This is a genomic window from Aestuariimicrobium sp. Y1814 (assembly GCF_050113895.1).
Taxonomy (GTDB): Bacteria; Actinomycetota; Actinomycetes; order Propionibacteriales; family Propionibacteriaceae; genus Aestuariimicrobium.
Genome location: NZ_JBNJRW010000005.1, coordinates 168,223 through 250,417 on the forward strand (window position 1 = coordinate 168,223; position 82,195 = coordinate 250,417).

Sequence of the window (82,195 nt, forward strand, 5' to 3'; positions counted from 1 at the left end):
CGTCGCGGATGACGACCCGGTCCACCCCCCTCACCTCGCGGGCCTTGGCCGTGATGCCGATCCGGCGGGCTGCCCCGACCAGGGCCAGCGCCGCCTCACTGTTGGGGCTGGTGACCTCGAGCGACATGGATCGTCCGGGTTCGGTGAGGGAGCCGTGGGCGAGGAAGGCCCCGCGCCAGACCGCCACCTGGCAGCAGGTCCCGGCACCGACCACCCCGGACGGGAGTCCGCGCGCGGGTCGTCCCTTGGAATCGACCAGCCCGGTCTGGCGGGCCAGCGATGCACCTTCCTGGACGACGCGGACGGTGTAGCGGGTGCCGCGCCGCAGCCCCGCACCCTGGATGACGAGCATCTCGGAGTCGAGCCCGTACACCTCATGGATCCCGGTGCGCAGTCGCCGGGCGGCTGCGCCGGTGTCGAGTTCGCACTCGATCACCAGATGCCCCCCACCGACGATGTGCAGGCCTCCCCCGAAGCGGAGCATGGAGACGATTTCTGCTCGACGGCAGCAGGGTTTGGTGACCTTGATGGTGCACAGTTCGGACTTCACCATGGGGGTCATCGCCATGAGGAGCATCCTCCCACATTGCCGGTCATCGGGCCTGCGTTCGCGGGTGCCGGGGGCTCAAAGCCCCATGAGCTCCTGGAAGACCGAGGCCAGTCGCAGCGGGTCATGCCGGGGGCTGCCGTCGCGCATCGCGACGTCGGCGATGACCAGGTCGGCGCCCAGGGAGTCGGCGAAGGTCGGCAGGTGCCGGTCGTCGGCCGCTGAGCTGTGGTCGACCACAATGTGGTCGAGTCGCAGCCCCGGTGCGTGCTCGGCCAGCAGCTCCAAGTGTCGGGAGGCGGTGTAGCCCTCGGTCTCGTCGGCCGGTCGCAGGTTGAGGGTCAGGATGCGGCTGGCGCTGGTGGTGGTGATCGCCTCGTACAGCTCCGGGACGAGCAGGTGCGGCATCACCGACGTGAACCAGGACCCGGGGCCGAGGATGACGAAGTCACTGTCGTTGACCGCTCGGACCGACTCGGGGCAGGCCGGGGCGTCCGGCGGCACGAGCCGCACCCGCTGCACCTGGCCGCGGGTCTTGGCGATGGTGGCCTGACCGGCCAGGGTGCACATCTCGTCGGGTGAGACCGGGTCGAGGCCGAGCACTTCGGCCTCGATGCCCAGGGGGACGGTGGACATCGGCAGCACCCGGCCGCGGGAGTTGAGCAGGTCACCGACCATGCGCAGCCCCTCGACGGGGTTGCCCAGTTTCTGCCAGGCCCCGACGATCAGCAGGTTGCCGATGGCGTGCCCGCCGAGCGAGCCCTCCCCAGGGAAGCGGGTCTGCAGGATCTGCGCCCACGTCCGGCCAGCGTGGTCGTCGCCGCACAGGGCTGCCAGCGCCATCCGCAGGTCACCCGGTGGCAGTCCCCCGAACTCGTCGCGGATGCGTCCGGAAGAACCGCCGTCATCGGCGACGGTCACCACGGCGGTGAGCCGGTCGGTCAGTCGCCGCAGAGCGCTCAGCGACGCGGACAGGCCGTGACCCCCGCCCAGGGCGGTGACATGCGGCAGCGGACCCAGATTCATTCCAGCCCCAGGTCCCGGTGGATGACGCCCACGTGGTAGCCGACCGCCGACAGCCGGCGGGCGAGTTCTTCCGACATGGCGGTGGAACGGTGCTTGCCGCCGGTGCAGCCGACCGCGATGGTCAGCTGTCGCTTCCCCTCCCGCACGTAACCCGGGGCCATGGTGGACAGCAGGCCCTCCAGCTGGTCCAGGAACTCGACTGCCCCGGGCTGGGACAGCACGTAGGAGCTGACCGGCTCCGAGAGCCCGGTCATCGGACGAAGGTCGGGCACCCAGTGCGGGTTGGGCAGGAAACGGACGTCGAAGACCAGGTCGGCATCAATGGGCAACCCGTTCTTGAACCCGAAGGACAGGATGGCGATGCGCACCATCTGGTCGCGTTCACCGCCGTAGGCGTGGGCGACCCGGCTGCCAAGCTGGTGCACGGTGAGGTTGGAGGTGTCGATGACCATGTCGGCGCCCGACCGCAGCGGCGCCAGCAGTCGGCGCTCCTTCACGATGGCCTCGACCAGGCGGCCGTCGCCCTGCAACGGCAGCGGGCGCCGCGACGACTCCTGGCGCTTCACGATGACGGCGTCGGTGGCTTCCAGGAACAGCACTTCGGGACGAATGCCGTTGGCCTCCAGCGCGGTTTCGAGCTGCGGCATCTGGTCGACCAGCGCGGCGGAGCGGACGTCGAGGATGACCGAGACCCGGCGGATCTTGTTGTTGGCAGCGATCTCCATCAGGTGCGGGATCATCAGCGCCGGCAGGTTGTCGACCACGTACCAGCCCAGGTCCTCCATGGTGTGGGCGGCGGTGCGCCTCCCGGCCCCGGACATGCCGGTGATGATCACCAGCCGCATCGGCGCCTCCAGTGGCGCGGTGGGGTCCGGAACGGTGTCGGTGCTCGGCGAGGTCGTCACCGCTCCATTATTGCCCGAGCCCGGCCGCTGCGGGCAGGAGGCTCGCTCAGCCCTCGATGAGCTCGCCGGTCGCGGTGTTCAGCGCCACCGTGGTCTGGTCTGCCAGGGCATCGTGGACCGCACCGGCCAGGGTCGGGCCGAAGCCAGGCACCTGGGCGATCTCGGCGACGGTGGCGGCCCGCAGCTTCTTCATGGAACCGAAGTAGCTGACCAGCGCCTTGCGACGCACCTCACCGAGGCCGGGCACGTCGTCGAGGGCCGACTGCAGCATGGCGGCGCTGCGACGACCTCGGTGGTGGGTGATGGCGAAGCGGTGCGCCTCGTCGCGCAGCCGCTGCAGCAGGTAGAGGCCTTCGCTGGTGCGCGGCAGGATGACGGGCATGTCGTCCTCGGGCACCCACACCTCCTCGAGGCGTTTGGCCAGCCCGCACAGGGCGATGTCGGTGATGCCGAGGTCGTCCATGGCTCGTTGGGCGGCGGCGACCTGGGGCTGGCCGCCGTCCACCACGATCAGGGCGGGGGCGTAGGCGAAGCGGCGTGGTGCACCGGTGGTCGCATCGACCAACACGGGGCCGCCGTCGGCCTCGGCAGCCATGGAGGCGCGGTCGTCCAGCAGGCGCTTGAGCCGTCGGGTGATCACCTCGTGCATCGCCCGGACGTCGTCGGAGCCCTCGAAGCTGCGGATGATGAACCTGCGGTACTCCGATTTGCGGGGCAGTCCGTCCTCGAAGACGACCATCGAGGCGACCACCTCCTGGCCCTGCGTGTGGGAGATGTCGAAACACTCAATGCGCAGCGGTGGTTCCGGCAGCGCGAGGGCCGTCTGCACCTCTTCCAGCGCCCGGTTGCGGGTGGTCAGGTCGCTGGCCCGCTTCATCTTGTGCTGGGCCAGGGCCTCGGCGGCGTTGCGGGCCACGGTGTCCATCAGGGTGGCCTTGTCGCCGCGCTGCGGCACCCGGATGGTGACCTTGCTGCCGCGCACACCACTGAGCAGTTCGGCCATCACCTCACCGCTGGTGGGCAGCTCGGGCACCAGGATCTCGCGGGGAACAGCCGACCCCTGGTCGGGGTCACCGGCGGCGTCGGCATCGGCATAGAACTGCAGCAGGAACGCCTCCACCAGGTCGGCCGATGAACTGTCGTCGGCCCGGTCGGCGACCCACCCCCGTTCACCGCTGACCCGGCCGGAGCGGACGTGGAAGATCTGCACCGAGACCTCCAGCGGGTCTTCGGCGATGGCGATCACGTCGGCGTCGGTGCCGTCGGAGAAGACGATGGCGTTCTTCTCGGTGGCCTGCCGCAGCGCCACCAGGGAGTCGCGCAGCACGGCCGCCTTCTCGAACTCCAGGTTGTCGGAGGCGGCCTGCATCGACTTCTCCAACCGGCGGGTCAGCTGCTGGCTGCGTCCGGACATGAAGGTGCAGAAGTCATCGGCCAGGTCGCGGTGGTCGTCCTCGCTGATCCACTCGACGCAGGGGGCCGAGCACTTGCCGATGTGGGCGAGCAGGCAGGGTCGTCCGCTGGCCCTGGCCGAGTTGAACACCCCCGTCGAGCAGGACCGCATCGGGAAGACCCGCAGCAGCAAGTCGACGGTCTCCCGGATGGCCCAGGCCTGCCCGAAGGGCCCAAAGTAACGGTTGCCCTTCTTCTTCTTGCCGCGGCCGACGTAGACGCGCGGCACGTCCTCGGCCCAGGTGACGCACAGCCAGGGGTAGGACTTGTCGTCGCGGTACTTGACGTTGAACCGCGGGTCGTACTGCTGGATCCAGGTGTATTCGAGCTGCAGCGACTCGAGTTCATTCTGCACCACCGTCCATTCGACCTTCGCGGCGGTGCGCACCATGGTCTGGGTGCGGAAGTGCAGCGAGGCGGGGTCGGCGAAGTAGGAGTTGAGGCGTTGGCGCAGGTTCTTGGCCTTGCCGACGTACAGGACGGTGCCGTGGCTGTCGATGAATCGGTAGACGCCCGGTTCGGTGGGGATGGTGCCCGGGGCCGGTCGATAGGTGGACGGATCAGCCATGACGACGAGTCTAGGTCGTGGTTCTGACACGGCGGATCCTCACCGGCCCGGCACGGTGGTTGACGCCGGGGAATACGCTGGGACCACCATTCCCGCCGCCGGCGAAAGGCCACCGATGACCCCCGACCGTCGACTGTTCCTCACCGCCTCGCTGGCGGCCGCCGCCGTGGGCCTGGCCGGCTGCTCCGGGGACAACTCCGCAGCCCCGAGCATCAATGAACCCCGCGAACCCATCACCGTTCCCGTGGCCGATGTGCCCAGCGGTAGCGGCGTCGTCCTGAAGGGCCGCGGTTTCGTGGTCACCCAGCCCACCGACGGGGACTTCAAGGCCTTCAGCGCCATCTGCCCCCACCAGGGCTGCGAAGTGACCAATGTGGCCGACAACGAGATCATCTGCGGCTGCCACGGGTCGCGGTTCAACCTGTCCAGCGGTGCGGTGACCAGGGGTCCGGCCACCACCGGGCTGGGGGCCGCCACCGTCACCCGCGACGGCGACACCCTGACCGTCACCGGTTCCTGACCCGGACGAGCGGCCCGGCTACCCAGAACCTGGGGCTGCCCAGAACCCGGGCTGCTCAGAACTTGGGCGTGCGCGGCACGCGACTGCGCGCCGCCGGCGCAGCCTTCTTCGCCGCCGCGGTCTTGGCCGCCGTGGTCCGGGTGGCGGTGCTCTTCTTCGCTGCTGTGGACTTCGCAGTCGTGGACTTCGCCGCCGTGGACTTCCGCGCGGTCGTCTTCTTCGCGGTCGACTTCTTCGCGGGGGCAGGGGCATCCAGCAGGGCAGGTTCGACCCCCCCTACCGGCACCTCGTGGCCGTTGAGCACCTCGGCCAGGAACTGGCCGGTGTAGGAACCCGGGGTTGCGGCCACCGTTTCGGGGGTGCCCTCCGCGACCACGAGCCCACCCCCGGAGCCACCTTCCGGCCCCAGGTCGATGACCCAGTCGGCGGTCTTGATGACGTCCAGGTTGTGCTCGATGACCACGACGGTGTTGCCGGAGTCGACCAGCCTGCCCAGCACCCCCAGCAGCTTGCGGATGTCCTCGAAGTGCAGGCCGGTGGTCGGCTCGTCGAGCACGTACATGGTGCGACCGGTCGACCGCTTCTGCAGCTCGGCGGCGAGCTTGACCCGCTGGGCCTCACCACCGGACAAGGTGGTCGCCGGCTGCCCGAGCCGGACGTAACCCAGGCCCACGCGGTCCAGGGTCACCATGTAGCGGTGGATCGAGCTGATCGGCTCGAAGAAGGTGACCGCTTCCTCGATGGGCATGTCGAGCACCTCGGCGATGGTCTTGCCCTTGTAGGTGACCTCGAGCGTTTCCCGGTTGTAGCGGGCGCCGTGGCACACCTCGCAGGGCACGTAGACGTCGGGCAGGAAGTTCATCTCGATCTTGATGGTGCCGTCGCCCATGCAGTTCTCGCAGCGACCGCCCTTGGTGTTGAACGAGAACCTGCCCTGCAGGTAACCGCGGACCTTGGCCTCCGGCGTCTGCGCGAACAGGGCACGGATCTTGTCGAACACACCGGTGTAGGTGGCCGGGTTCGACCGGGGTGTGCGCCCGATCGGCGACTGGTCGACGTGGATGATCTTGTCGATCTGGTCGGCACCCTCGATGCTGCGGTGCCGGCCGGGGATCGCCTTGGTGCGGTAGATGCGCTTGGCCAGCGCCTTGTACAGGATGGAGTTGACCAGCGACGACTTGCCCGACCCGGACACCCCGGTGACCGCCACGAACTGGCCCAACGGCACCTCGACGGTGACGTCGCGCAGGTTGTTCTCGCTCGCCTCACGGATGGTGATGGTGCGGCCGCTGCTGGGCCGGCGCGCAGCCGGCAGGGGGATGCTGCGCTTGCCGCTGAGGTACTGGCCGGTCAGCGAGTCGTCGCTGCTGAGCAGTTCCTCGACGGGTCCGCTGACCACGACCCGGCCACCGTGCTCACCTGCCCGCGGCCCGATGTCAACGGCCCAGTCGGCCGTCCTGATGGTGTCCTCGTCATGCTCCACCACGATCAGGGTGTTGCCGAGGTCACGCAGCTTCACCAGGGTCTCGATGAGGCGGCGGTTGTCGCGCTGGTGCAGCCCGATCGAGGGCTCGTCGAGCACATAGAGCACCCCGACCAGGCCGGAACCGATCTGGGTGGCCAGGCGGATGCGCTGCGCCTCACCGCCGGACAGGGTGCCGGCCGGTCGTGACAGGGTCAGGTAGTCCAGGCCCACGTCGAGCAGGAACCGCAACCGCAGGTCGATCTCCTTCAGCACCAGGGCACCGATCTTGCGCTCACGCTCGTTGAGTTCCAGCGCGCTGAAGAAGGCGGCCGAGTCCTTGATGGACATGGCTGAGACCTCGGCGATGTTGCGGCCACCGACGGTGACCGCCAGGCTCGACGGCTTGAGCCGGGCACCGTGGCAGGCGCTGCACGGGATCTCGCGCATGTACTCACCGAAGCGTTCCCGCATGGCATCGGTCTCGGCGTCGGCATGGCGGCGCTTCACGTAGTGGATGGCGCCCTCGAACTTCTGGGTGAAGCTGCGCACGCGCCCGAAGCGGTTGCGGTAGCGCACGACCACGGGGTCACCGATGCCCTCGAGCAGCACCTTGCGGGCCCGCGGGGAGAGATCACGCCAGGGGGTGTCCACGTCGAAGCCCTCGGACTCGCCGAGCGCCTCGTAGACGTGCTCGAAGTGCGAGGCAACGTGGGGGGTGTTCCAGACCGCAATGGCCCCCTCGGCCAGGGACAGCGAGTCGTCGGGCACCAACAGGTCGGCGTCGACCTCCATCGTCGTGCCCAGCCCCGTGCAGGCGGGGCAGGCCCCCCACGGCGCGTTGAAGGAGAACTGGCGGGGTTCGAGTTCCTCGATGGAGATGTCGTGCTCGTTGGGGCAGGCGAGGTTCTCGGAGTAGCGGCGCTCGCGCTGCGAGGCGTCGGCGGGCAGGTCGACAAACTCGACCCCGACCACCCCGTGGGCCAGCTTCAAGGCAGTCTCGACCGAGTCGGTGAGCCGCTGCTTGACCGACGCCTTGATGGCGATGCGGTCGACGACCACGTCGATGTCGTGCTTCTTCTGCTTGTCGAGCGTCGGCGGGCTGGTCAGCGGCAACGTGTCGCCATCGACCCGGGCGCGGCTGAAGCCCTGGCTCGTCAGGTCCTTGAACAGCTCGAGGTATTCACCCTTGCGACCACGGATCACCGGCGCCAGCACCTGCAGCCGGGTGCCCTCGGCCAGGTTGAGCAGCCGGTCGACGATCTGTTGGGGGGTCTGCCGGCTGATGGGCTCGCCACATTCGGGGCAGTGCGGGTGCCCGACCCGGGCGTACAACAGGCGCAGGTAGTCGTGCACCTCGGTGATGGTGCCGACGGTGGAGCGCGGGTTGCGGCTGGTCGACTTCTGGTCGATGGCCACCGCAGGGCTGAGGCCCTCGATCAGGTCGACGTCGGGCTTGTCCATCTGGCCGAGGAACTGCCTGGCGTAGGACGACAGGGATTCGACGTAGCGGCGCTGCCCCTCCGCGAAGATGGTGTCGAAGGCCAGGGACGACTTGCCCGAACCCGACAGTCCGGTGAACACGATCAGTGAGTCGCGGGGAAGGTCGAGCGAGACGTCGCGAAGGTTGTGGGTGCGCGCACCTCGGACGATCAGTCGTTCATTCACACAGTGCATGCTATGCCCCCCGCCCGACAATTCACGTTGCACGGGATCGCGCACGGCCTGCAGGCCCACTACGGTGGACAACATGGACGCAGCCACGCCCGGAGACGACAGCACCCTGCCCACCGTCGCTGCTGTGCGCCACCGCAAGATGGAGGCCACGCAGCACCTGTTGGGTGACACCATCCGCCTCAGCGACGAGGAATGGCAGTCGCCGAGCCTGCTGCCGGGCTGGACCCGCGCCCACGTCGCCACCCACCTGGCTCGCAACGCCGACGGCCTGACCCGCTCCGCCCGGGGGTTCATCGAGGGTTCCCCGGTGCCGATGTACGCCTCCGAGTCGGAACGCCAGAGCGAGATCGAACGAGGTTCCGAACGCAGCGGGCTGGAGCTGCAGATCGACCTCGACACCTCGGCCGGCGAACTCAACCGCGTGCTCACTGACCTGATGGCACTGCCGGACGAGCGGCTCGCCGAGCCGGTCCAGTTGCGCCCCCGCTTCAGTGTCCCAGCGCGACTGCTGCCGATGGCACGCCTCTCGGAGGTGGTCCTGCACCGGATCGACCTGGGCGTCGGCTACACCATCGACGACCTCGAGGACGACATCGCCGGCTGGTTGCTCGACTGGGTGCTGTTGCGGCTGTCGAACCGCGTGGACATTCCCCGCCTGCGGCTGGTCTCCAGTTCGGGACGCGTCGCGACCACCGGCACCTTCGGTGACGAGGTGGAGGTCAGCGGCGATGACCGGCACCTGCTCGGCTGGTTGACCGGGCGCTCCGGCGCCGAGTCCCTCACCCAGGCTGACCTGGCCGTGCTGCCCCTGATCGGTTGACCCACCTGCCCGACGACGAACGACCACCTGGAGGAACCATGACCACCTACCACGTCGACCCCCAGTCCGACCCGCTGAGCTTCGACCTCGGCGGCGGGGTGTTCTGCACCAAACAGTCCCTGGGCGACATGGACAACAACGGCTACCTGTTGGCCGGGGCCGAGGGACCCGTGGTCTGGATCGATGCCGCGGCCCAGCCCGAGGTGATCGCCCGGGTGCTGGACGGTCGTGAGCTGGCCGCGGTGGTCACCACCCACCGCCACTTCGACCACATCGGCGCCACCGCCGAAGTGATGGCCTCGACGTCTGCCACCGGCTACTGCGGTGAGCCCGATCGTGAGTCGATCCAGGCCGACACCAGCACCGAGCAGGTCGGGGTCTGGACCGGGGACACCATCGCCGTGGGCACCTCGGGCGCCCTGGCGGTGATCGGCATCGTCGGCCACACCCCGGGCTCGATCACCCTGGCGTGGACCCCCGCCGACGGGCCGACCCACCTGTTCACCGGCGATTCTCTTTTCCCGGGTGGTGTGGGAAAAACCTGGAGCCCTGAGGACTTCACCACCCTGGTCGATGAGGTCAGCACCAAGATCTTCGACCGGTTCGGCGACGACACCGTCGTCCACCCCGGCCACGGGGACGCCACCACGCTGGGCGCCGAGCGCCCGCAGCTCGCCGAGTGGCGCACCCGGGGCTGGTGAGTACAGGGCTGGTGAGTCCCCCGTAGCAGCTACTTGTTGGCCTCGATCATCTGGCGCAGTTCCTTCTTCAGGTCGGCGATCTCGTCACGCAGCCGCGCGGCCAGTTCGAACTGCAGTTCGTGGGCGGCGGTGTGCATCTGCTCGGTCAATTCGGTGATCAGCCCGGCCAGTTCGCTGGCGGCCATGCTGGACGGGTCGAGGTCACGCTTCTCCCCCAGCGTGGGCACGGGCTGACCCTTGCGCCCGCCCTTGGCCGCCTGCTTCACCAACGCCTCGGTGTCCTGGTCCTCCCGGGCGAGCATGTCGGTGATGTCGGCGATCTTCTTGCGCAGCGGCTGCGGGTCGATGCCGTGCTCGGTGTTGTACGCCACCTGGATCGCGCGACGGCGGTTGGTCTCGTCCAACGCTTTCGCCATCGAGTCGGTGATCCGGTCGGCGTACATGTGCACCTGCCCGGCGACGTTGCGGGCCGCTCGTCCGATGGTCTGGATCAGGGAACGTTCCGAACGCAGGAAGCCCTCCTTGTCGGCGTCCAGGATCGCGACCAGTGACACCTCGGGCAGGTCGAGGCCCTCGCGCAGCAGGTTGATGCCCACCAGCACGTCATACTCCCCCATCCGCAGCTCACGCAGCAGCTCGATGCGGCGCAGCGTGTCCACCTCCGAGTGCAGGTAGCGGGTCCGCACCCCGTTCTCGAGCAGGTAGTCGGTCAGGTCCTCGGCCATCTTCTTGGTGAGCGTGGTCACCAGCACCCGTTCCTTGCGTTCGACCCGCAGCCTGATCTCGCCCATCAGGTCATCGATCTGCCCCTTGGTGGGCTTGACGATCACCTCGGGGTCGACCAGGCCGGTCGGCCGGATGATCTGCTGGACGAAGCCGTCGGATCGGGCCATCTCGTAGTTGCCGGGGGTCGCCGACAGGTAGACCGTCTGGCCGATCCGGTCGACGAATTCCTCCCACCGCAGCGGCCGGTTGTCCATCGCCGAAGGCAGCCGGAACCCGTGCTCCACCAGCGTCCGCTTGCGCGACATGTCGCCCTCGAACATGCCACCGATCTGCGGCACCGTCACGTGGGACTCGTCGATGACCAGCAGGAAGTCTTCGGGGAAGTAGTCCAGCAGGCAGTTGGGGGCACTGCCGCGTTCCCGCCCGTCGATGTGCAGCGAGTAGTTCTCGATGCCCGAACAGGTGCCGATCTGGCGCATCATCTCGATGTCGTAGGTGGTGCGCATGCGCAGCCGCTGCGCCTCCAGCAGCTTGTTCTGCGCCTCCAGCTCGGCGAGCCGCTGGTCCAGCTCAGCCTCGATGGTGGCGATGGCACGTTCCATCCGCTGGTTGCCGGCCGAGTAGTGCGAGGCAGGGAAGACGTAGATCTCATCATCGGTGGTCACCACCTCACCGCTGACCGGGTGCAGCGTCGACAACGCCTCGATCTCGTCGCCGAAGAACTCGACCCGGACCGCATGCTCCTCATACATCGGGAAGATCTCCAGCGTGTCACCGCGCACCCGGAACGTGCCACGGGTGCCGGCCAGGTCGTTGCGGGCGTACTGCATCTCCACCAGGTGGCGCAGCAGCGCATCGCGGTCGCGTTCCTCCCCCACCCGCAGGGTGACCATCTGGTCCAGGTACTCCTGCGGGGTGCCCAGGCCGTAGATGGCCGAGACGGTGGCGACCACGATCACGTCACGCCGGGTGAGCAGCGAGTTGGTGGCCGAGTGGCGCAACCGCTCCACCTCCTCGTTCAGCGAGGAGTCCTTCTCGATGTAGGTGTCGGTCTGCGGCACATAGGCCTCGGGTTGGTAGTAGTCGTAGTACGACACGAAGTACTCGACCGCGTTGTCGGGGAAGAATTGGCGCAGTTCGTTGGCGAACTGGGCGGCCAGCGTCTTGTTCGGCTGCATCACCAGCATCGGGCGCTGCACCCGTTCAGCCAGCCACGCCACGGTGGCGGTCTTGCCGGTGCCGGTCGCACCCAGCAGCACAACATCCTGCTCGCCGCTCTCGAGGCGTCGTTGCAGGTCGTCGATGGCCTCGGGCTGGTCACCGGCCGGGTCGAAGTCCGCGACCATCCTGAACGGGGCCACGCGACGCTGGATGTCTCCTACTGGACGCATGGGACCAGCCTAGGCGCCGCCCCCGACAAAACCCGTGGTGAGAGGTTGGCGGTGGGCGAACAGCGGACGACCGGGGCAGGTGCCCCGGTCGTCCGAACTGCTGTGCGGTCGCTGCTCAGCCGCCGGCCGCCTGGGAGTTGATCGCGGACCCGGTGACCTGGTTCCACACCTGCACCGCCTGGCTGCGGTCCTGGCCCTCGATCGACATCAGGCTGGACAGGAGGGTCACCTGGTTGCTGGCCTTTACCGACACCACCGCGTTCTGGATGATGTTCATCGACCCGTTCTGCCCACTCTGGGTGCCCTTCATCGCACCCTGGGAGATCTCGAGGCCCGCGGGCGCCCCCTGGACCGGCGTGACCTCAGTGCGCTGGGAGTTGGCCATCTTGCCCGTCTGCTGGTTCAGGTACTCGTCGCAGATGGCCGCGCTGGTCTGCCCCTGGGAGCTGAAGGTCTGGAACAACATCAGGTTCTGGCCCTGGGCATCCATGAACTGGACCGTGCTCTCATTCTGGTTGTTGATCTTCCACCCGTCGGGCACCGGCACCTGGACGCCGCCGGCGAGGGTGACGCTGGCCCCGGCGGGCGGCTGCGTCGTGGTGGGTGGGGCCTGGTCGGTGGGTGGCGGCGCCGTGGTCGGCTGCTGCTCCGTGGCGGTGGGCTGGGTGGTGGGCGGCTGCTGGGTGACCGGTGCCGTGGGCGTCGCGATGGGCGCCGGGTCGTTGCCACCATCCCGGTTGGACAGCAGGTAACCGGCGCCACCGACGAGCACCAGGCCACCGACGACCAGTCCGATGAGGGTGGTGCTGGACATCTTCTTGCGTGGTGGCGGGGGCTGCTGCCCACCGCTGAACCCGTAGCCCTGCTGGCCGTAACCGGGTTGCTGCCCGTATCCCGGCTGCTGCCCGTAGCCCTGCTGCCCGAAGCCCTGCTGGCCCTGGTCAAAGCCGCCCTGGCCGTAGCCCTGCTGGCCCCAACCCTGGTCGGGGCCCTGTTGGCCCCAGCCCTGCTGGGCCTGGGGGCCGGGGTACTGCCCCGGTCCCGGTGGGTACTGGCTCATGACTGAGCCTCCTCGTCGTCGAGTCGTGCCGATTCAGAAGTGGTCGGGGGCTCACCGACCCCCTCGCAGGGGTGGTCCGCCGTGGCGGCGGTGGCCAGCACCGGGGTGCGTTCCCGGTGGTGGCCCTGGGCGGTGGCGTCCAGTGCGGTGCCGCAGGCCCCGCAGAACGCGGCGCCAGGCAGCAGCGGCATCTCGCAGGCGGGGCAGAACTGCAGGTCGCCTTCAGCGCCGACCCCGGCCTCACCGAACCGCGCCGCACTCTCCAGCGCTGCCTCGAGCAGGCCGGTCTGCAGCACGGTGCGCACCCGCAGCACGAGAGCACCCAGCAGGACCACACCCCAGACCAGGGACAGCAGCACACTGATCCAGCCGGTGCCGATCAGGCCCAGCAGGTAGATGCCACCGAAGTAGAGGGCGTTCCAGCCGATGGCCTCGGCGACCGCGACGACGTAGCGCTTGCTGAACCCGTCGTAGCCACGCCCCAGCCCGGAGAACTCGGCGCAGGCAATGCCGGTCGCGGTGCCGATCACCAGCGGCTTCACGAAGCCCTCCAGCAACAGCAGGGTTGTCCAGGTGCCCGCGCCGACCCCGGGCGAGTTGAAGCCGCCCTCGACCAGCGCCCAGTGGCGCACCAGCGTGTCAGCGGTCGAATAGGCCACCCCCGATACGATGCCGAAGGTCAACCCGTCCATCAGGTCGTCGAACTGCGGACGAGAGGCCAGCACCACCGGGCCGATCTGGCGGATCAACTCCCCCACCACCGGCACCAGCAGCACCATGATGAGCAGGGTGGTGGCGCTGAAGACGGGTCCACCACCGTCGTAGCTCGGGTCGATGCGCGCCAGTGGGGTGGGCCGGACCCACAGCCAGGTGAACACCCCACCCAGGACCGCAGTGAGCAGGAAGGCCAGGCCGGTCACCGGGACGGGGGCGTCCTCCCAGAGGTTCACGTCGTAGAGGTAGACGATGTAGACGATCGGGATCGCGAAGGCCGCCAACATCAGCGCGACCGGCGTCCAGCCCAGCAGCACTGCCCCCAGGGCGGCGATGACGGCGATGGCGAAGGCGATCTGGTAGGTGCGGGGCCGCTCGGCCGCGCCGGTCGGCATGATGGTCGAGACCACCCGGAACGAGCGCACCGGCTCGTCCGGCTTCACCACGAAGCTCCGGCGAGTGGCGGTGCCGACCGCCAGGTCCTGACCACACTTGTGGCAGAAATGGGTGCCCTCCGGCAAACCGGTCGAGCACAAGGGACACGTCACAGTTCTCCCCTTCCAGGGAAGGTCAACAGGAGTCGATCTCGTCCTCGGGCGCTGTTTCAACCCTCGTCCTTGTTGCACATCCTGCACCACACATAACAATGTGTCGATAGGCGATCGGACGAACAGGCCGGCGACCCGGTTCCCCGTGCCGCCGGCCTGCATTTCGCCTCGTCAGGCCATCAACCGTTGATCTGTGCCCGCATCCCCGAATCGGTCACCGTGTTGTAGTCCCTGCTGAGCTTGTCCAGGTCTGCGCGGACGTTGTAGACCACCGTCGACATCAGTGCCTTCTGGTCCTTGCCGCGCACCGACATGATGGTGTTGATCGCCATCGTCGAGGAGCCCGACGACGTCGTCAGGGTGCCCGAGATGGACCCTTCGGAGACATCAATGGCCGGGTCGATGTTGAGCTTCTTGACCCGGTGCTTGGTCGGGTTGGTCAGCTTGTCCATCTGCTGGGCGAGGTACTCATCGACCAGCACGTTGCTGACCTTGCCCTCGGACGGGAAGACCTGCAGCGAGATGGCACTGCCGTCGGCGTCCACGATCTGCGCGAAGTGGATGCTCTCGTCGTGCTTGTTGAGCTTCCAGCCGGGCGGGATCGTGATGACCAGGCCGTCGAGCGTGATGGTGCCGCCGGTGTCCTCCTCGGTCGGCGTCGGCGAGGGGGTCGGGGTCTGGCTCGGCGACGGGGAGGGCGACGGTGGCTCACTGGTGTGGGAGATCGTCACCGACGGCTCGGCACCAGGGTCGTTCTTGCTGCCACCCATGGTCGCGATCAGGGCACCGATACCGGCCGCGACCACGATGCCGAGGACGATCAGGCCGATGATCAAGGTCTGGGAGTGCTTCTTGGGTGGCGTGGGCCCAGGACCACCGCCGACCGCGTGGACCGGGGGCTGCTGGCCGTAGCCGGGCTGCGGCACCGGCGCTTGCGGCATCGGGGTCTGGGGCATCGGGGCCTGGGGCATCGGGGCCTGGGGCATGGGAGCCGCCGAGGGCTGCGGCATGGGCCGCTGCACGGTCGGGTTCCAGTCGCCCGGGCTCTGGGGCCCGGCCGGCTGCTGGGGCCCGGGGTACTGGGGAGCGGCTGGGCCCTGGGGGCCTCCTGGGTATTGGGGTCCGGCGGGGTACTGGGGTGCGCCCGGGTACTGGCCGGGCTGCTGGGGTGGGCCGCCGGGGTAGGACTGCTGCCTTGGTTGCTGGCCGCCGTACGGGTCGCCGCCGGGCTGCTGGGGGTACTGGGGGTTGCTCATCACAGTGCCTCCTCATCGTCCAGTCGCGCAGAATCGGGCCCGACCGGCGGTGGGCCCACCGTGTCGGGAGCAGCACTTGCACCAGTCGGGGCACTCGCAGCGGCCGGCGCCACAGCAGCCCCGGCTGTGGCGGCCCGGTCCGGGGCAGCACCCGTGTCGTGGTGGTGGCCGGGAGCGGTCGCCCGGACCGCCTGCCCGCAGGCGCCGCAGAACGCTGCGCCCGCCATCAGTGGCATCTCACAGGCGGGGCAAAACTGCAGGTCACCGTCGGGGCCGACCCCGGAGTCGGCGTGGAAGCGGGCCGCATTCTCCAGGGCCGCCTCGAGCAGGCCGGTCTGCAGCACGGTGCGGACCCGCAACAGCAGCCCGCCGAGCAGCAGCAGGCCCCAGACCAGCGACAGCAGCACGCTCAGCCAGCCGGTCTCGATCAGGCCGAGCAGGTAGATGCCGCCGAAGTAGAGGACGTTCCACATGATCGCTTCACCGACCGCGATCGCATAGCGCTTGGTGAAGCCGTCGTAGCCGCGCCCCAGCCCGGAGAACTCGGCGCAGGCGATGCCGGTGGCCGTGCCGATCACCAAGGGCTTCACGAAGCCCTCCAGCAACAGCAGCGTCGTCCACGTCGACCAGCCGTCACCCGGGGAGTTGAAGCCGCCCTCGATGAGCGCCCAGTGGCGCACCAGGGTGTCAGCGGTCGAGTACGCGACCCCCGAGACGATGCCGAAGGTCAGCCCGTCCATCAGGTCGTCGAACTGCGGACGAGAGGCCAGCAGCACCGGCCCGATCTGGCGGATCAACTCCCCCACCACGGGGACCAGCAGCACCATCACCAGGATCCCGGTCACGGTGGCCTCGGAGCCCCCATCGACGCTCGCCCCCAGGGAGGGGCTCAGCAGGCTGCGCCACCACCAGGTGAACACGGCAGCCAGACCACCCGTGAGCAGGAAGGCCAGGCCGGTCACCGGGACCGGGGCATCCTCCCAGAGGTTCACGTCATAGAGGTAGACGATGTAGACGATCGGGATCGCGAAGGCCGCCACCATCAACGCCACCGGCGTCCAGCCCAGCAGCGCCGCACCCAGGGCAGCCACCACCGCGATCGCGAAAGCGATCTGGTAGGTGCGCGGTCGCTCAGCCGCGCCGGTCGGCATGATGGTCGAGACCAGCCGGAACGAGCGCACCGGCTCGTCCGGTTTCACCGCGAAACTGCGCCGGTCAGCCTCCCCCGCGGCCAGTTCCTGCCCACAGACATGGCAGAACAGGAACCCCGCGGGCAGGTCCGTGGCGCAACGTGGACAGTTCATGGGGTGTCCTTTCCGTGGAGGTCATGGCCCAACGTGGGCAGTCTTCCAGTTCCCGGGGCACTTGCCCGGCAGGCGGCGCGAGACGATCTCAAGTCGTGACCGAGCCGGCCACCCGGCCGGTCAGGGCATCCCACAGCCGGTCCACCTGGGCACCGAGGTCTTCAGCACCGTCGGTGTTGTCGACCACGCGGGTCGCCACCGCCAGGCGCTGCGCCCGGGTGGCCTGGGCAGCCAGCCGGGCCCGCGCCGCGGACTCATCGACCCCGTCACGGGCGCACAACCGGGCCACCTGCTCGTCCTCGGAGGCGTCGACGACGATGACCTCGTCGAAGCGAGCCGCCTGCCCGGTCTCGACCAGCAGCGGAATGACCTGGATGACCACCGAACGCTCCGGGGCGGCGGCCACCAGCTCGGCTGAGCGGCGCCGGATGCGCGGGTGGGTGATCGCCTCGAGCTCGACTCTGGCCGTCGGGTCGCCGAACACGATGCGGCCCAGGGCCGCCCGGTCGAGGGAGCCGTCGGCGGCCACCACCTGGTCACCGAAGCGTTCCACCACGGCGGCCAGGCCGTCGGTGCCGGGTTCGACCACCTCGCGGGCGATGAGGTCGGAATCCACCAGGTAGGCCCCCCTGGCTGCGAGCAGGTTCGCCACCGTGGTCTTGCCCGAGGCGATGCCGCCGGTCAGTGCGATGGCCACCCGCGGCGTTGGGCCGGTCTGCGTCATGCCCGCCATTGTGTCAGGCGGTGCGACCCGGGAACGCGGAACGGCCCGCACCCCGAGGGGTGCGGGCCGCCCGGTCCGACGTGGATGGGCTCAGTTGCCGGTGAGCTTGTCGCGCAGGGCCTGCAGGGCCTCGTCCGAGGCGAGCGACCCTTCGGCAGGCTCCTCGCTGACGGCGGAGTAGCTGCTGGCGGCGCCGGCGTCGACGACGGCTTCGCGGTCGGCCACCTCGGCCTCGCTGACCTGGCGCTTGTGCGCCTCCCAACGGGCCTGTGCCTCGGCGTACTGGAGCTCCCAGGCGCGCTGCTGCTCCTCGTAGCCTTCCTTCCACTCGTTGGTCTCCGGATCGAAGCCCTCGGGGTAGATGTAGTTGCCCTGCTCGTCGTAGTTGGCGGTCATGCCGTACAGCGACGGGTCGAAGTCGTCAGCGGCGACGTCGACACCCTCGTTGGCCTGCTTCAGCGACAGCGAGATGCGACGACGCTCGAGGTCGATGTCGATGATCTTGACCATGACCTCGTCGTTGACGGTGACAACCTGCTCGGGGATCTCGACGTGGCGCTCGGCCAGCTCGGAGACGTGGACCAGGCCCTCGATGCCCTCCTCGACGCGGACGAAAGCACCGAAGGGCACCAGCTTGGTGACCTTGCCGGGAACGATCTGACCGATCTGGTGGGTGCGGGCGAAGGTCTGCCACGGGTCTTCCTGGGTGGCCTTCAGCGACAGCGAGACACGCTCGCGGTCCATGTCGACATCCAGCACCTCGACGGTGACCGGGGTACCGACCTCGACGACCTCGCTCGGGTGGTCGATGTGCTTCCAGGACAGCTCCGAGACGTGCACCAGGCCGTCGACGCCACCCAGGTCCACGAAGGCACCGAAGTTGACGATGGACGAGACGACACCCTTGCGGATCTGGCCCTTCTGCAGCTGGGTGAGGAAGGTGTGGCGGACCTCGGACTGGGTCTGCTCAAGCCACGCACGGCGCGACAGGACCACGTTGTTGCGGTTCTTGTCGAGCTCGATGATCTTGCACTCCAGCTCCATGCCCACGTAGGGCTGCAGGTCGCGCACACGACGCATCTCGACCAGGGAGGCGGGCAGGAAGCCGCGCAGGCCGATGTCGACGATCAGGCCACCCTTGACGACCTCGATCACCGAACCGGTGACGACGCCGTCCTCCTCCTTCACCTTCTCGATGGTTCCCCAGGCACGCTCGTACTGGGCGCGCTTCTTCGAGAGGATCAGGCGACCTTCCTTGTCCTCCTTCTGCTGGACGAGGGCCTCGATCTCATCGCCGACCTGGACGACCTCGAAGGGGTCCACGTCGTGCTTGATGGAGAGTTCCTTGGAAGGGATGACACCTTCGGTCTTGTAGCCGATGTCGAGCAGGACCTCGTCCCGGTCGACCTTGACGACGGTTCCGGTGACGATGTCGCCGTCGTTGAAGTACTTGATGGTGGCATCGACGGCGGCGAGGAAAGCTTCCGGCGAGCCGAAGTCGTCGATGGCGACCTGGGGTGAAGCCTCGGTGGAGGAGGTCATGTAGTAGGGCTCCGATTGGGTTGTCTGAGAGACGTGTCACACTGTGTCCGGCTGCAGCGAACGTGACCCCGTCGGAACCACGTCAGTGCCAGGTCCCTTTTCCAGGGGCGCAGCAGGCGGATGACAGATCGTCGGAGGCGACCTTCGCGGCGCGCGACCTACTCTGTCCTAGTTCACGCAGTCCACAGTGCCCGTTCAGCCTACCTGTCGTTTCGGCCGGGGGTCAATCCGGGCCGGGAGCGCCCGGTGGGGGCACCGTGGGGTGCTGCTGCAGCCGTTGGAAACCCTGTCCCAGGGCCGGTTGACGTGCTTGGTTTTCGGGTTGCCACAGCTAGGATCGTGGTGGCCGATGAGGTCGGTGCCACCGACCCTGCGCCACCGGGCCTGTCGTGCGACGACTGATGTGGAGAGCGACCCATGAAGCGCAAGAGACTGATGGTCGGTGCGGGACTGCTCGCACTCCTGTTGATCGTCGGCGGCATCGTCATCTGGCAGGGCGGGCGGGAGACCGCCACGCCGGCCCCGACCTCGGTGGCCCCCTCCGATGCGGCCAACACCCCCGAACAGCCGCGGGTCACCAACCCCTCGACCACGGCCAACTCGGGCGACCCGAACACTTCCGCCAGCGCCACGGCCACCACCACCGGCAGCACGGGCTCCACTTCCTCGCGCGCCGGGACCGTCCCCGGCGAGTGCATGACCACCCTCACCGAGATCGAGGCGACCACCTTCGCGATCGACCAGATGGGCGTCAAGGTGCCGATGATGTCGTTGGGTGAGGACGAGTCGGGTGCTGCGGCCGCGCCGCCGAAGAACGCCTCGCACGCGGTCGGCTGGTGGAAGAACGGGCCGAAGGTCGGCTCCCGCCAGGGCCACGCGATCCTGACGATCCACACCTACCAGAACGGCAAGGCGCTCGGCAATGAGCTCTACCATTCCACCAATGGCTTCGAGGTGGGCGACCTGGTCCGGATGACCGACAAGAACGGCAACACCCAGTGCTACACGCTGGAGAAGTCGTTGAAGGTCTGGGTCAAGGACTACGACCCCAACTCCGAGGTGCTCTACAAGTTCGACGGTGAACCCCGCGCCGTGATCGTGATCTGCTGGGACTACAACCTGCTCAACAAGGCCTGGGATTCGCGCATCCTCTACTACCTCAAGCCGGTTGCCAGCGCCGCATAGGCCCCTAAGCTGGGGCAATGCAGCGCAGCATACAGAGCCCGGCTCCCTCGTCCCTGGTCCGTGACCTCACCCACGCCCTGCGACCGGGGGGCCTGAGCACCTCGGCGCTCGACATCGCCGCCGCCGCGGTGGACGCCTCCCACTACCTGCTCAGCCCGCAGGTGCTGGTGAAGGCCGGCTCCGCAGCAGAGGTCGCGCTGGTGATGCAGATCGCCCAGCAGCACCGCCGGCCGGTGACCTTCCGTTCCGGGGGGACGAGCCTGTCCGGCCAGGCGCTGTCGAACGGCATCCTGGTCGACACCCGCGCCGCCTTCCGCGACATCGAGGTTCTCGACGGCGGGGCCCGGGTGCGCTGCGGCCCGGGGCGCACCATCCGCCAGGTGAATGCCCACTTGGCGCCGCTGGGCTACAAGCTGGGCCCCGACCCTGCCTCGGAGGTCGCCTGCACCGTCGGTGGTGTGGTGGCCAACAACTCCTCGGGGATGACCTGCGGGGTGGTCGCCAACACCTACCAGACGCTGGACTCCCTGGTGCTGGTGCTGCCCTCGGGCACCGTGGTCGACACCGGCGCCGAGGACGCCGATGACCGGCTGCGTGCCGACGAGCCGGCGCTGTACCAGACCCTGCTCGACCTGCGTGAACGGGCGCTGGACCATCGAGAGGACATCACCCGGCGCTGGTCGATCAAGAACACGATGGGCTACGGCCTGAACTCGCTGGTCGACCACCAGAGCCCCGCAAAGATCCTGGAGCACCTGGTCATCGGGTCGGAGGGCACCCTGGGCTTCATCGCCGAGGTCACCTTCCGCACCGTGCCGGTGCTGCCGCAGGTCGCCACCGGGCTGTTGATGTTCGACTCGCTGCACGCCGCCACGAGCGCGCTGCCGGCGCTGGTCGACTCGGGCGCAGCGGTGGTGGAACTGCTGGATGCGGCCTCCCTGCAGGTCTGCCGGGAGGACCCGACGGTGACGGCGGTGCCCGCCCAGCCGCAGCCCGGTGAGGCCGCGCTGCTGCTGGAGTACCAGGCCGGTGACGTGGAGCAGTTGACGGCCCAGCGCGAAGCTGCTGCGTCCGCCTTCACGGGCCTGGACCTGCGCGAGGACCCGATCCTGACCGAGGACGCCGCCGTCCGCGCGGAGCTGTGGTACCTGCGCAAGGGGCTGTTCGCGAAGGTCAATGAGGCCCGCCGCTCGGGGACCACAGCCCTGCTGGAGGACATCGCGGTGCCGGTGCCGACCCTGGCCGGCGTCTGCGAGGAACTGCAGGTGCTCTTCGACCGCCACGGCTACGGCGACTCGGTGATCTTCGGGCACGCCAAGGACGGCAACATCCACTTCATGATCACCGAGGACTTCAACGTCGCGGCGAGCCTGCCCCGCTACGAGTCGTTCACCGAGGACATGGTGGGACTGGTGTTGCAGGCCCAGGGGACGCTCAAGGCCGAGCACGGCACCGGTCGGATCATGGCACCGTTCGTCGAACGGCAGTACGGCCCCGACCTGTACGCCATGATGCGTGAGGTCAAGCAGGCCTTCGACCCCCACGGGGTGCTGAACCCCGACTCGGTGGTGACCGACAACCCCAAGGTCCACATGGAGGACCTCAAGCAGACCCCGACGGTGCAGTCCGAGGTGGACCGCTGCGTCGAGTGCGGGTTCTGCGAGCCGGTCTGCCCCAGCCAGTTCCTGACCCTGACCCCCCGCCAGCGGATCATCGCGCAGCGGGCGATCGCCGATGCCACCAACCGTGGCGACCATGCCTTGGCCGAACAGCTGCGCCGCGAGCAGACCTACCCGGTGACCGAGACCTGCGCGGTCGACGGGATGTGCGCGACGGCCTGCCCGGTGGGCATCAACACCGGTGACCTGGTCCGCCGGCTGCGTGCCGAGAGCCAGCCCAAGGTGCTGGACACCGCCTGGGACGCGGCCACCCGGATGTGGGGCACCTTCACCAAGGTCGCCTCACTCGGCATGACGGTGGTCGACGCGGTCCCCCAGCCACTGGTCGATGCCCCCGTCAAGGCCGCGCGGGCCGTGCTCGGCCACGAGGCGGTGCCGCTGTTCACCGCCGACCTGCCCACCGGTGGCCGGCGCCGCCGGGCCTCACGCCGCGACCCCGATGCCGAGGTGGTCTACCTGCCGGCCTGCGTGCAGACCCTGTTCGGCGCCGAGGACGGGGTGGCGCTGCAGGACCGGGTCTTGTCCGTGCTCGACCGGGCCGGTGTGCGGGTGACAATGCCCACGGCATCGGCCTCGTTGTGTTGCGGCACCCCGTGGAAGTCGAAGGGGATGACCTCGGGGTTCGACTCTATGTCGGCGCGGCTGGCCCGTGACCTGCTCGAGGCCACCGACGGCGGACGAGTGCCGGTGGTCAGCGACGCCTTGTCATGCTCGGAGGGCATCATTGCGTCCCTGTCGCGCCAGGAGCCGCTGCTGGCCGGCGCTGGTGTCCGCGTGCAGGACGTCACCAGCTACCTGGCGGCCCGGGCCGACCGGCTGGCACCTGCCCGCAAGGTCGCCCGGGCCGCGCTGCACCCGACCTGCTCCAGCACCCGGATGGGCACCACCAACGATGTGCTGGCCCTGGCCCGGCTGGTGGCCGACGAGGTGGTGGTCCCCACCGACTGGGGGTGCTGCGGCTTCGCCGGTGACCGGGGGCTGCTGCACCCGGAGCTGACGGCCTCGGCAACCGCCGACCAGGCCGCGGAACTGGCCGACCAGCACTTCGACCTGTACCTGTCGGCCAACCGGACCTGCGAGATGGGGCTCAGCCGGGCGACGGGCCAGACCTACGTCCACGTGCTCGCCGCACTGGATGACGGGCAGCGGCTGTGCACCGGCAACTGACCCGGCGTCTGACCCCATTCACCTCAACAGGGGCAACCGAACGGGGGTCACCTCAGTGGGCGGCCTCATGCCATGACCGGCCGGTGCCGGTGGACACGTCGAGCGGCACCTTCAGTTCCATGGCACTGCCCATCGCCCCACGCACCAGGCCGGCGACCTGCTCGGCTTCACCGGGGGCGACCTCGAGGACCAGTTCGTCGTGCACCTGCAGCAGCATCCGCGACCTCAGCCCGGCCTCTGCCAGCGCGGCCTCCAGCCGCAGCATGGCGACCTTGATGATGTCGGCCGCCGAACCCTGGATGGGTGCGTTCAACGCCATCCGCTCGGCCATTTCGCGGCGCTGCCGGTTCGATGACCCCAGGTCGGGCAGGTAGCGGCGTCGTCCCATCAAGGTGGCGGTGAAGCCGGTCTTGCGGGCTTCGGCGACCACGGCCTGCAGGTAGTCACGAACCTCCCCGAAACGCTCGAAGTAGCCCTCCATCAGGCCCCTCGCCTCAGAGACCGACAGGCCCAGCTGGTTCGACAGGCCGAACGCCGACAGCCCGTAGGCCAAGCCGTAGTTCATGGCCTTGATGCGGGCACGCTGCTCACCGGTGACCTCACCGGGTTCGACGTGGAAGACGGTGGCAGCCATCTGGGTGTGGAAGTCCTCACCGCTGCGGAATGCCTCGATGAGCAGGTCGTCGTCGGAGGCGTGCGCCATGATCCGCATCTCGATCTGGGAGTAGTCAGCCGTCGCCAACACCTCGTAGCCCTCCCCCACGATGAACGCTTCCCGGATCCGGCGACCGGCCTCCGTGCGGATCGGGATGTTCTGCAGGTTCGGGTCGGTCGAGGACAGCCGCCCGGTGGCGGCGGTGACCTGCGAGTAGGTCGTGTGGATGCGGCCGTCGTCGGCGACGGTCTTGAGCAGCCCGTCGACGGTCTGGCGCAGGCGGATCCAGTCGCGGTGGGCCAGCAGGTGGGCCAGGAAGGGGTGCTCAGTCTTCGCGTAGAGCCCTTCGAGGGCGTCGGCGTCGGTGGTGTAGCCCGACTTGGTGCGCCGCGTCTTGGGCATGTCGAGTTCGTCGAACAGGACCGTCTGCAGCTGCTTGGGCGAGCCCAGGTTGATCGTGTGGCCGATCACGGCATAGGCATCCTGTTCGGCCTGGCCCACCTGCGCGTCGAACTCGGCGCGCAGTCGTTCCAGCAGGTCCACATCGAGGGCGACGCCGACCTGTTCCATGCGGGCCAGGGTGCGCTGCAGCGGCAGTTCGACGTCGGTCAGCAGCCCGGCCTGTTCGGTCAGGTCGAGTTCGGCGGCCAGGGCCTGGGCCAGGTCAATGATGGCGCGGGCGCGCACCATCGACTCCGCGGCGGCGGCCTCGTCGTCGGCGGGTTCGGCGAACAGGGCATCCTGCGGTGCCTCGGCGGCCTCAACGCCCTCGTCGATGCGCAGTTCCCGCTTGAGGTGGCGCAGGGCGAGGTCGGCCAGGTCGTAGGTGCGCTGGTCGGGTCGCAGCAGGTACGCGGCGAGCAGGGTGTCGTTCACCACACCCTTGAGGTCCCAGCCGCGGGCCCAGACCGCCAGCAGCGGTCCCTTCGCCTCGTGCAGGGTCTTGTGGGCGTCCTCGTCGGCGAGCCAGTCGGCCAGCGCGGCGTCGTCGTCCGGGGTGAGCTCGGAGACCCGGAACCAGGCGGCGGCCCCGTCGCTGGCGGCCAGCGCGATGGCCTCGATGTCACCGGTGCCGGACCCCCACTGCCCGGTGACGTCCATACCGGTGAGCTCCCCGTGGCCGTGGGCCCCCAACCAGTCGCCGAGCTGGCCGGGCTGCAGCACCTCACCGGCCACTTCGAAGCCACCCTCGGCCTCGGCGGGCTCGTTGGGCAGTTGCTCGATCAACCGGTCACGCAGCACCCGGAACTCGAGCCCGTCGAACAGCGTGTGGACGGCTTCGCGGTCCCAGTCCTGCCGGGCCAGGTCGGCCAGGGTGACCGGCAGGTCGAGGTCGTGCACCAGGGCGTTCAGCCGGCGGTTGCGGACGACGTCGTCCAGGTGGGCCCGGAAGCTCTCGCCGGCCTTCCCGGGCACCTGGTCGGCGCGGGCCACCAGGTTGTCGAGGCCCTCGTAGGTGGCCAGCCACTTCGCGGCGGTCTTGGGCCCCACGCCGGGCACGCCGGGCAGGTTGTCACTGGTCTCACCGACCAGCGCAGCCAGTTCGGGGTAGACCGCGGGCGGCACCAGGTACTTCTCCTCCACGGCATCCGGGGTCATCCGGGCCAGGTCAGAGACGCCCTTGCGGGGGTAGAGGACGGTGACGTGGTCGTTGACCAGCTGCATCGCGTCACGGTCACCGGTGACGATCAGCACGTCGACGTCGTCACCGACGCTGGTGGACAGGGTGGCGATGATGTCGTCGGCCTCGAACCCCTCGGCCTCGACGTGGACGATGTTGAGGGCGTCGAGCACCTCTTTGACCAGCTGCACCTGGCCCTTGAACTCGTCGGGGCTGGTCGACCGGTTCGCCTTGTACTCGGCGTACTGCTCGGTGCGGAAGGTCTGCCGGGACACGTCGAAGGCGACCGCCACGTGGGTGGGGGCCTCGTCACGCAGCACGTTGATCAGCATCGAGGTGAACCCGTAGACGGCGTTGGTGTGCTGGCCGGTGCTGGTGGAGAAGTTCTCGACCGGGAGCGCGAAGAACGCGCGGTAGGCCACGGAATGGCCGTCGACCAGCAGCAGCCGGGGGCGTTCGGGGGCGGTGGGGTGCTCAGGTGCCGTGGGACTCACCCCACAGACCTTAGTCCAGCATCCCGACGTTTCCGGCCCGCCCACTAGAGTGACGCCATGCTGCCACCGGACACCCCGATCAACCCCGCCGTGTTCTCCCGCCCCGCGCGCGAACGCCTGCCCGAGTGGAGTTGGGACTTCAGTTCCGCCTTGGACGAGCGGATGGGCCTGGTGGTGGGCGAGCTCGGGGCCAACCGCTGTGTGGGCCGCTGCCCCGTGGAGGGCAACACGCAGCCCCACGGCATCTGGCACGGTGGGGCCTCGGCCGTGCTGGTCGAGACGCTGGGTTCGCTGGCCGCCTCGGCGTGGGCCCGGCAGTCGGGCAAGGCTGCGGTGGGGGTCGACCTGAGCGTCACCCACCACCGCGCGGTGCGCACCGGTCATGTCACCGGCTATGCCACCGCGCTGCACCAGGGCCGCAGCGTGGCCACCTACCAGGTGCACCTCTACGACGATTCCGAGCGCCTGGTCGGGACCGGGCGCCTCACCTGCCAGCTGGTGGCTGCCCGCCCCCCGGCCTGAGCGCCCCTCGACGTCGCGGGGGTGGGATCTGTGGCAGAATGTCTACGCCTCGCCGACGGCGGAGCACCTTGCCCGGGTGGCGGAATGGCATACGCGGACGGCTCAAACCCGTCTGGCCGAAAGGCTGTGGGGGTTCGACTCCCCTCCCGGGTACGTGTCGTTTGCGGGGGATGACCCCCTCCACCCCCACGGGTCGTCCCCGGTGGGGATTCTTTGTTTCCGTGGCCACACCCACGGGTCGTCCCCGGTGGGGATTCCTTGTTTCCGTGGCCACACCCACGGGTCGTCACCGGTGGGGGATTTTCGTTTCCGTGGCCACTATCACCCCTGCACAACCTCCGGTCGGCACGCGCAGCGGTGGCTGCACGCTAGGATCAAGGAACCGGTGAAGACCGGCCGCATGACATCTGGCGACTGGCGGCGCCACGGCGGGGAGGCTGCCGTGCGCCCAACCATCCCCCCAAGAGCAACAGGAGTACTGAGTTGAGCTCAGCAGACGCCGTGGACGAGACCACATCGGACGACACCGTCAACGCCCCCACCGGCCCCCGTCCCAGGGTGCTGGTCGCTGAGGACGAGGCACTGATCCGGATGGACCTGGTCGAGTTGCTCGAGGAAGAGGGCTACGACGTGGTCGGCCAGGCCGGCGACGGCGAGCAGGCGCTGGCCATGGCCCGCGACCTCGAGCCTGACCTGGTCGTGATGGACGTCAAGATGCCGAAGATGGACGGCATCACCGCCGCCGAACACATCGCCGAGGAACGCATCTGCCCCGTGGTGATGCTCACCGCGTTCAGCCAGCGGGACCTGGTCGAGCGGGCCCGCGAGGCCGGTGCGATGGCCTACGTGGTCAAGCCGTTCGACGCCTCCGACGTGGTGCCGGCCATCGAGATCGCCATCGGGCGCTTCCGTGAGATCCAGGCCCTGGAGGACGAGGTCACCGGCCTGGAGGACCGGCTGGCGTCCCGCAAGGCCGTCGACCAGGCCAAGGGCCTGCTGCAGCAGGGCCTCGGGCTGACCGAGCAGGAGGCCTTCCGCTGGATCCAGAAGACCGCCATGGACCTGCGCAAGTCGATGCGTGAGGTCGCCGAGGGCGTCATCGAGCACGCCCGACAGGGCAAGAAGCTGGGGTGACTGCCTGCGGGGGCGACCCCCTGCACCCCCGCGGGACGTCCACCCGGGGACCCTTCCGCTCCCGGGGCTACGACCGCCGCAGACCTCAAGACAAACAACAGGGCCGGATCCCTCGGGATCCGGCCCTGTCGCTGCCTGTTGTCGGGGCGGGTCAGTTCAGCGCAGCGCCGATCTTGTGGACGCGGATCGCGTTGGTGCGACCGGCCGAACCCAGCGGGGAACCGTAGACGATGACCACGCGGTCACCCTCCTGGACCAGGCCCTCCTCGAGCATGATGTTCTGCACGGCAGCCACCATCTCGTTGAACACCTCGAAGGTGTCAGTCACGTAGGACTCCATGCCCCACGACAGCGCCAGCTGCTGGGCGGTGTCCTGGCTCGGGGTGAAGGCCAGCATCGGGGTGGTCGGGCGCAGCCGCGACAGGCGGCGGGCGGTGTCACCGGAGGTGGTGAAGGCGATCAGGTACTTCGCCTCGAGCCGCTCAGCCACCTCGGCGGCCGACTTGGCCATGATGCCGCTGGTGGTGTGCGGGTCCCAGTCGATCCGCTGGATGCGGTCGATGCCGTGCTCCTCGACGTTCTGGACGATCTTGGCCATGGTGGCCACGGTCTCGACCGGGAAGTCGCCGACCGAGGTCTCCCCCGACAGCATGACCGCGTCGGTGCCGTCGATGACGGCGTTGGCCACGTCGGAGGTCTCCGCACGGGTGGGCCGCGGGTTGGTGGCCATCGACTCGAGCATCTGGGTGGCCACGATCACCGGCTTGGCCCAGATGCGGGCGGCCTCGATGATGCGCTTCTGCGCGATCGGCACCGACTCCAGCGGCAGTTCCACACCCAGGTCACCGCGGGCGACCATCACGGCATCGAACTTGTCGATGATGTCCTGCATGTTCTCGATGGCCTGGGGCTTCTCCAGCTTGGCCACGATCGGCAGCCGGCGGCCCTCCTCGTCCATGATCTCGTGGGCGCGCTTGACGTCGTCACCGCTGCGAACGAAGGACAGGGCGATCAGGTCGACGCCCTGCTTCAGGGCCCAACGCAGGTCGGCCTCGTCCTTCTCGCTCATGGCGGGAACGTTGACCGCCACGCCGGGCAGGTTGATGCCCTTGTTGTTGGAGACGTACCCGGGCACCACGGCCTTGGTCTTCACGTCAGTGTCGGTGACCTCGATGGCCTCCAGCAGCACCTTGCCGTCGTCGATCAGCAGCGAGTCGCCGACGCTGACGTCAGCGGGCAGGCCCTTGAAGGTGGTCGAGCAGCGCTCGGCGGTGCCTTCGATGTCGTCGATGGTGATGGTGAACTCCTGGCCCACCTCGAGGTAGTGCTTCTCGTTGTTCTCGAACCTGCCGAGGCGGATCTTCGGTCCCTGCAGGTCGGCCAGGATGGCGACCCGCTTGCCCAGGCGTTCAGCAGTGTCACGGACGAGCTGGTAGCGGGCGGCGTGCTCGCTGTAGTCGCCGTGGCTCATGTTCAGGCGGGCAACGTTCATGCCCGCGTTGATGATCCCTTCCATACGCTCGGGGCTCTCAACAGCCGGCCCCAGCGTGCACACAATCTTCGCTCTACGCACGGCCCCCACCCTAGTCGAGACACCCCCACCCCCGGGGGCGTGGGGGGCAGAATTGCAGTTCCGGCGAGAACCTGCGCAGCGGTCAGCCCCTCCCCGTGGGAGTTCGTCCAGCCGCAGCCGCGACCGTGACCCGGCTCACCAGCTGCTGATGACGTCCAGGGCGTGCTGCAGGTCGGCGGGGTACGGCGAGGTGAACGTGACGTACTCACCGGTGGCGGGATGGGTGAACCCGAGTTCGGTGGCATGCAGCCATTGCCGCTCCAGTCCCAGCTTGGCCGCCAGGACGGGGTCGCCACCGTAGAGCGGGTCACCCACGCACGGGTGCTTGATGGCCGACATGTGCACCCTGATCTGGTGGGTGCGGCCGGTCTCGAGGTGGATGCGCAGCAGGGTGGCTGCCACGAACGCCTCGATCGTCTCGTAGTGGGTGACCGAGCGGCGCCCGTCGCTGACCACGGCCATCTTCCAGTCCGAGCCGGGGTGGCGGGCGATGGGCGCATCGATGGTGCCCTCGAACGGGTCGGGGTGCCCCTGCACCAGCGCATGGTAGGTCTTGTCGACCGTGCGGTCACGGAAGGCCTGCTTGAGCACGCTGTAGGCGTGCTCCGACTTGGCGACCACCATCAGCCCCGAGGTGCCGACGTCGAGCCGCTGGACGATGCCCTGGCGTTCGGCCACCCCCGAGGTGGAGATCCGGAAACCGGCCCCGGCGAGGTGTTCGACGACACTCGGGCCGTCCCAGCCGACCGAGGGGTGGGCGGCGACCCCGACCGGCTTGTCCACCACGACGATGTCAGCGTCGTCATGGATGATGCCGAGGCCTTCCACCACCTGGGGGGTGACCTGGACGCTGCGCTCGGGCTGGTCGAGGTCGACCTCGAGCAGGGCGCCGGCCTCGACCCGGGTGGAGGCCTTGTCGACCCGGCGGCCGGCCAGGTGCACCACACCGGCCTCGATCAGCTCCACGATCCGGCTGCGGGACAGGCCCGTGATCCGGGCCGCGGCCGCGTCGACCCGGTCACCGGCCAGGCCGTCAGGCACCAGGAAGACCGCCATGCTCAGGAATCCCCCGCCGCTTCGGTGGCGGCCTTCTCACGGGCGGCCTCGCGGCGGCTTTCCACCAGGGTCCACAGCACGACCAGGATCGCCGCCGAGGTCAGGAAGATGTCGGCCACGTTGAAGATGGCGAACCGGGGCACCGCGAAGAAGTCGATGACGTGGCCCCGCAGCGGGCCGGGGGCGCGCAGCAGCCGGTCGGTCAGGTTGCCGGCGATGCCGGCCATGCCCATGCCCAGCACCGCAGCATGCGACACCTTGGTCACCCGCGGAGCCAGGTAGATCGCGCAGAACAGCAGCGCGACGATCGCCAGCACCGAGAGCACCTCGGTGAAGCCCGAGCCCATCGAGAAGGCGGCCCCGGGGTTGCGGATCAGCTTGAGCGATAGCCACCCGCCCAGGAAGGTGGGCGGGTTGGCCGGGTCGAGGTGCTCGACGGCCAGGGCCTTGGTGACCTGGTCCAGGGCATAACCCACCAGGAACACCCCGACCAGGACGGCGACAATCGGGCCCCGGCGCACCGTGGTGAGGGGCCCGGTGGGCTGCTCGTCGGTGTCGTCGGTGCTCGCCGCGTCGCGGTTCAACGATTCAGCCGGCACGCTGGTCAGCGACGCTCGGCGCGCTGCTTGCAGGAAACACACATGGTGGCCCGGGGGAAGGCCTGCAGGCGGGCCTTGCCGATGGGGTTGCCACAGGACTCACAGGTGCCGTACTTGCCCTGGTCCAGCAGGCGCAGCGCGTGGACGTTCTGCTCCAGCATTTCGCGGGTGTTGGAGGCCAGCGACATTTCCTGGTCGCGTTCGAAGTTGGACGAACCCACGTCGGCGGGGTCTCGTCCGGCGCCGTCGGACCCGTCGGCCAGGAGTTCGGCGAGCTCTGCCTCGACCACGGCGATGGCCTGCTGCATCCGCTCCACTTCACTGGTCAGTTCGGCGCGCAGTTCAGCGACCTCCTCAGCGGTCCACGGGTCTTCACCCTCGCGAACTGGCAGCAGGGCGCCCTCGGGGTTCTGGGCGGCCTTGGTGGCGGTCATGGGATTCGGTCTCCTTGGACTGGGCGGGCACCACCCTGGTGCGATGACACCCTGGTGCGATGACTTGGGATGCAAGATACACCCGCTGTCAAGCGGGCGGCGACCACGGGGCCACGGATGGGCCCGCCGGCCCGGTCGGGACTCCTCGCACCGGGCCACGCAGCTCACCGGAGCAGGCCGCGGGCCGTCATCGAGTCCGTGCACAGGTCAGTCGCCATCCCGGCGGCCAGGGCGACCCTGATGGCCTCCAGTTTCGGCGCCCCGTGGGCCAGCAGCAGCCGTCGTTCGACGCCGAGCATGTCGTCCAGGGTCAACCCGAGGACGCGGCGGTCGACAGCACTGTCCACTCCCCTGCCGTCCTGGTCGAAGAACCGTGCGGCGATGTCACCCACCGCACCTCGGGCGGCGAGCTGTTCGCGTTCGGCCTGCGAGAGCGAGTCCTGCAGCTGGCTGGTCTGCCAGTCCAACGACCCCACCCCGAACAACAGGGTGTCGGCCGAGCGGGCCAGTTCCATGGCCTGCTGCACCTCGGGCAGGGACGCGAGCGTGGTGGCGAACTCCGCCGAAGGCGCCAGCAGCGGCGCCGGGAAGCCGTAGGCGCGACCGTGCACGCGTCGTCCGAGTCGCTGGGCCAGTTCACCGGGGTTCACGCCGTGCTGCCAGCCTCCCCAGCCACCGGCCATCGGCACGCAGCCGATCGGTTCACCGGGTGGGTGCTCCCGGGGAGCGACCCGGTCGATGGCACGCCCCAGGGTGGCGGACAACCCGATCGCCACCAGGGCACTGGTGGCCAGAACTTCCTCGATGGCGTGGGCACCGGCCTGGTCAGCGGCGACCCTGGCCGCCTCCGCCTCGGGCAGGCTCGGCGCGATCCACGCCTTGCGCAGGCCGTAGCGCTCACACAGCCGCTCGGCCAGGTCGGCGAAGGGCTCGTCGGGGGCATTGATGCTGATCTCGACCACGCCGGCGGCCCGGGCCTGGGCCAGCAGCCGGGTCACCTTGATGCGTGAGACCCCCAGCTCGGCGGCGATCTGGGCATGGGTCTGGCCGTGCTCGTAGCAGAGCCGGGCGGCGTCGATCATGATGCGGGGCACATCAGAATCCGGTGACATGCGTCTCACCCTAGCGTGAACATTTGTACATCACAAGCGAACTGATGTACGGTGATTGAAACGGGATTACAAAGGAGTTGTCATGGGAAAGGTTGTCGTCGGCGTCGATGCCGGCACCACCGCAGTCAAGGCCGTCGCCTTCTCGCTCGACGGTGAGATCATCTCGGCCGCGCACCGTTCGGTGCCGGTCAACTACGGCCGGAACGGCGAAGCCGAACAGAGCCTGCACGACATCTGGGAGGCGGTGGCCGACGGGCTGGCCGAACTGACCGGCGCCCTGGGCGACAGCGAGATCATCGCCGTCGGCCTGACCGGCCAGGGCGACGGCGCCTGGCTGCTGGACAAGAACAACGAGCCGCTGCGCAATGCCGCCATCTGGATGGACGGGCGCGCCGGCAAGCGCGTCGAGGCCTGGCAGGCCGACGGCCGTGGCCAGAAGGTGCTGGACACCACCGGCACCACCATCTTCCCGGCCCTGGTGCCGGTGCTGCTGGAGGAGTTCGCCGAGCAGGACCCCGGCTTCCTCGACTCGATCGGCACCCTGTTCCACTGCAAGGACTGGGTCCGGTTCAAGCTGACCGGCAAGCTGTCCACCGACTACACCGAGGCCTCCCGCTCCTTCTTCAACGTGAGCACCGGTGAGGGCCATGACGCCCAGCTCGCCGAGGACCTCGGCCTGGCCGCCGTGCTGCCGGCGCTGCCCGAGATCCTGTCCTCGGACGCCTCCGGCGGCGAGGTCACCGAGGAGGCCGCCGCACGCACCGGCCTGCCGGCGGGCATCCCCGTCTCGGTGGGCATGATCGACGTGGCCATCACCGGCCCCGGGCTGGGCGCCATCAACGACGGCGACGCCTGGCTGATCCTGGGCACCACCGGCTTCATCGGCGCCCTGCTTCCCTCGGTCGAGGAGCGCCGTTCCGACCTGTCGATGGTGCTGGCCACCGGCCGCGGCAAGCAGGTGCTGGAGTTCCTGGCCCCGATGACCGGCACCCCGAACCTGGACTGGATCCGCGACACCCTCGGCTTCGCCGACTGGGCCGTCGCCGAGGCCCAGGCCCGCAGCGCCCATGCCGGCGCCGGTGGTGTGGTCTACCTGCCCTACGCCTCCCCCGGCGGTGAGCGGGCCCCGTTCCTCGACCCGAACGCCTCGGCATCCTGGCTGGGCATGAGCGTGAGCACCACCCCCGCGCAGGTCCTGCGCTCGGTCTACGAGGGCGTCTCCTTCTCGCTGGTCGAGTGCGCCCAGGTGCTGCGCATCGCGGGCGACCTGGTCGTCTCCGGTGGCGGCTTCCGTTCCGACCTGATCTGCGAGATCCTCGCCGACACCACCGGGCAGCGCGTCATCCGCCAGGACGCCCCCGAGGCCGGTGCCCGCGGTGCCGCCACCCTGGCGCTGGTCGCCAGCGGTGCCGCCGACGACGTCAAGGCAGCCGCCGCCATGATGGTCACCTCCAGCTCGACCTTCGAGCCGAACCCGGAGCACGCCGAGATCTACGCCAAGGCCTACCAGGTCTACCGCTCCAGCCGCGACGCGCTGCGCCCGGCCTGGCCGACGATGCGCGAACTGCGCGGCCTGTCCGACGCCCAGAAGGAGGACGACAAGTGACCAGCACGGACGTCCTGATCAGCCAACTGATCCACATCGCCGGCGGCGCCGTGCGCCAGGGACTGGTGCTCGGTTCCGGCGGGAACCTGTCGGCCCGCCTCGAGGACGGCACCATCGCGGTGACCGGCAAGGGCACCTGGCTCGACACCCTGCAACCCGAGCAGTTCGCGATCCTCGACCTGGACGGCAACCAGGTTGGCGGCGCGGTGCCCTCCAGCGAATGGAAGCTGCACACCGAGCTGTACAAGGCCCGCCCGGACGCCAACGCCATCGTCCACATCCACCCGCAGTTCGTGCTGCTGATGACCGCCCTGGGCCACAAGATCCGCTTCATCACCCAGGACCATGCCTTCTACGTGGGCAGCTACGGATACACGAAGTACTACACCAACGGCTCCGACGAGCTGGCGCTGACCGCCGCCGACCAGCTGCGGGACGGCAGCCATGACGTGGTGGTGCTCGGCAACCACGGCATCGCCGTCGTCGGTGACTCGGTGGAATCGGCCTACCGCAAGGCCCTGAACATGGAAGAGGCCGCCAAGCTCACCTACCACGCGTTGCTGCTGGGTGACCAGGACACGGTCTTCCCCGAAGAGGAACTGAGGAAGTTGCACCACTCATGAGCACATCGACACGAATCCTGGCCCAGGGCGACGGCTTCGTCCTGCCCGAGATCCTGCGCACGGCCCTCGAGGAGCAGGGCGTCGAGGCGACCATCGCCACCTCGTCCAACTCCTGGCCGTTGACCCCCATGGTCGACGTCGACGGGGTGCGGGAGGCCAACGGTGACCCGGCCGAGCTGATCGCCAACCTGCAGGGTGCCCAGGTGCTGTTCACCCACACGGCCCCGGTGACCGCCGCCGTGATGGACGCCTGCCCGGACCTGAAGATGGTGGTGATCTGTCGTGGTGGCCCGGTGAACGCCGACCTGGCTGCTGCCACCGAACGCGGCATCGTGGTCTGCAACACGCCCGGCCGCAACGCCAACGCCACCACGGAGCACTCGCTGGCGATGATCCTCGGCGCGGCCCGGCAACTGGCCCAGCGTGATGCCGAGCTGAAGGCCGGCGAGTGGCGTTCGGACTACTACCGCTACGAGGTGGTCAGCCCCGAGCTGTTCGGCTCGACGGTGGGCCTGGTCGGCTACGGCGCCATCGGACGGCGGGTCGCCCAGGTCATGTCGGTGATCGGCGCGCACGTGCTGGTCTACGACCCGTTCCTCAACGAGGAGCTGCCCGAGGGCATCGAGCGGGTCGAGGAACTCGACGACCTGCTCAGGCGCAGTGACGTGCTCACCATCCACGCCCGCGCCACCGCCGAGAACCAGGGCCTGATCGGGGCGGAGCAGATCGCGCTCATGCCGAAGGGGTCAGTGCTGGTCAACTGTGCGCGTCCGTCGCTGCTCGATTACGACGCCCTGTGCGATGCGCTCGACTCGGGCCACCTGTACGCCGCTGCCTGCGACGTGCTGCCCGCCGAACCGCTACCGGCCCACCACCGGTTGCTGCGCACGCCCAACATCACCGTGACCCCGCACCTGGCCGGCGCCAGCAAGTCGGCGGCCTGGATCGCAGCGCGACTGGGGGCAGCCGACATCGCCGCCTTCCTGAACGGTGAACGCCCGACCCACGTGGTCAACCCGGAGGTCTACGACCGGGCCGGCTGACCCCGCCGGGCACCCGGTGGTGCAACGAACCTGGACACCAAGACCGGGTCGAAATGAACAAGTGGCTGGTCGCCCACCTCTCGGGGTGGGCGACCAGCCACTGGTGTGCTGGCTTGCTGTTGCCGGCTGGCGCCGGTGGCCGGCGCTGCGGTCAGTTCTTCTCGGCGAGCAGCGCGTCCAGACGCGGGGTGGCCGACTTGCCACGCTCGTCGCCGACCAGCGACGGGATGTCCTCGGGCTCCAGGTGGCCCTGTTCGACCGCCTCCGCCTGCTGGCGCAGGTGCTCGACCAGGCGGCTGCGGTAGCCGCTCTCGAAGCCACGCAGGCTGTCGACCTTGCCCTGGAACTCGTCGCGCTCCCGCTCCAGGGTGCTGAACAGCTCCTCGCGGCGGTTGTTGGCGTCGATGGTGACCTGCTCGGCGTGGGCCTGGGCCTTGTTGTTGACGTCCTCTGCGGCGGCGCGGGCCTCCTGCTCGAGGCGCTCGGCCTCGGCACGCGCAGCGTTCTCGAGGCGCTCGGCCTCGGCGCGGGCGGCAGCGGTGGTCTGCTCGGCGTCCCGGTCGGCCTCGGCGCGCTTGCGAGCGGCCTCGGCCTCGGCCTCGGCGACCAGGTTCTCGGCCTGCTCGGTGGCGAGCTGGACGAGGCGGATGACCACGGGGCTGGCCTGCTCGGAGGTGCTGACCTCGATCCGCTCCACATTGCCCGAGGAGGAGATCGCGGCGGCGGCCGGCGGCTGCTGGCGGGCCTGCTGCAGTTCCTGGTTCAGCTGGTGCTCACGCTGGCGCAGTCGCTCGACCTCACCGCGCAGCTCGGAGTCATCGGCGACCGGGGCGGCGCCGGGCTGCTGGCGGGCCTCCTCCAGTTCGGCGCGCAGGCGCTCGACCTCGGCGCGCAGTTCGTTCTCGACCTCGGGGTTGCCACCGGTGTTGGCGGAATCATTCTTGAGCGCCTCGAGCTGGGCCTTCAGTCGATCGTTCTCCTCCAGGATGGAGGTGAAGGTGATGTCGACCTTGTCCACGAAGTCGTCCACTTCGCCGGCCCGGTACCCATCGGTGCCGCGGCGCGCAATGGGGAACCGAATCGCGCGCACCTCGCTGAGGCTCAGTGTCATGTCTTCTCCAAGTTCAGTGGCCGGTCCCTGTCGGGCCCGGTTGCGGACAACAAAGTGCTACCGGCGCGGCCAAAGCCGTACCCGGAACGGATTCAGGCTACCGCAGGCGTAGATGTCGAGCCAGATACGGTGGCAGGTTCACCCGGCAGACCCTCCAGTTCGCCTTGAGGTGAGCACCCCGTCCCGGACCCGGGAACGCCCCGCACACCGGGGGCACCTGCTCAGAAGAACAGCCAGACGACCAGTCGCTGCCCCGCCACCAGGGTGAGCCAGGCGCAGATGAACCCCAGGGAGATGGCCACCTGCCCGAACCTCAGGTGGGGCACGAACCGGTCGTAGAAATTGATCAGCGGGTCGGTGATTGTGTAGACGGTCTCGAACGCGACCAAGGAGGCCCCTCGTGGGGTGAACCCGGGGCTCAGCAGCGGCACGAACGACATGATCATGCGCACGAAGAACAAGAACATGTACAGCTCAAGGGCAAGGTTCAGCAGCAGGCCCACCGTGGCCACTGTTCCTCCCATCGCCCGGTTCCCCGGGCCGTCGGTCCAACGAGTGAACCAACGTGGTTCAGCTCTGGTTGAAGAACCCACCCGAGGCGATGCGCTGCTTGTCCTCTGCGGTGACGTTCACATTCGGCGGTGACAACAAGAAGACCTTGTTGGTCACTCGCTCAATGGTGCCACGCAGACCAAAGATGAGACCAGCCGCGAAGTCGACCAGGCGCTTGGCGTCGGCATCGTCCATCTCGGACAGGTTCATGATGACCGGGACACCGTCACGGTAGTGCTCGCCGATGGTGCGTGCCTCGTTGTAGGTGCGCGGGTGCACGGTGATGATGCGGCTCAGGTCAGCGGTTGCCTTGGCAACCGGACGAGCGCTGGGGTGGTTCTCGGGCACCGACGGGGACTCTTCCTGGGCAGGTTCATGGGTGCGCCGACGAACCGGCGCAGGGGCGGGCTGCTCGACGGGTTCGCTCGAGCGGTGGATCGGGGTGACGGCGGAGACTTCCTCGTCCTCGAAGACCTGTTCGGTGTACTCCTCGTCGACTGGATCGTGTCCGTAACGGTCGTCGGGCACCAATCCAAGCCAGGCGGCGGCTTTCCTGATTCCGGCCATGCCCTCCCCTTCCAGTGGATCGTCGCACCAACGCTAACGGGTTGTCCGGGCAACCCGGCTCAGGCGCGGCGCGACACGCCAAATCAGCGCGACAGCCACACCAGGCCGGCCAGCCGACCGCTGTCGGCTCCGTCCCGGCGGTGGGAATGCAGGTCGTCGGAGGTGCGGGTGCAGGGGTCGAGCCGGACAGCTTCGACACCGAGTTCGACCAGTTGCAGTTCGCAGCCGGCCCCCAGGTCGAGTGCGGGGGTGCCCCAGGAGGTGGTGGTGACCATCTCGGGGTGGTCGGCCCGGACGGCGTCGGCCATCTCGGCGGGCACTTCGTAGCAGTCGCCGCAGACATGCGGGCCGATCCAGGCCACGATGTCACGGGCCCCGAGTTCACGCATGCGGGTGACGGTGTTGACCAGCACCCCGTCCAGGAAGCCCACCCGACCGGCGTGGGCGGCGCCAAGCACCCCGGCGGTGGTGTCTGCCAGCATCACCGGCACACAGTCGGCGACCCGGATGCACAGGGCCACCTCGGGCAGGGTGGTGACCACCGCGTCGGCCTCGACGAGCGGGGTCTGGCCGGCTGGAGCACCCAGGTGGGAACGTCGGCCCCACCGGTCGAGCAGCGCCTGGTCGGCGTCCAGCACCGTGCTGCCGTGCACCTGGTCGAGGGTGATCACGGCCTGCACCCCCAGCGCGCGGCGCACCCGCTCGAAGTTGGTCTCGACATCGGCCACCGTGTCCGGGGTCGGGCGACCCAGGTTGAGGGAGCCCATCGGGCCGGCGGTCACCCCACCGTGACGGTTGGTGAAGGCCACGCCCACACCCTGGTTCGTCGGCGGGTCGATCAGGATTCGGAACACGGCTGTGAGCCTAGCCCGAGGTGCCCACGACCCGGTGGTGACTCACTTCATGAAGTCAGGAATGTCCAACTCGTCGTCGTCGGCCACAGGCTGCCCGAACTGGTTGCGCGGACGGCTGACCTGCTCGCGGGGCGCCTCACCGATCGGCTGGCGGGTGGTCGGCTGGTCGGCCTGCTGGGCCACCTCGGCCGCCGAGACACCCTGCGGCGCCTGCGCCTGCTGGGTGACGGTGGGCTGGGCCTGGGGCCGCTGGTTGCCCAGGGTACGGGTCTGCAGGCCCTGCTGCTGGCGCGGCGGCGGGGCGCCACCGTCGAAGCCGGCGGCGATCACGGTGACCCGCACCTCGTCGCCCAGGGCGTCGTCGATGACGGTGCCGAAGATGATGTTGGCCTCGTCGTGGGCCGCTTCCTCGATCAGCTGCGCGGCGGCGGAGACCTCGAACAGGCCCAGGTCGGAGCCACCGGCGATCGAGAGCAGCACGCCGTGGGCGCCGTCGATGCTGGCCTCCAGCAGCGGGGAGCTGATCGCCATTTCGGCGGCGGCGCGGGCACGGTCCTCACCGCGGGCCGAGCCGATGCCCATGAGGGCCGAGCCGGCGTCCTTCATGATCGACTTCACGTCGGCGAAGTCGAGGTTGATCAGGCCGGGGGTGGTGATCAGGTCGGTGATGCCCGAGACGCCCTGCAGCAGCACGGTGTCGGCCTGCTTGAACGCGTCGAGGATGGCGACCTGGTGGTCGGTCATCGCGAGCAGCTTGTCGTTGGGGATGACGATCAGGGTGTCGACCTCTTCGCGCAGGGCGGCGATGCCCTCCTCGGCCTGCACCGAGCGTCGCTTGCCCTCGAAGCTGAAGGGGCGGGTGACCACACCGATGGTCAGTGCTCCCAGCGAGCGGGCGATCTTCGCCACGACCGGGGCGCCGCCGGTGCCGGTGCCGCCGCCCTCACCGGCGGTGACGAAGACCATGTCGGCGCCCTTCAGCGCGGCCTCGATCTCTTCGGAGTGGTCGTCGGCGGCCTGGCGGCCCTTTTCCGGGTCGGCGCCGGCGCCGAGCCCACGGGTGAGTTCACGACCGACATCGAGCTTGACGTCGGCGTCGCTCATCAACAGCGCCTGCGCGTCGGTGTTGATCGCGATGAACTCGACACCCTTCAAGCCAGCCTCGATCATGCGGTTGACGGCATTGACGCCACCACCACCGACACCGACAACCTTGATCACCGCCAGGTAGTTCTGGGATGCACTGGCCACTTGTCCCCGCCTCACTCATTGCCCACGGTCGGCCGACGCGGGCCAGCACACCTTCCCGTGGTGCCCGGTCCCGGCCCTTGGCCGTTGGATTCCGCACAAGCCTATGGAGTGGCCTTTTCCGATGTCCATTAGCGCCACGCCGAACCTTGAGGGTCTCAACCCTGCCTCGAGGGTTCAGCCACTGGTCAGGGTTGCATGGCGGCTGCAGGGGTTCAGCGGCTGGTCGGGTTGGCGGGGGCGCTGACGTCGAAGACGGTGGCCTCCACGTCGAGCATGGCGGTGGCGACCTGCGCCTTGGTGGCCGATTCAGCGGCCGAACCCCAGATCACGGTCTGGTCGCCGTCGAGCACCAGGGTGATGGTGTCGGGGCTCTCGGCGGTGATCTTCTGCACCCGGGCGCGCAACTCGTCGGTCAACGAGCCGGCCACGGTGGCCAGGTCGGCCAGGATGCGCTGGTCCTCGGGGGCCTCCACCACCACCAGCCCGTCCGGTAGGGCCTCGGTCTGGTGGAACACGTTGCCGGTGGCATCGGCCCACTTGTAACTGCCCTCGATGTGCAGCGCGATGACCGGGGTTCGTTCGGTGATGCTGATCACGATGGTGCTCGGCCAGCGTCGCTCAACCCGGACGGACTCCACGGCCGGCAGGGTGGCGACCCGGTCGACGATGTGGTCGGTGTTGACCCGTGCCATCGGTCGACCCATCGGCACCTGCGCCCGCGATTCGACCTCGGCGGCAGCCAGCAGCCGCAGGCCGTCGACCTCGACCTGCTTGACGGCCAGGACGCTGGAGAAGCCGACCAGCCACACCAGCGCGGCGACCACCAGCCCGACCAGGGCCACGACGGCGGCGCGACGCCAGCGTCGGCGGCGGTCCCGGCTCTTCTTGCGGCGCAGCGCGATGCTGGCGTCGGCGATGCTCGCCGGCAGGGCGGCGACGGGGGTGCGGGACGCCGCCTTGGTCGATGAGCGCGGCTTGCTCACCGCTGCCCTCCCCCGGCCCCGGGGGTTCCGGGTGACTCGGGGGTGCGGGGTCCCTGCCCGGACCCGCCGAGTTCGGCGACCAGCAGCGGGCCGACCAGGGTGACGTCACCGGCGCCCAGGGTCATCACCAGGTCGCCGGGGCGGGCCAGGGCACCGATTGCGGCCGGCAGGTCCAGCTTGTCGGGGACGTAGCTGACCTCGGCGCCGTGGCGCCGGGCGGCGTCGGCGACCAGTTCCCCGGTCACCCCGGGAACGGGGTCCTCGCGGGCGGCGTAGATGTCGGTGACGAAGGCGTGGTCTGCCAGGGCCAGGGCCTGCCCGAACTCCTCGCTGAACTCGGTCGTCCGGCTGAACAGGTGCGGTTGGAAGCAGGCGATCAGTCGTCCCCCGGGGTCGACCGCACGCCGGGCGGCCGTGAGGGCTGCGGTCAGCTCGGTCGGGTGGTGGGCGTAGTCGTCGTAGACCTGGATGCCTCGGGGGCTGCCGACCAGCTGGAACCGGCGCAGGGTGCCGGTGAAACCGGCGGCGCCCCGCAGCAGCGCCTCATGGTCGAGGCCGAGGATGCGGCCGACCGCGTAGGCTGCGGCGGCGTTCTCGAGGTTGTACTTGCCGGGCACCTGCAGTTGCAGCTGGACGGTCTGCCCTTCGAATCCCAGGGAGCAGCTGGCCAGGGTGCCTTCGAAGTCGAGGTTGGTGAGCCGGACGTCGGCCTGCTCGTCGGTGCCGTAGGTCACCACCCGCAGCCCGGTCTCGCGCATGCGCTGCGCCAGTTCGGCCGCACCCGGGTCGTCGATGCCGGCCACCAGCGCCCGGACCCCATGCTGGGAGGCGAACTGTTCGAAGCCCTGCAGGTAGGCCTCGGGGGTGGTCCAGTTGTCGAGGTGGTCGGCCTCCACATTGGTGACCACCGCAATGGTGGTCGGGTACTGCAGGAAGCTGCCGTCGGACTCGTCGGCCTCGACGACGAAGGCGGTGCCCTGCCCGAGGTGGGCGCTGGTGCCGCTGGCTGCCAGCGGTGAGCCGATCACGTAGCTGGGGTCGGCGCCGGCGGCGGTCAGCATGACGGCGGTCATGCCCGTGGTGGTGGTCTTGCCGTGGGTGCCCGCGATGGAGATGCCGACCCGGTCGTGCATCAGCGCGGCCAGCGCTGCCGAGCGGTGCAGCACCCGCAGTCCCTTGCGGCGGGCGGCGACCAGTTCGGGGTTGGTGTCGCGGATCGCCGAGGAGACCACGACGGTCTCGGCATCACCGAGCTGTTCTTCCGAATGGCCGATGAAGGTGGTGATGCCCAGCGACTCGAGCTGGCGCAGGTTGGACGAGTCGACCTGGTCGGAGCCGGTGACCGGCACCCCCAGCTCGTGGAACAGGCGGGCGATGCCGCTCATGCCGGCTCCGCCGATGGCGATGAAGTGCACGGTCCCCAGCTGGTCGGCCGGGGGCACCTCGACGGGTGTGCGCAAACCTGGCATCAGTGTTCCCCCCGGTGGCGAATGGCGCCGCGGCGCCGGTGCTGGGCCCTGCCCGGCGTTGAGGCGGCCTCGACCACGAGTCGGGCGAGGTCGTCGGCGGCGGTGGCGGTCATCAGGTCGCGCCCGGCCCGGGCCATCTTCTGGAGACGCTCGGGTTCGGTGAGCAGCGGCAGCACCTCGTCGAGCAGGCGCTGGGCGCCCAGGTCACCGTCGGGCACCACCACCGCTCCCCCGGCCACGACCAGCGCCGAGGCGTTGCGGGCCTGTTCCCCGTTGCCGTGGGGCAGCGGGACGAAGACGCCGGGCAGCCCGACGACCGCGGTCTCGACCACGGTCCCGGCGCCGGAGCGCCCGAGCATCAGGTCGGCGGCGGCGTAGGCGTTTTCCATGCCGTCGACGTAACCGACCGGCACATAGCGGGCGCCGGTGGTCTGGTCGACGACTTCGACGTGGTCGTCGGAGATGTTCTTGGGGCCCCACACGTGCAGCACCTGGATCCCGGCGGCGAGCAGCCGGTCGCGGGCATCGGTGGTGGCGTGGTTGATGCTGCGGGCGCCCTGCGAACCGCCGCTGACCAGCAGCGTGGTGCGATCAGGGTCCAGCCCCAGCCCCTGGCGGGCCTCGGCGGTGGCGGGGATGCCCTCCTGGGCCAGCGTCCGGATCTGGGAGCGGACCGGCAGCCCGATGAACTTCGCCCCGGGCAGCACCGTGTCGGGGAAGGAGGTGGCCACCACCGCGGCGAAGCGAGCGGCGACCTTGTTGGCCAGGCCGGGCAGCGCGTTCTGCTCGTGGATCACGACCGGCACCTTCAGGCTGCGGGCGGCCAGGTAGGCGGGCATCGAGACGTAGCCGCCGAACCCGACCAGCACCTCGGCGCGGCGCTGCTGCAGGATCTGGCGGGCCTGCCGCACGGCCCGGGACAGCCGCACCGGCACCTTCGCCATGGCCAGGCCGGGCTTGCGGGGCATCGGCACCGGGTCGACCAGGTCGAGTTCGAGCCCGGCCTGGGGGATGACGGTGGTCTCCAGCCCGCGGGCCGTGCCGATGCAACTCACCTGCGCGTCGACCAGTGACTGCAGGGCCTGGGCGGTCGCGATCAGGGGTGAAGTGTGCCCGGCCGTGCCTCCGCCAGCCAGCACCACTCGCAGCGCATCAGTCATTGTGTCCCCTCCCCCATCAGCAAGCCCGCATCAAACCTACCCGGCGAGCCGGATCAGCGGGCCGAGGCGCGGCCGCGCTGGACCACGGTGGTGACCCTGGGTGCCTGCGAGCCGGCGGCGCGCGCCTTGACGGCGGCCGGCTCCTGGCGGGCGCAGGCGATCAACAGCCCGGCCGCGAGCAGGTTGGCCAGCAGCGCGGAACCACCGACCGAGATGAACGGCAGCGGCACCCCGACCACGGGCAGCAGCTTCATCGCGACCGCGATGTTGATCATCGCCTGCAGCAGCATCCAGCCGGTCAGGCCGCCGGCCAGCATGCGGTAGAAGAGCGTGGACGAGCGGGTCGCGATCCGGAAGCCGGCGAAACCGAGCAGGGTGAACAGGGCGATCACACCGAGCGTGCCGAGCAGGCCCATCTCTTCGCCCAGCACCGCGAAGACGTAGTCGTTCTGGGCGCCGTCGTAGAGCCCACCCCACTTCTGTTTCGAGGCACCCAGTCCCTGCCCGAACCAGCCGCCGGAAGCCAACGCGTAGATCGCCGAGAGCGGCTGCTGGGAGACCGACAGGTCACCGGCCTCGGGCGGGTTCAGGAAGAGCATGATGCGGTGCATGCGGTTGGGGCTGGAGACCACCAGCATGCCGACCACGGCCACCCCGGCGGTGGCCAGGCTGCCGAGCACCACCCAGGGGGTGCCGACCAGGTACAGCACCAGGAAGACGGTGCCGACCAGCACCATGCCGGTGCCGAGGTCGCCGCCGAGCAGCACCAGCCCGCAGACCAGCAGGGCCCCGGGCAGCAGCGGGACCAGCAGGTGCTTGGGCTGGTCGAGCAGCTTTTCCTTCATCGACAGCACCGTCGCCGACCACAGGATCAGGGCAACCTTCGCGAACTCGGAGGGCTGCAGCCGGAACGGGCCCAACTCCAGCCAGGCCCGGTTGCCCTTCTCCTCGATGCCCAGCGGGGTCAACACCAGCGCCAGCAGCACGATCGCCACCAGGATGGCGATCCAGCCCAGCGGTTTGAGGGCCTTCTCCTTGAACATGGCCAGGGCGAGCGCCGCGGGCACGCCCACGACCAGGAACATCGCCTGCCGGATGGCGTAGTAGTAGGGGCTGACACCATTGGCCTGGGCGTAGACCGAGGACGAACTCAGGCCCATCAACAGGCCGATGCCAATCAGCAGGGTGACCGCCGAGGCCACCATCCACATGTCGGCGCTGGGGTGGTGCAGCACTTTCGACAGCCAGCCGGGGGCTCGGGTGGCCGCGGGGCGCGCGACGGTGGCGCTGCCGGAACGGCGGCGGGTGCCCGGCATGGCGTCGAGGGGTCGGCGGGTGATGTCGGTCACGCTGCTCCCCTCGTCCTCAACTGTCCTGGGCGCCGATCAATCCTGGGCGCCGATCAACTCGTGCACGGCGGCGGCGAAGTCGTCACCCCGGGCGTCGTAACCGGACCACATGTCCTTGCTGGCACACCCGGGCGCCAGCAGCACGGTGTCACCGGCCTGCGCCAACGAGCCGGCCGCCGCGACGGCCTGCGCCATGGCTCCAGTGTCGCTGGAATCGATCACGATCACGGGGACGTCGGGCGCGTGTCGAGCAAGTGCGGTGGCGATCAGGTCGCGGTCGATGCCGAGCAGCACGGCGCCCCGCAGCCGCTGGGCGTGAGTGGTGACCAGCTCGTCGAAGGTGACGCCCTTGGCCTGTCCGCCGGCCACCCAGACGACCTGCTCGAAGGCGCGCAGTGAGGAGTTCGCAGCGTGGGGGTTGGTCGCCTTCGAGTCGTCCACCCAGGTGATGCCCTGGTGGGTGGCGACGGTCTCGATACGGTGGCCGCCGAGGTGCAGGTTGCGCAGCCCCTCGGCGATCGCGGTGGCCGGCACCCCGAAGCTGCGGGCCAGCGCGGCGGCGGCCAGGGCGTTCTCGATGTTGTGGGGGGCGTTCGGGACGACGTCGGCGACCCCGGCCAGGGGGATCGCCGAGGACTGGCGCTGGGCGATGAAGGCCCGGTCGACGAGCAGGTCGTCGACCACCCCGAGCATCGAGGGCCCGGGCACCCCGAGGGTGAACCCGATGGCGCGGGCACCCTCGACGACGTCGGCCTTCTCCACCATCGCCTCGGTGGCCGGGTCGGCCACGTTGTAGACACAGGAGTGGGTGACCTGGTGGTAGATCCGGGCCTTGTCGGCGGCGTAGGCCGCGGCCGGCTCGTCGGCGTGGGCGTACCACTCGAGGTGGTCGTCGTGCAGGTTCAGCACGGCCGCCGAGTGCAGGCGCAGCGACGGCGACCAGTGCAGCTGGAAGCTGGACAGTTCCACGGCGAAGACGTCGTAGTCGACCTCGTCGTTGATCGCCTCCAGCACCGGACGACCGATGTTGCCGACGCAGGCGACCTTCAGCCCGGCCGCGGCAAGCATCGATTCCAGCATCTGGGTGGTGGTGGTCTTGCCGTTGGTGCCGGTGACCGCCAGCCAGGGCACCACCTTGTCGGGGTGCATGAACCGCCACGCCAGTTCCGTCTCACCCCAGATCGGGATGCCGCGCTCGGCAGCCTGGGCCAGCAGCGGCCACACCGGCCGCCAGCCCGGGGAGGTGACCACCAGGTCGGTGTCCTCGGGCAGGGTGGCGCTCGACCCGGGACCGATCCGCGCCTCGGCGCCCAGGATGCCCAGCAGCTTGGCCTTGTCCTGGTTCTCCTCGGAGTCGGAATCGTCGACCAGCAGCACCTTGGCATGGCGTTCCAGCAGCGCATCGGCGGCCGCGAATCCGGATCGTCCGAGCCCCGCGACGACGACGCTGGCCTCGTGCCAGGGTGAGGCGGAGTCGGCCTCGTCCAGCCAGTCTGCCGCGCTCACTGCCCGGTCACCCATTCGGCGTAGAACAGGCCCAGGCCGCCGGCGACGAACAGCCCGCAAATGATCCAGAAGCGGATGGTGACGGTCACCTCGGCCCAGCCCAGCAGTTCGAAGTGGTGGTGCAGCGGCGCCATCTTGAAGATGCGTTTGCCGCCGGTGAGCTTGAAATAGCTGACCTGCATCATCACCGACAGGGTCTCGATCACGAACAGTCCGCCGAGGATCACCAGGAGCAGTTCGGTGCGGCTGGTGACGGCCAGCCCGGCCAGCGCACCACCGATGGCCAGGGAGCCGGTGTCACCGATGAAGATCTTGGCGGGCTTCGCGTTCCACCACAGGAACCCGAAGCAGGCCCCGGCCAGCGCCATCGCCACGACGGCCAGGTCGTAGGGGTCGCGTACCTCGTAGCAGCGGGGCCCGGCGGTGGAGGTGAAGCCGCAGTACTGGTTGAACTGCCAGATGTTGACCACACCGTAGGCGGCGAAGACCATGGTGGCCGAGCCCGCCAGCAGCCCGTCGAGGCCGTCGGTGAGGTTGGTGGCGTTGGAGAAGCCGATGATCAGCACGGCGATGAAGACCACTGCCAGCAGCAACGGCAGGTGCAACCAGGTGATGTCACGCAGGAACGAGATGGCGTTCGAGGCCGGCCGCAGCCCGCGTTCGTTGGGGAAGTTGAGGGCCAGCACGGCGAAGCTGACCGCCACGAACAGCTGCCCGGCGATCTTGCCGATCGGGGTCAACCCGAGCGAGCGTTCCTGGCGGATCTTCGTCCAGTCGTCGATGAACCCGATGGCACCCATGCCGACGAACAGGTAGAGCACCAGCAGGGCCGACAGGCTCGGCGGGGACCAGGTGATCAGGTGCGCCAGCAGGTAGGCCAGCACGGTGGCGATCACCACCACGATGCCGCCCATGGTCGGGGTGCCGCGCTTGGTGCCGTGGCTGGTGGGGCCGTCGTCGCGGATGAACTGCCCGTAGCCGCGCCTGACCAGCAGGCCGATCAGCACCCGGGTGCCGAGCAGGGTGCCGACGAGCGCCAGCCCGCCGGCCAGCAGGATGTTCAGCATCAGCGGTCCTCCTCGGCGGTGTCACGGGTGGCCGGGCTGCGGCGGTCGTTCAACGGGTTGTCCTCTGCTTGGTCTGCGCCGGCTTCCAACAGCGCAGCGGCGACTCGCTCAAGTGCCAGACCACGCGATGCCTTCACCAGCACGACGTCCTCAGGGGCCAAATCTAGCGAGGATGCCTCCTCAACGGTGCAACTGCGGGCAATGATCCCCGCGGCCGTGGCGGCGGCCACGACGTGCTCAGCCTGCTCACCAATGGCGAGCAGTTCGTCCACGCCTGCCTCGGCGGCCCGGGCGCCCACCTGCTGGTGCCGCGTGACGGCTTCGTCCCCGAGTTCGAGCATGTCTCCCACGACTGCAAGGACCCGGGCCCCCGGGTGGCTGCGGCGGCGCGCAGCGCCGATCTCGGACAGGGCCGCCAGGGCGGCGCGCATCGAGTCCGGGTTGGCGTTGTAGGCGTCGTTGATGACGGCCGCACCGTCGGGGCGCACCCGCAGTTCCATCCGCCAGCGGGAGCGGTGCTCCAAGGAGTTCAGGGTGGCGGCAACCTTGGCCGGGGCCACGCCGACGGCGATGGCCGCCGCAGCGGCCGCCGCGGCATTGGCGACCTGGTGGCGCCCGATCAGCGCCAGCGCGACCGGGTGCTGCTCGGTGCCGGCGTCGGTCTCGACGACCAGGGTGAAGCGGTAGCGGCCCAGGTCGTCGGCGGTGGCGTCCAGGGCGCGGACGAGCAGCGCACCGTCGCGGGGCAGCTCGCGGTCCAGGGTGAACCACGCGAGATGCGCCGAGGTGCGCTGGGCCATCGCGGCGACGTGCGCGTCGTCGCGGTTGAGCACCGCCCAGCCGGTGGCCGGCAGGGTGTCGACGATCTCGCCCTTGGCGCGGGCGATGGCCTCGACGGAGCCGAACTCGCCGAGGTGGGCGCTGCCGACGTTGAGCACCAGGGACAGGTCGGGCTCGACCAGGCTGCACAGCCAGGCGATGTGACCGGGGCCGCGGGCGCCCATCTCACTGACCAGGTAGCGGGTGCCCGGTCCCACCCGGGTGGCGGTGAGCGGCACCCCGATCTCGTTGTTGAACGAGCCGACGGGGGCGACGGTCTCGGCCTCCGCCTCGAGCAGCTGGGCCAGGATGTCCTTGGTGCTGGTCTTGCCGGACGATCCGGTGATCGCCAGCACCTGCAGCCCACCGGTGTGGGCGTCGGCGACCACGGCGCGGCCCAGGGCGCTGAGCGCCGCGACCCCGTCGTCGACCCGGATCTCGGTGGTGCCGCTGTTGGTCGCCCGGGTGACCAGCACGGCGGCGGCCCCGTTGTCGGCGGCCTGGCTTGTGTAGTCGTGGCCGTCGACCCGTTCCCCGGGCAGGGCGACGAATACCGACCCGGGGGTGGCCTGCCGGGCGTCGATGACGACGTCGGGGCCGACCGGGGTCTCGGGGTCAGCGTCGGCGAGCAGGAGGCCCTCCACGACCCGACTGAGCCATTCGGCGCTGCATGTCCTCATCATCTGCCTCCTGTCAGGGCGGTCCAGCACTCCCGGGCGACCTCGACGTCGTCGAAGTCGATGACCCGGTCGGCCAACTGCTGGCCGCGTTCATGTCCTTTGCCGAGCAGCAGCACCAGGTCGTCGGGCCCGGCCAGTTCGAGGGCCCGGGTGATGGCCTGCCGGCGTCCGGGGACGTCCAGCACCTGCGCGTTCTGGCCCTGGGTACCGGAGACCACGGCGGCGCGGATCGCCGCCGGGTCCTCGGAGCGAGGGTTGTCGTCGGTGACGACCACGATGTCGGCGGCCGCCGCGGCAGCGCGTCCCATCTCGGGGCGCTTCTCGGCGTCCCGGTCACCCCCGGCCCCCAGCACGACGACCCGGCACCCTGGGCCCTCGACGGCGGCCAGGGCCTCGGCGACCGCCTGGGGGGTGTGGGCGAAGTCGACGATGACACCGGGGGCGCCGGGGCCCAGCGGCACGTGCTGCATTCGTCCGGGGACTGCGGCGTGGGCCAGCCCGGTGGCGGCCCGGGCGGCATCGAAGCCGGCGGCGTCGATCATGGCCAGCGCCAGCGCGGCATTGGTCACGTTGTAGCTGCCCGGCATGGACAGTTCGAAGTCGATGCGCCTGCCGCGCAGGTCGAGTTCCACCTGTTGGCGGCCGGGGCCGGCGGCGGACGAGGAGACGATCCGCACGTCGGGGTTGCCGTCGCGCCCGACGGTGGTCAGGGGGCGGTCGGTGATCATGCCGGCCAGCCGGCGGCCCCAGTCCTGGTCGGTGCACACGACCGCGTGGCGGGCATCGGCGCCGACGAGCGGGTCACCGGTGAACAGGGTGGCCTTGGTGGCGAAGTAGTCGTCGAGGTCGCGGTGGAAGTCGAGGTGGTCGCGGCCCAGCATGGTGAACCCGGCGACCGCGAACCTCGTCCCGGCGACCCGGGACAGCGCCAGCGCGTGCGAGGAGACTTCCATGGCGATCGTGTCGGCGCCGGCGTCGAGCATGGTCGTGAACAGGTGCTGCAGGTCGGGTGCCTCGGGGGTGGTGACCGTGGAACTGGTCCACTCGACCGGCTGCCCGCCGAGCCGGAAGCCGAGGGTGCCGATGGAACCGACCACCTTGCCCAGCGCGGTGAGGCCGGCCTCCAGCAGCAGGGTCGTGGTGGTCTTGCCGTTGGTGCCGGTGACCGCGAACATGGGCGCCCGCCGCCAGGGGTGGTGGTGGAAGGACTGCGCCACGGCGGCCATCGCCTGGCGCGGGTGCTGGCTGCTGACCACGGGCACGAGCACTTCGCCGGCCAGTTCGACCCCGCGCGGGTCAGTCAGGATGGCCACGGCCCCCCGGTCGACGGCGGCGGCGGCGAACTGCGCCCCGTGGGCGTTGGCCCCGGGCATGGCCAGGTAGAGGTCCCCGGCGCGGACGCGGCGCGAGTCGAAGGCGAGTCCTGTGATGGCTGGGTCCTGGTCGCTCGCCTCGCTCGGCTCCAGGCCGGCGTCGGCGAGCAGGTCACGCAGGTGCCAGCTGGGCGGGTTGTCGGTCACGGTTCGTACTCGAGGACGGCCTTCGGGGCGGGTTCGGTCGACGGCTTCACCCCGTAGCGCGGCAGCGCCAGGTTGAGGATCTGGTTGGCCACGGGAAGTGCGAGCGCGGAACCGTCGCTGCCCTTGGTGGGCTGGTCAATCATCACATAGACCAGCAGTTGCGGGTCTTCTGCGGGGGCAACCCCCACGTAGCTGGCGGTGTAGCCGCGGTAGCAGCCGCAGGTGGGGTCGACGCGCTGCGCGGTGCCGGTCTTGCCCGCGACGCGGTAGTTCTCCAGCTGGCGGCTCGGGTCCTTGGTGACCACCGATTCCATCATCTGCAGGACCATCTTCGAGGCCTCCGGTGAGATCACCCGGCGGGGTTCCTGGGTGGCGACGGGGGTGAACTGCCCCGACCCGCCCGGTGAGGTGGCGCGCAGCAGGGTGGGTGCGTTGTAGATGCCGTCGTTGGCGATGGCAGCGACGGCCGCGGCCATCTGCAGGGCGGTCAGGCTGAGGCCCTGGCCGAACACGATCTGGTCGAAGGTGTAGTCGGCCATGTCGGACTTCGGCAGCCAGCCCGAGGACTCACCGGGCAGGCCGACGTTGGTCTTCTTGCCCAGGCCGAAGGAGGAGTAGTAGTTGACCAGGGTCTGCTTGTCCATCTGGCGTGACAGCAGAACGGTGCCGATGTTGGACGAGTTGGCCACCACGCCGCTGCCGGTCAGGTGGATCGTGCCGTGCGGGAAGGCGTCCTTGATGGAGCCGTCACCCGAGCGGATCGTTGCCGGGATCTCGACCTTGGTGTCGGGGGTCATCAGGCCGGCGTCGACCAGGGCGGCCATGGTCAGCACCTTCTGCACCGAACCCGGTTCATAGGGGGCGCTGGCGGCGGTGTTGCCCAGGTTCTGGGCGTCGGCCTTGGCAGGCTCGTTCGAGTCGAAGCCGGGCGAGGTCGACAGCGCCAGCAACTCACCGGTCTTGACGTTCATTACGATCGCGATGCCGTTCTTCGCGGCCGCGTTGCGGATGCCCTGGGCCAGCGCCTGGTTGGCGATCAGCTGCATCTCGGAGTCGATCGTCAGCTGGTAGTCGGTGCCGTTGACCGCCGGGATGAGGGTGCTGCTGCCCAGCGGGATGCGACCGTTGGCGGAGGTGTCGTAGACCTCCTTGCCGTAGGTGCCGGTCAACTGCTTGTTGAGGGCGTACTCCAGTCCCCCGGCGCCGACGGGCCGGCGGGTCTCGTCGTCAGTACCCATGAAGCCCACGATGTTGGAGGCGACATCACCCGAGGGGTAGTACCGGATCGGGTCGTCCTCCTTGTAGATGCCGTACCAGGCCGAGGGCTTCTCGTCCGGGTTGTCGATCGCTGGGTCGCCGCTGTACCGCTTGCCCGCGGCCAGGTCGGCGCGGATCTGCTCATAGGTCCAGGCCGGCACCTGGGTGGCCACCACGGCGTAGTGCTGGCGGCTCACGTCGGTCAGGGTGGGCAGGTAGTCCTCGAGGGACCCGCCGAGGTAGTGGACGAGGATCTCGGCGATCGCGGTGGGTGCCTGCTCGGCCTTCGCCGTCTGCTTGGGGCCCATGTCGACCGAGGTGTCGACGCCGTTGCGCGAGATCATCAGCGGGTCGGCGATGATCCGCACCGCCGGCTCGGAGGCTGCCAGCACCACCCCGTTGCGGTCGGTGATGGTGCCGCGCTGGGCGACCAGTTCCCGCGAGGCCTTCATCTGGGCGGCGGCCTGCTCGGCGTAGGCGCGGGCGTCGAAGGCCTGCAGCAGGAACGCCCGACCCATGAACACGGTCATGATCAGGGCCATCACCAGCACCATTGCCTGAAGGCGACCGGTCTGCTTCTTCAGCGGGATCCGCAGGGCCGGCTTGTAGACCTTCTTGCGCGATGACCCGGTGGCCGTGGCGGGCTTGCGGGGGGTCACCGGCCGCGACGCACTGCCCCTGGTCGAGGGGCGTCCGGTCTTTCCGGCGGAGCGTCCGGAAGCCGAACCAGTGCGTCGGGCCTGTGGCATGGGGCTGACCTCCGGGGTTCAGGGGCTGTGCGGGTCTCGGGCTGCGGGGCTCAGGGGGCGGGGGCTCAGGGGGCAGGGGTGGTGGGAGCGCTGGACTGATGCTGCTCCTCTTCTTGCTTCTTCTTGGCTTCCTCTTCCTCGGCCTTCTTCTTGCGCTCCTCCTCGGCCTTCAGCCGGGCTGCCTCGGCGGCGGCCTGCTTGTCCTTGACGACCTGGAGGCGGGCGTCCTCCTGCTGCTTCACGACCTGTTCCCACGTCAAGTAGACCTGATGGGGCAGCTCGTCACCGGTCACCACCGTCGGCGTGCCGAGGATCTTGCCCTCCGGCAGGACGATGAAGGCCGGGTTCGGGTTGGGGCGCATGCCCAACTTGTAGGCCTCCTGCTCGAGGCTGGCCGCCGAGTTCAGCTTGTTGACCTCGGCCTCGAGTGCGGCCTGCTGGTGGCCGAGGTTGGTGGCCTGCCGCTCGAGGGCAGCCAGTTCCTTCGCCTGGGTCTGGATCTGGGTGTTGACCACGACCAGGCCACCCATGCCGAGCGCGACGAGTGCGACCAGCCCGAGGATGAACGGGAACCGTGAGACGCGCGAGGGTTGCTTCTCGGGGACGGCCTTCAGCCGGCGCCGCGTCTTCGGTGTCCCCCGGGGGGAATCGTCGACCGGGTCGAGGATCTGGACTGCACTCATGCTGCCTCTCTCACACGTTCGATGACGCGCAGCCGGGCTGAGGCTGCGCGGGGGTTCAGGGTGACCTCGTCGGGCCCGGGCTTTTCAGCCCCGCGGGTGACCAGCCGGAACTGGGCCAGCAGGTGGTCTGGCACGACCGGCAGGTGGCGGGGGGCGTTGTCGGTGCTGGCCTCACGAAACAGGTCCTTGACCCGGCGGTCCTCCAGCGAGTGGTAGGCCAGTACGGCGAGTCGTCCGCCCACGTTCAACGCCGCGAGCGCCGCCGGCAGGACGGCATCGAGGGCCGCCAGTTCGGCATTGACCTCGATGCGCAGCGCCTGGAAGGACTTCTTGGCCGGGTGGCCGGACTGCTTGGAGCGCACCGCCATCGGGATGGCCTCGCTGATCACCTCGACCAGCCGGGCGGAGCGCTCGAAGGGTTCCTGCTCGCGGGCGGCGACGATGCGCTGGACGATCCGGTCGGCGAACTTCTCCTCACCGTAGGTGCGCAGCACCCGGGCAAGGTCTGCCGCCTCGTAGGTGTTGACCACCTCGGCGGCGGTCAGCGCGGTGTCGGGGCCCATCCGCATGTCGAGCGGGGCGTCGGTGGAGTAGGAGAAGCCCCGCTCGCGGCGGTCGATCTGCAGGGAGGACAGGCCGAGGTCGAGCAGCATCGAGTCGATCCCGCTGAGGCCCAGGTCGTCCAGCACCCTGGGCAGTTCGGAGTAGACGGCCTGCACCAGGTCGAGGCGCTCGGCGAACCGCTCGAGGCGGGCGCCGGCCAGTTCGAGGGCCTGGGGGTCGCGGTCGATGCCGATCAGGTGGACGCGGCCGAAGCGTTCGAGGACGGCCTCGGCGTGGCCGCCCATTCCGGTCGTCCCGTCGACGTGGACGAGCCGCTGCCCCGGGGCGGCCGGGTCCCGGTCGAGGGCGGGGGTGAGCAGGTCGAGGATGCGCTCCAGCATGACCGGGACGTGGGCGGTGGCCGCCTGCGCTGCGAGGTCGCTGCCTGCCGACGTCGCCGCGTCGTCGCGGTCAGTGGCCATCGCCTTCCTCCGGTCGTGTGTTGGCCTGTCAGGTGCTTGGTCCGCCTTTCGTGGTTTCGGTCCAGCGTCCCGGGAAGGATGACCTGGCACCGGGGAAGGTGCGCCAGGGCATCGGACGCCGGCCCGAAGCCGCGAACTGCGGTTCCAGTGCCTGACTAGAGGCCAAAGATGTCCTCGTTGATGTCGGCGAAGGTTGCCTCCTGCTCAGCGGAGTAGCTGTCCCATGCCGCCTTGTCCCAGACCTCGACGCGATCGATCGCACCCACCACCGCGAGCTCGGTGTCCAGCGACGCGTACTCCCGCAGCTTCGGGGGGATGGTGAGCCGCCCCTGGCTGTCAGTCGTCTCGTCGGAGGCCGAGGACGCCAGCATGCGCTGGATCGCCCGGTTCCGAGCCACGGTGCCAGGCGCCTGAAGCGCCTCCATGGCCTTCCGTTCGAAGACGGCCTTGGGGTAGATCGCGAGGCATCGCTCCTGCTGCATCGTGATCACCAACCCTTCGGCCAACTCGTCACGGAACTTGGCTGGCAGAAAGAACCGACCCTTGGCGTCCAGCTTGGGGTTGTAGGTGTTCAGGAACACGTCCTGCCCCTCTCCCCCGGCTGAACAGAGCCAATCCGCTCCACTGCGCTCCACCATACGCCACTTTCCTCCACTTTGGCCATCAACAGGGCGTTTCCCAGCTGTAGTTCTGCTGGAGGGTTGCGCCTGCGGGGAGGCGTGCGCGCCCCGCATCGTCCCCGTTGCCCGGGCTCGGACGAGGCGGGGTTGGGCGTGGTTGCGCGGGACCGATCAGGTGGAGCAGGGTGGAGCACCCCGGTGGAGCGGGGTGGAGCACCCGGGTGGAGCAGGGTGGAGCACCCGGGTGGAGCAGGGTGGAGGGCACCGGCCGGGCATGGGGGGAGGAAATTGGGCTGGTGAAGAATCATGGTCAGCTTGCTCCCAGCCACTAGGCTCGGTAGCGGCATGATCTCGGTCGGCAGCCCCGGCCCCCCAGGATCCTCGAAGGAGTACTCGTGACAGTCGCCCCGGAAGCAGTACCCGTGCAGGAAGTCGTCACCACCATGGAAAAGGTGCGTGGGGCCATTGAGCACGTCATCGAGGGCAAGACCGACCAGATCAAGCTGGCCCTGGTCGTCCTGCTGGCCGAGGGCCACCTGCTCGTCGAGGACGTGCCCGGTGTCGGCAAGACCATGCTGGCCCGCGCCATGGGGCGGGCCATCGACTGCAAGGTGAACCGGCTGCAGTTCACCCCCGACCTGCTGCCCAGCGACATCACCGGTGTCAGCATCTACAGCCAGGCGACCCGGGAGTTCGAGTTCAAGCCGGGCGGCATCTTCGCCAACATCGTCGTGGGCGACGAGATCAACCGCGCCTCCCCCAAGACCCAGTCGGCACTGCTCGAGGCCATGGCCGAACGCCAGGTCAGCTCGGACGGCATCACCCACACACTCGACCGCCCGTTCATGGTGATCGCCACCCAGAACCCGATCGAGATGGAGGGCACCTACCCGCTGCCCGAGGCCCAGCGCGACCGGTTCATGGCCCGCATCGAGATGGGCTACCCCACCCGCTCGGCCGAGCTCGACATGCTCGACCACCACGGCGCCCGTGACCCGCTGGCAGACCTCGAGCCGGTGGCCAGCGGCGAACAGGTCGTCAACCTGATCAAGATCTGCCGCGAGGTCTATGTGGCCGACCCCGTCAAGAACTACATCGTCGACATCGTCACGAAGACCCGCGCCAGTGAGGACCTGCGGCTGGGCGCCTCACCCCGTTCGTCCCTGGCACTGCTGCGTGCGGTGCGCGCCCGGGCCGCGATGGAGGGCCGTGACTACGCCATTCCCGAGGACGTGCAGGTGCTGGCGCTGCCGGTGCTGGCCCACCGCGTGCTGCCCTCCACCGCCTCGCAGCTGGGCGGGCGCACGGTGACCGAGATCCTGGAGGGCCTGGTCGCGTCCGTGGAGCTCCCCGACCACCGCTGATGAGGGCTCCCTGGAAGCTGTTGACCGGGCGCGGATGGGCACTGCTCCTGTTCGGGGTCCTCGGCTGCGTCGCCGCGATCATGCTCGGGCAGCGCGACATCCTGTGGTTCGCGGTGGCGCTCGTCCTGCTGCCGCTGGTGGCGCTGGTCGCGGTCAGCCGCAGTGGCCTTCGACTGAAGGCCGAGCGCCGGGTCTCGCCGCCGCGCGGGGTGCTGGGCGAGCGACTGAACGGCGCCCTGACGCTGACCAACAAGGGTTCCTTCCCGCTGGCGGTGCTGCGCTTCGAGGAGTCGCTGCCCCGCGAGTTGGGCCGGCGTCCCCGGTTCACCATGCACACGGTCAAGGGAACCTGGCGGCGTACCGTCAACTACCCCATCACCGGCAGCGCCCGTGGTCGCTACACGGTCGGCCCCCTGCTGGTGCGCGCCGGTGACCCCTTCGGCCTGGCCCGGCTGGACCGCCGGTTCAGCTCCACCACCCAGGTGCTGGTCACCCCCCGCGTCGTGCCCCTCAGCGTGATGGCCAGCGCCCCCGGCTCCGGCCAGACCGGCGACAGCACCCCCCGCCGCATCGGGCTGGTCGGGCAGGACGACGTGCTGATCCGCGAGTACCGCGACGGTGACGACGTGCGGCGCATCCACTGGCGGTCGACCGCCCGCCGCGACGAGCTGATGGTGCGCCGCGAGGAACAGTCCTGGGACCCCTCGCTGACGCTGCTGCTCGACTCCCGCACCCAGGCCCACGCCGGCAGCGGCCCGGACAGTTCCTTCGAGTGGGCCGTCTCGGCGGTCGCCTCCATCGCCCGCCACATGCAGCGCGCCGACTACAACCTGCGCATCGTCGATGCCGCCGGCGTACTGATCGACACCGGCGGCATGGACCCGGCCTCGGCCGAGGACGGGGTGCTGCTGGCCCTGACCGACGCGGCCCTGACCCCGGGCGACCCCGACCTGCAACTGGCCACCGACACCATCACGCTGGGCAAGTCCGGCGAGATGATGATCGCCGTGCTGGGTCGCCTGACCCACGCCGACGTGGCCGCCATGCGCACCATGCGAGCCAGCCGCTCGCAGGGCCTGGCCATCGTGCTGGACGTGGACTCCTTCACCGCGCGCCGTTTCCGCGCCACCCCCGAGCAGATCGAGGAACACCAGGAGTGCCTGGTGCAGCTGGCCGCCGGCAACTGGCGCGTCGTCCCGGTGCGTCACCCGATGGGCGTCGAGGACGCCTGGCGCCAGCTCGACCAGATCGGAGCCTCCCTGTGAGCCGCATCTTCCGCCCCACCGACCTGATGGCTGCGGCCGTCACCGTCGCCATGGTGCTGGCGAGCCTGTCGCTGCTCAACCTCACCACCGACCGGCGCTACCTCGTGCTGGGCATCCCCGTGGTCGTGCTGATCATGCTGATCTCGGCCATTTCACGTCGGCTGCGGGTGCCGGCGGTCCTGATCCACCTGTGGCAGCTGCTGGCCCTGGCCGGTGCCGTGATCGGGTTGGGCGTCAACGCCACCGAGGGCGGTGGCAACATCTTCGACCAGGTTTGGCAGGCACTGCTCGACGGCATCCTGCACATCCAGACCAGCATCGCGCCGATGCCGCCGAACGCGGGCACCGCCCTGCTGCTGGTGGTGCTGCTCGGGTTGGTCACCATCATCGCCGACGTGCTGGTGCTCACCCTGGACACCCCCGCGTGGGTGGCCGCCCCGATGCTCACCCTCTACCTGATCCCGGCGCTGGCGCTCGACTTCCAGGTGTCGTGGGTCTCCTTCGTCCTGCTGGGCCTGGGCCTGCTCGTGGTCCTGGCCGCCGACACCTCACGCACGCTCAGCGGCTGGACCCGCAACCTGGTCACCGACGACGCCGACAAGCAGCACACCACCACCGGGGTCTGGGGCATGGCCGCGATCGTGGGGGTGCCGGTGCTGGCGTTCTCACTGCTGATCGGCAATGTGGTGCCGACGATGGCGACCTATGACCTCGACTCCCGCCGCCCCCGCGGCGTGGGCCCCATCCAGATGCAGGACCCGACCATCGAACTGCACCGCAACCTCTCGCAGCAGTCCGAAGAGGTGGTGATCAGCTACACCACCGACGCGGCCGACGGGCAGTACCTGCGGATGGCCAGCCTCTCGGTGATGGAGCCCGACTCCTGGAAGCTGACCGCCGTCCAGCTGCAGACCGGCAACCTGCCCAACCCGCCAGGCCTGGGCTCGGCGGTGGTCGAGAACACCACCAACATCAGCATCGGCAACTTCGGCAGCCAGTACCTGCCGGCCCCCTATGCCCCGAGCAGTTTCAACGCCCCCGGCCAGTGGGCCTTCGACCCGGTCACGATGATGATCCTGTCGACCGAGGGCAACAACACTGACGCCACCCGCAACCTGGAGTACTCGGTCAACAGCGTCATCACCGACCCCGACCCGGGCGCCTTCAACAGCGCCCAGCCCGGCACCCCGCCCGACAACGGGTTGACCCGCCAGGTGCCCGATGACGTGCCCCAGGAGATCGTGGACCTGACCGCCGAGGTGGTGGCCGACGCCGAGACCCCGGTGCTGCAGGCCGCCGCCATCCAGGCCTGGCTGCGTGACCCGCGCCGGTTCACCTACTCGACCGATGCCCCGGCCGGCGACGGTTTCGAGGTCATGCGCAACTTCCTACTGGACGACCGGCAGGGCTACTGCATCCACTTCGCCTCGGCGATGGCCCTGATGGCCCGGATCGCCGGCATCCCCTCGCGGGTGGCCGTCGGGTTCCTGCCCGGTACCAAGAACGGCGACGTCTGGCAGGTGCAGGCCAAGGAGATGCACGCCTGGCCCGAGCTGTTCTTCGAAGGCTTCGGCTGGGTGCGTTTCGAGCCCACGGCCGGTGTGGCCGACGCCCCGGCCTGGACCGTCGTGCAGGGCAGCGGCCCCACCGAGAGCCCCTCCGACACCCCCAGCCCTACCGAGACGACTGACCCGTCGGCGTCCACGAGCGGTTCGATGGAGACCCCCTCGGCCACCGAGACCGTCTTCGAGGTCGACGTGGAGGGCAACGCCTTCGCCTGGCGCCGCTTCTTCACCATCGTCGGCATCGTCGCGGTCGCGCTGGCGCTGCTGCTGACCCCGGGCGTGGCCCGCCGGGTCGTGCGACGGCGCCGCTTCGCCGGCACCGGTTCCCCGGAGGACCAGACCGAGGCCCTGTGGGCAGAGGTGCGTGACACCATGCGTGACGTGGGTGCCGGCTGGCCCGCGGGCTCCCCCCGCGAGAAGGTGGCGACCCTGGGCAGCGCCATGGACGGACCGGCCGCCGAAGCGCTGACCCGGATCGGCGCCACCGTCGAGCAGGCCCGTTACAGTCGCGGCATGGCCGAACTGCCCGAGCAGTACGCCAAGGACGTCCGCTACGTCACCGAGGACGTCCGGGCCAAGCAGTCCGGCTCGTCCAAGGTGGTCAGCACCCTGTTCCCCACATCGGTGTTCACCAACCTGGGCAGGCGCCTGGGCGGCAAATGACCGCCCGGGTACCAGCTTGATGACGTTGGTTCCGGCCCTGTGCCAGTACCCTTTGGCCAACTACACTGGTAGACACAGCACTCACCACTGAGCAGCTTGGAGGCAATCATGGCCCTCTCCGAGGAGGAACAGAGGAGGCTCGAACAACTCGAGGCCCTCCTCACCGAGGACGACCCCAAGCTGGCCAACACCCTGCGCGGCACCAGCCGCCCGGTGACGGTGGACGGCAAGCGGCTGGCGATCAGCATCGTGGGGTTCGTGCTCGGTATCGCCCTGCTGGTGGTCGGCATGCAGTGGGGCTGGTTCATCAGCGTGATCGGCTTCGTGGCCATGTTCGCCTCGGCCGCCTGGTTCGTGCTCGGACGCGGCGGTGACGACGCCCCCGACCGGGAACCCACCGGACCCACCTCGTACTCGCCCACCGGCTCACGCCGCAGTGGTGGCGACTCGTCGTCGGCGTTCATGGACAAGCTCGAGGAACGCTGGAAGCGCCGCCAGGACGAGGGGCGCTGACAGCTCAGGACGAGGGCGCCGACCGCCTCAGGTGAGGCTCCCCCGTCGGATCGCGTCCGGCCCGAACCGGGCGATCACCGCATCGGCGGCCAGTTCCACTTCCCGCATGCCCCGTTCGGGGGAATCCAGGGTGAACTGCTGGTAGGCGTCCTCCCGGTCGACCAGGTTCTCCACCCGCACCCCCACCCGGCGGATCCTTCCGCGCTGCAGGTGCAGCTTCTGCCAGCACCGCAGGGCGCCGGCGTAGATCTCGTCGGTGACGTCGGTGGGGGTCGGCAGGTTCGTGGTGCGGGTGATGGTGGTGAAGTCGGAGAACCTGATCGACAGGGTCACTCCCCTACCCAGAACCCCGGCCTGGCGCATCCGTGAGGTGGTGCGCGCCGCCATCCGCAGCAACTCGGTGCGTACGACCTCGGGGTCGTCGGTGTCCCTGCTGAACGTCTCCTGCGCGCCGATGCTGCGCTCGCTCGGCGCCCCGGTGACCTGACGGGTGTCCCGCCCCCAGGCCAGGTCATGCAACCAGCCACCCAGGTGGGCGCCCAGTGCTCGCTGCAGGGTGGGCCGCGGGGTGTGCGCGAGTTGCCCGATGGTGGTCAGGCCCAGGGTGTGCAGCTTGCCGGCGGTCACCTCACCCACCCCCCAGATCCGTTCCACCGGCAGGGGGTGCAGGAAGGCGGTCACCTGGTGCGGCAGCACCTCGTGGAGGCCATCGGGTTTGCAGTGCGTCGAGGCCAGCTTCGCCAGGAACTTGCTGGGCCCGATACCCACCGAGCAGGTGATCCGCTGCTCGTCGGCCACCTGGGCGCGGATGCGGGCACCCACCTCGAGCGGGCTGCCCAACCGGGGACCGGTACCGGTGATGTCGAGGAAGGCCTCGTCGATGGAAAGCGCCTCGACCTGCCGGGTGATGGTGGCGAAGATGGCGAACACCCCCTCGCTGACCGCCGCATAGGTGTCGTGGTCAGGGGGCACCGGGATGCCCTCGGGGCACAGCCGCCTCGCCCGGGAACTGGGCATCCCCGACCGGACCCCCCGGGCACGGGCCTCGTAACTGGCCGAGAGCACCACCCCCCGTTCGGCACCACCGACCCACATCGGACGCCCGCGCAGGTCGGGCCGCCGCGCCAGTTCCACCGACGCGTAGAACGCATCCATGTCGACATGCATGATGATCGGTTGGTGCTCTACGCGGGGGGTGGGTCCTGCCCCCGTGCCCACTGGGCGCTGCTCCTGTGTCATGGCTACCTGCCCGAGCTTCCGGGGCTGGAGTGCCACAGCTTGCGCGGGGCCTGGCCTGCCGGGGCACCGGCCGGCTTGACGTCGGCGTAGGGCGACTGCTTGTACCCGGTGGGGTGCACCAGCACCCGGCGCTGTCCCATGCCCCCACCGCGGGTGTGCTGCTGGGCATCCCCCACCGGGGCCTGCTGCGGGTCGGCGGGCTCGGCCAGTTGGCCCCCGCGCATCCGGGCCGCGGCTCCCCGGGGTGCCTCCACCGGACGAGGGGCCTGGTCGATGATCGCGGCGATGGCTGCGGTGGCGGCCCGGCGGTCACCGTCAGCCTCTAGGGCCTGCTTCCACACCTCGAACAGCCCCTGCAGGTCCCACGCGCCGGTGGCCCGCAGTGAGAGCCCCTGCGGGCCGGTGCGCCGGATCAGCCCGCGCACCACCAGCAACCAGCTGGAGAACACCGTGTGGGCATAGGAACCCTGGGCGTCCTCAAAGAAGGTGGCATCGACCGGGCCGGTGGAATCGTCCAGGGTCAGGAACACCACCCGTCGTCCCGAACGAACCGGCGGGGTCTGGGTGGCGACCTTCACCCCGGCCACCAACACCTCGGACTGGTTGCGCCGGCCATGCAGGTCCCGCGACCAGACGATGCCCAGGTCGTCGAGGAAGCTGCGGTAGAAGTCGATGATGTGCTGGCTGGTGTCCATGCCCAGGATGTCGAGTTCACTGGCGAGGCGTTCGGCGCGGGTCATCTCGGGCAACCCGCTGGCAGCCACGTCGGTGGGCGCCCCACCGGCCCGGTCAGCATGCTGCCCGTGCTCCCCCTGTCCCAGGTCCAGGTCCTGTTCCCCGTACCCCTCGTACTCCTGGTAATCCCCATACTCCCCGTGCTCGTCCGGGCGGTCGTCCGGGTCGGGCTCGGTGAAGTCGAGCGCCAGCTGGATGCCGGTGAACGATTCGGCCACCCGCGCCGGCACCACCTCCGCCATGGCCTGCCGGCGGGCCCGTTCCCGGACCCCGTCGGGGTTCCCGGCGCCCTCCCCGACCGGGCTCGACCGCTCGAAGGACTTGCTGCGCACCAGTCCCCGGGCGCGGGCTGCGGTGCGGTTCTCCACCACCTGCAGCCGACGCAGGTCGGCCACTGCCAGCAGCAGGTCACGACGGGTGACCTGCCCGCTCGCCAGCACGGACACGTCGTGGCCGACCCGGTAGAGGTCGTCGAAGGCCCCGGCCAGTACGAGCCGTTCCACCACCGGGGCCTCCACCCCGGCCCGGTTCCAGAAGTCGGTCAGCGAGGTGTAGGGCTGCCCGGCGGCGACCCGCAGCACCTCGGCCTGGCTGATGCCCTTCACCTCGGCCAACGAGGTACGCAACCCGTGCACGCTGTCATCGGGCAGCCCCTGGCCGTCCAGCCCGGTGGTCGGGGTGGGGGTGGCGCGGTGGTCGGCCCGGCTGCTCAGCGGGGGTTGCCAGTCGGGTTCGTGCAGGCATTCGACCTGCCAGGTGGCGCCGCTGTGGTTCACGTCGAGCCCCAGCAGCGGCACCTGCATGCGGCGTGCCTCCTCCAGGATCAGCCGTTTCGGGTACATGCCGGGGTCGTGGGTGAGCAGCCCGGCGACGAAGTGGGCCGGGTAGTGCCGTTTCAGCCAGGCCGACTGGTAGGTCGGCAAGGCGAAGGCGGCCGCGTGGGCCTTGCAGAACCCGAAAGATGCGAACGAGGCCAGCACGTGCCAGACCTGGTCGACCACCGCAGGCGGGTAGCCCCGTTCCCGGGCGATCGGGATGAACCAGTCCTGCACGTCACGCTGCCCGGCGACATCCCCCAGGGCCCGGCGCACCTCGTCGGCCTGGGCCAGGCTGCAGCCGGTCATCACCGCCACCATCTTGATGATCTGCTCGTGGAAGACCACCACCCCACCGGTTTCGGCGAGCACCGGTTCCAGGTCGGGGTGCAGGTACTTCGGCTGGTTCCAGCCCTGCCGGGCATTCAGGAAGGGGACCACCATGTCCGACTTCACCGGCCCGGGCCGGAACAGCGAGATGTCGATGATGATGTCGGTGAAGGTGGACGGCCCGAACTTGCCGACCAGCTCACGCTGCCCCGGCGACTCGATCTGGAAGCACCCCAGGGTGGCGGCGTGCCCGATCATGTCGTAGGTGTCGACGTCGTCGAAGGGGCCGAGGTCGTCGACCGGGGGCACCGGGTGGCCGGTGCGCCCCACCTCGGCCAGGCAGTGGGCGATCGAGGACTGCATCCGGATGCCGAGCACGTCGAGCTTCAGCAGGCCGATGTCCTCCACGTCGTCCTTGTCGAACTGGCTCATCGGGAACCCACCGTGGCTGGCCTCGATCGGGGTGCGGTCGCCCAGCGTGGCGTCACTGAGCAGGATCCCGCAGGGGTGCAGCGCCACGTGCCGGGGCAACCCGTCCAGTGATTCGACCAGTTCGAAGAAGACGTCCAGGCGGCGCTCGGCCAGCCCGGCGGCCCGCAGTTCGGGCAGGTCGCGCATGGCCTGGCGGGCATCCCGGGCGCGGATGTGCGGGAAGGCTTTGGCGATCGTGTCGACCTCACCGGGCGGCATGCTCAACGCGGTGCCGACGTCACGCACCGCATGGCGGACGCGGTAGGTCTCGAGCATCGCCACGCAGGCCACCCGTTCACCACCGAAGACGTCGAGCACCTTCTCGTAGACCTCGGTGCGGCGGGCGGACTCCACGTCCAGGTCGATGTCGGGCAGCGCCCGGCGCAGCGGGGACAGGAAGCGTTCCATCACCAGCCCGTGGGCCAGCGGGTCGACCCCCGAAATCCCGAGCAGGTGGTTGACCAGGCTGCCGGCCCCCGACCCGCGGGCAGCGCAGCGCACCCCCATGTCACGCACCAGGTCGACCACGTCGGCGACGGTGAGGAAGTAGGAGGCGAAACCCAGGTGGTCGACCACCGCGAGTTCCTCCTCGAGCCGCTGGAGGACCCGGGGGTGCTGGTCGTGGTCGTAGCGGGCGGCGATGCCGGCGCGGCAGCGTTCCAGCAGCACGGTCATGGCCTGCTCGGCGGTGGTGCCGAGCACGTCGAACTCGGGCAGGTGGATCTCGCCCAGCCCGAGGTCGGCCCGGGGGTCGAGCCGGCACCGCTGGGCCAGCAGCCGGGTCTCGCCCAGCAGCCGCTCGGCACCATGGGCCCCGCCACGCCGGCCGGAACGGTCGGCGACCTGTTCGGCGACCTCGATCATCTCCTTGCCGGGTTTGAGCCAGCCCTCGGCATTGCGGCGGTCGACATTGCGCAGGTCGAGCGGCACCAGCCGGCGGGCGGCGTCGAGCACGTCCAGGGTGGGTGCCTGGTGGCGGTGTGCCATCCGCACCTGGTTGGCCAGCACTGCGGCCAGGTGGTGCCGGTCGGCCAGTTCCACCAGCGCCCCGGCCTGGGCCGCGGAGTTCACCCCGGTCCCCCTGACCTGGTGGTTGGTGGCGGCCAGCACCACCTGGTCGGGGCCGAGCCCCTCGACCCAGCGACGCAGTTCGGCGTCGGCGCGCAGCCGGTCACCGTCGGCCAACGCCGCTCCGACCGGCGAGTCGGAGCCCAGCAGCACCACCAGGTCGCCGTCGCCGGCGTGTTCGGCGATCAGTTCCATGCTGCTGACCGGTTCACCGCGGTGACCGGCCAGGTGGGTGGCGGTGGTCAGCCGGCACAGGCCGGCCCAGCCCCGGCGGGAGGTGGCCAGCACGACCACCCGCGGCAGCCGGTGGTCACGGATCTCACCACCGCGCACGGCAGTGCTGCGGCGTTGCGGCACCCGGCGCCAGGGGTCGGGCACGGCCAGGTCGGCCCCGGCCACCGGCGCGACACCGTGCTTGAGGCAGGACTTGGCGAACCGGATGATGCCGTAGAGCCCGTCCCGGTCGGTCAGCGCCAGGGTGTCCATGCCGTGGTCGGCGGCGGCGGCGACCAGGTCGCCGGGGTGGGAGGCACCATGCTGCAGCGAGTAGCCCGACGCCACCCGCAGGTGCACGAAGGGGTCGCTCATCCCGCGCTCCTGTCCCGGCGCTGCTCCTGGATGGGGCGCACGACGATGACCGGGCGCTGGTCGGCCCAGGTGACCACCGCCTCGCAGAAACTGTCGGCATCGCGGACGAGGTCGTCGGCCTCGCGACTGCTGATGGCCAACCGGCCGGCGGCAACAGCCCGGCGGCGGGGCTGGGTCGCGGCGAAGTAGGCGGCCCATTCCGCCAGGGCGGGCACGGCCCGCGCCACCAGCGGCCAGGGGTCACCCAGGTCGGTGGGGATGCGGCGCCCGGTGCGGGCCAGCACGGCGGCATCGGCGGCCAGCGCCACCGCCTGCTGGGCCTGCAGGTAGCGCTCGGCCGGCGCGTCAGACAGGAGCGCCTCGATGACCTGGGTACGGGCACGGCGGATGTCGGGCACCCAGCCGGGTTCGGTGACCTGCTCACGACTGTTCATCAGTCGACCACCCCGCGCAGGAGCCATCGTCCCCGGGTGGGCGAATGGGCCAGTTCGTAGACGCCGCGGCTGCCGGGCAGGCCATTGGCGGCCTCCACGCGCCACACCGACACCTCGTCGAGCAGGTCGGCACCCTGGCCAGGGTCCTGGCCCAGGTCGAGGTCGACGTTCTCGCCGCGGGCGGCGCGGGCCTGGGCACCGGTCCACCAGGGCCCGGTCTCGACCCAGCGGTTCTCGACCGTCAACACCCGCCACAGGGCCCCCCGCCAGAAGAAGCGACTGGGAGCGTTGTGACGATCACAGGTGACCTCGATCGGGTCATCATGTCTGCGCATGTGGAGTCTTCCCCTGCTCACACGCCCGGAGCTGGTGCACCACGGGCTTGCCGGCGCCCGACCAGGTGGCCGGGCCGCAACCCATCGACAGTCCTGCGGGCGCCGGGAGTGCGTCCACCGCCGATTCGACCCGGGGTGTCGGGAGCCCCGGTGCGGACGGGGGTCGAAGCCATCCACACCGGGGCAGTCCCGGTGCTCCAACAGGTGTGCGCTGTGTTCCCCTTGGCCAGGAACACCACGAGCCTTCCCCTGACCCGTCAATCGAACACCCGTTCGAACATCTCCACTATAACCCCACCCCCGACATTCCCGTCAAGCCCCGGTTGGCGGGCCCTGCGCACCACTTCGTGGGCCCCGGGCCATAGGCTGCGGTGATGGACGAGACCACCGCTGCCCGCATCGGGCGTCACGGCACCGACTGGGCCACCACCGTGCTGCAGGCCCTGCGCACCGACTGGCCGTGGGCCTGGTCATACCTGGCGTTGTCGGCCGACGACTGGGGCCGCAGCCCGCAGCAGGTGCACCCCGCGTTCCACGCCAGCCTGGACTGGCATTCCTCGGTGCACATGCAGCACTCGGCGATGCTGCTGCTGGAGGCTGCCGAGGACCTCACCACCGCCCCCCACCGTGACCTGCTCGACGAGCTCGACACCCGGCTGACCGGCCAGAACATCGCCGTCGAGGTCGAGCACCTGGCGGCCCACCGCAGCTTTGAGCGTCCCTACGGCTGGGCCTGGGCCTGCCAACTGGCCGCCACCGCCCAGCGCCTGGCCGAGGGCAGCGGACCGCTGGCCGAACGGGCCGCCGGGTGGGCGGGTGCAGTTCGTCCGCTGGCCGACCTCGTCGGTGACCTGCTGGTGGCCTGGTTGCCGACCCTGGCCGCCCCAGTGCGCCACGGCGTGCACTCCAACACCGCCTTCGCGCTGGGCCTGCTGCGCGACGCCCAGGCACACCTCGGACGAGCCGAGGTCGTCGAGGCCATCGACTCCGCCGCGCTCGGGTGGTTCGGTGGTGACGTCGACTACCCCAGCCAGTGGGAACCCTCCGGCGCGGACTTCCTGTCCCCCGCCCTGGCCGAGGCCGACCTGATGCGCAGGGTGCTCGAACCGGTCGAGTTCGGCGCCTGGCTGCGGACCTTCCTGCCGGTGCTCGGCGAGCCGGGCGATGCCCTGCTGCGGCTGCCCGAGGTGCTCGACCCGACCGACGGCCACGCCGTCCACCTCTACGGCCTGGCGCTGTCACGGTCGGCGATGCTGCGCCGGCTGGCACCGTGGGTGGACGACCCGGCTCGCAGCGCGGTGCTGGAGTCCTCGGCCGAACAGTACGGCTGGGCCGGCCATGCCATCACCGAGGGCGACTTCATGAGCACCCACTGGCTGGTGACCTTCGCGCTGCTGTAGCGCCCCGGAGCCGGTCACAACCCGAGTCGTTCGGCCCCCGTGTAGACGTTGAACGACGGTGCCCGGGTGAACCCGAGCAGGGTCATCCCGGCCCGGTCGGCCATCTCCACCGCCAGCGATGAGGGCGCCGAGACCGCCACCACCGCGGGCACCCCGGCCATCAACGCCTTCTGCACCAGCTCGAAACCCACTCGTCCCGACAGCACCAGCACGTGCCCCCGCGCGGGCAGCAGCCCCTGCAGCAGCGCCCAGCCGAGCACCTTGTCAACGGCATTGTGGCGGCCCACGTCCTCGGCGGCGCGCACCAGCTGGCCGTCGGCGCTGAACAGTCCCGCGGCATGCAGCGCACCGGTGCGGTCGAAGGCCTGCTGGTGCTCCCGCAGCACCTCGGGCAGGCCCACCAGCACCTGCGGGTCGAACCGTACCGGGTCGTCGTCGACCGGCCAGCGGGTCTGCTGCTCGATCGAGTCGATGCTCGTCTTGCCGCACACCCCGCAGGCCGCGGTGGTGGTGAAGTTGCGCACCACCCCGGTTCCCGGCAGCGGCACCCCGGGCGCCAGTTGCAGGTCGAGCACGTTGTAGGTGTTGCGGGGCACCCCGAACTCGTCGTCGACCACCGCCCCGGCACAGTAGCGGGCGGTGCTGACCTGGTCGGCGGCCCCGATGATGCCCTCGCTGAGCAGGAAGCCGTGGGCCAGGTGCACGTCCTCACCCGGGGTGCGCATGGTGACCGTCAATGCCTCCCCCGCCAACCGCAGTTCCAGCGGCTCCTCGGCGATCAGGGCATCCGGTCGCCGCGTCACCCGGACGCCGTCGTCGAGCGTGACCCGGGTCACCGGTCGTCGGACCGTGACGCGCCCCACTCAGCCGGCCTCGGGTTCGAGGCGCACGATGATCGACTTCGACGTCGGTGTTTGCGAGGTGTCGGCCACCGAGTCGAGCGGCACCAGCACATTCGTCTCGGGGAAGTAGGCGGCCGCGCACCCGCGCGCGGTGTCGTAGGCCACCACCCGGAACCCGGCGGCGCGCCGCTCACCCGACTCGTGCATTGAGACCAAAGTGACGTGGCTGCCGTCGGCGATGCCCAGCTCGGCCAGGTCGTCCGGGTGGACGAACACGACCCTGCGCCCACCCTTGATGCCGCGGTAACGGTCGTCGAGGCCGTAGACGGTGGTGTTGTACTGGTCGTGGCTGCGCACAGTCTGCAGGATCAGGTGGCCGAGTGGGGTGCGCACCACGGTCAGCGGGTTGACCGTGAAGTGGGCCCGCCCCGAGGCGGTGGTGAAACGCCGCTCCCGCGGCCCGTTGGGCAGCGCGAAGCCCCCGGGGTGGCGGATGCGTTCGTTGTAGTCCTCGAAGCCGGGGATGACCTCTTCGATCTTGTCGCGGATCAGGCTGTAGTCGCCGCGGAACCGGTCCCAGTAGGCATCGGCGAACAGGCGCCGACCCAGTTCGGTGACGATGGCGACCTCCGAGAGCACCCCGCCGAACTCACGTCGTCCGCGGGAGGCGTGCACCATGCCCATCGAGTCCTCGACGGTGACGTCCTGGGGGCCGGTGGCCTGCGGGTCGGCGTCGGTGCGCCCCAGGGTCGGCAGGATCAGCGCCTCGGCGCCGGTGACCGCATGGGACCCATTCAGCTTGGTCGAGACCTGCACGGTCAACTCGAGGTTGCCCAGCGCCTGCTCGGTGACCTCCGTGTCAGGGGTGGCGCGGACGAAGTTGCCGCCCATGCCCATGAAGAACTTCACCCTGCCCTCACGCATGGCACGGATGGCATCGACCACGTCATAGCCGTGTTCGGTGGGCGCCTCGAAGTCGAAGGCCTTTGACAGCGACTCGATGAAGGCCCGGGGTGGCTTCTCGTTGATGCCGACAGTGCGGTCACCCTGCACGTTGGAATGGCCGCGCACCGGGCAGGCCCCGGCCCCGGGCTTGCCCATGTTGCCGCGCAGCAGCAGGAAGTTGACGATCTCTTTGATGGTGGGCACCGAGTTCTTGTGCTGGGTCAGCCCCATCGCCCAGCAGACCACGGCGGTGTCGGCGGCGCAGACCAGGTCGGCGACCCGCTCGATCTGCGACCATTCCAGCCCGGTGGCGAACTCGGTCTCGGCGCGGTCGACCTCGAGGGCGGCGACGTATTCCTCGAAGCCGGTGCAGTAGGTCTCGATGAACTCGTGGTCGACAGCATCACGGTCGAGCAGGATCCGGTTGAGGGCCCGGAACAGCGCCAGGTCACCGTTGACCCGGATCTGGCAGAACTCGTCGGCCAGCGGCACCCCGCCGGTGACGGACTTGATCGTCTGGGGGTTCTTGAAGTTGATCAGCCCGGCCTCTGGCAGTGGGTTGATGGCGATGATCCGGCCGCCGCGGGCCTTCACCTTCTCGAGGGCGCTGAGCATGCGGGGGTGGTTGGTGCCGGGGTTCTGCCCGTTGATCAGGATGAGGTCGGTGGTCTCGACATCGGTCAGCGTCACGGTGCCCTTGCCGATGCCGATGGTCTCGGTCAGCGCACTGCCCGAGGACTCGTGGCACATGTTGGAACAGTCGGGCAGGTTGTTGGTGCCGAGCCGGCGCACCAGCAACTGGTAGAGGAACGCGGCCTCGTTCGAGGTGCGGCCCGAGGTGTAGAAGACGGCCTCGTCCGCCTCGATGGACGACAGTTTCGCCGCGATCAGGTCGAGCGCGAACTCCCAGCTCACCGGTTCGTAGTGGCTCGCCCCACGACGCCGGTACATCGGCGTGGTCAGCCGACCCTGTCGACCGAGCCAGTGGTCGCTGCGGCCACGCAGGTCAGCCAGGTCGTGCTCGGCGAAGAACTCCGGGCCGCAGCGCCGGGCGGTGGTCTCCTCGGCGACGGCCTTGGCGCCGTTCTCGCAGAACTCGGCGACGTGGCGGTGGTCAGGGTCGGGCCAGGCACACCCCGGGCAGTCGAAACCGTCGGTCTGGTTGACCTTCAACAGGGGCAGCAGCGCCCGCTCGCGCACCGCGAACCCGAGGGCATGCACCACTCCCGGGATGCCGGCTGCGGACTGCTGTGGCCGACCGACCTTCAGGGACTCCTCCATGCCTGCCGAGGGTACCCGCTCGGGGCTGGGCGGAGTTGTCAGTCCATTCAACTACCCTGAGGGCATGGAACTGTTCGGGCTCACCTTTGCCGCGGGCTGGGCCAGTGGGATCAACGCCTACGCCACGGTCTTCCTGCTCGGCCTGCTGGGTCGCTTCGCCGGTCTGGCCGACGTGCCCGACGGGTTCCAGCGCGTCGACGTGCTGGTGGTGATGGGCGTGCTGGGGTTGCTGGAGCTGGTGGCCGACAAGATCCCCTACCTCGACTCGGTCTGGGACACGATCTCGACCATCATCCGCCCGATCGCCGGCGCCTTGATCGGCGGCCTGATCGCCGGGCAGTCGGGCGACCTGGCCACCATCACCCTGGCCAGTGTCGGTGGCGTGACCGCGCTGCTGAGCCACATCACCAAGGCGGGCACCCGGCTGGCGATCAACACCTCACCCGAACCGGTCAGCAATGTCGGCCACTCCCTCGGCGGTGACATCAGCCTGCTCACCGTGCTCGGCATCGCCGCGCTGAACCCGGTCGCCGCCGCGGTCGTCGCCGGCATCCTGCTGCTGGCTACCGGCATCGTGTTCTTCTGGTTGTTCGCCAAGGTCCGGCAGGGCTACCGCGCCCTGCGCAAGCGCCTGCAGCCCGCCGCGTCGCCGGAGGTGGGCTGAGCGTGGGCACCGACCACGTCCACGTCCACGGTGCATCCCTGGCGGGGTTGGCGGCGGCCATCCGCCTGGCCAGGGTCGGTCACCGCGTCAGCCTCGACCCCGCCGGCCCGCTGGGTGGCCGGGCCCACCCCCACCCGCTGGACGAACACCCCGGCCTGCTCGTCGACGACCTGGAGCCGGTCTTCACCCTGCCCGCGGCCTGGCGTGACCTGCTGAAGAAGTCCGGGCGCCCGCTGGTCACCGAGCTGAATGCCCACCACCTCGAACTGGTACAGGCCCCACCGGCCGTGCACCGCTTCGCTGACGGCACCGAGCTGGTGCTGGGCGATGACCGGGCCGGGCACCTGCGCGGCATCCGCGAAGTGCTGGGTGAGGGGGCCGCCACCCGCTGGACCGACCTGCTCGACCAGGTCGACGAACTGTGGCAGGCGCTGCGGATGGCCGGGGTCGAGCGACCCTTCCCCGCCGACCCCGATGGGCGGGCACTGTGGCAGCACCGCTCCCTGGGGCAGCTGGCCCAGGAACTCGACGAACCGCACCTGGCGCAGCTGCTGCTCAGCGCCGGGGTCCGGGCCGGGGCCGCCGACCCAGAACGGGCACCCGCCTGGCTGGCCACCCGGTGGACCCTGCCGCGCACCTTCGGGCGCTGGCACCTGTCCACCGCCCCACTGGACGAGGACGAACCGGCCAGTGCGCTGCTGATGGGCGCCATGGTGGGCGTGCTCACCGACCGGCTGGTCGACCGGCAGGTCGAACTCGAGGCCGAGCCCGGTGACGCGCGGGTGGTCATCGAGGCGCTGGCGCCCAGCCCACCGGCCGAGGAGACCTCGTGGTGGCAGCGGCTGCTGCACCGCCCGGCCGAACTGACCGCGGTGCGCCCTGCGACCGTCACCCACGACCTGCACCCCGACCTGGCCCCGGTCACGGGGCTGGCCGAGACGGTCTTCCACACCGACGACGGGGTGGTGATCGCCTGGCAGCGCAGCACCCCGGCGGGGGTGCTGGTCACCAGCCACGACCACACCCACCCGGCCGAGCCCGACCCGAGCCACGGCTGGGACCTGTCGGGCTGGCGGCAGTGGGTGGCCCGCCCGGCGATCACCCCGGCCGCCGAGGCCGGCCCGTGGCGGGCCTCGGCCGCCTCGCATGCCGGCAACGAACCGTGGGCCGAGGTGCTGACCGGCGCGCTGGTCAGCTACCAGGTGCATGAGCTGCTGACCGGCGAGGACATTCGTCCGACCAACAAGGCGAGCACCCCCACCCGACGACCCCGCTGAGCAGTCCCCCGCCCGGGACACCATGTTCACTGATGGCCGATTGGCCCGGCTGCTTGACCCAGCAGGGGTAGGCTGGGTCGTCAGCCGTTGCGAAGGACACGTCTTGCACCATCCAGAGTCACCGTCCACCGACACCTCAGCGTCCGAGGTCACCACCGGCGACCAGCACGACACGCTGGCCCGAGAACTCGCTGCTGAGCAGGCCCACGTCGACCGCGTCTACGAGGCCCTCGAGGTGGCGACCACGTCAGCCCGACAGGTCGCCGACGAGGGGCGTCGCCGCTACCAGACCGACCGTGGCGACTTCCTGCGCGAGGAGGACGGCACCGCCCTGTTCGAACGCGACGCCTTCGCCTACCAGTCGGCCAAGCGGCTGGCGACCCTCGACGCCGAACACGAGGGGCTGGTCTTCGGCCGGCTCGACATGAACCCGCCGGACACCCGCTACATCGGGCGCATCGGTGTGCGCGACGAGGACTACGAACCGCTGGTCATCGACTGGCGGGCACCGGCGGCCGAACCGTTCTACCGGGCCACCCCGACCAACCCGATGGGTGTGGTCCGCCGGCGAGTGCTGCGCTGCCGCAACGACCAGGTCGTCGGCATCGAGGACGACCTGCTCGACGACGACTCCCCCTCCGAACTGGTGGTGATCGGTGAGGGTGCCCTGATGGCCTCCCTGGCCAGGGCCCGCGGCGACGCGATGCGCGACATCGTCGCCACCATCCAGTCCGAACAGGACGAGGCGATCCGCGCCCCCTACCAGGGCGTGACGCTGATCGCCGGTGGTCCCGGCACCGGCAAGACCGTGGTGGCGCTGCACCGCGCCGCCTACCTGCTCTACACCCACCGCCGGCGCCTCGAGCGTGGCGGGGTGCTCGTGGTCGGCCCGTCGTCGGTGTTCATGAACTACATCGAGCGGGTGCTGCCCAGCCTCGGTGAGGACGCGGTCACCCTGCACGCCATCGGTGCCGTGGCCCGCGACGTGCTCGGCTTCACCACCGAACGCGTCGATGCCGCCGAGGCCGCCACCCTCAAGGGCAGCCTGCGGATGCTGCCGGTGCTGCGCGCCCTGGCCAATGAGCCGCTGAACGGCCTGCAGGAACCGCTGCGGGTGAGCGTCAAGGGTGAGGTGCTCACCCTGCAGCCCGACGAACTGGCGCGCATCCGTGAGCAGGTCCTGGAAACCAGGATGATCAACCGGGCCCGGCCGGCCGCCGAGAAGGCGCTGCTGCAGGCCCTGTGGAACCGCTTCACCAACGAGGCCGAACTCAGCCGTGAGGCCTTCGACGACCTGGCCGGTTCGCAGGCCTCGTTCACGATGTTCCTGCAGGCCTGGTGGCCGAGCCTCGAGGCCCGCGACATGCTGGTGCGGCTCAGCGACCGCGAACTGCTCGATCGGGTCGCGCCGAAACTCACCCCCCACGAACGTGACGTGCTCAGCAACTCCTACGACCCCGGGCTGCTCGAGCAGGTCTCGCGCGGCAAGGTCTCACCGTGGTCGGTGGCCGACATGGCGTTGATGGACGAACTGGTGGCGATCATCGGCCTGCCCGAGGCCGACCCCGAGGCCGATGCCCCGGTGTTCATCGAGGGCGGTGACGTGGCCGAACTGGTCAGCACCGCCGACCTGCTGAGCACCCAGCGCGAGGTCGACCCCAATGACGACCCGCAGCAGACCTTCGCCCATGTGCTGGTCGACGAGTGCCAGGACATCACCCCGATGCAGTGGCGCATGCTGCGCCGCCGCGGGCCGCAGGCCAGCTGGACCCTGGTCGGTGACATGGCGCAGGCCTCCTACCCGCACCTGGACGAGACCCGTCGGGCGATCGACGACCTGGTCGGGTCCGGCCAGCGCCGCGAGTTCCGGCTGACCACCAACTACCGCTCGCCGGCCGAGGTGTTCAGCCTGGCCGCCGACGTGATCAAGGCCGTGCACCCGGAGGCCGACCTGCCCCGGGCGGTGCGCTCGACCGGCGTGCACCCGGTGCTGGACTCGGTGGCCCCGGCCGACCTGGAGGCCCGGGTCGGTGAGCACCTGACCGAGTTGGCCGGGCAGGTCGAGGGCACCATCGGGGTGCTGGCCCCGCCCAGCCTGCTCGAGCAGGCCGCAGCCGCGGTCGAGCGGGCCGGCATGGCCGAACGGGCCCGGGTGGTCACCCCGCTGCAGGCCAAGGGCCTGGAATATGACGCGGTGGTCGTCCTGTCCCCCGACGACATCGTCCACGAAGCCCCCGGCCGGGAGCGCGTGCTCTATGTGGCGCTGACGCGCCCGACGCAGCGGCTGGTCACCATCGACCTCGACCGGGGTGCCCCGGCGCAGTGGCGCCAGGCGCTACCAGCGTCGGCCTGACAGCATCTCGAAGATGCGCGTGGTGGCCTTCGACCGGTTGAGCGTGAAGAAGTGCAGCCCCGGCGCACCGCCCCGCAGCAGGGTGACGGCCAGCTCGGTGCAGATGCGGGCACCGACCTTGCGCACCTCTTCGGGGTCGTCGGCGACGGCCATCAGGCGGTCGACCATGGTCTGGGGCAGGTCGGTGCCGCCAAGCATCCTGAACCGGTCGAGCTGGCCGATGGTGGACACCGGCATGATGCCCGGGATGATCGGCAGCTCGCAGCCCTCGGCGCGCACGGCATCGACTAGGTCGAAATAGTCGTCGGGTTCGTAGAACAGCTGGGTGATGGCATACTCGGCGCCGGCCTCGGCCTTGGCGGCCAGCACCCGCGCCTCCTGCGCCAGGCCACCGGATTCGCGAGGGGCGGTGTAGGCCGCCACCCCGACGCAGAAATCGCCGCACTCCTTCACCAGCCGGACCAGGTCGGTGGCATTGTTCAACCCCTCGGGATGGGCGACGAAGTCCTCCATCGCCCCGCCGGGCGGGTCCCCCCGCAGCGCCAGCACGTGGTTGACCCCGGCAGCGCTGTAGTCGTCCAGCACCTGGCGCAGCTGGGCGGCCGGCTGCTCGACGACGGTCAGGTGGGCGATGGTCTGCAGGGCGGTGCGTTCGATGATCTGCTTGGTGGTGCGGATGGTGCGTTCACGGTTGGAACCGTTGGCGCCGTAGGTGACCGACACGAAGTCGGGGTCGAGCGGCTCCAGCTTCTCGATGGCACGCCACAGCAGGTCCACCTCGTCCTCACTGCGCGGGGGCATGAACTCGAACGAGAACAGCGGTCGGTCGGCCTCACGCAGCAGTTGGGCGATGGTGGGACGATCGGTGGGCTGGTTCTCGGCAGGTGGCACGCCCTCCAGCCTAGGTGACCCACCACTGCCGCAGTGGCCTAGGCTCAGTACGTGGCACACCTACCCTTCACTGCATCAGAGCCGGTCAGCGGCGCTTTCCGTGACGCCGTCGGCGCCGCGATCACCGACTTCCTGGACCACAAGCGGGCCGCCACCGAGCAGATCGGCCCCGAGCTCGAACCGCTGCACCGACTGGCCGCGGAGTTCACCGCCGGCGGCAAACGGTTCCGTCCGGCGTTCTGCTACTGGGGCCATGTCGCGGTGGCCGGTGCCCCCGCCGAGGACGAGTGGCTGGTGCAGGCGGCCGCCTCGCTCGACCTGCTGCACGTCTCTGCGCTGGTCCACGACGACGTGATGGATTCCTCCGACACCCGCCGGGGTGTCCCGGCGGCCCACCGGCAGTTCGAGTCCTGGCATGCCGCCGAGGGTGGGCGTGGCGCCGCCGAGGCCTTCGGCCGGGCCGGCGCGATCCTGCTCGGTGACCTGCTGCTGGTCTGGAGCGCCGAGATGTTCACCAACACCGCCCTGCCGGCGGCGACCCGGGGGGCCGCCACCCGCCTGCTGGAGGCGATGCGCGCCGAGGTCACCTGCGGCCAGTTCCTCGATGTCGTCAGCCAGACCCGGCTGCTGGCCTCCAGCGACCCGCTCGACCCGGCCGGGCTGCAGGCCGAACTCGACCGGGTCTACCGGGTGACCGACTACAAGTCGGCGCGCTACTCGGTGCGCCACCCGCTGCAGATCGGTGCGGCGCTGGGTGGCGCCGAGGGCGACACCCAGGCGCTGCTGGCCGAGTACGGCTCACTGGTGGGCCGGGCCTTCCAGTTCCGTGACGACCTGCTCGGGGTCTTCGGGGACGAGTCGGTGATCGGCAAACCGGCCGGGGACGACCTGCGTGAGGGCAAGCGGACGGTGCTGGTCGCCCACGCCCTGGCCAGCGCCACCCGTAGCGACGCCGCCGAACTCGATGCGATGCTGGGTGACCCGGAACTGGCCGCCGACCAGGTCGACCGGGCCCGCGAGATCATCACCACCGCCGGCGCGGACCAGGCGGTGGAGGACGAGATCACCACCAGCGTGGAGCAGGCGATGTCGAAGCTGGAGCAGGCCTCACTCACCGACGAGGGCCGCGAGGCGCTGCGGGTGCTCGCTGCGTTGGTGACCAACCGCCGGTACTGAGTCGTCCCCGGCGTGGCCGGGGCTACTTCTTGCGGCGCTTGACCGGGGCCTTCTTCGCGGGCTGCTGCTCGTCGGACTGGTCATCGGCCGCGGCAGCGTGGTCGGCCGAGTCGTGCTCGGGGGCCGCGGCAGCGTGGTCGGCCGAGTCGTGCTCGGGGGCCTCATCAGTCGACCCGGCCTCGGTCGGCTCGACCTCGGCGGCCTTCTTCGCGCGCTGGCTGCCCCGCTTCACCGGCTTGTCCGACTCGGGGTCGGCCTTGCTGCGGGTGGGCAGCACGATGGTCTTGTCGTCCAGGTCGACCTGCATGGGGCCCCGACCACCCTTCTTGGTGGTGAACACGTGGACCTTGTCGAAGTCCTTCTGTTCGCGCCAGTGGCGGTCGTTGGGGTTGAAGATCTCGAAGATGTTGGTCATCGGGCCAGTACCACCGCAAAGTCGGGCTGCAGTGCGCAGCGTTCATTGAACATGCCCAGCAGTCCAGCCCAGGCGTGGGGGTGCGCCACGGCAAAGTCCTGCCAGCCGCGCCAGACCAGTGCGGTCGGCTCGGTGAAGTCAGTCAGGCAGTCCCAGGCGGCGTCCATGTTCTCGCCATAGTAGTCCGGGAAGTTCAACGCCCTGCCCAAGCGGCCGAGCACCTCCCGCCGATCATCGCCACCCTCGAGCAGTCCGAGCCTCCACTGCGCGCCGACCTGCTCAAACCAGGCGTCGTCGATCTCGAGCAGGTGCACGCCGGGCACCAGGGCCGCCCTCACAGCACCCTCCGGAAGGACTCGTAGTGGTCGTCGGTGTAGTAGATCGGGTGGCTGGTCGAGCAGGCGGTGGCCCGCACCGGGGTGGTCGAGGTCTGCTTGCCGCAGCCCCCCACCACGAAGCGCCGCGCCCCACGGTCCCGCGACCCGGGGGTCTCGACGGTGAACTCGCGGTAGTAGCCGTTGGGCTTGCTGGGCAGCAGCCCCTCACGGTTGCCGAAGACGGTGCCGTCCTTCTGGTACTCGAAGGGGCCGGACGCCATCAGCAGCCGGTAGACCTCCTGCGCCTCGGCCGGCAGGTCGGCCACCGCGATGACGGCCAACCCGTCAGCGTCGGTGCTCGGCACCGAAGAGGTGCTGGCGCGCCCGGCCGTCGAGGTGCGGGCCGCCGACGCCGGGGCCGTTGAGCCGGGGGCGGACGAGTCGGGGGCGGACGAGGACGCCGCCCCGGGCGCCGAGGAGGACTCGGTGGCGCTGGGGGTGGAGGGCTCCCCCACGGAACCGGGGTCGCGGAAGAAGTAGCCGGCCAGCAGCACCAGGAGGATGGCCGCCACCAGCATCAGCAGGCCCCTGCGATTGGTCAGCACGTCAGCGGGCACCCTCATCGGCTGCTCCGGCACCGTTGGGCGGGCCGGCCACGGTATCGGGGTTCAGGCTGGCGCCGGGGTTCAGGCTGGCGCTGCGGCCCGGCCCCCCCATCGCGCGGAACACGTAGTCGGCCATGTCGGGGCGCTGCTTCCAGTGGGTGCGCACCCGGGTGGAGAACTCGGCGGCCGCCGCGGCCGGGTCCTCGGCGGTGGTGATCGCCGACGAGACGGCCACCCGCACGGCTCCGGCGGCGAGCACCTCGTCCAGGTTGTCCAGGGTGATCCCACCGACGGCGAACCAGGGCACCGTCTTCTCGTCGTGCACCGGGAGCACCTCGGCGGCCTCACGCACCAGGTCGGGGCCGGGCACCTCGTTGCCGTACACCGGGCCGACGGTGATCCAGTCGGCCTTCTCTAGCACGGCATGGTCGAGCTGGGCACGGTCGTGCACCGAACGGCCGACCAGCGACCACTTCCCCAGCCGGGCCCGGGCATCACCCAGGTCACCGTCGGTCGAACCCAGGTGCAGCAGGTCGGCCGTGAAACCGGCCGCCACTTCGGTGTTGCGGCCCACGCACAGCAGCTTGCGGTGGTCGAAGGTGGGCTGGACCGCGGCGTCCAGCGCCTCGCGGAGGGCCGCGTCGTCCGCCTCGGGTGCCCGCACCTGGAGGATGTCGGCACCGGCGCGGAACATCTGGTCCAGGAAGTCGACGAAGGCTTCGGTGCCGCCGCGCAGGTCGGTGATGACCATGAGGCGGGCCATCGCCAGGTTGTCCTTGAGTCCGATCAGAGCAGTCACCCTGTCAGGATAGGACCCGGCGACCGGTTGTGGTGCGCGTTGGAGCGCCATCTGCAGCACAGCCGCAGGCGAACGGGCCCTAGTCGGGGAGCGGAAAGGTTTCCAGATTCTCGGCGGCGCCCTCGTCCCACCAAGTCAGCGTGATCTCGCTCGCGGTGGCGCGGATGGGCAGCAGTCCACGAATCTCGTCGAGCTCGGTGGCGCTGAGTTCGTGCCCGATCGAGAGATGCGGGGTGACCTCGTCGTACATTCCGCCGTAGGGCGGCCACTGTGGAAGGGCTTCGGCGAACAGCGCAGTGAGTCGCTTGAAAGGCTCAGCTGGCGACAGTCTGCTGCACGGTGAGGTCGGGTCGCGGCAGAATCATCCCGTGAACCAACAGATCCGGGACTGCGGCTACGACGACGACGGACTCTGGTTCCGCTACCGCGCGACGGCGATCATCCTGCACGACGGCAAGGTGCTGATGGCCCGCAACGAGACCAGCCCGTACTACTACTCCATCGGCGGCGGCGTCCACCACGGCGAGAGCGCGATCGATGCTGTGAAGCGCGAGGTGCTCGAGGAGACGGGCGTCGAGATGGAGGTCGATCGGTTGGCCTTCATCCACGAGAACTTCTTCCGTGACTCGATCACCCCCGGGCTCGAGGAACGCGACTGTCACGAACTCGCCTTCTACTTCCTCATGAAGTACGACCCCGCCGTACCGCTGAGCACCGAACCGAGCCTCACCACCTTGGGCGACGTCGAGTGGCACGAATGGATCCCGATCGACGAGTACGGCAAGACGACCACCATGTACCCGACCTTCTTCGGCGACGAACTGGCCGCGATCGGTCCACGCCCGAAGTGGATCACGACCCACGAGTAGGACTCAGCCCATGCCGGGGAGCGGGCGCTCCGATCCGTAATACGTATCAACGTCGCGTATTACACTAGCTGCGTGACGCAGATCGTTCCCGTGCGCATGGACGCCCACCTCCTGGCAGACATCGACAGGCGCGCGGCCATCGAGGCGACCAGTCGGTCGTCGGTGATCAGGGCCGCCCTCCAGGCGTATCTGGCAGGGGCGCCGCGCGGGGTGCTGAAGATCTCTGCCGACTCCCTGCGTCGGATCGCTGAGATCGGCGACCGGTACGGCCTCGCCTCGTTGGAGGTGTTCGGGTCAGTCGCCGCGGGGACGGCGACGCCGGCCAGCGACGTGGATCTGCTCTACGAGCTCCGACCCGGCAGGCGGCTGGGGTGGGAAATCGAGGACCTGACCGCGGAACTCGCCGAGGTGTTCGGCAGACCGGTGGATCTCGTGGCCCGCACCGCCCTCCACCCCCGCCTCAAGGACGCCGTCCTGAACCAGGCGCAGGCCATCTATGCGACGTGAGGCACTCCTGCTCGTGGAGATGATCGACGCGGCCAGGCACGCGATGACGTTGGTGGCGGGTCGGGACGGAGACGAGTTGTGCGAGGATCGCCTCCGACGAGACGCGCTGCTCTGGAGCTTCATGGTGCTGGGCGAGGCATCCTCGCAGCTCCCGGCGGAGTTCAAGGCGGACCACCCGGAGGTCAACTGGGCGCGCCCGGCGCAGCTCCGCCACCGGATCGTCCGCGGCTACTGGTCGATGGACATGGACGTCCTCATCACGACAGCCGAGCTCGACCTCCCGTCCTTCGTCGAGCGGCTTGAGGACGTCCTGAGGGAGATCGACGGCTGAGCTCACTGGTTGACCATTGGGGTGGACGAGGCGAATCGTCTTGTCTGCACCCCGGGTCCATCGGGCCACTGCCAGGCTGAGCGAGTCGCCCTTCGGGGACGACCTGGCTGAGAGTTGCAGGGCTCGGTGGCCCGGGACGCGCAGATCGGCCATAGGGCTATGCGCCAAGGACCCGGCAAGGTCCCGGAGCGCCTCAGTGAGCGACCGACCGTCACGTCCCGGACCGGAGTGCTGAATCCGTGGGCTGACGGAAGGAGCACTCTCATGATTGAGGCTACGCCCACCTACGCCGGGATCGACTGGTCCTGGCAGCACCACGCGCTGTGCATCGTCGACGACGACGGACAGCGCATCGAGGAAGCAACCGTGCCGCACACACGGCCCGGGTTGACCAAGATCACCACCCTGCTGCGTCGCCATGGCGTGGAACGGATCGGGATCGAGCGCGGCGACGGACCGGTGGTCGAGCACCTGATCCGCGACGGGTTCGAAGTCGTCGTGATCAGTGCACGGCAGGTGAAGTCACTGCGTGCCCGCTACGGCTCCGCGGGGAACAAGGACGACCGGTTCGACGCGTTCGTGCTGGCCGACGCGTTGCGCACCGACGCCGGTCGCTGGGCGATCGTGCAACCAGACAGCGAACAGACGATCGCGCTGCGGATGCTGGTGCGCGCCCGCCACGATCTGATCGATCACCGGATCGCCGTGCACAACCAACTGCTCGCAGTGCTGCAGCACAACTTCCCCGGCGCGATCGGCCTGTTCAGCCAGCTCGACATCCCCATCAGCCTGGCGTTCCTGCGCCGATTCCCCAGCGAAGCCAAAGCAGCCTGGCTCAGCGAGCTGCGGATGGCGCACTGGCTCAAGGCCAACGCATACTGCGGCCGCCACACCCCGACCCGGCTGGTCGACCACCTGCACGAAGCTGCGACCGGCCGCGTCAGCGGCGCGGCAGCCGAAGCCAGCGAGGTCATCGTGCTGACCCTCGTTGATCTGCTCGCCACCCTGCGTGATGAACAAGCCCGGCTCGAGGCCCGGATCAAGGAAGCACTCCTGGCTCACCCCGACGGCCCGATCTTCCAGTCCCTGCCCCGCGCCGGGACCGTCCGCGCAGCCACCCTGCTGGCCGAGATCGGCGACTGCCGGGCCAGGTTCCCCGACCCCCCAGCACTCGCCGCAGCCGCCGGCGTCGCACCATCGACCAGGCAGTCCGGCAAGCACCTCAACGTCGCCTACCGACGCGGCTGCAACAAACAACTCCGGGCAGCACTGGTCGACTGGGCCCAAGACACGCCCCGCGCGAACGCCTGGGCACGCGACACCTACGACCGCGCCCGAGCCCGCGGCTGCCGACACCCCCACGCAGCAAGAATCCTGGCCCAAAACTGGACCAGGATCCTGTGGCGCTGCTGGCACGACCACACGCCCTACAACCCCGACCTACACGGCCGACTCAACAGCCTCCTGACG

At 69.7% G+C, this 82,195-nt stretch carries 70 protein-coding genes and 1 tRNA gene (1 of these 71 cut by a window edge); 24 read left to right on the forward strand and 47 right to left on the reverse strand.

Going from position 1 to position 82,195, the window contains the following annotated elements; translation table 11 throughout:
- From whiA to uvrC, 4 genes are all read right to left on the reverse strand, one after another.
- A protein-coding gene (gene whiA / locus ACQE3C_RS07925; RefSeq protein ID WP_434538638.1) for a DNA-binding protein WhiA crosses the window boundary here: on the reverse strand, positions 1-568 show its 5' portion. The gene continues 434 nt to the left of window position 1, outside the view; only the first 568 of its 1,002 coding nucleotides appear in the window; the start codon lies at positions 566-568; its stop codon lies off the left edge, out of view.
- A gap of 57 nt (positions 569-625) precedes the next feature.
- A complete protein-coding gene (locus tag ACQE3C_RS07930) occupies positions 626-1,573 on the reverse strand; it encodes a gluconeogenesis factor YvcK family protein (RefSeq protein WP_434538639.1) in 948 nt (315 codons plus the stop codon).
- Positions 1,570-2,418: an RNase adapter RapZ gene (gene rapZ / locus ACQE3C_RS07935; RefSeq protein WP_434538708.1), complete on the reverse strand. Its 849-nt coding sequence runs from the start codon at positions 2,416-2,418 to the stop codon at positions 1,570-1,572. Before rapZ ends, ACQE3C_RS07930 begins: the two co-directional genes overlap by 4 nt.
- Positions 2,419-2,524: 106 nt before the next feature.
- Complete coding sequence (gene uvrC / locus ACQE3C_RS07940; protein ID WP_434538640.1) at positions 2,525-4,498, reverse strand: excinuclease ABC subunit UvrC; 1,974 nt, start codon at positions 4,496-4,498, stop codon at positions 2,525-2,527.
- 115 nt (positions 4,499-4,613) lie between these two features.
- Here uvrC and ACQE3C_RS07945 point away from each other — a divergent pair, with 115 nt between their 5' ends.
- A complete protein-coding gene (locus ACQE3C_RS07945) occupies positions 4,614-5,018 on the forward strand; it encodes a ubiquinol-cytochrome c reductase iron-sulfur subunit (RefSeq protein ID WP_434538641.1) in 405 nt (134 codons plus the stop codon).
- A gap of 55 nt (positions 5,019-5,073) precedes the next feature.
- On the opposite strand, the gene uvrA is transcribed toward ACQE3C_RS07945, so the two are convergent.
- Positions 5,074-8,157 (reverse strand): excinuclease ABC subunit UvrA, encoded by a 3,084-nt coding sequence (gene uvrA, locus ACQE3C_RS07950; RefSeq protein WP_434538642.1) that lies wholly within the window; start codon positions 8,155-8,157, stop codon positions 5,074-5,076.
- Between the two features lie 73 nt (positions 8,158-8,230).
- On the opposite strand from uvrA, the gene ACQE3C_RS07955 reads away from it, so the two are divergent.
- Positions 8,231-8,977 carry a maleylpyruvate isomerase family mycothiol-dependent enzyme gene (locus ACQE3C_RS07955; protein WP_434538643.1) on the forward strand — a complete coding sequence of 249 codons (747 nt, stop codon included), beginning with the start codon at positions 8,231-8,233 and terminating at the stop codon, positions 8,975-8,977.
- A gap of 38 nt (positions 8,978-9,015) precedes the next feature.
- Positions 9,016-9,678: an MBL fold metallo-hydrolase gene (locus tag ACQE3C_RS07960; protein ID WP_434538644.1), complete on the forward strand. Its 663-nt coding sequence runs from the start codon at positions 9,016-9,018 to the stop codon at positions 9,676-9,678.
- Positions 9,679-9,707: 29 nt separating this feature from the next.
- Here ACQE3C_RS07960 and uvrB read toward each other — a convergent pair whose 3' ends face one another.
- The 7 genes from uvrB to rpsA all read right to left on the reverse strand — a co-directional run bounded on the left by uvrB (position 9,708) and on the right by rpsA (position 18,943).
- Entirely contained in the window at positions 9,708-11,795 is a 2,088-nt protein-coding gene (gene uvrB, locus ACQE3C_RS07965; RefSeq protein ID WP_434538645.1) for an excinuclease ABC subunit UvrB, read from the reverse strand.
- A gap of 115 nt (positions 11,796-11,910) precedes the next feature.
- Positions 11,911-12,855, reverse strand: a complete 945-nt coding sequence (locus ACQE3C_RS07970) for a hypothetical protein (RefSeq protein ID WP_434538646.1) — start codon at positions 12,853-12,855, stop codon at positions 11,911-11,913.
- Positions 12,852-14,117, reverse strand: coding sequence for a PrsW family intramembrane metalloprotease (locus tag ACQE3C_RS07975; RefSeq protein WP_434538647.1), 1,266 nt, complete (start codon positions 14,115-14,117; stop codon positions 12,852-12,854). The genes ACQE3C_RS07970 and ACQE3C_RS07975 overlap by 4 nt, the downstream gene beginning before the upstream one ends.
- A 179-nt stretch (positions 14,118-14,296) precedes the next feature.
- A complete protein-coding gene (locus ACQE3C_RS07980) occupies positions 14,297-15,373 on the reverse strand; it encodes a hypothetical protein (protein WP_434538648.1) in 1,077 nt (358 codons plus the stop codon).
- The gene (locus ACQE3C_RS07985) at positions 15,373-16,677 is read right to left on the reverse strand and encodes a PrsW family intramembrane metalloprotease (protein ID WP_434538649.1); all 1,305 of its coding nucleotides are present in this window, start codon (positions 16,675-16,677) and stop codon (positions 15,373-15,375) included. The genes ACQE3C_RS07980 and ACQE3C_RS07985 overlap by 1 nt, the downstream gene beginning before the upstream one ends.
- An 88-nt stretch (positions 16,678-16,765) precedes the next feature.
- Positions 16,766-17,401 (reverse strand): dephospho-CoA kinase, encoded by a 636-nt coding sequence (gene coaE, locus ACQE3C_RS07990; protein WP_434538650.1) that lies wholly within the window; start codon positions 17,399-17,401, stop codon positions 16,766-16,768.
- Between the two features lie 90 nt (positions 17,402-17,491).
- Positions 17,492-18,943 (reverse strand): 30S ribosomal protein S1, encoded by a 1,452-nt coding sequence (rpsA, locus tag ACQE3C_RS07995; protein ID WP_434538651.1) that lies wholly within the window; start codon positions 18,941-18,943, stop codon positions 17,492-17,494.
- Positions 18,944-19,360: 417 nt separating this feature from the next.
- On the opposite strand from rpsA, the gene ACQE3C_RS08000 reads away from it, so the two are divergent.
- On the forward strand, positions 19,361-20,128 hold the full coding sequence (locus ACQE3C_RS08000; RefSeq protein ID WP_434538652.1) for a class F sortase: 768 nt from the start codon (positions 19,361-19,363) through the stop codon (positions 20,126-20,128).
- 17 nt (positions 20,129-20,145) lie between these two features.
- Positions 20,146-22,974, forward strand: a complete 2,829-nt coding sequence (locus ACQE3C_RS08005) for an FAD-binding and (Fe-S)-binding domain-containing protein (RefSeq protein ID WP_434538653.1) — start codon at positions 20,146-20,148, stop codon at positions 22,972-22,974.
- Between the two features lie 52 nt (positions 22,975-23,026).
- On the opposite strand, the gene polA is transcribed toward ACQE3C_RS08005, so the two are convergent.
- Positions 23,027-25,744 carry a DNA polymerase I gene (gene polA / locus ACQE3C_RS08010; protein ID WP_434538654.1) on the reverse strand — a complete coding sequence of 906 codons (2,718 nt, stop codon included), beginning with the start codon at positions 25,742-25,744 and terminating at the stop codon, positions 23,027-23,029.
- A gap of 57 nt (positions 25,745-25,801) precedes the next feature.
- Between polA and ACQE3C_RS08015 the strand changes: the two genes are divergently transcribed.
- The 3 genes from ACQE3C_RS08015 to ACQE3C_RS08025 all read left to right on the forward strand — a co-directional run bounded on the left by ACQE3C_RS08015 (position 25,802) and on the right by ACQE3C_RS08025 (position 27,400).
- Positions 25,802-26,266 (forward strand): PaaI family thioesterase, encoded by a 465-nt coding sequence (locus ACQE3C_RS08015; protein ID WP_434538655.1) that lies wholly within the window; start codon positions 25,802-25,804, stop codon positions 26,264-26,266.
- Positions 26,267-26,336: 70 nt separating this feature from the next.
- Positions 26,337-26,419: transfer RNA gene (locus ACQE3C_RS08020), tRNA-Leu, on the forward strand.
- A gap of 348 nt (positions 26,420-26,767) precedes the next feature.
- Positions 26,768-27,400 carry an ANTAR domain-containing response regulator gene (locus ACQE3C_RS08025; RefSeq protein WP_434538709.1) on the forward strand — a complete coding sequence of 211 codons (633 nt, stop codon included), beginning with the start codon at positions 26,768-26,770 and terminating at the stop codon, positions 27,398-27,400.
- A 151-nt stretch (positions 27,401-27,551) separates the two neighbouring features.
- Here ACQE3C_RS08025 and pyk read toward each other — a convergent pair whose 3' ends face one another.
- From pyk to ACQE3C_RS08050, 5 genes are all read right to left on the reverse strand, one after another.
- Complete coding sequence (pyk, locus tag ACQE3C_RS08030; protein ID WP_434538656.1) at positions 27,552-28,973, reverse strand: pyruvate kinase; 1,422 nt, start codon at positions 28,971-28,973, stop codon at positions 27,552-27,554.
- Positions 28,974-29,108: 135 nt separating this feature from the next.
- Positions 29,109-30,029 (reverse strand): RluA family pseudouridine synthase, encoded by a 921-nt coding sequence (locus ACQE3C_RS08035; RefSeq protein WP_434538657.1) that lies wholly within the window; start codon positions 30,027-30,029, stop codon positions 29,109-29,111.
- A 2-nt stretch (positions 30,030-30,031) separates the two neighbouring features.
- Entirely contained in the window at positions 30,032-30,550 is a 519-nt protein-coding gene (locus tag ACQE3C_RS08040) for a signal peptidase II (RefSeq protein ID WP_434538710.1), read from the reverse strand.
- Positions 30,551-30,633: 83 nt separating this feature from the next.
- On the reverse strand, positions 30,634-31,062 hold the full coding sequence (locus ACQE3C_RS08045; RefSeq protein ID WP_434538658.1) for a TraR/DksA family transcriptional regulator: 429 nt from the start codon (positions 31,060-31,062) through the stop codon (positions 30,634-30,636).
- A 164-nt stretch (positions 31,063-31,226) separates the two neighbouring features.
- Positions 31,227-32,174 (reverse strand): sugar-binding transcriptional regulator, encoded by a 948-nt coding sequence (locus ACQE3C_RS08050; protein ID WP_434538659.1) that lies wholly within the window; start codon positions 32,172-32,174, stop codon positions 31,227-31,229.
- Between the two features lie 82 nt (positions 32,175-32,256).
- Between ACQE3C_RS08050 and ACQE3C_RS08055 the strand changes: the two genes are divergently transcribed.
- Genes ACQE3C_RS08055 through ACQE3C_RS08065 form a run of 3 tightly spaced genes read left to right on the forward strand, consistent with a single transcriptional unit; the run spans position 32,257 to position 35,446 of the window.
- A complete protein-coding gene (locus ACQE3C_RS08055) occupies positions 32,257-33,780 on the forward strand; it encodes an FGGY family carbohydrate kinase (RefSeq protein ID WP_434538660.1) in 1,524 nt (507 codons plus the stop codon).
- Positions 33,777-34,403, forward strand: a complete 627-nt coding sequence (locus ACQE3C_RS08060) for a class II aldolase/adducin family protein (protein WP_434538661.1) — start codon at positions 33,777-33,779, stop codon at positions 34,401-34,403. Before ACQE3C_RS08055 ends, ACQE3C_RS08060 begins: the two co-directional genes overlap by 4 nt.
- Positions 34,400-35,446, forward strand: a complete 1,047-nt coding sequence (locus ACQE3C_RS08065; protein ID WP_434538662.1) for a 2-hydroxyacid dehydrogenase — start codon at positions 34,400-34,402, stop codon at positions 35,444-35,446. Before ACQE3C_RS08060 ends, ACQE3C_RS08065 begins: the two co-directional genes overlap by 4 nt.
- A 151-nt stretch (positions 35,447-35,597) precedes the next feature.
- Here ACQE3C_RS08065 and ACQE3C_RS08070 read toward each other — a convergent pair whose 3' ends face one another.
- From ACQE3C_RS08070 to mraZ, 17 genes are all read right to left on the reverse strand, one after another.
- The gene (locus ACQE3C_RS08070) at positions 35,598-36,557 is read right to left on the reverse strand and encodes a DivIVA domain-containing protein (RefSeq protein WP_434538663.1); all 960 of its coding nucleotides are present in this window, start codon (positions 36,555-36,557) and stop codon (positions 35,598-35,600) included.
- A gap of 221 nt (positions 36,558-36,778) precedes the next feature.
- Complete coding sequence (locus ACQE3C_RS08075) at positions 36,779-37,081, reverse strand: YggT family protein (RefSeq protein WP_434538664.1); 303 nt, start codon at positions 37,079-37,081, stop codon at positions 36,779-36,781.
- 46 nt (positions 37,082-37,127) lie between these two features.
- Entirely contained in the window at positions 37,128-37,676 is a 549-nt protein-coding gene (locus ACQE3C_RS08080) for a cell division protein SepF (protein WP_434538665.1), read from the reverse strand.
- An 83-nt stretch (positions 37,677-37,759) separates the two neighbouring features.
- Complete coding sequence (pgeF, locus tag ACQE3C_RS08085; RefSeq protein ID WP_434538666.1) at positions 37,760-38,530, reverse strand: peptidoglycan editing factor PgeF; 771 nt, start codon at positions 38,528-38,530, stop codon at positions 37,760-37,762.
- A gap of 42 nt (positions 38,531-38,572) precedes the next feature.
- A complete protein-coding gene (gene ftsZ / locus ACQE3C_RS08090; RefSeq protein WP_434538667.1) occupies positions 38,573-39,781 on the reverse strand; it encodes a cell division protein FtsZ in 1,209 nt (402 codons plus the stop codon).
- 212 nt (positions 39,782-39,993) lie between these two features.
- Entirely contained in the window at positions 39,994-40,764 is a 771-nt protein-coding gene (locus ACQE3C_RS08095) for a cell division protein FtsQ/DivIB (protein ID WP_434538668.1), read from the reverse strand.
- Positions 40,761-42,233, reverse strand: coding sequence for a UDP-N-acetylmuramate--L-alanine ligase (gene murC / locus ACQE3C_RS08100; RefSeq protein WP_434538669.1), 1,473 nt, complete (start codon positions 42,231-42,233; stop codon positions 40,761-40,763). Before murC ends, ACQE3C_RS08095 begins: the two co-directional genes overlap by 4 nt.
- A complete protein-coding gene (gene murG / locus ACQE3C_RS08105) occupies positions 42,233-43,393 on the reverse strand; it encodes an undecaprenyldiphospho-muramoylpentapeptide beta-N-acetylglucosaminyltransferase (protein ID WP_434538670.1) in 1,161 nt (386 codons plus the stop codon). Before murG ends, murC begins: the two co-directional genes overlap by 1 nt.
- Positions 43,394-43,446: 53 nt before the next feature.
- A complete protein-coding gene (gene ftsW, locus ACQE3C_RS08110) occupies positions 43,447-44,628 on the reverse strand; it encodes a putative lipid II flippase FtsW (protein WP_434538711.1) in 1,182 nt (393 codons plus the stop codon).
- A gap of 150 nt (positions 44,629-44,778) precedes the next feature.
- On the reverse strand, positions 44,779-46,263 hold the full coding sequence (gene murD / locus ACQE3C_RS08115) for a UDP-N-acetylmuramoyl-L-alanine--D-glutamate ligase (RefSeq protein WP_434538671.1): 1,485 nt from the start codon (positions 46,261-46,263) through the stop codon (positions 44,779-44,781).
- On the reverse strand, positions 46,245-47,315 hold the full coding sequence (gene mraY, locus ACQE3C_RS08120) for a phospho-N-acetylmuramoyl-pentapeptide-transferase (RefSeq protein WP_434538672.1): 1,071 nt from the start codon (positions 47,313-47,315) through the stop codon (positions 46,245-46,247). The genes murD and mraY overlap by 19 nt, the downstream gene beginning before the upstream one ends.
- Positions 47,315-48,814 (reverse strand): UDP-N-acetylmuramoyl-tripeptide--D-alanyl-D-alanine ligase, encoded by a 1,500-nt coding sequence (locus ACQE3C_RS08125; RefSeq protein WP_434538673.1) that lies wholly within the window; start codon positions 48,812-48,814, stop codon positions 47,315-47,317. The genes mraY and ACQE3C_RS08125 overlap by 1 nt, the downstream gene beginning before the upstream one ends.
- Positions 48,814-50,334, reverse strand: a complete 1,521-nt coding sequence (locus ACQE3C_RS08130) for a UDP-N-acetylmuramoyl-L-alanyl-D-glutamate--2,6-diaminopimelate ligase (protein WP_434538674.1) — start codon at positions 50,332-50,334, stop codon at positions 48,814-48,816. Before ACQE3C_RS08130 ends, ACQE3C_RS08125 begins: the two co-directional genes overlap by 1 nt.
- Positions 50,331-52,175, reverse strand: coding sequence for a peptidoglycan D,D-transpeptidase FtsI family protein (locus ACQE3C_RS08135; RefSeq protein WP_434538712.1), 1,845 nt, complete (start codon positions 52,173-52,175; stop codon positions 50,331-50,333). Before ACQE3C_RS08135 ends, ACQE3C_RS08130 begins: the two co-directional genes overlap by 4 nt.
- Before the next feature lie 230 nt (positions 52,176-52,405).
- The gene (locus tag ACQE3C_RS08140) at positions 52,406-53,023 is read right to left on the reverse strand and encodes a hypothetical protein (RefSeq protein WP_434538675.1); all 618 of its coding nucleotides are present in this window, start codon (positions 53,021-53,023) and stop codon (positions 52,406-52,408) included.
- The gene (rsmH, locus tag ACQE3C_RS08145) at positions 53,020-54,048 is read right to left on the reverse strand and encodes a 16S rRNA (cytosine(1402)-N(4))-methyltransferase RsmH (protein WP_434538676.1); all 1,029 of its coding nucleotides are present in this window, start codon (positions 54,046-54,048) and stop codon (positions 53,020-53,022) included. The genes ACQE3C_RS08140 and rsmH overlap by 4 nt, the downstream gene beginning before the upstream one ends.
- A gap of 155 nt (positions 54,049-54,203) precedes the next feature.
- Positions 54,204-54,629, reverse strand: coding sequence for a division/cell wall cluster transcriptional repressor MraZ (gene mraZ, locus ACQE3C_RS08150; protein WP_434538677.1), 426 nt, complete (start codon positions 54,627-54,629; stop codon positions 54,204-54,206).
- 482 nt (positions 54,630-55,111) lie between these two features.
- Between mraZ and ACQE3C_RS08155 the strand changes: the two genes are divergently transcribed.
- From ACQE3C_RS08155 to ACQE3C_RS08170, 4 genes are all read left to right on the forward strand, one after another.
- Positions 55,112-56,032: an AAA family ATPase gene (locus ACQE3C_RS08155; protein ID WP_434538713.1), complete on the forward strand. Its 921-nt coding sequence runs from the start codon at positions 55,112-55,114 to the stop codon at positions 56,030-56,032.
- Positions 56,032-57,297 carry a DUF58 domain-containing protein gene (locus ACQE3C_RS08160; protein ID WP_434538678.1) on the forward strand — a complete coding sequence of 422 codons (1,266 nt, stop codon included), beginning with the start codon at positions 56,032-56,034 and terminating at the stop codon, positions 57,295-57,297. The genes ACQE3C_RS08155 and ACQE3C_RS08160 overlap by 1 nt, the downstream gene beginning before the upstream one ends.
- A complete protein-coding gene (locus tag ACQE3C_RS08165; protein WP_434538679.1) occupies positions 57,294-59,525 on the forward strand; it encodes a transglutaminaseTgpA domain-containing protein in 2,232 nt (743 codons plus the stop codon). Before ACQE3C_RS08160 ends, ACQE3C_RS08165 begins: the two co-directional genes overlap by 4 nt.
- A 108-nt stretch (positions 59,526-59,633) precedes the next feature.
- Positions 59,634-60,038, forward strand: a complete 405-nt coding sequence (locus ACQE3C_RS08170; protein ID WP_434538680.1) for a DUF3040 domain-containing protein — start codon at positions 59,634-59,636, stop codon at positions 60,036-60,038.
- Between the two features lie 27 nt (positions 60,039-60,065).
- Here ACQE3C_RS08170 and dinB read toward each other — a convergent pair whose 3' ends face one another.
- The 4 genes from dinB to ACQE3C_RS08190 are packed head-to-tail and all read right to left on the reverse strand — an operon-like array spanning position 60,066 to position 66,053.
- A complete protein-coding gene (dinB, locus tag ACQE3C_RS08175) occupies positions 60,066-61,277 on the reverse strand; it encodes a DNA polymerase IV (protein ID WP_434538681.1) in 1,212 nt (403 codons plus the stop codon).
- Positions 61,278-61,279: 2 nt separating this feature from the next.
- Entirely contained in the window at positions 61,280-65,284 is a 4,005-nt protein-coding gene (locus ACQE3C_RS08180; protein ID WP_434538682.1) for a DNA polymerase III subunit alpha, read from the reverse strand.
- Positions 65,281-65,718, reverse strand: a complete 438-nt coding sequence (locus tag ACQE3C_RS08185; RefSeq protein ID WP_434538683.1) for an SAV_6107 family HEPN domain-containing protein — start codon at positions 65,716-65,718, stop codon at positions 65,281-65,283. The genes ACQE3C_RS08180 and ACQE3C_RS08185 overlap by 4 nt, the downstream gene beginning before the upstream one ends.
- Complete coding sequence (locus tag ACQE3C_RS08190; protein WP_434538684.1) at positions 65,718-66,053, reverse strand: DUF6504 family protein; 336 nt, start codon at positions 66,051-66,053, stop codon at positions 65,718-65,720. The genes ACQE3C_RS08185 and ACQE3C_RS08190 overlap by 1 nt, the downstream gene beginning before the upstream one ends.
- Positions 66,054-66,427: 374 nt before the next feature.
- On the opposite strand from ACQE3C_RS08190, the gene ACQE3C_RS08195 reads away from it, so the two are divergent.
- A complete protein-coding gene (locus ACQE3C_RS08195; protein WP_434538685.1) occupies positions 66,428-67,453 on the forward strand; it encodes a DUF2891 family protein in 1,026 nt (341 codons plus the stop codon).
- 14 nt (positions 67,454-67,467) lie between these two features.
- Here the strand turns inward: ACQE3C_RS08195 and fdhD are convergent, their stop codons facing one another.
- Both fdhD and ACQE3C_RS08205 read right to left on the reverse strand, forming a co-directional pair.
- Entirely contained in the window at positions 67,468-68,316 is an 849-nt protein-coding gene (fdhD, locus tag ACQE3C_RS08200) for a formate dehydrogenase accessory sulfurtransferase FdhD (protein WP_434538686.1), read from the reverse strand.
- Positions 68,317-70,521 (reverse strand): FdhF/YdeP family oxidoreductase, encoded by a 2,205-nt coding sequence (locus ACQE3C_RS08205; protein ID WP_434538687.1) that lies wholly within the window; start codon positions 70,519-70,521, stop codon positions 68,317-68,319.
- 64 nt (positions 70,522-70,585) lie between these two features.
- On the opposite strand from ACQE3C_RS08205, the gene ACQE3C_RS08210 reads away from it, so the two are divergent.
- From ACQE3C_RS08210 to ACQE3C_RS08220, 3 genes are all read left to right on the forward strand, one after another.
- Entirely contained in the window at positions 70,586-71,185 is a 600-nt protein-coding gene (locus tag ACQE3C_RS08210) for a DUF4126 domain-containing protein (protein WP_434538688.1), read from the forward strand.
- 2 nt (positions 71,186-71,187) lie between these two features.
- The gene (locus tag ACQE3C_RS08215) at positions 71,188-72,462 is read left to right on the forward strand and encodes a hypothetical protein (protein WP_434538689.1); all 1,275 of its coding nucleotides are present in this window, start codon (positions 71,188-71,190) and stop codon (positions 72,460-72,462) included.
- 175 nt (positions 72,463-72,637) lie between these two features.
- On the forward strand, positions 72,638-74,815 hold the full coding sequence (locus ACQE3C_RS08220; RefSeq protein ID WP_434538714.1) for a HelD family protein: 2,178 nt from the start codon (positions 72,638-72,640) through the stop codon (positions 74,813-74,815).
- On the opposite strand, the gene ACQE3C_RS08225 is transcribed toward ACQE3C_RS08220, so the two are convergent.
- Complete coding sequence (locus ACQE3C_RS08225; protein WP_434538690.1) at positions 74,798-75,706, reverse strand: methylenetetrahydrofolate reductase; 909 nt, start codon at positions 75,704-75,706, stop codon at positions 74,798-74,800. The two genes, ACQE3C_RS08220 and ACQE3C_RS08225, sit on opposite strands and share 18 nt — an antisense overlap.
- A gap of 51 nt (positions 75,707-75,757) precedes the next feature.
- Between ACQE3C_RS08225 and ACQE3C_RS08230 the strand changes: the two genes are divergently transcribed.
- The gene (locus tag ACQE3C_RS08230; protein WP_434538691.1) at positions 75,758-76,882 is read left to right on the forward strand and encodes a polyprenyl synthetase family protein; all 1,125 of its coding nucleotides are present in this window, start codon (positions 75,758-75,760) and stop codon (positions 76,880-76,882) included.
- A gap of 22 nt (positions 76,883-76,904) precedes the next feature.
- Here ACQE3C_RS08230 and ACQE3C_RS08235 read toward each other — a convergent pair whose 3' ends face one another.
- From ACQE3C_RS08235 to ACQE3C_RS08255, 5 genes are all read right to left on the reverse strand, one after another.
- Positions 76,905-77,297, reverse strand: coding sequence for a hypothetical protein (locus ACQE3C_RS08235; protein WP_434538692.1), 393 nt, complete (start codon positions 77,295-77,297; stop codon positions 76,905-76,907).
- A complete protein-coding gene (locus ACQE3C_RS08240; protein WP_434538693.1) occupies positions 77,294-77,635 on the reverse strand; it encodes a barstar family protein in 342 nt (113 codons plus the stop codon). The genes ACQE3C_RS08235 and ACQE3C_RS08240 overlap by 4 nt, the downstream gene beginning before the upstream one ends.
- On the reverse strand, positions 77,632-78,237 hold the full coding sequence (locus ACQE3C_RS08245; protein ID WP_434538694.1) for a ribonuclease domain-containing protein: 606 nt from the start codon (positions 78,235-78,237) through the stop codon (positions 77,632-77,634). The genes ACQE3C_RS08240 and ACQE3C_RS08245 overlap by 4 nt, the downstream gene beginning before the upstream one ends.
- A complete protein-coding gene (locus ACQE3C_RS08250) occupies positions 78,221-79,018 on the reverse strand; it encodes a thiamine phosphate synthase (protein ID WP_434538695.1) in 798 nt (265 codons plus the stop codon). Before ACQE3C_RS08250 ends, ACQE3C_RS08245 begins: the two co-directional genes overlap by 17 nt.
- Before the next feature lie 79 nt (positions 79,019-79,097).
- Complete coding sequence (locus ACQE3C_RS08255; RefSeq protein ID WP_434538715.1) at positions 79,098-79,346, reverse strand: 2'-5' RNA ligase family protein; 249 nt, start codon at positions 79,344-79,346, stop codon at positions 79,098-79,100.
- A 40-nt stretch (positions 79,347-79,386) separates the two neighbouring features.
- On the opposite strand from ACQE3C_RS08255, the gene ACQE3C_RS08260 reads away from it, so the two are divergent.
- The 4 genes from ACQE3C_RS08260 to ACQE3C_RS08275 form a co-directional block, all read left to right on the forward strand.
- Positions 79,387-79,887: an NUDIX hydrolase gene (locus tag ACQE3C_RS08260; protein WP_434538696.1), complete on the forward strand. Its 501-nt coding sequence runs from the start codon at positions 79,387-79,389 to the stop codon at positions 79,885-79,887.
- Positions 79,888-79,959: 72 nt separating this feature from the next.
- On the forward strand, positions 79,960-80,394 hold the full coding sequence (locus ACQE3C_RS08265; protein ID WP_434538697.1) for a nucleotidyltransferase domain-containing protein: 435 nt from the start codon (positions 79,960-79,962) through the stop codon (positions 80,392-80,394).
- Between the two features lie 19 nt (positions 80,395-80,413).
- Positions 80,414-80,725, forward strand: a complete 312-nt coding sequence (locus ACQE3C_RS08270) for a HepT-like ribonuclease domain-containing protein (RefSeq protein ID WP_434538716.1) — start codon at positions 80,414-80,416, stop codon at positions 80,723-80,725.
- Between the two features lie 264 nt (positions 80,726-80,989).
- Positions 80,990-82,195: IS110 family transposase (locus tag ACQE3C_RS08275; protein WP_434538698.1), on the forward strand; the 1,206-nt coding region annotated here is incomplete at its 3' end.

Coding starts and splice junctions, on each gene's coding strand:
- dinB (WP_434538681.1), bottom strand. CDS start 61,277: ATGACACAGGAGCAGCGCCCAGTGGGCACGGGGGCAGGACCCACCCCC.
- ACQE3C_RS08035 (WP_434538657.1), bottom strand. CDS start 30,029: ATGGCGGTCTTCCTGGTGCCTGACGGCCTGGCCGGTGACCGGGTCGAC.
- ACQE3C_RS08190 (WP_434538684.1), bottom strand. CDS start 66,053: ATGCGCAGACATGATGACCCGATCGAGGTCACCTGTGATCGTCACAAC.
- ACQE3C_RS08055 (WP_434538660.1), top strand. CDS start 32,257: ATGGGAAAGGTTGTCGTCGGCGTCGATGCCGGCACCACCGCAGTCAAG.
- rsmH (WP_434538676.1), bottom strand. CDS start 54,048: ATGGCCACTGACCGCGACGACGCGGCGACGTCGGCAGGCAGCGACCTC.
- uvrB (WP_434538645.1), bottom strand. CDS start 11,795: ATGCGTCCAGTAGGAGACATCCAGCGTCGCGTGGCCCCGTTCAGGATG.
- ACQE3C_RS07970 (WP_434538646.1), bottom strand. CDS start 12,855: ATGAGCCAGTACCCACCGGGACCGGGGCAGTACCCCGGCCCCCAGGCC.
- coaE (WP_434538650.1), bottom strand. CDS start 17,401: ATGACGCAGACCGGCCCAACGCCGCGGGTGGCCATCGCACTGACCGGC.
- ACQE3C_RS08065 (WP_434538662.1), top strand. CDS start 34,400: ATGAGCACATCGACACGAATCCTGGCCCAGGGCGACGGCTTCGTCCTG.
- rapZ (WP_434538708.1), bottom strand. CDS start 2,418: ATGCGGCTGGTGATCATCACCGGCATGTCCGGGGCCGGGAGGCGCACC.
- ACQE3C_RS08160 (WP_434538678.1), top strand. CDS start 56,032: ATGAGGGCTCCCTGGAAGCTGTTGACCGGGCGCGGATGGGCACTGCTC.
- ACQE3C_RS08170 (WP_434538680.1), top strand. CDS start 59,634: ATGGCCCTCTCCGAGGAGGAACAGAGGAGGCTCGAACAACTCGAGGCC.
- ACQE3C_RS08080 (WP_434538665.1), bottom strand. CDS start 37,676: ATGGCCGGAATCAGGAAAGCCGCCGCCTGGCTTGGATTGGTGCCCGAC.
- ACQE3C_RS07945 (WP_434538641.1), top strand. CDS start 4,614: ATGACCCCCGACCGTCGACTGTTCCTCACCGCCTCGCTGGCGGCCGCC.
- mraY (WP_434538672.1), bottom strand. CDS start 47,315: ATGCTGAACATCCTGCTGGCCGGCGGGCTGGCGCTCGTCGGCACCCTG.
- uvrA (WP_434538642.1), bottom strand. CDS start 8,157: ATGCACTGTGTGAATGAACGACTGATCGTCCGAGGTGCGCGCACCCAC.
- ACQE3C_RS08045 (WP_434538658.1), bottom strand. CDS start 31,062: ATGACCGCCACCAAGGCCGCCCAGAACCCCGAGGGCGCCCTGCTGCCA.
- ACQE3C_RS08245 (WP_434538694.1), bottom strand. CDS start 78,237: ATGAGGGTGCCCGCTGACGTGCTGACCAATCGCAGGGGCCTGCTGATG.
- ACQE3C_RS08075 (WP_434538664.1), bottom strand. CDS start 37,081: ATGGGAGGAACAGTGGCCACGGTGGGCCTGCTGCTGAACCTTGCCCTT.
- ACQE3C_RS08000 (WP_434538652.1), top strand. CDS start 19,361: ATGAAGCGCAAGAGACTGATGGTCGGTGCGGGACTGCTCGCACTCCTG.
- ACQE3C_RS08210 (WP_434538688.1), top strand. CDS start 70,586: ATGGAACTGTTCGGGCTCACCTTTGCCGCGGGCTGGGCCAGTGGGATC.
- ACQE3C_RS08205 (WP_434538687.1), bottom strand. CDS start 70,521: ATGGAGGAGTCCCTGAAGGTCGGTCGGCCACAGCAGTCCGCAGCCGGC.
- ACQE3C_RS08050 (WP_434538659.1), bottom strand. CDS start 32,174: ATGTCACCGGATTCTGATGTGCCCCGCATCATGATCGACGCCGCCCGG.
- ACQE3C_RS07980 (WP_434538648.1), bottom strand. CDS start 15,373: ATGAGCAACCCCCAGTACCCCCAGCAGCCCGGCGGCGACCCGTACGGC.
- ACQE3C_RS08180 (WP_434538682.1), bottom strand. CDS start 65,284: ATGAGCGACCCCTTCGTGCACCTGCGGGTGGCGTCGGGCTACTCGCTG.
- ACQE3C_RS07985 (WP_434538649.1), bottom strand. CDS start 16,677: ATGAACTGTCCACGTTGCGCCACGGACCTGCCCGCGGGGTTCCTGTTC.
- ACQE3C_RS08235 (WP_434538692.1), bottom strand. CDS start 77,297: ATGACCAACATCTTCGAGATCTTCAACCCCAACGACCGCCACTGGCGC.
- uvrC (WP_434538640.1), bottom strand. CDS start 4,498: ATGGCTGATCCGTCCACCTATCGACCGGCCCCGGGCACCATCCCCACC.
- ACQE3C_RS08015 (WP_434538655.1), top strand. CDS start 25,802: ATGCTGCCACCGGACACCCCGATCAACCCCGCCGTGTTCTCCCGCCCC.
- murD (WP_434538671.1), bottom strand. CDS start 46,263: ATGGGTGACCGGGCAGTGAGCGCGGCAGACTGGCTGGACGAGGCCGAC.
- murC (WP_434538669.1), bottom strand. CDS start 42,233: ATGCCAGGTTTGCGCACACCCGTCGAGGTGCCCCCGGCCGACCAGCTG.
- rpsA (WP_434538651.1), bottom strand. CDS start 18,943: ATGACCTCCTCCACCGAGGCTTCACCCCAGGTCGCCATCGACGACTTC.
- ACQE3C_RS07960 (WP_434538644.1), top strand. CDS start 9,016: ATGACCACCTACCACGTCGACCCCCAGTCCGACCCGCTGAGCTTCGAC.
- ACQE3C_RS08185 (WP_434538683.1), bottom strand. CDS start 65,718: ATGAACAGTCGTGAGCAGGTCACCGAACCCGGCTGGGTGCCCGACATC.
- ACQE3C_RS08070 (WP_434538663.1), bottom strand. CDS start 36,557: ATGACACTGAGCCTCAGCGAGGTGCGCGCGATTCGGTTCCCCATTGCG.
- ACQE3C_RS07955 (WP_434538643.1), top strand. CDS start 8,231: ATGGACGCAGCCACGCCCGGAGACGACAGCACCCTGCCCACCGTCGCT.
- ACQE3C_RS07930 (WP_434538639.1), bottom strand. CDS start 1,573: ATGAATCTGGGTCCGCTGCCGCATGTCACCGCCCTGGGCGGGGGTCAC.
- ACQE3C_RS08125 (WP_434538673.1), bottom strand. CDS start 48,814: ATGAGGACATGCAGCGCCGAATGGCTCAGTCGGGTCGTGGAGGGCCTC.
- ACQE3C_RS08005 (WP_434538653.1), top strand. CDS start 20,146: ATGCAGCGCAGCATACAGAGCCCGGCTCCCTCGTCCCTGGTCCGTGAC.
- ACQE3C_RS08270 (WP_434538716.1), top strand. CDS start 80,414: ATGATCGACGCGGCCAGGCACGCGATGACGTTGGTGGCGGGTCGGGAC.
- ACQE3C_RS08195 (WP_434538685.1), top strand. CDS start 66,428: ATGGACGAGACCACCGCTGCCCGCATCGGGCGTCACGGCACCGACTGG.
- ACQE3C_RS08140 (WP_434538675.1), bottom strand. CDS start 53,023: ATGAGTGCAGTCCAGATCCTCGACCCGGTCGACGATTCCCCCCGGGGG.
- murG (WP_434538670.1), bottom strand. CDS start 43,393: ATGACTGATGCGCTGCGAGTGGTGCTGGCTGGCGGAGGCACGGCCGGG.
- ACQE3C_RS08155 (WP_434538713.1), top strand. CDS start 55,112: ATGGAAAAGGTGCGTGGGGCCATTGAGCACGTCATCGAGGGCAAGACC.